Source organism: Leptospira ognonensis, assembly GCF_004770745.1.
GTDB lineage: Bacteria > Spirochaetota > Leptospiria > Leptospirales > Leptospiraceae > Leptospira_A > Leptospira_A ognonensis.
This window is the reverse complement of sequence record NZ_RQGD01000046.1, coordinates 288,358-403,700: the sequence shown is the minus strand read 5'-3', so window position 1 is coordinate 403,700 and position 115,343 is coordinate 288,358. Positions and strand designations below refer to the sequence as shown.

Here is a 115,343-nt window from a genome sequence, read left to right as displayed (position 1 = left end):
TTCCGTTGTCCAACCTCTCATCAATTCAAACTTTTCTATGGGCGTCTCTGTCCCTGGTACAAACTTATGGGCATCTTTGAACGGTAACAGTGGTCGCGGAACAGAGGTTTTGTTAGATTATATTGATTCGGGAATCGTGATTGATCCAAAAGCCATCGGCACTTTCCCTATGGGCCCGACCCAAGCGAATACGGGAAGTACCTACTTTACCGAAGGTTTTAGTAAGATTGGTAAGCCAGTCTATAGTTCAGGTGGATCCGGGGTTTTTCCTTCGGGCATTCCCGTTGGAATCATAGTTGAAGAAGGAGCCCGAAATGGTTCCTTCAAAACTGCGTTTGTCCGGCCATTTGTTGAATTTGATAAAATTCTAAATGTCATTATACTAAAAAAACTGCCAGAAAAATGGCGTGAAGAGTGGCCTGCTGAAAAGACGATTCAAATTGATGGCCCCTACTTCGGTGAAATCGATTTTCCAAAAGAAAAAGATTATAATTCTCAAAAAAATTTAAATCCAAAAAAGCCAACTAACTTTCTAAAGCCTGTTGTTAATCCAGAAGGTACATTGCCTCAAACGAATACAACTCCGCCACCTGAGACTGGAAATACGGAGGTAACGCCATGATTTTAGAAAAACTTTTTATCATCATCGGAATGTTACTTGCTCATTTTCTAAATGGATCAAATCTCTTCGAACTCGGCAATGCAATTAGGCCTGACTTTATGGTCATATTTGTCATTTTCTTTGCGTTTAGAAAAGGTGCTATGTATGGACTTTGGCTTGGATTTTTCGGCGGACTACTCACCGATACTTCGCTTGGTGGTGAGATAGGTCCTGATGATGCCATCTATTACAAGATTGGATTGCACTCGCTCTCTTATTCACTCATTGGATACATCATCGGTAAGGTCACTCGCAATGCTTATACTGAAAATTATATATCTATCACGATCTATGTTTTTGGCTTCACCTTGTTGTCTCGAATCTTAACATACCTTCTATTTTGGATGTTCTTCCATTCAAATCATAGTTATTCATTTTTCTATGTGTCTCTTTACAATGCTTTCATCGGTCCTGCACTATTCTTTTTCTTTACCTGGGCATTTAGACTCGATCCTGATGAGGTTCGGCAATGAGTGGTTCCGCTAGTGAATTTAGATTAGAAAATTCTTTTCGAAGAAGACTGTATTTTTTCTCAGGGATGATCGTTTTCACTCTCACAGCCTATATCTTACAATTATTCAATTTACAAATTGTCCAAGGAAGTGAGAACTCCCTTAAAGCCGAAAGATTTGTTCGCCGAAGTGAATCAATACCTGCGGACCGAGGTCAAATCTTTGACCGCAATTTCATCACGCCAGAAACATCACAGCCATTAGTTTCCAATTCTGCTTCCCTTGATGTGATTTTAAATACAAACCTTCTTAAAAATGATCCGAAAAAGGTAAAAGAATTTCTATATAAATTTTGTGAATCTCTTTCGATTCCTCTTGCATACTATGAGAAAGATTTGCAAGAGAATAGACTTCTAAAGAAAATAAAATCTCGAGAACCTTTCGTCTTACTTGAAGGAATCTCAAGAGAACAACAAGAAAGAATATTAGTTTTAGATAATATCAATCGTTATGTATATCTAGTCTCCTCTCCTGCTCGTATCTATCATATGGGTCCAGGTCTGGCGCATATCACTGGTTATGTGGGAAAGCCCACGACGAATGATATACAAGAAAAGGAAATTAAATCCTATCAGCTTGTTGGAAAAGGTGGAATTGAGGCTTTGTACGATACCATTCTGAGAGGCCAGGATGGTTTTCGGATTCAAAAAAGAAACACCGAAGGCAATATCGAAGAAGAGAGAGTCATCGAACACTCGATTCCAGGAAATAATCTAATCTTAACGATTGATCGTGATTTGCAAATTGCTGCCTATCGAGCCTTAAAAGGTGTCAGAGGTACGGTCATTGCCTTAAAACCGACAACTGGCGAAGTTTTAGCAATGGCTTCCAATCCATCCTATGATCCAAACATTTTATCAGGAAAAAACAAACAGGATCGAGCTAATCACTTTGGACGAGTAACAAACAATGGCGGGTTTTTAAATCTTGCCATACAATCTAAATTTCCACCAGCATCCACCTTTAAAGTCTTAGTGGCATTAGCTGCCATGGAGAGTGAACATAAAATTAGTTATGATCCAAAACAAACTTTTTCTTGCCCCGCGAATTTTACTTTAAAATCAACATTTAAAGGCGTACCTGACCAAGTTTTTTATAATTGGGATAAAAAAAATCATGGGGAATTGAATTTGGCGCAAGCAATTGAAAAATCAAACTCCGTATATTTTTACCAACTCGGCTACAAACTCGGTGCAGAACCGATCCTCGCCTATTCTCGGTTATTTGGTTTGGATAAAAAAACTGGTATTGATTTACCTGGTGAAATCACTGGTTTCGTACCAAGCTCAGAATGGAAAAAAAGAACATATGGAAACAAATGGTTTGATGGAGATACTGTTAACTTGTCCATCGGCCAGGGTTTTATTTCTGTAACTCCTATCGAAATGGCTCTCTTCTTTATGGCCATTATCAATAATGGAAAAATTTATAAACCCTACATCATATCCGAAGTGCGAAGCCCGTTAGACAATTCCATAATTCAAAAAACAGAGCCAACCATTCTTAGAGATGTTCCTTTAAAAAAATCAACGGTTGAAGCGATTAAAGAAGGACTTTATTTAGTTGGCTATTCAGGGACAGCTTCCGGAGTCATGAATGCACCAGGATTGCCAGAAGTTGCAGGTAAAACTGGAACGGCACAGACAAGAAGAAGAGGAGCATCATCTTCAAACCATGCTTGGTTTATTGGATATGCACCATTTAATGCACCACCAGATAAACAAGTATTAGTTGCCACTTTTGTTGAGTATGGTGTTGGAGGTGCCGCCTCCGCTGCTCCTGCAGCTCGGGAAATTTTTAAAGCCGCTTTCCCACCTGGTTCTTATCCAAGAACAGATAGGACTAGAGTGAAAACGATGGAAGAGGAAGCTCCTGTTGAGGAGGAGGCATTTTAATGGCAGAACGCAACACAGAAAAGTTAGATTACTTTTTGATATTTTCGGTTTTTATCGTAGCCTTAGCTGGTGTGCTAACCTTATATACACAGGAAGCAAACACTGCGGATGGACTTGGCAGATGGTATAAACAGTTCATATTCGTATTCGTCGGATTAGGTGCCATGTGGTTCATGTCCCGGATGAATTATCAATTGATTGGTTCTTATGCCTTATTTATTTATCTTTTTTCCATCTTGCTTCTCATATTAACTCTGATTCCTGGAATTGGATACCTACCTTCAGGTCGAGGTGCGAGATCCTGGCTTAAACTTGGTCCCATAACTCTTCAAGCCTCCGAGTTTTCTAAACTGGCGACTGTGATCTTGCTTGGACAATACCTTGTATTGCGTGAAAAAGAAATGCATAAGATCACTGTACTTCTTGTACCGTTCATCATATGTTTAGTACCAATGCTTTTTATTATCTTGCAACCAGACTTTGGAACGGCTGTCTCCTTTTTACCCATGCTATTTACCATGCTTTTTTTAGGTGGTGCCGATATCTTACACATTGGGTCTCTTCTCACCTTCGGAAGTATTTCTCTTATGGTTCCGATGTATTTGGCATACTATCGATTAACTCTCGTTCAACCAATGATTGAGCTTTTGAGAAAGGAGAACAAGGTAGAACTTGTTTCGCTAGTGAGTCAGGTTCAAGGCAAAATTTGGCCGATACTTGATGGGAAAAAAGTGCCAGGTTTTGAAATACCTGGATTCCAGAATCCAAAAAACATCCAATTGATCCGAGAGGCAGCCGAGACAATCAAAGATGAATATGGAAGTCTGGGTTTTAAGATCCTTTCGAATGAAGCTTTTATGATCGGGCTTGGTAGCTTTCTAACCTTGATCAGTGTGGTAATGATTGCCGTACGAATTGCACGAGGTTCCAAAACAATCAGACAGTATTACATTCCTGTTGGAATCATCGGCTTATCTATCCTTTCTGCTATGGCTGTTCATAAATCCATTCCATTTAGAGAGAACCAAGTCATACGCCTAACAGCGTTTCTAAATCCTGATCAATTCAAACAGGGTGCTGGATACCAGTTACGAGCATCAAAACCAGCCGTTGGCTCTGGTATGGTTTTTGGAAAGGGTCTTTTCCATGGCGAAATGACTGAGGGGCGCGTACCGCACGTTCCAGAAGCTGGCACGGATTTTATATTTGCTTCTTGGGCAGAGCAAACAGGTTTTTTCGGGAGTGTTTTACTCTTATTCTTTCTAATGTCCATTCCGTTACGTGGACTACAAATATCCTTCGAAAGTAAAGATAGATTTGGGTCCCTACTAGCTGCAGGTATTGTTGCAATGATATTCTTCCATATAGCCATCAATGTAGGAATCGTGATCGGACTTCTACCCGTAACAGGTGTTCCATTGACTTTCATGAGTTATGGAGGGTCCCATTTAGTTATGGCTATGACAGCAGTCGGTATCATCCTTTCGATTAAAAAACGTAAATTTGCAAACTGATGAGCGTTCCCTTAAAAAAAGTCACAGGCAGCAATGACTTTTTTACTGAAAAAGTCAAAATGGAACAAGCGTTAATCGATTTTGAAAAACTAATTCTCGAGGGAAATTCTTTTTTAGAATCGATTGCTTCTTCTTTAGATCTTATGCAAGCATTAGCAGAAGAGCATAAATCAGCATATTTTTTACAAAGAGTAAAAAAGCTTCAGGTCTATTTTCATACGCTCAGTTTAAAAAAAAGTTATAACCGAGATGATTTTGATCCCCTTTACCATATGTTGGATAAAATCAAAAATGAGGACAGGATTGAATTTTTAGATTCTGCTCTAAAAAATCGAATTTCAAAAGTAGCTAGAAATCTAACAGAAACGAAATCACAAAAATCTGAAAATCTTAAGTCACTCGCAAATAAAGAAATCTTTACGGCATTTAAAATCGCGGGTGTACATTTCCTCATTCCAAAGCGTCCACATCGAATCCTTAAAAATATCCCTGCTTTTAAATCCCGTATCACTCTAAATCAAGAGCGGATCTCACTTTTTCCAGGCCCTGGTTTTCTCATCACAGAAGAAAATAGCATTCTAAAAAAGAATGTTCTCTTAATTCATTCGACATCCACAAAAAGAGAGGGTTTTTATTTTGATGAATTGCTTGAAGATTGGGCTATATCAAAAGATTCGATAAAAGGTTTACTCAAAGATGAGAAGGGAAATAAAAAAGTCTTAGGGAAAATTCGAAGGAAAGGAATCAATTACCATTTGTTGAAGTTAGGCTAATATCTCTAAGGAAACATTTTTATCCAAATTTAGTTGGTTTTTTAATGAATCAATACCAGAAAATTTCACCTCATCCCGAATCTTTTTAAAAAACTGAATTTCTATTTCTTCTCCATAAATATCATCCGAAAAATCAAAAATGTGGGATTCTATATGCATGTGCTTACCATCAAAGGTAGGATTTTTTCCCACATTGACCATCGACTTATAACTTCTTTCTTTAACTTTCGTATAACATGCGTATACTCCAATTGCGGGAAGCAATACATCTATGGGTATTTTAAGATTTGCAGTTGGGTAATGTATGGTGCGGCCGCGTTTGTCTCCTTCAACAACCTTTCCGGTCAATGAAAAACTCCTTCCTAATAATTGATTGGCTAAGTTTACTTCACCTGATTCGAGATACTTACGTATCGCCGAACTGGAAATTTTTTGCTCTCCATTGGCAACCGCATCTTTAAGTTCCACTCGGTAACCAAATCTTTCAGCATTCTCTTCCAAAAGATGGATATCCCCTCTACGTTCTGCTCCAAAAAAATGATTGTATCCGATGACAATAAATTTGGCATTCAATTTACCGATAATGATCTTTTCTAAAAAATCTTCGGCACTCATACGCGAGAGTTCTTCTGTAAAATCAAGTACCAATAGATAATCTATGTTATACGTAGAGATCAGCCGCTCTTTTGTTTCCTCTGGGGTCAGATATTTAAAATTTGGACGTTTTCCGAGAACAACGGCTGGATTCGGATAGTAGGTCACAACCACGGAAGGTATGTGTAAGCGAATGGATTCCTCCACAGTACGCAGAAGGAGTGCCTGGTGACCTAGATGGATCCCGTCAAAGTTACCAAGAGTGAGCGCCGTTCCTTTGGGAAACACCTCTTGCAGCGAATCTATGCTTCTGATAATTTTCAAGGTTAGATGGTTAAAAAATCCGATAGAAAATCTAGGTGCTACATTTGAAACTAAAGTCTCTTCTTCTCACGGCAATCTTTTTCTGGTCGGTTGGTTCCTACTCGGAAATTTACGCGGAGGATTTACCAAAGGCAAGCAATGAGTTTCCTGTCGAAGAAGGACTTCTTCCTGAGGACATCGGTACCTTTCCGGAGCTCAAAACTTGGGCGCTCTATCAATTCTTAGAATTGGAGGAAGATTCGACACTGTTTGGAATCCAAGACCAAGTTTGTAGAATGATTCCAGAAACTGGATTAAAATTTTTATTGGGAAAAGAGACAGCACATAAAGGAAGGATGTATCTCTACCTAGACCTAACTCGGTACCTCCCGCAAAAGCGAGCCAGATTCAAGCCTAGAAAACTAGCAATCTATGTGAATGGGCATCTAAAAAAAGAAATCTACATGAACAAAAACAAAACCTTTGCCAATCCTGTCGAAGTGCCGATCGAACCGAGTGAATTTGACTTAGGCAAAATAAATATCGAACTCATTCCAAGTAAAAATGAAACAGGACGGTTTTGGGGGATATGGGATGCGTTTCTGGTTGAAAATCGAAAAAATGAAGATTAATTTGCGTACTTTGCGCGGTAATCGTCTTCACTTATGGTCTGGAAGTAGCTCGTAAGTCCAGCAACCTTAAACACCTTTTCAATCGCAGGCTTCATATTGGCAATGGAGAACTTTCCCTTCAATTCTTGGACATAATTCAGCTGTTTGATGAGCATGCCGATCCCGGAGGAGTCAATGTAGTTTAGTTTCTCAAGGTTGACAACGACATGCAAATTGGAACCAGCATCTTGAGGGATGTTCGTCTCCAGGAAGTTTTTAAAATCTAAAGAAGTATATATGTCTAAACTACCCGAAATACTAATGACATGGGCTTCGGCATTTTTCTTTAGATTTATTTCCATAGCAAGTTCTACCCTACAAGGTTTGTTTTATTGAAAATTATTCAACCTTATTTTTGCTCAAATTTAATGATTTCACTTCAAAAGTCGAAAATAGATATAGAGATAAATTTTTTGGGAGTTCTTATGCGACTTATACTAGCAATTTCAATTTTCTTAATGGCTTTCGGCAGCCTTTTCGCAGCCGACGAAGATCAAAAAGAAATCACACAAGCAGATCCTTACAAACTCAACTCAGACGGAAGCATTGCCCTCATTCCTTATAATGACAGACAAAAAGAACGAATGGCCGCTTTGGGTAAAGAGATTGATAACTACAATGTTCAAATCAACGAGAAATTAAAGTTCCTTAGTTTTGAAAAAAGAGTAAAGGATTCAAGATACGGTCAAGTTGGCTATGCCCGCGAAATCAAACTTCCGTTTGAACCAAGTTATGTGCAACACAGTAGATTTGTTATGAAATTAAAGGGCGGTGGTGGTGCCGAAGGTGGTGGCTTCTCGCTTGATGAACTGAGTTTTTGGTCAAGAAAATCTTTGACAACTAAAAATAAAGAGCCTGTCACAACGTACCGCGATTTAAAAAATTCTGCGACTGCAGGTGGTACAAAAGGTATCGTATTAACTGTCAGAACGGTGACAATCTCTGATGATACAACTAATACGTATGAGTTGGAAAAAATACAACTACCTTGGGAAAGACTTAAACTTGCTACCGCGTATCGGGATAGACAGATCCAAGTATTAAGAGCCATAGATCGTTACATTATGGCAAAAGGTAAAATTGAAGCTCGGGAAGTTTCAGATTCAATTCTTGAAGTATCCTTTGGCGGGGATTTCCAAGAGCCTTAAGTCAAAACGGGTGGTATGAAAAATAACATTCCACCTTTTCCAGATTATTATGAGGCACTAGAACTCCCATTTGGTGCCACGACGGAAGCCATTCGTGCCAGCTTCCGTCGCATTGCTAAAATTTGCCATCCAGATGTACCAACTACTGGATCGGAAAGTAAATTTCTTCATCTCTATAACGCCTATCGTATCTTAAGTTCCACAAAGCGCAAGTCATACGACGAATCCTTCAAAAAGTATCGTGCTGTTGAATTCATTCGAGACGAAATCAACAAATCCTCCCCTCTCGTACTTCCTCCTTCTCGCATCAGTTTCAGTACAGGAATATTAGAGTTAGCAAAAAGAGGACTGATGCGAAAAGGATTTCGGACAAAAGATCGGCGGAAAATCACAGGCATCAATCATGATATCATCATTACCGTTAAAGAACGCGAGATGTTCCGGCGGATCATAGCTACGATCCCTTTAACAGTCAGAATCGTGTGTCAGGTCTGCATGGGAGGAGATTTACATTGCCCTGCCTGTGATGGTGCGGGGAGCTATAAAAGTTCGAGAAATCTCAGAGTAGAATTCCCGCCTACTACCTTACAAGACCGACGTATCTTTGAATTTGATCTTTCGAAATTTAGGCCAGATTCCTATACCCATTTTAAGAAAAAATCGCTTCGAGTGATGATTCATATCTCTAAAAAAATATCCCTTGCCGTCTAAGTTATACAACATAGATCAGTAGTTATGAATCCCTTTCCGAATATCATTAAATTTGAACCGATCTATAAGGAAAAGATTTGGGGCGGAAACAAATTTAAAAGTGATTACCAGCGAAAAACCCCATCGGGTTTGATTGGCGAATCATGGGAGATCAGCGATTACGGCTCAGAAATTTCGAAATTTACACGTAACGAAACCAATACGGAATTTAACTTTCGCGAGCTTTACCAAAATCATACGGAAAGTTTTTTAGGCAAAAGTTTTTTAAATCAGAGTTTTCCTTTACTCATAAAGATGATTGACGCACAGGATAAATTATCTGTCCAAGTACATCCTGATGATGCTTATGCTGAAAAATATGATCCCAGTTCAGCAGGAAAAAAAGAATGCTGGCTGGTCCTTTCTGCAGAACCAGATGCGGAACTCGTCATCGGTTTTTCCAGAGACACGAGTAGAGGAGAATACGAACGTCTTGTTCAAGAAAACAAAGCCGAAGAGATGCTCAAAAAATGGAAGGTTAAACCTGGTGATGTTTTTTTATTAAATCCTGGAACCATACACGCAATAGGTGCTGGGGTTGTTCTTTTGGAAGTACAACAATCTTCAGATTCTACTTATCGCGTATACGATTACGGTAGGTTAGGTGATGATGGCAGACCAAGAGATCTACATTTAGAAAAAGCGTTATCTGTGTTAAATTTTAAGGAATCAGACTCATCCGAAAAACAAAATGCGAGACTTCTATCGGATTCCCCTTTTCCAAGATATGTTCATACTAGTAATGATAAATTTCGATTGGAGTTATGGGATTTAAAGCAGGCACAAAACATTTCACTTGCACCTTTTTCGGATCCTGTGAGTTTCGGGATTATTCACATCGTTTCTGGATCCATTGACCATCCAGCAACGGGTAAACATTACGTAAAAGGAGATACGCTCTTTCTTACCGCTGCTGCCCACGCTTCGAATGAGATTATTTTTGCATCTCCTAAAACTAAACTAGCGTATATGGGCGCAGGAACGGATTGGGTCCGATGGATCTGACTTATTTAATAAGACGGCAAAGGGATACGATCAGTTTCTCCAGGAACTTTCGGGAAAGTTTCATCACCCCAAGCTAACTTTGCTTTTTCTATCTTTGCGAGGTCTGTTGAGACAAAATTCCACCAAAGGTGCCTCTTCTCTGGAAAAGACTCTCCTCCGAGTAACATTAACCTTGTTTTCGACGAAGTAGAAAAGGAAATTTCGCTACCTTTTTCAAAAACTGCCATTTCTCCTATGTGTAAAGTTTTTCCATCAACAAACATTGAACCACGAGAAACATATAGCCCTGCTTCTTGCTTCTCTGGCAATTTCCAGCTAACAAGTCCTGAGGAATTATCGGAACTGATGTCTGCATAAAACAAAGGAGAGTGGACAATCGCAGGCGAGGATAGATGTAAAAATTTACCACCTAGCAGACGTAAAGTAAGTTCAGAAGTTTCCCAAACTGGAATTTCGTTTTGGCTGAGATGCTGAAACGAAGGATCCATATCTTCTTTTTCGGCTGGAAGTGCGATCCAGGTCTGTATCCCTTCTAATTGGTCCGTTTTCGGATCCTTTTCTGACCTTTCGCTATGAGCAATGCCCTTGCCCGCGACCATCCAATTTGTTTCATAGGGACGAATGAGTTGGGACACTCCCAAACTGTCTCGGTGATGGATCAGCCCATCATACAAAAAAGTGATCGTTGCCAGACCAATATGAGGATGTGCCCGGACTACCATCTCAGAGCCAGATTGTAAGCGCGTGGGACCAAAATGATCAAAGAAAACAAAAGGTCCAATACTGCGCTTTTCCATTGCCGGTAAGATTCGTTTGATGATAAATTGATCGCCTAAATCTTTTTTTTGACCCTTTAGAATTACATTCATTTGTTTTTAGACTTCAATTTTTTTTGTAATGGTTTACTTTTAGATTTTTTGATAGGCTTTTTTATCTTTGATCTGGTGATAGAGCTATTTTCAAAGGTTTCCTCTACCTTACCTACAAATAATCCGATGGCTTCTTTCCCTCGAGTCCAATGTGCAGTATTACGTGCGTTAAAGTACATAATGAAAACATTTTCCTCTTCTGAGAATTTAACATCGCAAGCATATACATGGCTTGCCTTCCAACCTTTACCTGTTGGTCCCAAAATGGGACCAGGGTTAACTCGATCCCAAGTCAGACCATCTTCACTTTGTAAAAATAAAATAGCCGAACCAGATTCCTTTCGTATCGGATTCCAGAAAATTCCATTTTGAAAACCAAAAAAGCGATCTCGCCAGCGTATGACTTTGATTGATCCCGCTGCAAGGTTGACATAGGGATCCTCTTTTCTTGGAGAGAATAAAGGTTGGCTAAATAAACGAAAAGGACCTAGGGGTGACTGGCTTTCTGCCACACTGATGTGAAGTGGCTCACAAAAACCACAATCTTCAATATAGGCAAGGGAAGAGGAGTAATATAGCCGGTAGGTCGTATCATTCATTTTCACCAAACAGGGATTACTTACGGAACTTCCCCATTTTTCATTAATATGGAAATCTTTAGTCGGTGTTAGGAGAGTAAGCGGATCAGACCAAGTAACTAAATCTTTGCTTTTGATAACCACTATTTCCGATTTCCATTTTCGGAACGGAAACCACGACATAAGGACATGAAACGGTTTATACTTCTCATAATATAAATAATAATCCCCGTTTTCCTGAAAGATAAAAGGCCTCATTCCATTTTTAACAACGTACTTTGGTTTCCCCCACTCGATGCCGTTTTCTGATGTATAATGCAATATACCAAATATGTTGTGAACGAAAAGGTGCCATTTGTGATCAATGGTATTTTCTGGAAATAGAAAACTCGGATCTGCAAGAATGGGTGATGGAAAGTTCGGTTTTAGAATGGGCTCATCTTGGTATAATTTCCAAAATATATTTGTTTTGTGAGCCTTCTTAGATGTTTGTTTCAAAGATTAACCTCTAGGCCTTAGGTTCCATGTAAATGCCAATAGGATGATAGCACATAAGGTTGCGGCTACGATCGCCATGAGAGCAACATCCCAAGAATAATTGTCCACCAAATATCCCATCCCTTTTCCCTGGGCGGTGCGGCCGAGTGATCCGAAAAGTCCGATAAATCCAGCCGCAGTACCTACCGCTTTTTTCGAAGTAAAATCAAGTCCAGCTACACCAAGTAACATTACGGGTGGATAAATGAACAATCCGATTACACCGAACAAGACGAAGTCGATCCAGATGTTTCCAGGAGGATTGTAAATGATACCGAGAAACGCAAAGAGTATCGGTACGATACATAGAAGACTTACCATGCCTCGCCTTCCACCTGATTTATCGGAAATCCAACCCATTAGAAGAGTGGATCCGATGCCTCCAAATTCAAGTACTAAAGTAGAAAATCCCCCAGAAGTCAAATTGGCACCCTTCACTTCCTTTAGATATGTAGGCCCCCAATCAATCAAACTATAACGAATGATATATACAAAGAAATTGATGATGGCAAAAAGCCAGATATATTTATTTAAGAGCACATTTGCCACGATAAGCTGGCGCATACTCAGTTCATGTTCATGCACCGCCCCATGCTTTTTATTTGGATCTTCTTTCGGATAATCATTATTAAATTCTTCAATGGGTGGCAAACCAACGGATTGAGGAGTGTCCGCAAGCCGGAGATACAAATAGAACGAGCCAGCCAAAGCAATCGCACCTGGGACAAAAAAAGCATATTCCCAGCCCAAGTGTGCGGCAGATTGAGAAGCTATGACACCTACAAGACCTCCCCCAATGTTATGGGCAATATTCCAAAATGCGAATGTCTTTCCCCTTTCACTGACCGAATACCAATGTCCAAGAGATCTTCCGCAGGGAGGCCAGCCCATTCCTTGTACTAGTCCATTTAAGCCCCATAGAATGATGTGAACCCAATAAGTCGTCGCAAACCCAAAAGAAAAATTTAGGATCGCCGTCAAAGCCAATCCGACAGCCATAAACTTACGTGGATCAGACTTATCCGAAAGTGCTCCCATGATGAATTTGCCAATCCCATATGTAATGGCGGTTACAGCAAGCATATCACCTAAGTCTTGTCTTGTGTAATGGAGTGCTTCACCAATTTCTTTTGAAACTGGCGAAAAATTATTTCGGACTAAGTAAAAGGTTGTGTATCCTAGAAACGTTGATTCTAGAATCCGAAATCTAAATTTGGGATAGTCGAGTTTGATCTCCTCTGGTGTTTTGAGAGGGATCGGTGCCTTTGGTTGAAACCAATGGATCAGCTTTTGTAACATGGTCTAGGAACCTTGAACCAATCTTACAAAGAGTCAAGTCCAATCCAATTTCCAAACGATCAAAAAGAGGTGGCATTTTGTCTGACAATTCCAATTGACAATCTAGTGATCGAGTTCAAATATCTGAGAAGGTGGAGGCTTGGCTTTGAACTTTGAACAAATACGTCCATATTTAATTGTATTTATCATTACTACTTTCGTCGTAACCTTACGTTATCTATTGTTTGCTGGGAGCGCCTACATAGTATTCTGGAAAAAATGGAGGGATAAATTTTCCCATCGGATCATCCAAGGGAAACTAGCAGACATTGCTAAAATCAAAACAGAAATATTTTACTCCTTAACTACTATGATTATCTTTGGTATGGTTGGAACGGGGATTTTTGCCGCTAAAAAAGCAGGATGGACTCAGATCTATGACAAGCTATCCGATTACAGCATTGCCTACTTCTTATTTTCCATCGTAGCTATGATCCTCATCCACGATGCTTATTTTTACGTTACACATAGATTGATGCATCATAAAAAAATATTTAAACATGTGCATCTCGTGCATCATCTCTCCACAAACCCTTCCCCTTGGGCTGCCTTTTCTTTTCATCCCTTTGAAGCGGTAATAGAAGCAGGTATCGTACCTCTAATCATTTCATTTATGCCTGTGCATGGCATTGCCATTTTCATCTTTCTCCTATACATGACTTTCCTAAATGTTCTCGGACATTTGGCATTCGAGACCTTCCCTAAAGGTTTTGTTCGAAACGGACTTACAAACTGGCATAATACTACCACTCACCATAACATGCATCATAAATTCTTCAATTGCAATTATGGTTTATATTTTAATTGGTGGGACAAATTGTTTAAAACGAATCATAAAGATTATGGGATCCAATTTGAATTGATCACCTCACAACCATTATTTTTAAATAAAAATAATTTGGTTCCATAAGCTTAGATAATGAAATAGTTTCTTTTATCAATAAGGTTCGCCATTCTTATGAGAGAACTGCCAGACACCATTCACAAGTGCGGCTTGGATGTCATCATCGGGATAATAGGCAGTATCATCCGGGGATCTATCACCAATTTCAAGGTACAATACATCCGTGTCAGATCGATTTAAAAGATGGTGTCCATTTCTGGTTCCGGCTTTGAAACCTGCACACATTCCAGGTAAGAGTATATTCTCCCCAGCATCGGTAATGAGTGTTGCTTTTCCTTCCAAGATATAAATAAATTCATCCTGCTTTGAGTGCGCGTGCCGGAGCGCGGAACAAGAATTTGGAGAAAGGCGAGTCAGATTCACTCCAAAGTTTTTTAAGCCAAATATATCTCCTAACTGTCGCTTCACTCTGCCTTCCATTCTTGAGGCAAATGGTTCTGGATAGATTGATGGTTTATTACGTGGTGGACTTTCTAAAGCGACAATCGAAATTGGTTGATTTTCTTTACTCTCATTCATATATTTACTCTTAATTTTTATTTTAATTATAATCTAATGATTCCATTGAAACTAATTGAAGGTTAACAAGAATTATAAAATCCCCTCTTCTAATGATTCAAGATAAAAAAATTCGGGCGTTTTGACCCCCGCCTCTTTTCTGATTTGAATGACCTCAGCTGATTCAAAAAAATTCCTTGCTGCATCGAAACTGCTCCACTGTGAAAAATGGACGACTTTTGTTTCTTGCTTTTCAAATTTTAAGATTTGGTACGTTTTCTCCCCTGCTTTTTTTCTAAGATTCTCGGCTAGATCAAAGAATATTTTCCATCTCGCAAAATCCTCTACCTCATGAATGACAAGTACAAATTTCATCTAATACCTACTGTTTTCATCATCGTATACGAAAGTACGCAAGTATATGTTTAGCGAAACCAAACCTTTGGTCAAAACACCAGCTAAGTCATTAGTAGGCATTTTATGAAACACTTAAATAACCTTGCATCCGCTCATAAACATCCGTAGGCCAATGGGTTAGCCGTTTTTCTGCTAGACTTGCATAACCGTAGAGCAACTCCATCGAACAACGTTTCTCACCTGCACAACTCGAAACAATTTCAACCAGTGCCGTTGACTCAGTCAACCTCTTCACCACTAGCTTCATTTCTAAATTATCTTCAAGATAAGACGGGTTGTGAAACCTGGCTTCGATACGCATGGCTGGTATTCCAAACTGGCTAGTCACAACCATTTTCGCAAAACTATAATTAAGTGATATATCAAACCAATCTTCCACAACCTCCACAAATAAGTTGAAATATTGGGGCGTAAAAACAATCCCTCCTGGATCGCAATGTTGAAATCTGACTTTTTTGTGAACGATAAATGCGGTAGTCATTAAATGTATTGCCTCTTCATTTAAACTTTATTGGACCATTTTATTGCCGATTCTAATCGATCATTTCCCCAAAATAACTCATTACCGATTCGAAAGGTAGGAGCACCGAATATGCCACAATCAAAGGCTCTTTCTGTTTGAAGTTTCAGTTTCTCCTTAGTTTCCAGCAACTCTGCTTTTAAAAAGATTTCGTCGGGTTGAAGATTTAGTTCCCGAAGGATTTGTGCTATCACTAGAGAGGATGAAATATCTTGGTCATTTGCAAAGTTCTCTCGGAATACAGATCTGATGAATGGATCAATCCAGTTCTCATTTTCAAAGGAGCAAACGATACGGGATGCGAGAAGCCCATTTCTTGGAAACGCAGAAGGTTTGTTAAATGAAATTTCTTCCTCCGCACAAATTCTTTCGAGATCACGCCACATATATTTTCCTTTTGAAAGGTTTAATAGAAACGGAGAGGTATTCCAACCTTGCTTTTTGAAAATTGAACCTAAAAGAAATGGCTTGTAAACAAATTCAATTTCATGTCTCCGAGCGAGCATTGGTATTCGCATCACTGCCGGATAAGAATAGGTACTTCCAAAATCAAACCAGAACTCAATCTTTTCCTTCAATCTTTCAACCTCATTTTCAAAAAACTTATAATTTCATCTCTAGCTTTCAAAGTAGGCTGGCCGACCTCATCAATTAAATGAGCAGTTACAACGCTGTGGGGACTGGCGATCACTTTATCAAAAAAGGGCGGAGGTTTGGAATTTGCTGCATTATCAGGTAACACCCGATCGACAAAGAGATCTCCTAATTCTTTTTTATAAGCGCAAAATCGTTCCTCACGACAATGAACATCTCCGGAAAATCGATACGCGAGAATTTCTAAATTTTCTTGTCTCAATCTTTTTTTGACTTCAGTCAACTCTTCTGGACTCATATTGATGCCAGCAGGATCATCCAACGGCAGTGATGGCTGACATAAAACAGCTGCTAACATTGATGGTTCCAACATCATGGTTAAGGCAAAATTTCCCGTAAAACACATACCAATGGCACCAACACCCTTGCCACCTACTTCGACATGAGCTTGCTTGGCTAGTCCCCTTAACCAATCAACGATAGGACTAGATCCATTCGATGCCAAAGTTCGAAACTCGAAACTTACACAGGCTCTTTTGAAAATCACGATCCCTTCTCTGACCTGGGGAATGGCGCCGTCTTTACCAAAAAGAGAGGGTAGGAATACAGTGAAGCCTGCCTCGCGGACCCACCTAGCAAAGCGTATGAGATCTGGGCTTATACCTGGCATTTCAGGCATCACAATCACGGCCGGGCCGACTCCCGAAAAATAAACCACTTTCGTGATCCCACCGATAGTCACCTCGCGGGATTGGAAGTCAAAAAGTTCGATAGGCACGCTAAATTCCATTCGCATTCTCGATTACGATCGCAATCCCTTGACCACCACCAAATTTTCCAAATGGAGTCCTTGCTCCGTCTAAAATAACATCCATTTTTGTCCCCTTTCTTAGTGCATATACACTATCTTATTTTTAGAAAAATCTTGCAAATGAAATCATCAGCTTAAACTTTCTGAAGTAGAGCGACCTTCCTTACTTCCACCAACATCTTTAAGGTTTTTTCAAATTCAACGATACCTAAACTCTTTTTCATACTATCTTGCGCAATCTTCCAGAGTTGAATGCCTGTTGTTAATTTCGTCTCACCTTTATTCGTAAGCGAGAGTCCTTTTACATTTCCAATTTCTTTCTTTTCCATTTTGATGAGCTTTTCACGTTCCAATATTTTTAAGCTTCTTTGTAAGGTGGTTCGATCAATATCTGTCATCTTTGCAAGTTCTGTTATACTTATGTCTTTTGTATAAGCAATGCTCAATAACACAGTAAACTGTGTGATTCGTAAGCCTGAGTCTTTCAACATGAGATCGTAATAATTTGTAACTAAACGACCAGTTCGTCTTAAGCTTAGATTTAAGCAAGAAAGCCCAATTTTTTTTATGTCGTTCTTTTTATATTCCATAAACTTTCTTTAACTACTTAGTGTATATGCACTATATCTGTCAATCATCAATAATGCCATTCTGGTTAAAAATGATATTCATGCTATACGGCAGCTATCGAAATGCTATTCTTTTAATTCTGAAAAATTCTTAAATACGTCCAAGGAGTTTGGATTGGTTAATGTATTTTTGTTTTTAACCTCTAATCCTTGTATGGTTTGTTTTACGGCTACCTCCACTTTCTTACCATTCACTGTATATGGAATTTCAGGAACTTCTAGTAGGATTGCCGGAACATGACGGGGAGAAGTGTGGTCTTTAATTTTATTTTTAATTTGTAGTTTTAGATTTTCTGTCAAAGACTCCCCTTCTTTCATTTTCACAAAAAGAACCACTCTTACATCATCCTTCCAATCTTGTCCGATGATCACTGAATCTGCCACTTGAGGGATTGTTTCCAAAACCGAATAAATATCTGCTGTACCGATTCGGACGCCGCCTGGATTTAAAGTCGCGTCGGAGCGGCCGTAAATGACAATCCCTTCGTTCTCCGTGATTTCCGCGAAGTCTCCATGGCACCAGATATTGGGAAAACGATCGAAATAAGCGGAGCGGTATTTACTACGATCAGGATCATTCCAAAAGAAAAGTGGCATACTCGGAAACGGACGTTCGCAAACAAGTTCACCTTTCTCTTGTTTTATGGATCTCCCCTCTTCATTAAACACCTTTACATCCATACCCAATCCCAAACATTGCAACTCTCCCGGATAGATTGGCAAATTCGGATTTCCTAGCGCAAAACAGCCGTTCAAATCAGTTCCGCCGGAAATAGATGAAAGTTGCACATCTTTTTTAACGTTATCATATACGTAATGAAAGCCAGAAGGAAAAAGCGGACTCCCCGTCGAAAGCATGACTCTGAGTTTTTCCAAACCAAAATGAGCTGCAGGTTTTGCTTTTTCAGATTCTAAGACAGATAGGTATTTGGCACTCGTTCCGAAAATAGGAATCTCATCCTCCTCCATCCATTTCCAAAGTACTTTCCAATCTGGAAAAAAAGGATTTCCATCAAACTGACATATGGTAGCTCCAAGTGCGAGCGCACTTTGAGTCCAGTTCCACATCATCCAACCGCAAGTAGTATAATAAAATATTTTCTCGCGTTCTTTTAAATTACAATGTAGCGATAATTCTTTTGTATGATTTAAGAGAACACCTGCTCCTTGTACGATGCATTTAGGCAATCCGGTAGTTCCAGAAGAGAACATTATGTAAACTGGGTCGGAAAAAGCAATGGGAGAGTAAATAATATGAATTTTCGATTCTGGTAACTCAGAATAGCGTACCGGCAAATAAATCCCGTCTAACGGAAAGGTATCTCCTAAAAAGGAATCAATCACAGTCGCTTTAAAATCTGAGTTTACAATGGCCAGTCTTTTTGTTACTTCAGATAATTTGTCCAGTATCGAAATCTTTTTTCCTTTAAATAAATAACAGTCAACAGATATCAAAACTTTGGGTGAGATTTGCTCGAAGCGATCTAGAATCGCTTTGACACCAAAATCTGGTGAGGCGCTCGACCAGATTGCTCCTAGGGAAGTAGCGGCAAGCATTCCTATGGTAGCGATCGGAGCATTTGGCACTAGACCACAAACGCAATCTCCTTTTCCAATCCCGACTGACCTTAAATAGGCGGATAATTTTGCTACGTGCTCTTTTAATTCTGAATAGGTTAATTTAAATTTTAAGCCATCTTCCCTAAGAAACAGAATCGCGAGATCCTCAGAATTCCCCTTTTCTAGTAAGTTCTGAGCAAAATTTAATTCGGAACTAGGGAACCATTCTGTTTCCCAAAAAATATCCGATTCTTTGATAGCCAACGCTCCACGATTTATAAATTGAAAGGAGGAGTGGTCTGCCCATTCATTCCAAAATTCGTTCAAATGGGTGACTGACCATGTATGGAATTCAGAGTAGGACGAAAACTTTCGGCTATACTTAGATTCGATCCTCTTTTGAAAAATGGAAAGCGAAGTATTCTGTACTAAAGGTTTCCATAATGGAAGAGAGCTAGTCATAGAGACATTTTCAAAGTTCTATTTCTGTTAGGCAAGTACGATTGGATTTTAGTTTTTATGTTTACGTTCTCATATTTCCTATGATTACTGGAATCATGTTGGAAGCAATGAGTACTTTTAAGAAAAAAATTCTATTAATTGTAGGGGTAGGATTCTTTTTCCTTTGGCATTTGCATAATATCAAACCCGAAAGCACCTATGCGATTGATAGCTTAGTAAAACTTGTCCAGGCAATCTCGATTCAAAAAAATCACTTTGAGTCAGAAGAACTTGTCTACCTTGCAAAAACTTATGATCCTACAAATGAACTGCATCCACTTCCTACTTTCATCATCCATGCAAAAGGGAAAACTTTATCACCTTTTTCTGTCAATTTTGCCGGATTTAACGCTGGTTTGTTAACTTTTTTTCGATCTAGCCACCTTCCCTATGTTTGCCTCTTTTTTAGTATCTTTACTCTATTTTTCCTGGCTAAATCAAGTCGCATTTCCATTCCAACTTTAATTCTAGCCTGTTTCGGTACTCCACTAGTTTATCAAGGGTTAGAATATTCTGAGAATTCTATGCTTTTAGCCTTACAAGGTTTAGGCTTATATTTTTATTACCTAAGCGATAATCGAAAAAATAGATTTTTAGCTGCGTTTTTTCTTGCGTTAGGAATCTTTCTTCGTCTAGAAACAATTCTCTTTATCGCTTTTTTTTATCTCTTTCAGTTGATCCTTGTTTACCGCTTTCATATTTTCAAATTCTTACAAAATGAATGGTCTACTTTGTTTGGAACTTTCTTACCTGTTCTTTTATTTTGCCTACAAAATTTATTTTTATATGACCATATCCTAGGAGCACGCTTCCTTAGTAATCAAAGTACGTTACTAAACTTTCATGTCTTTGATCGTCTTATCCAAATGCGTAACTTGATCTTTTTAACTTACTTCAAAATTGGCTTTTTCGGCTTTACGCCCATATTTTTACTTGCAATGATCTATCTTTTTTATCAAAAGAAAAATATAGAAAACAAAAAAGATTTAGTTCTACTTTATACGTTGTTAGTATTTATTCCAATCACTGCATTCATTGCACCGAATGATGGTGTTACAAACTGGGGCGCTAGGTACATGAATCTCGCGATTCTTCCTTCTCTCTTACTATTTAACACTTTTTACGATTTTTGGAAAACAAAAGAAAGTAAACTAAAAAAGTATTCCCTGTTACTCCTGTTCTGTTATTCGTTCCTCATTCTTGGATTGGGTTTAAAATTTCAGCAGGTCGCTACAAAAGAAATAAGACTCTTTCAGGAAGATTTGACGAGTCAAACTGCGAATCTGCACGTATTAGGTGCGGAAACGATAGGTCTTTATTCAGGCACGCATTTTTATGATACTATTCTCATTTTACCAAAAACTGCAGAACAATTGGAACAATTCTTAAATAAAAATCATTCAAAAATCGCAAGCGATGACAAAATCCTTCTTAGTCGTATCAAACCAACGCCGGGAGTGAAGGAAGGCATAAAAGTCGGCTTATTTCCTGCAGAGTCGCATTACGAATCCTTGTTGTCTGTTCTTAGAAAAAAGTATCCTAAGGAAACGCAGATCTCTGGTAAAAAATTGAATTTTCACCAATTTTCCAAATAATTTATTTTGCTATATACAAAAGAATATTTCGTCTTACATTAGTAGTAGAGATTCAAAAATCGATGGAACATTTTACAAATTTCAATGCGAAAGATTTTTTGAAATCCCTCTTTATCATCACTTTTTGTCTCAATTTTGGATACCAAAAAATTGTGGATAACGAAGCGAATTGTGGTGTGTTAGGTGCACCGGAAAGCGGTTGTCCTTACGCATTTTTAGACCATGCTAATGGGTTAAATGTTGATCATGAACTTGGAGAGGATGGCGAACATACAGACCATGTATGTTTGTCCTGTCCTTGTAATTTGTTGCTCTCGGTTTCATGGGATTTAAATTTATATCATGTATATGTCCAATTAAATCGCGTTTATATTCTAATTCCTCCGCCTGAATTTAGAAATTTAGAAACCGAAAAAGGATACTTTCGCCCCCCTCGCCATATCACCACTTAATTCTTCACTACGTGTCTTACACGATTTTGTTAAGGAGAGCGATATTGTACTTACGTATTACATTTTTATTATTTTATTTATTATGCATGGGCATTTATCCAATATACGGACAAGAGATTTCAAAATCATATTGTCGGTCGCCATGGGATATCGAGAAAGTGACGACGTGTGTGATTGAGAATCATCCTAGCTTCAAAATGGAGTCTATGAAACTTTATGAGATACAAGGTAGAAAAAAGATTGCGAATTATTTTTTCCCCGCTAATCCCAATGTCTCGACTTATCTCTCAAATAGAAATGCGTCTGGTCCTCCAAATGTGTTATCGTCTTCACCAGCCCAAGCCAATAACTTTCAATTGATGGTGACTCAGGAGATTTTTGTTGGCGGAAAAAGAGAGAAGTCCATACAAATCGCAGATGAAGAATTTCGAACACAGGTATTGCGATTAGAGACTGTTAGACGCAACTTATATTTCCAGAGTATCGCAAATATCACTCGTTTTTTAAACTCAAAGCGAGAAGCTGAAGTGTCTTTCAATTTGTACAAACTGTCCCAAAACCTGACAATGCTTTCAAAGGCGAGGGTAAAAGAAGGCATTGCGCCGGGAATGGATGAGAGTTTGGCAGAAGCTGAGGAGCTCAGGATGGCGAAAATTTGGAAAAATGCGCATCGAAGGCTGGAACAAATAAAAGGTGAGGTTTATGTGCAATTGTCCTTACCGATGGATACCAATTGGGATTGGAATCCCAAAATTGAAATAATCATTCAGATTCCGTCAAACTTGGACCAGTTGCTTCTCCTTGCCCTAGAAAATCGTCCCGAAATAAATCTAACGGAAAGGGAAATAAAAATCGCACTTCTCCGATACGAGGAAGTTAGGTTGCAAAAAATTCCAAATCTAAGTTTTGGAGCGTTTGTTCAAAATGATGGATTCAATGAACGAGTTGTTGGTGGTCAGGTGAGTCTTCCTCTCACAATTTGGAGAGATTTCGAAGGAGAGAGCATCGTTGCTAAGTCAAAGGGAGACCAGGCAAACGAAAGTAAGGAACTGACAAGTCGAGCAGTAAAACAAGAAGTCATCAATGCTCTATCCAATTTCATAACTTTTAAGGATGAGTTAAGTTTTTATGATCCAGATAAAATGGATCGGTCAAACTCTGATTTAGAAAATTTATCTGAGGCACTTCGATTGGGTAAAATTCGTGTCATAGATGCGATCAACAACCAAAGAATCTTAGTCCAAACTAAACTCAATTACATTCAAACTAAGAATGATTTCGATCTCTCTCAAATCGAACTCATCCGTGCACTTGGAATGTCCATCGACAAATTAACTATTAGAGAACAAAAATGAAATCTAAACTATTTTTAACCATTTCCATCCTTACTTTTTGTTTTGCTATTTTCTGGATGTACCGAACTTTTTTTGATACATCTTTTAACAACTCGGACAAAAAAGACAATCACGACCCGAATTTACTCATACTCGAAGAAACGAAAGCAAAGAATTTACAGATTCAAACTGTCATTGCAGAAACAAGTAACTTCAGTCCTCGGGTTGAATTATTGGGAGAAACTGAAGCAGTTCCAGATGCTATCATTGACGTTCCTGCAAGAGTTTCTGGACGTTTGACGTCTGTTAACTTTATTGAAGGTGACCGTATTAAAAAAGGCCAACGCCTCGCGATTATAGACTCACCCGAGCTTACAAAACTCAGGTCAAATTATATGACAGCAAAAACTAAATACTCTGCTTCGGAACAAAATTACGAGAGAATCAAATCTTTAGTGAAAATGAATTTAGCCGCAAAACAGGAACTAGTAGATGCAGAATCAAATTTAAATGTCATTAGAGCAGAAAAGATATCAGCGGAGGAAAATTTACGTGTGAATGGACTCGGAATCACGGATTCTGTTTCTGGAATTTATCATGTCACCGCACCTCGCTCAGGTTTAGCAATCTCTAGAAATGCCATAATGGGATCTCAAATCTTAGGCAACCAGACACTAACGACAATTGCTGATCTAACTGATCTTTGGTTCCAAGGCAAAATATTTGAAGGAGATCTACATTATCTCAAGGAAGGCAATGCCGCTAAGGTGATTTTGAATGCATACCCGGATTTAATTTTTTCAGGTAAATTGAATCATATCGGTGAAAGAGTCGATCCAATCTCAAGAACCATTCATGCTCGCATCGTTTTCAAAAATGTAGATAAAAAGGGAAAGATTGGACTCTTTGGAAGAGCATACATTGAAATCGAGCCAAAAGAAGGAATTAAAATTCCTACTGTCGCCATACAGGTCATTAACGACAGAAAGTACGTATTTATAAAAACTGGTCTGAATCAATTTTATTGGAAGGAAGTTGTCACGGGATCAGAAATAGATTCAGAGACAGAAATCAAATCTGGATTAATTTCGGGAGACGAGATTGTTACCTCTGGTGCCTTCGAATTAAAAGCTATCTTATTCAAATCAACGTTTGGAGAAGAATAGATATGGAATTTCTCACATATATTGTCAAATGGTCTTTAAACAATCGACCTATTATCTTAATTTTCACCTTGTTTATGGTTCTTTTTGGAATCAATAGTGCGAGGAAAATAAAAATAGATGCCGTCCCTGATATAACAAACGTTCAAGTTCAAGTGATTACTTCTTCACCTTCACTCTCAACTTTGGAAATAGAGCAATATATCACCTATCCTGTTGAACGAGCCTTATCAGGAATACCACATTTAATTGAAGTCAGGTCTGTATCAAGATATGGTTTTTCGCTAGTCACCGCTGTCTTTGCTGATGGAACCAACCTATTGAATGCCAGGCAATTGGTAAGTGAAAAGTTACAAGAAGCATCTGGGAATATTCCGACTGTTTTTGGGACACCTCAAATCGCACCAATTACGACTGGTCTCGGCGAAGTATTTCAATTCACCTTAGAGAGTAAACTTCACAGTGACATCGAGAAAACAACCTTTCTCAACTGGTTTATCAATCCTATATTAAAAACCGTTCCAGGAATCGTAGAAGTGAATAGCTTCGGTGGAAAAACGAAACAATACCAGGTTATCATCAATCCTCAAGCGATGGTTTCCCTTGGTGTTTCTTTAAATCAGATTGCAGAAGCCATTGTGAAAAATAATGGAGCGACAGGTAGCGGTTATATCGAAAAAAATCAGGAGCAGCTAATCATAAGTAGTGATGGCCTTTTGAAAAATATCGCCGATTTCCAAAAAATTCAAATTGGTAGAACAGCAGATGGATTTCCTATCTATTTAAATTCTGTCGCCAAAGTACTAGAAGGTTATCGATTAAGAAAAGGAGCAGCAACCGCAAATGGGAATGGAGAAGTTGTAGGAGCCGTAACGCTCATGTTACTCGGTGGAAATTCACTTGAGGTTACAAAGGCTGTTAAAGAAAAAATACTTTCTATTGAGAAAACTTTACCTGCTGGTATGAAAATTGTTCCTTATTATGATCGCTCCATTATGGTGAAAAATACGATTCAGACGGTAATATGGAATCTATCAGAGGGAGCTCTCCTAGTAATCATCATACTTTTCATTATGATAGGCGATTTAAGATCAGGACTAGTCATTGCAAGCATGATCCCTTTAGCGATGTTATTTGCTTTATCGATGATGCATATCCGCGAATTGCCAGCAAATCTTATGTCGATGGGTGCGATCGATTTCGGATTGATAGTAGATGGAGCCGTAATATTGATCGAAAACTCTCATAGGCGTCTTCTAGACAGAAGAAAGGAATTGAAAAGAAACTTAACTGATTTGGAAAAAAGAGATACCATACTGACAGCTACCATTGAAGTAAGAAAGGCTACGATATATGGCGAACTCATCATAGGTATCGTTTACATTCCGATACTGGCACTCAGTGGGACAGAAGGTAAAATGTTTATACCTATGGCTCTTACTGTACTTTTTGCATTACTAGGAGCTTTTTTTCTTACCCTCACAATCATTCCCGTTTTGGCTTCCTATTTTTTAAGTCCCAATCATCATGAGGAAGAAGAAACTTACATTTTTAAAAGAATACACGCTTGGTATACTCCAAAATTAAATTATGCGATCACCAAAGGAAATGAATTTATATATATAACAGGCGCTACATTTGTTAGTTCAATTTTACTTTTTTATTTTATGGGTGGTGAATTTTTGCCAACCCTTGATGAAGGAAATATTCTCTTAGAAGTGACACGACTTCCCTCGGCCTCGTTGCAATATTCTATCGATACCACTTCAAAAATAGAAAAAATCCTCTTAAAAGTTATACCAGAAGTAACAGGTGTCGTATCTCGAAGTGGTTCACCGGAGCTTGCCAATGAACCGATGGGTCTCGATAAGTCTGATGTGTATCTTAACCTCCGCCCTCGCAAGGAATGGTCTCTATCAAAAGAAGAATTAGAAAATAAAATTGCTGAGACTGTACAGACACATGTGCCGGATATTTCCTTCGGGATCTCTCAGCCAATTGAAATGAGAAATAATGAAATCATGGCAGGCATCCGTTCAGATGTCGGAATTAAAATATTTGGCGAAGATTTAAAAACATTAAAGTACTTAGCGGAGAAAATTTCCGAAACGATAAAATCGGAGAAAGGCGTAGTAGATTTGCGAATTGAACAGCTCTCTGGTCTTGAATACCTCAGGATCAATCCGATCCGAGAGAAGCTTGCACGTTATGGACAATCAGTTACAAATATCAATCAACTTGTACAATCAATCTCATCGGGATATCCAGTCGGAATCCTTTACGAAGGCATGAGGAGATTTGACATTGTCATAAAAACGGATACAGGATCAAATCCAGATAATATACGAAACTTGCCGATTGAAGTTGGAAATAAAATATATAGCCCTTTACACGAGTTAACAGACATTAATATTGAGGATGGTCCCGTTCAAATCAATCATGAAAATCAAAGTCGTTTAGCGCTAGTTCAGTTTAATATTCGCGGTAGTGATATGGTAAACACCGTCAAGAGAGTCAGACAAAAAATCCAAGAAGCTCTGATCTTTCCACAAGGCTACCATTATGTGATTGGAGGTGAGTTTCAAAAATTTGAATCAGCGTCAGAAACACTGATGATCGTAGTTCCCGTCACTCTCATGGCGATACTCTTAATTTTGTTTTTAGCCTTCGGAGACTGGACCCCTGCTCTCATTATTTTTTTGAATGTGCCCCTTGCCATTACGGGCGGAATCTATGCACTCTTTTTGCGCCAAATGCCATTTAGCATATCGGCGGGAGTTGGGTTTATAGCACTGTTCGGTGTAGCTGTGTTAAATGGACTGGTACTCATTACCTTTATAAGAGAACTCGAAGAAAAAGGAATCGACACCCTAAAAGCTGTTAAAGAGGCAGCAGTCTTGAGACTACGTCCTGTTTTAACAACTGCCCTACTTGCCTCGATTGGCTTTATTCCCATGGCAATTAGTACGACACCGGGAGCCGAGGTACAAAGACCTCTGGCCACTGTTGTGATCGGCGGGTTAATCACTGCGAGTATATTAACCCTTTTTATTTTACCTATTGTTTATTTGAAATTCGCAGCAAGGAAGGCTTTCATACTTTCAAAAGAAGAATAGTCTGCTTGTTTGTTATAAGCTAGACCAGGCAATCCGTGTTTCTCTGAACCTGGTCTTGTAAAACCGTGAACGGCTCCAGGATGAGAAACAAACGTTAGTGGAGCTTTCGCATCTTCCAAAGTTTTAATGAAAGTAGCGACTGCTTCTTTTGGAATGAATGGATCATCTGCCCCATGATGGATGAGCATTTTAGTTTTCACCTTCTTCGCGCCAGATGCTAAATTTTTGCTTCCGAGCATGCCATGAAAGGATACGATTCCGCCTTTTAAATCTTGGCCATCAAGTGCAATTTCGATCACACCCATACCGCCAAAACAATAACCGATGGCTGCAATTTTTGTTGGGTCTACATTTGGATCAGCCTTCAAAATCTTTAGGGCCTCATTGATTTTCTTTAAAAGAACTTTTGAATCACCGTTGGCACCTGACAATTTTCCCGCTTCGTTGTGATCTGCAGCTACGATCCCTTTTCCATAAACGTCCATGGCGAAAGCAACATAACCCAAATCAGCAAGCTGTTTGGCTCTTTGTTTTGGATAATCGTTTAAACCCCACCATTCATGGATAACGAGTACTCCAGGTCTTTTCCCTGATACTGAGTTGTCAACTGCCAAATAACCCTCGTAAGTTTTTCCATCCAATTTATATTCGACAGACTTACCTTCGATTGTCTTTTTGACAGGCATCTCGACGCTTGGCGTGCTTGAACAATTCATCACGACAAGAGCGACGACTAGTAAAAAATATTTTTTCATAATTCTCCTTTCTTCGATGAAAGGATGCATCCGTTTCCTTTCCTTTGTCAATCTTTTGAATCCGTATTTTTGCTTTCAAGCTCCTGTTTTTTTATCTGGAACTATGAATAATTTAAATTCTTTTGAAACATTTCCCATGTCTAAAAGCTCCTGGAAGTTTTAAAGACAATAAAATTAGTATACCGTTCGGTCTACTTTTAATCAATTTCTGAATATTATTTTTTGATACATCTCAAATTTTTGTCGCACAAATCAATCCCGCAAATCATATTCAGCTAGAACCTAGAGGCGAGTATGATCCAAAGCAATTATTATCAAACGAATGAAGATTTAAAAGAACACTTCCAATCTCTTATTGATTGGAATGAAATTGTGAACATATACGAGAACAATTTTGAAGATGCGAAACTTTATACAGAAACTAAGAATCCGCGATTAGAAATGGCACCCTCAAGCGTTGAGGAGGCAATCGCATTCTATGAAGAAATTCTAAATTCCTGCGGTGAAATATCTGGCATGTATGTTTCTCAAGTTGCTCAAGAAGTTGATTGGGAGGGACTTTCGTATGAAAATGGCGTCGTAAAACATCCACAGGCAATGGTTGATGTGATCCATAAATACCAGGAAGCAGGTCTAGGTCCTTCTGGTTTCAAACGAAAGTATGGTGGCTTAGGAGTTCCAAATATCATTAAAGCCATGATCGCCGAACTAATGTATAGATCAGACAGTTCGATTACGATAGCGGTTGGTAGTATGGGTCTTGCGAGTATTTTGGAAAGATGTGCAACAGATGAAATGAAAAATGAATGGATTCCAAAAATCATCTCCAATCATTACAGCGTTACTATGGGCCTTTCGGAACCAGACTTTGGATCAGATTTACCAAATGTTGCCACGAAAGCGGTAAAAAAAGGCGAGGAATGGTTCATCACGGGAACAAAAAGATACCAAACTATGGCTTGCGGTCTAAATGGAGAACCAGGCCTCACACTAACACTCGCTCGTAATGGATCGCCAGAGAGTGGGGCACGAGGTCTCTCTTTTTACATCGTTGAAAACAAGGATTACTCCATCCAAGGTATTGAAAAAAAATTGGGCATCAAGGCATCGGCGACTTGTGAAGTGGTCTATGAAAATAGCAAGGCTCATCTTGTAGGAAAAGAAGGCTTTGGTCTTGTTAAGTATGTAATGGGGATGTTAAATGGTGCAAGATTAAGTGTTTCCTCCCAAGGAACGGGCATTGCCACAGCTGCCTACGAAGAAGCTAAAAAATATGCTATGGAACGTATACAATTTGGAAAACCCATCATTACAATTCCTGCTGTTAAAAGATTATTGGATCGTATGGAACGTGAAATTGCAGCGATGCGATGCCTTATGGTGGAAGCAGCTTATTCTGTGGACAAATACTATTGGTTTGAAGATCTAAAAAATTTAGATCCTGCTTCGAATGAAGCAAAAGAGGCTAAATTTTGGGAAAAAGTAGCAAACACATTAACACCTATATCCAAATATTTTAATTCTGAAACATGTAATGATTTAGTATATGACGCATTGCAGGTATTTGGTGGCGCTGGATATACAGAAGAATATGATCTTGCAAGGCTCTATCGTGATGCACGGATCACAAACATTTACGATGGAACCACCCAAATCCAAGTCAACGCAGCCATTGGCGGCATCACTTCGGGAATGTCCCAGACTGGCGTTTTTCGTGCTTATCTAGAACATCTATCTAAAGATTTTTCTTCTCCTTCCACTTTAAAAAAGCTAAGAGAAACCTTTGAGGAGATTGTAGAAACTTGGAAAAAATTTAACGAGACTCCCGTAAGAGAGAAGTATGCATTTGAAGTGGTTGAATCGGCAGCAAGACTCATCGAAGGTTATTTGATGGAAAGAGCTGCTCACCGTGCGAAAGGTGAGAAAAAATCAATTCGTCAGGCTTGGTGTAAAGAATATCATGTAGATTCACTGGCGATAGTCACGGGAAATCTGATTCGATTGCAGGAGATGGTTAAGTAATCTTACGTTTCATATTTTTTTACATAATTTTAATACGAATCGGTCGCTTGGCAATTTGAGAAGTCAGACAAGCGACTCGATTGTTACTCACACAAAACTATTGAGTTTCCTTTCCAAATTGATACCAATCTATTTTTCGCGTGAAATGCATAATCGCTGCCAATGCAGCAAATAGTGCACAGGAACCAAGGAGTAACGCCTGTTCCTCTGAGGCAAGAATGATATATAGAAATGTATAAAGTATCAAATAGTAGATACTTGTCATCATTCCTTTTTTCTGATTCTTTAATACACTGGCTGCATAATAACCAATTAGCCCCGTTACTGCAAGCGATGCGACTGTATAGGCAGGTAAAAAGCCAATATGCTCAGATAGAGAAAGATTCAAAATATAAAAAAGAATCATCGCACTTCCTATGAGAAGGTATTGAATGGGATGAAGGATGACACCTCCAAATATCTCCATTAGAAAGAAAATGGCAAAGCTAGTAACAAGAATCAAAAGGCCGTATTTTGTGGCTCTTTGAATCTTATGGTAATAATCCACTGCCAACACTAAGTCAACTCCTGAGCTAGATGAAAAAATCAATTGAGACATGCTTTCATCCATGTTCATTATATGTTGAGGATAACTTCGTGCAAAGTAAGAGGATTCCCAAACTGCAGAAAATCCTTCCTCGGTGATGCTACGTTCTTTTGGCAAAATATTTCCAGCAAACGATGGATCCTTCCAATCTGCTGTCATTGTAAATTTACTATTTTTTCCAATGGGACTAAAATAGAGACTTGAGGAACCCTTTAGGTCAAACACAAGATTAAAATTGGTCTCTCCTGAATCCGTATTCAAGGAAACGAGCGCATGCAATCCGTTCGGAAAATAGCTAGCTCTTGTTCCTGGCAGGAGATTTTTATTTTTTCCTCCCCAGTTAAATTTCATCTCTCCACCTAATCCTTGCATATCGGACAAAGAAAGAAATACCTTTGCATCCTCAAAATAAATATAGGTCGTTTCAGAAGGAAAATCTGAAGTATCGATAGCTCGAAATTTTCCAGAAATCTTAATTTGACCTGCATATAGAGGCGTTTCGTAGATACTTCTCTTTCGCAATTCGGTTTTAAGATTTGCATCGTAATAAATATCTTCTGGGAGGATATATGCATATTCGGTAACATAATCCCATTTATCCTTGCTATTCGCAGAACCTGATTTTGGTATACGCATGTTATATGGAATTTGTAAAATGGGACCAGCTATTATCTGACTTTTCCCCCATTTGTCTCCCATTTCATCCGCAGCCGCGTTTCTTGAAATGCTTCTTTCTTCTATGAGTGATGAAATCATTAAGAGTGGTATGAGAAATGCAAGTATCATACCTCCTAAAATCATCAGACGTATATTGATCGATGTTTGAAATTTACTCATTTTAAATTCTCCATGAAATCATTCTAGCCGAAGTGAGTGAGTAAATTATGTGTAGAGTGTGAGGATTGTGTGAGCGTGAGTAAAAAGTTACGATCTGAAAATGAGCGAGGCTTGCACTCCATTACCTTCCCGATTTTGGACTAGGAGCTCTGCATGGTGGAGTTCTGCAATTTGCTTAACAATGCTAAGTCCGAGCCCTGAGCTTTTCTGATGGGTATGCGGTCTGGGAAGGGAATAGAATCTCTCTTGAATTCTTGAAAGTGCATACTCGGGAATTGTCGAGCCCTCGTCTAAAACATCCACTTTAACAATACTATCATCGAGCTTTGAGATATTTATTTGAATGCGATCTCCAAAGTTTGCGAAATCCATGGAATTTCGAATTAGATTTTGAAAGGCAATGCCAAGATACTCTCGATCTGCAAGAATGACAGCCTTGGGACCGGCTAATTGGTATTTGATTCCTTTTGTTTGGAATTCTAAATCAAATGAGGAAATCACCTCTTTTAAAACTTCATTCAAATCAACCTCTTCCCTTTTGAGCAAATATTTTTTACCTTCAAGTGAAGATAGAGATAACATTTGTTCTATGATTCTTTGGATACGTTTCCCTTCTTTTGAAATATTTTCCAATAGTATTTTACTGTTCTCGGGATGTGTTTCCAATAATTCTGAAGAGGCGATTATGGAAGACAACGGACTCTTAATTTCGTGAGTCAATGTTTGCACGTAATTTTCTATATATTCCTTCCCCTCCAATGCAGATACAAGACTATCTATTTCTTTTCCTAAAAGTTCCAGTTCTTTTAATCCAATCTTCGGAAATGGAATTCGTGATTTGTTCCGCAATGCTGCGACATACACAGAAAGTTTGCCAATCGGTCTAAACATCAGATAAGCAAGGATACTAAACACGAAGGCGATGCTGAAGCCAACAACCAAGGTGATACGCCAAAATTTTTCCTTAGCAAGTTCAATGAAAGGAACGACGCTAATTTTTGGTTTAACAACCGTGATCACACCGATGACTTGCTGATTCCAAGAAATCGGAGCTGCAACAAAAAGAGCACCTTCCCCGGAAGCATCTTGCAATTTGCTAGATCTGGCCCCGTACTTTCCTTTTAAAGTTAATAAAACATCATTGAACTTAGAATAGTCGAGCCCTTCCCTATAACCCTCCGAATCGAAAATCACTAGTCCGTTATGATCTGTGACATATGCTTGTATGTCGGTTTCCGTCTTCGTCAGGCTATAAATTTTCGCTTCAAAATTGCGAGCCTTTGCATTTTTGAAAATCGGAGATAGGATGGAAGAAGCAATTTTTTTTAGGATACTCGTGGTAGGTTTTTCATCCGGCAAATTTTCTTCTATACTCGCAGAGAGAATGTGAGCTGTATCATTTAAGGACTCTTCAACGGTTTCCATATAACGTGGCCGAATAGAGTCCTCCGTTTTATCTATAAGATAGTAAAAACCAAGTCCTAGGATAAAAAAAAACTAAGAATGATGCGGATCCAAAGATTCATATACTTTCCTTTATGCCATAACCTTGCCCTCTTCTCGTTTCGATGAGATCTGCTTTCGGGTCAATTTCTTTCATACGATTTCTAATATTCTTGATCACGGTATCTACGGCACGATCAAAACTATCTTCTGGTTCTGTCCAAACACTGTCCATAATTTCTTCCCGAGTAAAAATTCGCCCTGGATATTTTAAAAATAGAGAAAGAGTTCGGAATTCATACGGAGAAAGAGCCATAAGCTTCTCCTTAAAGTAGATTAACTTTTTTTCCTGATGGATAAATAAAATCGGTTTCTTGGATAAAGGTATCGCATTCGTTCTTCGGGTGATGGCTCGGATTCTCGCCACCAGTTCTCTCGGACTAAATGGTTTGACTACATAATCATCAGCACCTAACTCCAGCCCCAAGACTTTATCAATTTCAGAATCTCTTGCTGTCAGCATAAGTACAGGGACGGAAAAATTCTTACGAATTTCTTTTAGAACGTCAAATCCACTCTTATCAGGTAAACCAATGTCAAGTAAAACTAAGTGTATTTCATCCGACATATGTTTAAGTCCATCTTCGCCCGTCATCGCACTTACAGTAGCAAAACCTTCGCCTCTCAATGAAATTTCGAGAGCAGAAAGTATTCCAGGCTCATCCTCAATGATTAGAATTTTTAAGATAGAAGACATGATCACCTTACAAGCAAATTTGAAAGGAACAGAGTGAACTTATTTTTTGGCTGTTTCATTTTTTTGCTAGAATGAATCTTCGTTATAGGAAATTCTGTCTCAAAATAAAGATAAGGATCCTTTCATGAACAAACTCACCATCTCTTTGATACTTTTATTTGCAACGATATTTACTACCTCGTCCCTCAGTGCGAAATGTTATGGCTTCCGCGATGCAGAAATCAAAGTCTGCGTTGAGGGTGATTCCAATGCAGATCGAAAAAAGGCCGGCGAAGTTTGTAAAAAGGTAAATGGTTCAGACTGTGGGCTTACGACGGGCAATTCTGGCTCTTGTACAGGACCTAAATGTTATGATGCGAATGGGAACCAAAACAAAAACATCAAAACGAATAAATAATAAAAAAAAACGCCAAGGATTTAAACATCCATGGCGTTTCCATTCTACTTCAAATCTCTTTTAAAAATACTAAGCAGTCACCAAATCTTTTGCCTCGATTTCCATAACTTCTGGAGCTTGGGAAACTCCCGTTTTGCGAGCTTTTGTATTTCTAGACTCCATGATTTTTAGTGCATACTGATCTGGCATCGAGTAGGCAAATATCCTTTTCCAAACTGATGCAAATTGTTTCACAAATCCAGCTGCATTATAATGTTGTCCATACTTCGCGCATAACTCTTGCAATCTAGGAGCGATTTCTTGGTAACGCTTTGCAGGAACATCTGGAAACATATGGTGCTCAATCTGGTGGCTCAAGTGGCCAGTCATAACATAGAACAATTTGCCGCCTGTTAAATTTGAACTCCCTTTCAGTTGTCTCAAATACCATTGTGCTTTTGTTTCATTTTTGATCTCTTCTGGAGTAAAGGTCTCCGTGTTTTCAGTGAAATGTCCACAGAAAATCACTGCATAGGTCCAAACGTTTCGGATCATATTTGCAAGTAAATTTCCAAGTACGACTTTTGGAAAATTTAATCCAGCAAGAAGCGGGAAAAACAGATAATCCTTCACAAGCTGAAGTTCAATTTTTTTAAACCAAACATTTCTATAATCTTTATAAGATCGTTTTGTTCTTTGTTTCTTTGGTTTTTCCAAATACTCTACTTTCGGACCATGGCCACCCACACCCCACTGAAAGTTAAACATCAAAAATAAATTCGAAAACAACTGAGTTAGGTGAACCGGCTTCCAAGTTTGCTCTTCTGTGAGTCGAGTGAAATTATATCCATAATCATGATCCTTTCCCACAACATTTGTAAATGTATGGTGCATATAATTATGATAGAATTTCCATTGTTTCGAATCAGAAACGATATCCCACTCGAAAGTTCGTGAGTTAAAACGAGGGTCATTCATCCAATCATACTGACCATGCATTACATTATGACCAATTTCCATGTTATTTAATATCTTGGAAATGGCAAGGAGCCCAGTTCCCAGAGCAAAGGTGATTGGTTCAAAGCTAAAGTGGATCAAACCCCTTCCTAATATTTCTGTATATCGATAGGTTTTGTATACCCTTCTGATATGATCGGCATCTTCCTTTCCTACTTTTGCCATAACATCTGTTCGAATTGTTTCCAATTCTTGTCCGAATGCTTCCATCTCTTCTGTTGATAAATTTCTGCTTAAAGTTTTCATTTTATTTTACCTATCCTATTTGTTTTCTATAAATCTAATTCAAGTCTAGCTTCTGCTCGGCTTACACAAATCTGAATGTTCTCTTCTCCCTCACCGGAGACAGTTTGATTCATTAAGTTTGTAACAGAACCACTTACCTTTTTGCAGACACATGTGTGGCAAATCCCCATTTTACATCCGCTTGGTGCGTAAATGCCATTATCTTCAAGCTCATCCAGAATCGACTTTTCTCCCTTGAGTAAAATCGTTCGGTGGGACTGAAGTAGAACGACTTCTTTTGGTCCTTTGGATGAAGTTGAAAAGTTCACTTGGTTTGGTAAAAGGAAAAGTTCCGATATAATCTTTACATCACCTAGCATAAACTTAGCTGGCCCCTGTAAAGGAGCAGGACCACAAAGATATACAAGTCGATCGGTCAAGTCCGGCACGAAACTATGTAACATTTCGTTCGTTAAAAATCCAAAATCAAATCCTTCTGCTTTCACGTCAGTTAAGACGTGTTTTATTTCGAGCCATGGGTTTTCAGCTTCCAGTTTCGCAAAAGAATCATAGAAAATGATATCTTCTCTAAATCGAGAGAAATAAAGAAGTTTCACTTGGCCTTTATAATCTCGTTTGCTTAGGTCCTGAAGAATGGAATGGATCGGAGTGATACCACTTCCACCAGCAATCATGAGAATTTTATTTGGAATTTCTTTTGAAAGGACAAAGTCGCCTTGGGCTGCGCCAAGTTCGAGGATGTCGCCGACTTGTACCCTTTCGTTGATAAAATGGGATACTAGGCCACCATTTTGTTTTTTCACAGTGATGGTTGGGTTTTTGTCCCCAGGAGCCGAGGAGAGAGAATAAAATCGTGTCACACGGCGTCCTGCGATCTCGATCGTGACCGGAACATGCTGACCGGCCTGAAAACCCTTCCAATTTCTGTTTGTTTTGAGAACAAGTGTTTTCGAATCTAAGGATTCGTTACGAATCCCAATGACCCTCGCCTTGGTCGCTGTGAGCGAGAATAACGGGTTAATCTCGCCTAGAATGAAGTCTGCCCACTCTTTCGGCTGTAAGGATGCCAAAAACTCCTTGGGTTGGTTGTAGATAAATGGTAATGTTTTCATATTTTCGCCTCTTCTTGGTAAACAACTGTTCACAGAGTTACCATACACCGTTAAATATGTCAAACCGAAAATCTTACTTTTTCTCCTTGCCTGAAAAAAAAAGTGAACAATCGTTTACTTAGATTCAGATGAAGCTCAACCAACGATACTTACAAAAACTCAAAACAAGATCCACTTTGATCCAATCAGCGCTAAAATTGATGGGGGAAGTGAAGGGACTTGGCGAGTTAAGTCTGCGCGAAGTCGCAGGAGAGGCGGGAATCGTTCCAGCTGCCTTCTACCGACATTTTAAAAACATGGAAGAGCTTGGCCTAGCTGTGGTAGACGAACTCGGTCAAAAACTTAGAACCATACTCAGAGAGGCTAGAAAAAGTGGTGCCTATAGGGCCGCTCTCAAAGAATCTCTGGATCTTTACTTTGACTATGTGAATAAAAATCGCCTATTGTTTCGTTTTATCTCGCGAGAGAGAACGGGAGGAAATCGCAGAATCAGGCACGCAATCCGTAATGAAATGGCCTTTATCGCATCGGAATTAGCGGCTGATATGCGGATGCCGAAATCCATCCCGTTTTCCGAAATTGAGTTTGTTGCAGAGATGATCGTTGCCAATGCTTTTCATATGGCAGGCGAATACCTGGATGTGGATTTAAATGACAATCGAGAACATAGAAGGATCGAAATCAAAACAGTCAAGCAGCTTCGCCTTATCTTTGTTGGTGGGATCCGCGCAAGAAGACGAAGGAAGAAATAGATTTTTGAAAACGAATTTCCTGATTTCGTTTTATACTGATATTACTTTACTTAATAGCCAGACCTTGGAACGACAACCTGCACAAGATCACCTTCAAGAAAGCTAGATCTCGGATGATTGATCACTTTGTCTGTTTCTACAATTCCCGATTTCACCTCAACTGAGGAATCCAATATTCTACTGATTTCGATTGGTTGGAAATGAATCGTATTTTTTTGATTCAAGATTGCTACAAAAATAGAATTCCCTTGGTAAATCAAACTGCTAGCCGGGACATTTAGATAAGGAGATGAAACAGGAGCTCCTAAGTTTACTTGTGCATAGGAACCCGGCAAAATCTTTTTTTCTGGATTTTGAAGCTCAAATTCGGCGAGAACAGTTTGCGAAGAAGATTCATAACCCTTCGCAACTGTTAAAAAGTTCGCCTTGAATGTCTGATCGGGAAATTGGGGGATAGATACTTCACTTTTTAATCCTGGCTTTAACAGGTAACTAAAAGTACTCGGCACAGATACAAAAAGGCGAAGTTTGTGTACATCCGCTACCACATATAGTGGAACAGCTGTTTTAGGATCACTTACATTTCCCTCTTGGTTGACAAAATCGCCTAAATTTATATTTCTTTGGGTGACGATGCCAGAAAAGGGAGCGATGATCTTTTTAAAATTGACAAGTGCCTTCCATTTTTCCCAATTTTTTTGAATCGCGATCAGCTTTGCCTTTTCCGCATTTTGTTCTGCCAATACTTCCGATATTGCTTGGGCTGAGACTGCATTCGTTTTTTGTAAAGATAAATATCGATTTGCCGTCACCTGCGCTAGCTGGTATTTTGCTTCTTGTGATGCAACCTCTGCTTTTGCTTTTTCGTATTCAGCATCTAACGCCGGAACCTGTATCTCGGCAAGTACAGTACCTTTTTTAACTTCAGCACCATAATCCTTATGCCAAGCCTTTACATATCCAGAAACTTGGGAATAGAGTTGTGCTTCATTCCATGCTTTCAACGTCCCTGGCAAAGTCACGTTTTCGTTTCCATGAAAATAACTCGGTTGAACCAACGATACCGTCGGTATGGCCATCTCCTTTGTATCTCTCTTTAATTTTTCAAATCTATAATATCGAAAACCAATTTGGAAAATAAAAAAAAGCAAGAATATGTACTTACCATATTTAGGAATATCTGATTTTGATAAAAATTTAATCATATGGAATCCTTACTAGAACTTGAATCCTCTAACTTGATTTTTCCGTTTAGAACACCTTTGTCTTTAAATGAATCTACGATTTGATCGAGTATGATATCTTCTTCTAAATAGGAAGCTCTAGGATTTTTGATCACCCTATCTGATTCACTTAGTCCGGATTTTATATCTACGAAACTGTCCGTAACTTTACCAACTTCAATATCCTTGAAATGAATCCGATTAGAATCAGTTAAAGTTGCGACGCGAGTTCCGCCTTCATCAAAAACAAGAGCACTCGTTGGAATTCGGAGAGAATGATTTGTATTTTCAATCGACCATCGAACGGTTGCATAGGAACCAGGCCAGATTGATAAATCTTTATTTTCTAATATAAACTGAACGAGTACTGTTTGTGTATGGGCATCATATCCACGAGAGTAGTTTCCGAAACTTGCTTCAAAAGTTCGATTTGGATACTGTGCCAGGCTGACCTGAACTTTTAATCCGGGTTTTAAGAGTGATACATAAAAATTTGGAACAGATACGAACAAACGCAGCTTATGAATATCTGCGACTGTAAATAAGTTTTGAGGCCCTATTCCCTCACTCAGGTTTCCCTCTTTATTTACATATTGGCCTACATTTATATTTCTTTCCGTAATGACCCCATCAAAGGGAGCTCGTATTTTTTTAAATGCTAGATAGACCTCTTGCTTTTTAACTTGTTGCTTTGTTGCATTCCAAATATATTTTTCAGCATTTTGAGACGCCTTGGCTACAGATATAGATTGTTCCGAAACGACGTTGGATTCTCTTAGTGCCGTATACCGTTTCTCAGTGATATCTGCTAGATCATACTTCGCCCTTTGCGCCTCCCATTCGGCTTGCGCCTGAGAAAAGTCGGCATCCACGGTGGGCGCAAGGATCTCAGCTAGAACTTCTCCTTTTTTTACATAGGCTCCATAGTCTTTATGCCAATGTTTCACATAACCTGAGACCTGTGCATACATGGGAGCTTCAAACCAAGGTTTCAACTGTCCTGGAAACGTAGTCTTTTCATTTCCTCCTTGCACTTCAGGTCTGACTATGATGACTGAGTTTCCAATCGAATTTTTGCCACCTTCTGTGGATGCATTATCTTCTTTACTTGGACTACAAGAAAATAAAACCATAAGGATTGCGACAAACAACCAAGGCTTGAACTCGTTATAAAATAGATTTATAAGACTAAACATGTTTACGTCTCCCTTCTGATCCTTTATTTTTATTATAGACAATCGCATAAACACACGGGACAAAAAACAATGTTGCAAATGTAGCAACTGTTAAGCCACCGATCACAGCAATGCCCAAGGGCGCATTTTGAGAATTACTAAAAGCCATGGGAACCATTCCGATGATCATCGCTGATGCCGTCATGATCACAGGTCGAATTCTCGCATAACCGGCTTCCACCGCGGCCTCAATGGCATTACCATGTTCTAGTATCTTTTCTCTCGCATAAGAAACTACAAGTATCGAATTTGCGGTCGCCGTTCCCATACACATGATGGCTCCCGTCAAAGCAGGAACAGAGATATTTGTATCAGTTAAAAACAAAATCCAGGAAATACCCGCTAAGGCTCCAGGAAGAGCTGTAATGATGATAAAAGGATCAGTCCAGGATTGGAAATTAACGACTATCAGAAGATAAACCAAAAGAATGGCTAGGGCCAATCCACCAATTAACTCTACATAGGCGATTCGCATCGTTTCTGCTTGCCCGTGAATTTCAATAGCCGAGCCTTTAGGCATCTGATCCTTCAAGGAATCGATCGCCTTCTCAACATCTGACAGAACGCTACCAACATCCCTACCTTCTGCAGATACATAGATATCAATCAGCGAGAGCAAATTATGATGAGTGATCAGTCCAGGTGTTCCTGTTGGCGTTAGTTTTGCAATATTACCTAAAAGTTGGATGTCCGAACCTTTGGCGGATAAATCTCCCGTATTTACAGGCACAGTCAATAAGTCTTGAGTTCTACGCATTTGAGTTTGCGGAACATAAATGTTTACTTGGTATGAAATTCCAGACTTTCGATCTAACCAATATTTCTGGTCAATCTGTTGACTCCCAGAAGTTGTAAGCAGCATATTTTCTGCCAGTGACTTTAATGGCAGATCTATATTCAAACTCAAGGAACGATTTCCTTCCACAAGTAATGTAGGAGTGTTCATTGTTTGATGAATGACCACATCTGCCGATCCAGTAATTTCACGAAACTTACTTTGCAAAATTTGCGCAAATCTGAAATTATCTTCTAGATCTAATCCATTTATCTGAACATCAATGGGAGCTGGGGATCCAAAATTTAAAATAACGGACGTTAAATCAGCAGGTTGGAATGTAAAAATCGTTCCAGGATAAAGCTTAGCCAATTCTTTGCGCAAACGTTTTCGGTATTCCCAAACAGGCGATTCCTCATTCTTGAGAGAGATCGTAATATCACAGTCTTGGGAACCGATGGTAGGTGTAGGAATAAAAGCCATGTTATGTGGACTTACGACAGGCAAGCCACAATTGCTCAAAACATTTTCAACATTTCCTGGAATCAATTTCTTAATATCTTCGGAAACGAGAGTAGAGATTCGACCAGTAACTTCGAGGCGAGTCCCTAATGGCACTCTCATATGCATCTGAATCGTACCAGATTTAATTTCTGGAAAGAAGTCCCGTCCATTGACAAAAAGCAAAACCAAAGAACCCATTGCAACGATCATAAATATGAATACAAATCTTTGCCGGTTTTCGATGATACGTCGGAGAAGAAAATGGTATTCCTCCCGCATATGGTTGAATTTTTGATCAAAACCTTTCTGAAATTCTTTTAAGAAATTTATGATACTCTGAAAGGGAATGATCGAAAGGAACATGTATAAAAGATCAGCGGCTCTTTGAATTGCTGGATTCTTAAATAATACACCTCTAGATTTTACTGCTTTTGTTTTTTCCGTATGAGGAACTGACACATGGTCATGTAACATAAACTTAGCCATTGTTGGGACTAATGTTCTAGAAAGAAGAAACGATGCAAGCATGGCGTACATCACTGCCTTCGCCATTGGCATAAAAAGCCACCCAGAAACACCACTTAGTTGAAACAATGGTAACCATACGATGACAATCGCTAAAGTTGCGACAAAAGTGGGAATTACGATTTCATTTGCAGCATCAATGATTGCCTCTTCCAACGGTTTCTTTCTCTCAATATGCGTATCGATATTTTCTATCATTACCGTTGCATCATCCACAAGGATACCGACAGCTAATGCCAAACCTCCCAAAGTCATAATATTGATAGTTTCTCCAGTTAGATGAAGAAGTATGATGGAACATAGTAAGGAAAGCGGGATAGAGGTTGCAATGATCGCTGTTGCTCTCCAGGATCCAAGAAAAAGTAAGACCGCAATGCCCGTGAGAGCGGATGCAAGAACCATTTCATGAACAACATTCTCGATGGAAGCCTCCACAAATAAAGAGGCATCGTTTAAGATTTTGAAATTTACATCGGCTGGAGCAATCGCTTTGATCCTGGGCATCATTTCCTTAATGCCATCGACTACTTCCAAGGTAGATGCATCTCCACTCTTCATAACGACGATCACAACAGACTGTTTTCCATCGACAAGTACCGAGTTCAATTGAGGTGGGCCAGCCAAAGAAACGTTCCCAATATCTCTCATAAAGATAGTTCGATTCCCTTCCGTTTTTATCGGTACGTTATTAAAATCTTCAACAGCCATCGGCATGGCATTGGTCATAACCATCCAATCCGTTTTACCAATCTTTTGATCACCTGCAGGTAAAACTAAATTCTGTTCATTGAAAGCGTGGTAAATATCTAATGGGGAAAGATTTCTTGCCATTAACTTTTGTTTATCGAGAGAGACCAATAATTGCATTGGTGTTCCGCCATAAGGCTGCGGGATAATGGCTCCTGGAATTGTTACGAGTAAAGAACGTATGCGCATAAACGCGAGATTATAAAGTTCCGCCGGCGTCATAGAATCGGAAGTTACCTGCAACATCGCAACGGGAACAGAGGATGCCTCCAAACGCATTACCATAGGAGGAGATATATCAGGCGGAAGCGAGTTAACGACCGTTTGTGAAATGGCGGTAATTTCTGCCTCGGCCCCTGCAAGATTTGTATCAGGTTGCAATTCAATATTGATGATACTACTTCCGTAATAGGATCGACTATCTATGCTCTTTATACCTTCCACGGTTGTTGTTAGTGCCCTTTCAAATACAGACGTTATCCTTCCAGATACGTCCTCGGGCAACATTCCTTGGTAGACCCAAACAACAGATATAACTGGAATCTTTATGCCAGGAAATACGTCCGTAGGTGCTTCTCGAATTGTCTGAATTCCGAAAAATATGATTAAAATTGTCATTACGACAAATGTGTAAGGTCTTTTTAGTGCAATGATTACAATTTCATTCATTTCCTTTCTCCTGATTCCACTTGGAAGGTGCTGTTAGGTTATTAAATTTTTTATTATCCAAAGATGGGTTTGGAACGCCTTTCGTTGGTTGAATATGATCAACGTCTGTATCCGAAAAAATTCCAAATGGCTCCACCTCGTCCTCACCAGGTAAGTGGGATTTATTCCATCCTCCACCTAAAGATCTTACGAGCGAAACTGTCGTTGTTAATAGGTCTGTCTTCACCTGCACGGCACTTAACTTGGATTCTAATGTCCCCAACTGGGCATAAAGTATTTCCATACTGTTACTTAAGCCTGCGGTATATAATTGTGTGGTCATATCTTGGGTCTGTAAGGCCATATCAACGGCGACTTCTAGTTTTTTCGTCTGAAGGAAAAGGAATTTAGTCTGTGTTAGATTATTTTCAACTTCTCGAAAAGCATTGAGAACCGTTGATCTGTAAACATCCTCTGTTTGACGATAGGCGGACCATGCTTGTTGTAGCTGTGCTCTTCGATAACCCCCCTGGAAAATTGGTATGGTAGCAGTGGATCCATAGGACCAATAACTATTCGAAAGATTAAATAAATCCTTACTCGCTTCAAGCCCCCCTCTTGCTCCAAACGATACATTTGGAAAAAAAGCAGCCCTAGCCATTCCAATTTCACGATTTGCTCTTGCCATTTTTCGTTCTGCAGCGGCAATATCAGGCCTTCTTTCCAATAATTTAGCTGGAAGCGTGATGGGTAATTTAAAGGTGACAGATGATAGTTTCGGTTGCTCGGCAATTTGGAATTTACTAGGAGATTGGTTTACCAAAATCGCTATCGCATTCTCAACAAGTCGCCTCTGGCTGAGTATCTCATATCGTTTAGCCTCCGCTGTATTCAAAAGGAACTCGGCTCTAAAAAGATCTATTTTTGGGGAAATTCCACCTTGAAAGCGTTTGGTTACTAATTCCAGAAGTTGTTTATAATACTGGATCGAAAGGTCATATGTTTCCTTTTTTGCGTCAAGCCCACGTAACATAAAATAGTTGCTAGCAACTTCAGATTGCAAACTTAGTCGTGCGAGAGCATATTCGGCAGCGATCGACTCGGCCTCATAAACTTTTGCCCAAGTTTCATTTCTAATACTCGACCAGAAATCTGGTTCCCAGGAAGCGGATGCACCTACACTTACATTGTTATCACTTACAGGATCTAAGGCTCCACGAAATAATGCGTCTTCAGATTGCTTGTTATTCGAGAGATTGAGCCCAACACCAAGATTGGGAATCAGACGGGACTTGACTCTAATGATGATATCTCGGGCCTGTAAAAATCTTTCGGAGGCCGCTTGTAAATCCGCATTCGCCTCCATAGCCTGCTCTTCTAATTGGTCAAGTTCCGGATCGCCAAAGAGTTTCCACCAGTCCATAGGAATCTCTTCTCCTCCAGGATTAGCTTTGATAAAGGGACCCTCGCCTTGCCAGGCGTCAGGAACAACGAAATTTGCTGGCTCATACTTCGGTGCTAGATTGATAAAGGCACCGTTCATACAACTGCTGATGGCAAATATTGCCATGATTACGATATAGCGAATACTTGAGATACGAAATCCCATAACTTTCTCCCTACTATGTGCACGTTTCCTTTCGAAAAATATCCTTGTCTATTGACAAAGATCGAAACTACATTCGATGCAAGTTATGCGATAGGGGGAGGAAGGTTGGTATAGAAAAATGGGAGATGAAAACTTGAATGTTTATCAGCGGAACTTAAAAAATCATTTCCGGAAAGAAATAAAGGAGAGAATAAATGAAATTCATGCTTAGCAAAAAATACATGAAGGTCGGCTTCCTCTTCTAAATCTAAAGATTCGAAAACGGCAAAGTATTGGTTTTGTATTTCTTGAGTAACTCTGGTAGTATCCGTCTTCTTAACTTCTTGCGAAGTGAGAGGAGAGAAACAAAATGGCAACCAAAGAATAAATGCAAAGAACGGAATGCGTTTCCAAGTATTCATTTTGTTGGTCCTACTTACTTAGTCTGATTCTAATTCTATTCTGACGACTTTTTTTTTCAAACTTGGTACTAAAAAAGTGAACCGTTCTTTCAAACCTTCCAATATTATTGGATACTGATAGATATGTCTACCCTTGCCAAAGAGAAAAATTCTTAATTTTAGTGCAGATGGCGTCAAAAACGATATTCTCGCTTTCTAGCATCGTTTTATAATTGAGAATATCCTCAGGCCTTCCTTGCAATTCTGGAGAGACCAAACAGAGTTTAAATCCTGCATCCTTCAATTTCCTATAAATCGAATGATCGAGAGGTAATTTTGTAAAACAATCTACCCAGACCCAATCGACAAGACCTTTCAATAACATAACGGATTCTAAACTTTCCCATTCGGAAAAACGGACTGCGATCTTTCGTTCACCTAACTTACCCAAATGAACAATCATCGGAAAACTGGAATCGAGAAAAAAATATTCCTCAATTTTATATTCTTTTAGCAACTCAAGGACTTTCAGTTCAATTCTTTCCGATTTAATGTTTAAAATGAGAGTCTTTCTGTGCTGATAAGATTTCAGAAAAGTTTCAAACAATTCGCCCTCTTTAAATGGATCATGTTGCAATATGAGATCCTCACCCCTGTCTCGAAGGTCAAGCTCAAGACCTATCCCCTCGGGTAATGACAATAGCTCGGCAACCGTGTTGATTCTATGGGCGATGAATTCAGTTTGGATCATTTTAGTTCTTTTTTTAATTTGAAGCTAAAATCAAACGTTCTACGTATAAATTTCCATTTTGATTTGAGCCCAGTATTCCAAGAAGAATGTCCGTGGATGCGAGGTGGAAAAATGACTGGAAACCGAACTACCTCGATTTTCTGTTTTTTAGCTTGGTAGTAGGCATAAAGATCAAGAGCAAAATCGTAAGGGGGGTTTTCCCAAGTATCAAAAAAACTCTTCGGAAAAAGATTTGGTTGGGCATTGATATCCCAGAGAAATGTTCCCATATAAAATGATTCGAATATACTCATTCCCATCGTAAAAAATTGATCTGCCCAGGACCTTCCTTTCCGTTTTCCTTTTACATAAAGCATTTCGCGACCATCACGTTCCAAAATCTCAAGTGCACGTATGATATCATAGGGATCGGTTTGCATGTCTGCATGAGTCCAACCGATATACTTTGATTTCGCGACTCGCAAACCAGATAAAATCCCAAAGCCATATCCCTGATTTTTTTCAATTTCTAAGATATTTGCAAAAGAATATTTTGGAACTAAGTCCTTCATTACCGCCTTGGATTGATCCGTCGAACCATTATTGACAAGTAAAATTTCAACATCCTTTCGATTTAAGACCTTTTGGAATCGATCGAGGATGAGCGGAATGTTTTTCTCTTCATTATAACATGGAATAACTATTGTTAAAAGATTCATTTAAACACCCAATATTTTTGACCTATAAAATTTAAGATGGTAGAGACACCAGTCGCACATAAAAAAGCAAAAAGTAAGTAATCCGGAAGCACTCTAATCGTGAGATTGTTTACTAAAACATTTGCACCCAATGTAAATAAATAAAGACACGTAAACTTTAAGATTTCTTTTAAGGAATTTTCCTTTTTTTGGAATGTAAAGTATTTGTTTAGTAGATAGGCAACAATGGATCCAGCAATGAAGGAGATCGCCTTACCCTTATCATGACCAAAGTAGGGAAATGACAAATAATATACGGAAAGATCGGTCAAAACAGCCGAGCAACCAGCAATGATAAAAAATAAAATTTCTCTTTTCATTTGTAAGGGTGCCATTTGGTTTTTCTAAAAAATGTCTGCCAATACAAGTATGTATGATAGTCATCGGGAGTACCCCAGCATACATAATAATCAATAGGAAAAACTTTGACATTCAAATTCATTTTGATTGCTGTTCCAACCATCGTATCAATATAAAACTCTCCATTCACTCGATCGTTATCTTTCATTAACTGATCTAATACCGTCTTGTATAGGCGAGCGTTCTTAAAATAAAAGGCTCCGACAATGGCATCATCTTTGGAAGGAGTTTCCGAAATAGGAATTTTAACAGAAACGGAGAGTGCATTTGTGCCCTCTTTTCGAACCCAGCCATACATTTTCGGATTTCGATCCATCATGGGGCTATTGCTAAATGTAAATACCATCACATCAGGCTTCGTATCAAAAAGAAACTTATCTAATTTCGCATGATCATATAACATGCCATTATCGCTTGCGGCTATGAACAATTCCGTTTCCTGATTTTCATGCTCCAAGCCCAATGCTGCGGTAATCGCTTGACCTTCCGTCACTTTGTCTAAGCTAACGATTGATACATTTGTAAAGGCACTCTTAAGCGTTTTCTCTATCGGATAATTGTCCAGGTGATCTTTTAGACAAACAAAAACATTTCGCTCGGCCTCAGGTAAACATTTCGCAGCATGAACCACCATCGCTTCCCCATCCACAGCTAATAATGGTTTTGGAGTTATGAAACCTTTCTCTGCGAATCTACTACCTTTTCCTGCCATCGGAATGAGATTGATGCTGTTTCTCTTTTTCTGGTTCGTCCACGATTTTAATGCCAAGTTCTTAAAAATTGAAGACCAGTGCTCATATTCCTTTAATTCACCTGGCGTTCCCCATTGCAGCATATGCTCTATTTCGAATATTCTAACCTTCAAAGAATCATTTACCAGGAGATTGTAGACCACGCTTACGTAAAACTCTCCGTTTACGTCCAAAAGTTTCTCCATGGTTAAATCAAAATATTTTTTTAGAATAGAGCCTGTACGAAAATAGTAAGTACCATCCGATGCATATTCACTCATGCGGTCATTTGTGAATGGCTTTTTCTCTTGGATCTCAAGCATCCAATTTTCTTTTTCGCGCATGAACGCATAATTGATAGTACCCAACATATGAGGATGAAATCCACGATAGGCGGAAATGGCACCATCCGCCTTTTGATCTCTGACATCCTGTTTAAACTTAGAAAAATCCCAATCTTTTCCAAAATCACAATAATTCACTATGACTTCTTCATCGTCGTCTATCAAATGATAGACTTGTGAGACTGCATAAACAGGACCCTTCTTATGTGGTTCGATCGAAATAATATTCGCATTTGGTGCTAGACCCTCGAGTACCGATTTCATGTTCGTTTCCCTAAGATGGTCTTCATTGCATATGAAAGTGAATTTTGTTTCTCCTGGAAACATATCAACAACATGCGCAATGATCGGACGATTTTCGACAAGAATGAGAGGCTTTGGTACCGAATAACCTGCATCTATAAAACGTTTACCAATACCCGACATGGGAACTACTATGTGCATATTAAACCTTTTGCCTAAATTTTTCAGCTTCCCAATGCGAAAGATATTTGATCTCTTCTTCCGAAAGCGAAGATGGTTTGAATTGGGAAACGATCTGGTGCAATCTCCATACCTCTTCACTTTCTCTCGCTTTAACAAGATTGCTTCCAGAAAAGTATATAGACTCGCCGAAAACAAATACTCTCGGGGTAGATCCATACTCTCGCATATAGGAATTTAATTGTAGTTCGATGTGTTCAGAAGAGATTTTCTCAAAACGTACAGGGATGACTCCGAGAAAGACGACTCCATCTGGGAAAAAGGCTTTTTGCGTGATCGATACAGAATCTACCTTTGTATTTGAAGAGTAAATGGTTACAAAACTCTCGTGAAATACCTTTTCCATTGCTATAGAAATTTCATTGACGACCTTATCATGATTGAAATGTATACCTGAATGTTTTGCGAGGGAATCACAGACCTCATTTGTCAAAATAAAGGCAGCTGACGCGGAATGAGCTCTTGCGACCAATCCATGATTCTGAAATATATAGACATCCGGTGTGATCCCATTCTTTTCCTCGAATCTCTTTTTTGACGCCATCATCTGTAATGCTAAATCAATACCTGGAGTTTCATATTTAACAAAGGCGGCATTTGGCAATATTTCAAACGCTTTTTTTTCTGCATTGGCATCGCTAAAAAGTGCCGTTACTTGCACTGGATGTGAATGCAATACAAACCCATCCAAGTTGGAATGTAACAAAGTTTCGATAGAAGGACGTCTATCAGGCGTCATGTTGTTTTTTGTTACAATCTTGTTTGCTAACTCTTCTCTCTGACGTTTCTCATATACTGCCCAATTTGTCTCGAGGAAATCTTTTTTTAAATTTTGATTGTCGATTTTGACAAAAGAGTCCGCTGATTTTAAATCGGAGAGACGTAACCCAGAGGATTTTACATACATAAATCCGTCAGAAGTTTTAACAGAAGTATTGCCCCCTCCTGCCTGCACAAGATCAAATCTTTCTCCTAGCCTTCGGCTAACGGAAACCAGTTCATTTATTTTCTTATTATCGTCGATCATATGAAAAGCTCAATTGCCTTTGAAAAAGAAGAAATCGAATTTGGAGTAATTTCAGTTTCATTGTACCAAAAAGCAGAAATGCCAAAATTTTGAGCCCCTAAAATATCTTTTTCGTAATTATCACCTATCATAACAGTCCGATCCTTTACAATTTCAAGTTTATCTGCTGCTAGCTGGAAGATACTTGTAGAAGGTTTTTCTGCACCTGCTTCCTCACTTGTTATGATCACATCGATAAAGCTATTAATTTCTAATCTCTTAAGTTTTTCCAATTGAACTTTTGTCGTCAGATCGGTAACGATCGCAATTTTTTTCGTATTTCTTTTAAGTAATCTTAAAAATTCCAAGGCATTTTCACGCAGCTTCATTTGATTTAGAAAAGGCTCCCAATAGGAAGATTCCATAGCGATGGCGTGATTGCTTGCATCAATACCTATTTTTTCACAGAATTCTTTTGCATATAACAGACGACTATGCGAAGCGGCTTGCCCATGTAATCTTTGATTTATTATCTTTCTAGCACTCTGAAATTGACTGAGCGCTTCCACTTCTGATATTCCTAAGTTGGCCTGGCAATAAGAGATAAAATTTTGTATCCCCAGTTTGTTACAGGGCTCATACTCGTAGAGTGTGTCATCTAAATCGAGGAAAAAGTATTGAAAGTTAGATTTCAAGATCAACTTCCCTATACTTTTGGTTGATCATTGCTAACACAAAAATCTGAATCAGTCCCAGGTGCGAATTTTCCCAAGAGTGTTTTGGACTGATGATCTCGCTAAGCAAAGGTAAGTGAGTTCGAAATAAATCATCGAGTTCTTCTAATTTTGGAAAATGATGAAATGTAAAAAACTGAGTCTTTAGATCTTCGCCATAATCCCATGACGAGAGCCAACCACCGTCTTCCAATGCTAATATAAGACTTTCAAAATGAAATTCGGAACTGATGCTTATTTTTAAAGAGATCTTTGGAAAGACGGAGGCATTGCCGATTTCAAATTTACTTTCCGAGTATTGTTCTATAACAAGATCAGCAAAATTTTTCTGAGGGGTAATATATTTATTTGAATCGCTTAATCGCTGTTTAATTTGTTCCTTGATTTTTTTGACCGAATATCCTCTCTTCGTTGTATCTCTTAATATTTTCCAATGCAACCGAAGATTTGTTTCCGTTTGCATAAATATTTTTATATCTGTTACCTTTCTCATCTTTGGTAAGTAAAAAGTATGTAAGCCACTTAAAATAATAAAATCTGTAGGCCTAACAGGAAGCGGTGCAGTAAACTTTCCGGTAGCATGATCGTAATCTGGTCTATAGATTACCTCTCCTTTCTTTAAACGAATCAAATTATCTGCTTGCCTCTCTAAATAATTTGCTCTTGGATTTAAATGAGTAATGTTATTGTAGTTTTGATTCCCGCGCTCCCATCGATGATCACCGTCACCTTCGAGGAGGGTTACTGACGGGGACAATAGACGTTCCAATGCATGCAGCAATGTTGACTTTCCAGCACCGCTATCTCCACCAATTCCTATCAAAATCGAGTCTGGTCTTGTATAAATTCGGTTCATACGGACGCCGATTTTGTAGATCGCAAATAAATTGATCGCAAGCGATACTTGCAAAAGCGAGAAACTCAATCCTGCAAGTTTCGAATTGAGTGTTTTTAAAGAAACGATTTGTTCGAAGAATAACAAATCATTATATTCACCTTTCCATACAAATACGAAGAAAAATAAATAACTCGAGACAAAGAAGCCATAAAGAAATAGAATTTTAATATTATCTTTTACATGTTTTAAATAAAAATATACGAGGAATGGCAAAAGCCAAAGATACCAGGCAGGCGCTGGTGGAATGAATAATACAAAAACCGCAAACAGTATGGCAAGCCACGTAATGAGCAAATCTCGATTCACTTTTTGGTAATCCGCAAATCGCAAGTAAAGAATGAGAATCGCAACGACGGAAAGATAAAGTGTATGTTCTCCCACTTTATAGATCACGGACCAGATTAAGTCCTGTTTCGGATTGGCAAGTACCATTTCCCGGAATCCTTCATCAAAATACCATGGTAGAGATATAAAGAAATAGATAAGAATCGCTGCGGAAATATATTTGAGTGACTCGATTTTTCCCTTACGTTTCAGAATGTAAAAGAAACAAAGAGGAATCACTGCAGCAACATGAAGCTTAAATGTCATCGCTAGACCTAAATAGATCGACGACTTTAAATGCTTATCATCGAGTAAATAGTAGATAGATAATAAAAGCAGTGCAGTCGGCCACAAATCCAACTGACCATGCATATAAATCGCATACAATATGATAGGAGAAAGAAAGTAGATCACGGTAATCGATCTATTTCTTTCTGGAAAAAATTTTTGAATCACCTGGTAAATTATAATGTCTGCAAGCAAGGTGGGTAAAAGGAATGATATTTTTTTAACAACCAACCCTGCGTTAAAGTAGACAGCAGGTATTTGAAATATCGAATAGAGATAAAGCATGGAGGGGTGATACGGGAATGCATCGATCGGCAAGGAATTTGTCGCTTGCCAAGGTGACTGGATGTTTCCTTCCAATAATGATTTTACAAAATGATCTAAAAAAGGAATGAATAAGTCATTGGAATAGGCAGAGGAAAAAATGAGAAAAAGGATCACTTTGAAAAGCAGAATCAAGGTCGTGATCGAAATTCTAGATTTTAGAAGCATTAGATAGATGCTTTAAAAATAACTAATCAAATCAAGTATTTACTCATTCCATTTGCGTTCGAAACTAAAAAACCAGACTAAAATTTCATTGCTCCAAGATTCTTTCTGCACGTCCATGTAAGTTTAGGTAGCCCAAAATACGTTCGCAAAGGCGTATTCCTCAATTCTTATGAATCTATATTTGAGACGAATTCAAAAAATCAAAGCTAAATTTTCCTTAAATCTGCGGTACCTATCTTCCGTCCTAATCCTTTTCTTTCTGCTATTCTTTAACTTTCCTTCCTTGGGTTATGAGGCTGAGTTCTACGCCGAAACGGGCAATAATTTCTTTTATCATGCGAAATTTACCTCTTTCTTGGAGAGTCTATCTATTCCCGAAGCTGGCTACCTTCCGTTAACCCAAAGGCTGGTTTCTTTTTTGATCGTTCAGACTTTTGACATACTTTCTTGGTCTCCCCTTGCGTTTCAAATTTGTGCTCTGCTCGGATTCTCTCTTTTAGTATCTTTTATAAATCTCAATGGTTTCCGAAAATTGATACCGTCTGACTCCGTTAGGTATTTAACCGGCTTCCTTCTGGGCCTCTACCCGAATTGGGAGATGTTCACATTTATCAATTTTATTTATTTTGGATATATTTATTTACTTCTAGTGCTCTTTCTTGATGTCTCTCGAAAATCAAATTTCGTAGTCCTTTTGTTTGCATTCATTGGTTTTCTCTTGGTTGCTTCAAAAGCACTTCTACTTGCGATCGCTCCTGCCGCAGGCATCCTTTCTTTATATCATTTTTACACAAAAAAATATAAGAACCTTTTGGTAGCCTCCTCGGTTACTTTAGGAGCGCTCCTACAGAGTGCATTTAGTTACATGACACTCCAAAGAAGTAACAAGGTAGAGTCAACACTTGCAGCAAAATCTTTGGAACACATACTCTCGCTCGGCTATGAAATGTTAGTGGATTCCTGGATTCAATTTATGATTCCAAAATCATTCGGATCTTTTATATACGAAGATTTTCGAATTATCATCATCACCGCTTTACTCTTCTCCCTTATGATTCTCTTTATGCGTAGAAGTTATCAGCCAATATTTTTCATTTTAACACTCCTCTCGGCTACCTTTATAGGAAACCTACTCTTCCTCCAATTCGTAGGGGAAGATTATTTTCCTTTGCACAATCAATACTTGTCTAATGGCTTGCCGTTTCATCGTTGGTATTTTATTCCTCATCTCTCTGCGATTTTGCTCTTCACGCTACTCATCTTCAAAATCAAATATCGAGTTTTACGATTTTTTTTGTTTGCCTTCTTTGTCATAAATCTTCCGACCCTTCCGAAGTTTGCAGAAATGACTCCGCCTTATGATGATAAAGTAAATTCCAATTCGCAATGGGTAACCACACTTCCACTCCTCAAATCAGATTCTTTTTGCATTCCTATCAATCCTGAACCGTGGTACATATCTCGTTACTGTGCGGAAACTTCGGCACCACAGGGTAAAAAAATACTAGCAATCCTGGTAAAACTTCCGCTCAAGGAAAAAGACAAAAAACCAGAAACTTGTTTTGGGTTAGATGAAAATGGAAAGAAGGTAATGTTTCAAAACGTCTTTGATAAATCTATGTATCAATTTTGGACAACGAAAGAACCTAAAATCGTCCAATCCATCCATTTCATCAATTCGGAAGGTAAAGAACTTGAACCACAAGCGTCCAGATACTATGCCGTTACGCATTAAATCAAAATCTGTTATGGCTCAATCTGGGAATTTTCTAGGATCAATAGACCGTCATCCGATTGGAAGGCTCGATGGTAATGAGGAAGCTTATCTTTTTTAAGAACATGCATCATAAATAAGCTCTTGGCCCTTTGTAGGTCTTTAAAATCTGCGTGATCTGGATTTGGTTGGAAATTGGGAAGGTACGTTTTTTGATCTCCCAAAACCACATAATCGTAGTTACTCTCCCAATGAAAGAAGGGACCCCAAAACTCTTCAGTATATATATTTGTAAATTTTCCTTCAATGGAAAAGAGCAAAGGATCATAAAAAACACGAACGGATGGTTTCTTCTTACCCTCAAAAAATTTTACAATGTCGTTATACTTTCGAACTTGCGTTTTATGCCATTCCCTTTCCGTTCTTCTCGCTAAAATTTCATACTCCTCCCGAACACTAGGAACCGAAACTAAAGGGAAAAAGAGAATGATGGCGACCAAGATAGAACCTAACTTGGATTTATCCATGGATTTCCGAAAGAGATCCAAAAGGACAATCAAAGAAAAAGTGAAGAGCAAAAACAAACCTATGTGTAGGTAATGCAACCAAATTCGCTTTACGAATAGGAGAATCGGAAGGATAAAACTAAGCGAAGAGACCAGAAGAAAAAATAACAGCTGATCCTTTCGATGGGAAGGAAATCTCTTAAAATTAAAATTCGAAATATAGATTCCAATGGCTGCAAGAGGAAAGATAAAGAAGGAACCCTTAAAGTAGCCAGACCATGACCTATCCATGAGCCCAATCCAATCCTTAAAGGAAACCGTTAAGTCATCGACTCCGTGTCCCGTATTAAAAAAAGTCCAGTTTAAATACTTAATTAAATAACTCCATTCCCCATAAATCAGCATACCAAGGTAAGGTGTGCATATCAAAAATCCGAGAAAAGTCCAACTCGCCCCTTTTAAGAATTCCTTAAAAGGGATCTCGCGAAATTGAATAAAATAGGCAAACGAAGGATAAATTAATGCAAATAATAAAAATGGCAATGTCGAAATTTTTAGTGAAAACGTTACGCCGAGTAACAGGAAATAGACTCCATATCGAAATCGATTTAGATAAAATTGTAAAATAAAAAGTAATAGGAAAAACAATAGAAATGGTTCTGGTTTAGGGATAGAACTTGCATAAGGGAGAGTAGGAACTAAAACGAGTGGAAATAAAAAATAAAGAGAATAGTTTCGCTTAACAATTTTTAGGATTAAGAGTGCGGCAATGATTACGGATACTATAGTAAAGAGCGAAAGTAGGATCCGATTCGAAAGGATCAAACCGGACTCCCCGAAAAGGTGGAATGGGATCGCTGAAAATAAGGACAATGCCCAATACATCGGCCTACCATACCGGTGGTCGTCCCCATCTAGCGCTTGATAAAGAAAATCCATTCCACCATGAGGCTGAAGGATACGATGAGTCTGATCGTAAGAAATCAATTCATCCATGAATAGAAGGTACCTTCCTTCCGAATTATCTTGGTTTGCGATTGTTGAAACCAAAAAGTAAATCGAAAGGTAGGCAAAGAAGCAGATAAAAGGAATAAACGAACTTATTTTCTTCATCTAACTCTCTTTTTTCTTCTCCAAAAAATAATGATGCTGAATAACACAATGATGATCATCATTGTTCCGATATTATAAGGCTTTTCGAATATACCTGCCATATCTGTTTCTAAAGGTAGATACGAACTATCCTCGGGTGCCCAGCCTGCAACATTCCATTCTATTTTCGTGAATGTTTTATTGGCACAATTATTAACTTCCAGTATCACTTCTGAAATCGCAACTACCTTACTGCCGACAGGGATCCGTTCTTCGGAAACCCAAATGCCGGACTCAGTTTCAAAATAATCAACTGTCGTTTTCACACAGTAACCTTTTTTATGCTCCGCGTCTACGACTGAGGCCCGATAAGAGAGAATCGGTGAACTCGTTACTTCTCCCGCATAACGACATGTTACAAATATATTTTCGGGAGTCTTATATTTTAATTGGGACCAGTGTCCATTGGAACGACCTGCAGAAACGATTGGAAATTCTGAAGGTATGATCATCATTGTTGGAGAGAACAATGGGATTCTGTCGATACACCACTGCCCCCGACTCAAACCCAGACATTCCTGTGAAGTTGATGTCCGATTGCGAAAAGCCGACATTTTGATATCAGTGCCAACGAATTGGGGCCTAGAAAAACAATACGCAACCGATTTGGCATCCGTTGGAAATGTGATTGTTGCTCCTGTCTGCTCCATTGGAAACGTATACCCTGCCATGCTCCGCGGATCAATGGTATAAGGAGTGGAGTCTTCCTTATGAACTGCTTCTCTTGCACACGAGGGATTTAGCGTATCTACGTTACAAGTTGCCCTATCTCCTGATTGAAAACTCAAAAGCATTCCACCAAACAGAGGGCAAATGTCTAGGCCTTTCTCAAACCGGTCCACTCGCAAGGACACGGAAGTAGAATTTGGAACAGTTTCCTCTGTCGGAGGTGTTGCCTGTGGCGCAGAATCCTCACCACTGTTACCTGGTGCCTGCGGCGTGGTTCCATCTGCTGATGGGGCAGGTGAGTTTTGTGACGATGCTAATAGTAATAAAAGCAATGCAGATTGATCTTTTTTATGAACACATGTGACTGTACCAAAAAAAAGGAGAAGTAGATAAGAGAAAAAATATTTTATTTTCATCCTATTCAATAAGACGAATCGTTGAGAAATTTTACTACAGAATCTGAATCCATACTAAAATCTCTGTAAATGATGAACGATCGCATCGCGAATTAAATTCTTATTGTACGGTTTTGGAATATAAAAATCAAAACCTGCATCCATTATCTTCTCTTTTTCTTCAGGCAAACAAAGTCCAGTGCATGCTACAAATGTAAATTGGTGTTCTTGTTTTCGTTCTATTTTTTGTATCGCTTCCACGCCCGAAAGACCTGGCATTTCTATATCCACAAATAATATCCCTGATTTATTTTCCTTTGCCCAATCCACCGTTTCGAATCCTGTTTTCGCTTCTGAACAGATTGCACCAAAAGGTTTTAGATAATTCAGCAAAATCTTTCGATTCATTTCATTATCATCAGCAACTAGAATTGGAATACTTCTGATCCTCTTTTTTACAATTTCTTCGGAAAGTGTTTCCTCTTTACTCGATGGAATCTCTGAGGTGGCCAACCCTGGCTGCAACTGTAACTTGATGACAAACTTCGTTCCCACACCTTTTTGAGAGGAAGTTTCTATCGATCCACCAAGCGCATTTAACGAAGATTGTACGATAGAAAGGCCGAGCCCACTACCCGCCATCTCTACTTCTTTAGGTGAAAAACTTGCATACTTCTGAAATAGATTTGGCAAAACTTCTGGGGCAATCCCAGGACCTGTATCTTCGATTGTAATTTTTATTTTACAACCCGTAGAATCTTTATCCTCCGTTTCGATGCGGAAGCTGACCTTTCCTGCGGAAGTAAACTTAAATGCGTTTGATAGAAGATTCCATAAAATCTTTTCGATCTTTCTTTCATCGCTAAAATAAAAATTTCGGATTTCGGGTGCTCGAAAAAAATCAAACTCGATCCCCTTACGTTTTGCTTCTGACTTAAAAAAAGTAAGAATGGAAACAAGTGTTTGGTCTAAAGCAAAAATTCGATTCGATTCTTGGAGACCTTGGGACTCAAAACGTGAGAGGTCAATGATATCATTTACAATCCTTAAAATGACATCGGCCGAATTTTTAAACTGTGAGATAATGACTTTTTTTTCTGGATCTGTTTCACTTATATCGAGGATATCGGCCAAACCAAAGAGTGAATTCAATGGGTTTCGAATGTCATGACTGATGGCCGCGATGAAATCTAACTTCGATTGGTTGGCCGCCACTGCTTCCTTTCGGGCATTTTCCAACTCCGATGCCTTTACCTTGAGTTCCATGAGCTGAACGACTTGTTTGCTCAATTTTTCTAATAAATTTTTCTGCACATCCGTTAAGATTTTCGGTTTGTTATCTAAAACACAGAGAGTTCCTATATTATGATTTTGAGATGTTTTTAAGGGCTGCCCTGCATAAAAGACAACATTCGGACTCCCAGTAACAAGGGGATTGTCATGAAAGCGCTCATCTTTACGTGAGTCAGAGATTTCAAAAAGACTTTCTCCTAAAATCGCATGCGCACAAAACGCCACATCCCTCGGAGTCTCTGGTGGATCTAGACCAATTCTAGCTTTAAACCATTGTCGTTTTTCATCAATCAAACTGATGAGGGCGATTGGGGTTTCACAAATTGCAGAGGCAATTTGCACGATGTTGTCAAAAATTTCCTCATTGATCGTATCTAAAATCTCAAGGTAACGAAGATTTTCAAGACGCTCAAATTCATTTTCAGGTAGCGGTGCAATTTTCATGAGGATAACTAAAAGTTATGCCTCCACTCCTTCTTTGTCACCTCGAAAAAAGAGCGGAATTCAATGCCTACCGAAAAGGATAAACATTGAATTATGGATTCCTTATTAATTTTCTGAAAACTTCTGAGCAGCTTCGCAACCAGGAATGGAAACGTTGCCTTTGGCCCCTTTAAAGGTATCACAGGTAGTTTTCTCTATTGCCGATATACATGTTTCGAAAGCTTGTACCTGTTCTGCGGTAATTTCTCTTTTCTCTTCGATTCTTTTTTTCTCGCCTTCTTTCATCTTTTCATCAAAGAATGCGACGCACTTTTCTTCGGACTGCATGAACGCAGGAATCATGTTCTTATACTCAGGAGGAATTTTTGCAAATTCATCTTTTGTGCAGCCAATGGTTTTAGAACACATTGCTTTTTGAAATTTTGGAACGAGATCCTTTAATTTCGCTTCTGGAGATTCGGAAGATTTGCCACAGGCGACAAAAAAAAGTAAAGTCAGGCCGAAAAGTAGAGTTTTGGTTTTATGATGCATTTCCATTTCCTTAAATCTGTTATGTAGCCAATTTAAGTTACCTCGGAAATTTAAGGAAAGAATATTTGAAGGTGAAAACTGATTTACCTACCCCTTCCTCCTCCATTGCCATGGCGCCTTCCCCCGCCGTTTGGATGCCCATTTCGGTTGTGGTGGTGGTCATTCGTCCCGCCTGGTGGATTCGGATTGTTCGTATTTCCTTGGTTAGGGTATACAGATCCTGGACCGCCGATTCCATTTCCTGGATTACCAATATTTGTTCCTGGGGATCCTATCCCATTTCCAGCATCGCCGATCCCGGAGCCGGGTGTGCCGATGCCATTTTGTTGCTCTGCTAACAAACTAGAACCAAAAAGGAGACAGATCGAAAACAATCGTTTCATGATTCGAATGTAGAGGAGTTTTCTTGTTTGGACAATTAAAAATCAACGATAGACGTTTCATTTTCAGATTTTTTTCTCGTTTTCTTGGAAGGAAAATTTTCCGTCTAACCCAAAATAGATAAATTTTGGTTTTTGAGGGTTGTAGGTCGTATCCCAGGCATCCAGAGCATTATCGATACCTACGAACCATTGAAAATTTGTAAAAAATTTCTGAGCCAATCTGACATTTAAATTTGTATGAGGATTTACCATTCGGTACCCGAAGGTTTGCCCCGTTGTACAATGAGATTGATTGGTTTGTGCACAATAATCAGAGATCGGACCAGGAATATTTGCCAAAGTATTCTGAATGATTCTTTGTGATTCCGCATTGATTGCAGTTTCCAAGGTTTGAAAGTTTTCGCTTAGATCTGGATTGCACCAAATCGGGTTTTTCACACAGTAATATGCTTGTTTTCCGAATACAACAGCAAAAACAGAGAGACTAACGCCCGATTGTTTTTCATCAATTCTAATATTTAGATTCCAACGATTTGGACCTCTACCTTCCAGTGGCAATCCAGTAGTCTCATCTTTCGTGTCTGTAAAAGTATAACCAATCCCAGACGAAATCATTTCATTCACTCGGATTTGGAGAGAAGATTCAAATCCTGAGGTTGTCGCTTTTTTATAATTTGAAGTTTGATAAACTAACAAACCAGAATTGTCTCTATCAGGATTTGTCCGAAATCCGATGAGGTTATCTACATTGTTATGGAAAAAATTTTGAGTCAGCCAGAAATGTTTACTGATATCCCATTCCCAACCAGCGTTATAACTTCGAGATAATTCTGGTTTTAAATTGGGATTGCCAGTTACCCTGTACCCAACACCTGGATTTAAAAAATTAAAATAAAGGTCTTGAAAACTCGGTGCACGAAAACCCAATCCATTTGCCAAACGAACTCGTATTTTTTCCGTGAGATCATAACGAACGGCAAGTTTTGGCAACCACTCTCCACCGTAAATCGAATCGTGATCATATCGAATTCCAGGAACGATTTGAATCCGTGGTGAATCCGAAACCCTCCATTCATCTTGAATAAATACTGCATTTCGAAAGCGATAAACATTGCCGTTGATAGATTGTCCCTTCCCAAAATCAGGGTTTAAATCCTCGGGACATATGTAAGGAAAGTTCCTCTTACAATCCTGAGACACTCTAGCAGACGATAGATGATCTTGTAAATTTTCTACTCCAAAGGAGGTTACATGATTGGTATTAATTTTATAATCCACTCGCGAACGAACCTCAGTGATTCCATTGTCGGTGCGTTGTTGTGTGTCTAGTTCATCTGACTTTCGTTGGTCATTCAAATACAAATCTTGAAATCGAGAATGATTGATGTTTAAGTTTAAATTAGTCTTTTGGGTAAGATTCCAATCTGCGTTGACTGCTCCCATTACATCATAAGTTTTATTTGTCCGATCAAAAACAGTTCGAGGAAGCACGGCATCGACCGCCGCCTGCTGTAAATACCGGTAATACAGAGTTGTTGTTAAAAGTAGGTTGGGATTGATTTGGATTGTAGATTTGTTTGATAGGTTTAAATCATTAAAAGCACCTGCCGTTGTCGATTCGAGTGGAGGGTGATAAGACGGTATCCGAGTCGCTAAAAGATATGAGGACAGAAATGAAGTATCATTTGGATATAGATTATAGCCTGGTGCTAATGACGCCGTTCTGCCAACTCTTGGACCAGATGTGGCATCTGGCGTGAGATCATAACCTTCTCCCTTATGCCATCCTACAGTAAACAAAGTACTTAATTTATCAGATTTTGCGCCAACCGTTGCATAGTTTCGAAAATCTAAATACGGCCCAAAATATTGTTGATTTCCTGTTCCCGAAAGAGTTCTAAACTCAGCATATAACGGTTGCTTTGCTTCCTTCGTAATGATATTGATGACACCGGCAATTGAATCGGAACCATAAAGTGCTGAAGATGCACCTTTTACAATTTCAATTCGTTCAATATCATCTGCTTTGAATCGAGTCAAATCAATGGCTCCACTGAATCTGCCAGTTGTTCGCTGGCCATCAACAAGAATCAAAACATTTTGAGCAGATAATCCTTGCAACCTAACGGTAGAGCCACGTTCTCCTGCTTGAGCTGGCCTTACTTCAATCCCCGGAACATTACCTAATGTTTCAGAGATATCTTTGGCACCCATAGCATCAATATCCTTGCGTCCTATCACTTCGGTCATAATCGTAGAGTCTTTCAGAAAGCCTTTTCGCCTAGTACCAGTGACCGTTATTGTATTTGCATTGTTCCTTATCGAATCCTCCTCTCCTTGTCCAATTAAATTATTTTCAGATAAAACAAGAAGAAGAGTTAGAACAGATCGAGATAGTCTATTCATTTAATTTAAAAATTAAAGTGTTTTCCAATTAAATTTCATATAACCACTAGTACCAGCCGAGCTATAATAATCTAATATCTGTAAAAGGTAGTTAGTTCCTTCGCTACCTCTTACCAAATAAACTAATCTTTTAGTGGAAAGTAAATGGGTGTTTCCATCATAATTATACCAGCTAAACATAGAGGGACTGGCACTATCACTTGCATTTCCAAAACCTCCGTCTCCGGTTTGAGATTGAATGGAATCGACTACAATCGTACAACTGGAAACATTTATGCTCGCATCAGAGAGATTCGTTTTTGTTGTATCACATGACCCACCAGAACCAGCGCCACTCGTTCCACTATTTGCACTGACGACAAACCTCTTAAAACGAATATCCCATTGTGTACTCGAATCTGCTTTTTTTCCGCCTTCTTTAAGGCTCACGTACACCCATTCCGAAGTCGAGCTGGCATTGGCAACCGTTGTATAAACTCCAGATGTTAAAGTTGTTTCAACCGAACCTGAACTCGAAGTCGATGCATTCGTTGATCCTGCAGACGCAGGTGACACTAATAGTAGGGCGGATGCAAGTGTATCATCACTTGCTTTTTTTTCTCCGACACAATTGAAGACCAAAACGAAAACAATCTGAAGAATATATAATTTTTTCATGATCTACTAAAGTATGCTATCAGAAGATACGAATATCTTTGAAGCTGTCAAAAGTGCGGTACTGCTCAAACGAAAGTAATGTGACGTTGAGGATTTCGAAAAAACATTCGTAGTCAAAGGCCAACTATTATATTCGATGATGGCTGACGAGGAAGTTAGAGTTGTTTTTGACTGGCAATCTGCATTATTAACTCCAGTTACCCAAAAATTTACCTTGGGAGCAACATCGGTTCCAGATAAATTAATGCAGATTTCTTTTTCGGAAGAAAGGGACAGACTTGGATTTGCACCACTCAAAGTTTGCCCTCCTTGGTAATTTCCATATTCTGAATTACGAAACCAGGCAAATGGGTTGGTGTTAGATACAGATTTTCCTATGACGAACTGGTACTGACCTGTTGACGAAGGAGTTACGGAAGTTGGTGTCGCCGAATAACCGAAAAATAAATATAAGTAGCCATTGTTTCCAAGTGCTTTTACGCCTGTTATGCGGATGAACTTACCCGTTCCTGCCGTTGGTGAACAAAACGAGACGTAAGAACCTGATGCGTATGTATCATCAATTGTTGTTTCACACACCTTTGCTGCGGCAGCAGCAGCTTCAGTGGCTTTCGTTTGGGCATTCAAAATCCCGAGGATGGCTACATTTGTCTCCATGCCTTGGTTGTCCTCTTTTCCTTGGCAATTTACAAAAAAGAGCAGAAGAGTTAGGGGCAAGAGAAAGAGAGAGATGGTCTGATTGTGGTTCATGGGAACCCTCCTAAATGAGAATAAGTCTCAATAAATAAAGCCGACTCCTGCTTGTCAAACTTATTTTGATTCTCAATCTCAATTAGGATTGACAAGCATTTCCTTTCCTTAGGAAATGGCGAAATGATACGAACTTTGACCGCCTTTTTTCTTTGTGTTACGACCGTCTCTCTACAAGCCCAGCCGAAACTAAAGATTGTCTCCCTCAATGGTTCAACCACTGAGATCCTTTTTGCACTTGGACTCGGCGAACAAATTGTCGGTGTGGATACATCTTCCTCTTATCCCGCTCTCGCTCAAAAAATCAATAAAGTGGGTTACCAAAGAACTCTTACCTCAGAAGGGATCCTTTCTTTTTCACCCTCTCACCTTATAGGAACAGTAACGGCCGGTCCACCGAGTACGATCGAACAGTTAAAACTTCTTTCCCTACCCATGCTCATTGTTCCCGAAGTAAACTCTCCCGATGGAGTCGAAAATAAAATAAAACTCATTTCAAATTTTGTCGGCAAACAAAAAGAAGGTGAGAATTTACTCAAAGAATTTAAATTGAAAATGAAATCCTTTCAGAAACCGAAACTGCAAAAAGAAGTAAAAGTTCTCTTTCTCTACTCTCGAAATGCTTCCAGTATTTTTGTTTCGGGGACAAACACTCCAGCCGCGAGCATGATAGAACTTTCTGGAGCTGTAAATGCAGTCGGTGATTTTACTGATTATAAGCCCTTAACTTCCGAATCGTTGGTATCAGCAAATCCAGATGTGATTCTAATCACAAAACATTCTTACGATATGCTAGGTGGAGGCAAGGCACTTTGGGATATTCCAGGCATTCTAACAACGAAAGCAGGAATGAATAAAAGTTATATAGTGATGGATGATTTACTATTGCTTGGCTTTGGTCCGAGACTTCCCGATGCATTGAAAGAGTTAGGTAATAAATGGAAAATGATCGATTAATCAAACGAAGAATTTTACTGCTAATGTCTTTATTGGTTATGGTAACGTTGATACCTATCGCTGCGTTATCCGGAGTGTATAAGATTGATGTTTACACTCTATTCTACTCACGTGGGACGATTATGCACGAGATTTTTATCAATCTCCGATTACCGAGAATTGTTTTAGCTCTTCTGTTAGGAGGCTCACTATCTTGGTCGGGTGCCATTATGCAGGGATTGTTTCGAAATCCGATTGTCGATCCTGGTCTTGCGGGTATCACCGCCGGTGCTTCCTTATTTGCAGGAGTAGGCATTGTATTCGGACACTTTTTACCTTTTCTATCGAGCATGTGGAGTTTAGTGGTCTTTTCATTTTTTGGAAGCCTCGTTACAGGATTTTCCATTTTATTTTTAGCACGTCAAAATGGAAAATCGGAAGTCTATAATCTTCTGTTGATTGGTATCGCTGTGAATGCCATCTGTTACTCTGCCATTGGCTTATTAAGTTATATTGCGAATGATGCTCAACTTCGCAATTTATCGTTTTGGAATTTAGGCAGTTTAGGAGGTGCAAATTGGAATTCGATCGGCCATTTTGGTCCTTTTTTAATTCTACCAATCTTTTTTAGTCCGTTTTTATACAGGAAATTTAACGCTTTCTCACTTGGTGAACCTCAGGCTTTCCACTTGGGCATTTCTGTTGAAAGTTTAAAGAATTTATCTCTGGTCCTAATTGGAATTTCTGTCGGGGCTGCGGTTTCTTTGACGGGCACCATAAACTTTGTAGGTATCGTAGTGCCACATATGGTCCGTTTGCTGATAGGTCAAGATTATAAGTTTTTGTTACCCATTACTTATATATTAGGCGGAAGCTTATTACTCCTCAGTGATACAATCTCAAGAACGATTCTCGCACCTACTGAAATTCCCGTAGGAATCATCACGGCCCTCATCGGTGCCCCATTTTTTTTATTTATACTCTACCAAAATCGAAAAGGGAAAATATGAGTATAGAATTAAATAACGTAAGTTATAGTATCAATCAGAAATCACTCGTTAAGAATATAAATTTTAAGATCATTCCGGGAGAACTGCACGTTTTACTTGGTCAAAATGGGGCAGGCAAATCTACAATATTTAAACTGTTATGTGGTGATATTAAACCAACTTCTGGTTCTGTCCAAATGCACGGGAAAGATCTTCGCGATTGGAGTCCTAAGGATCTATCTTTGATCAGATCCGTGTTAACTCAAGATTATGAATTAAACTTTCCCTTCCTCGTTTCAGAAGTCGTTGAGTTGGGTCGCATTCAATTTCCATTTGAAAAAGAAAAAAACTCAATCGCGGTCAATGGAACCTTGCACCTAACTGATATGAATCATTTTAAAAACAGAGATTATTCTTCTCTTTCTGGCGGAGAAAAACAGAGAACACAATATGCGAGAGTACTCTCTCAAATCTGGGACGAGCCATATAAATATCTCCTATTGGATGAACCAACCGCGGGCATGGATTTAGCAAATCAAATTAGGCTACTTGAAATCTCAGCTGAGATGGCAAAAAAAGGCTACGGAGTAATGCTGATTCTTCATGATCTCAACTCTGCCTACCAATATGCGGATCGAATTACATTCATTAAAGAGGGCAGAATATTCGTAAGTGGCTCACCAAAAGAGCTAATCGATCCTGATCTATTAAAACAAATTTATGGAGTTAATTTAGAAGTGATCTGGACTGAACAAGGAATTTTTTTTATACCAAAAAACAAAATGAAGGAAACAAATTATGAACGTAGCTTTAGCTGAGTCATGGGAAAAATTAAAATTAGACGTACCTAATTTAAGAATTCGGGATGCTGCAAAACAATTAGGCGTCAGTGAGGTAGAACTGCTTACTACACGTTTTGGAAATGGAGTTTATTCTTTGAAAAATGAATGGCCAGTTTTTTTAAGGGAGACTCCTACACTCGGATATGTAATGGTCCTGACGCGAAATGAATGTTGTGTCCATGAACGAAAAGGCGAATTTAAGAATGTAACCGTTACGGGTAATATGGGACTAGTAACAGGAGACGACATTGATTTGAGAATATTTTTTCAGCATTGGGTTTATGGATTTTATGTGGAGGAAAAACGAGAATCAGGTATTCTCAGAAGTTTTCAATTTTTTGACTCAAACGGGGAGTCAGTACATAAGATATACGCTACAGGAAAATCTATCCTAAAAGCCTGGGAAAATCTTAAAAAACTTATGATCGCGGAAGAATCATTAAAAATTGAGATTCAAGAATCAGTCTCTGTCCTCAATGCTAAGACATTTGATGCGACGAGGTCAAATGAATTTCTCAACGATTGGTCAAACCTAAAAGACACTCACGATTTTTTTGGATTATTAAAAAAATACGATTTAGATAGAAAACAAGCTTTAACTTTTGCCTCTGAAAAATTTACGAAAAAGGTAAAGAACGATACTTTTGCGAAATTATTAAAAGAATGCTCGGATAACAAACAAGAGGTGATGATATTTGTAGGAAACATTGGTGTCATCCAAATTCACACGGGTTTGGTAAGTCGTTTAGAAACGATGGGACCATGGTTTAACGTACTGGATCCAGATTTTAATCTTCATTTGAGACAAGATTTAGTTTCAGAAACATGGATTGTTGACAAACCCACGGTGGATGGCATTGTTTCTTCTCTCGAATTGTTCGCAGACGATGGCGTTTTGATTCTACAGTTGTTTGGAAAACGAAAACCAGGCCAAGCGCAGCTAGAAAGTTGGGAAAAATTGATCCATTCCTATTGAAAAATATCGACGCAGCATCCCGACTGACACGAAAGGATTCCTTTCTTAGCTCGGCTCAAAGAAAGCTAGATTTTCCGGTCCTTCATGAATCACGATTCGTTTGATTCGGCCGTTCGTTTTTGTGACTTCGTTCTTGAGTCCGCGATAGAACCATCTGGCCACATTCTCAGAAGTTGGATTGATCCCTTTGAAATCAGCATGGTCATTGATTAGGATGTGATCAATGCTATGAACTAACTCCAAAAGCCTGGTTCTTGCCGTAAGAAAATCGTAACTGATGCCATCCGGGCCGATATTTCTCTCACCTGTCAAAAATACCTCTACCTTCCAGGAATGGCCATGAATAGGCTCATCGGAGCCATCGGGGAAGTAATCATAGAGAAAGTGCGCCGATTCGAATCTTCCTTCGATTCGGACATAAAAATTACCAGATTCTTCCTGAAACATTCCATTGACGAATAAGACAGAGTCTATTATTTGTATAGATAATTTCGTTTTGAGGAGTCCGGAGATGACTGAAGCTGTAAAACCCCGATTTTATAAAGAAATGACCGTTGGTGAGGCCATTGCGATCCACCCAGAGGCTGGTCTCGTATTCTCAAGCTATCATTTGGGCGGTTGTTCGCATTGTTCCATTAACGAAGTTGAGACGATTGAACAAGTTTGCATGGGATACGGAGTTGAAGTTGAGACTTTGATCGACTCACTCAACAATCTGTTTTCCGAAGAATAGATTTATTCCTCTGATACCCGATTGGAAGCTAGTCTTCTAAATCGGGATGCGTTTTTCCTTTCTACTCATCGATCCTTTTCCTCAGCTAGTAGTCCATGTACTTTGTGAAGGCCATGCGACTTTTCTTTTCCATTCAAGTGAAGCTCCTCTTCCAGCCATTTCGCTATTCCTTTCCAAAGGTCAAGAAATGAGTAATCTTTTTGAGAGAGGATGGGCAACCAGGAAAACGGTAAGGTAAACGCATAAGCATCCAAATGTTTTAAGGTGATTCGCAAAAGTTCGCCCGCGCTGAATTTCAATTCCAATAGATTTCCCTTCTCAAATTCTTTTACGAGTGCCGTCATAAGAATCGGCCAATTGAAGGGAATTAAGTAAAGGGACATTTCAGGTAATAACTTCAATTTATCAAACAATTCTTTGAAGTTAAATGGGTCATCACCATATAAGGAGACATTTTGATTCAAATGGAACTGAAAATCTTCCTGAACCTCATCTCTAATTCTTATATACTCTGAGCGAGGTAACATCGAGTGAGAGGAAGAGAACCGTTCGTTCGGTAAAATAGGTTCGCCAAACACGAAATGCATCTTAGCTGGGAAGGAAAAATAGTACATCCAAGGATAGATGCCTGCCAACGGAGAAAAAGGTGAAATCGGAAAAAAAGGCAAACCAAACTTTTGGACAAAGTGATTCAATTTATCATTTTTATATGCCCATGGATGAAGAAATTCTCCATTTACAGTATAAACAGGAACAAGTTCGGCATCATAACGATGAGCAAGCCTTAGAAAGGAAGTGGAAAATTTTTGGATTTGGTATCGCTTTTCAAATCCTTTTCCGATGCCTTCGACGCCTTCCGGAAAGATGAGAACGTCTTGATTGTCCTGTAAGAGCGCTTCAAAATTTTCTAAGGTAGCATCCACGCATCCTGCCTTGTGCCAAAAATCTTCGATCAAATACGGATTATTGATTCTGTTCTGCGTGAGCATAGGATGGATGAGTGGTCGCGGAAATCCACCTTGTTCGAAGTTATTTTTCTCCCAAAGCAAAGTATTAAAAACAATTCCATCCCACGGGAAAGCCATACCAGAGTGATTGGAAAAATAGATTCGCAGTTTTTTCTTTCGATTTTCAATTTTTTCATGATTTAAAACTTTTGCTCTAAAATAAACATGATTGATCTTAGAGAATATTTGTTCTGTCATGTGCCTTAGGAACACGTAATCTATCTTAGCTGGCAACTTCATAATTTATTGATTAGAAACCAAAAATTTTCATATTCAAAAATATCAGTCAACTGATTCTTTTTCCTATCGCATGGAAACTATCGACACTAATAGAATTTTAGAATCAATAGAAAAAAGAGAAGTCGATCCCGAAGGATTGGACCTAATCCTAAGAGAGCTAATTGATCTTTGCGCCATTAGCGTTTTACCAGCACCTATCTACGGCTACATGTCCCAAATGTATTATTGGAAAGGTGAGGTGAGCGATAAAACGGGAAAATTGAATCTTTATGAACATGCTGTATTCTTTGCAAAAATGGGAGTCAAAAACGATCCGCACTGTGTGATCTCAAACTTTTGGCTTGGTACAAATCTCGGACTCTTAGGACAGGAAAAAGGGATTCTCTCGAGCTTGTTTTTGTTGCTGGATATCGAATTTCATTTAAAGGAAAGCTTAAAGTTGGATGAATCCTACTTTCACGGCGCACCTCATAGAGCTCTTGGCTGGCTTTATCATATACTTCCACCTTGGCCGATCTCTTCTGGGGATAACAAAAAAGCCATTTATCATCTTGAGAAAGCCATTGCATTTGGAAAAGAATTCCCGCTTAATTATATTTATGCGGGAGAAATTTATATCAGCCTGGGAAAAAAAAAGGAGGCAACAGAAGTCTTAACCAAACTTTCAAACTGGCCTGAAGATCCTTGGCATAAAAATGAAAATTTACCATTCATTCAAAAAGCCAGCGCACTTTTAGAAAAAATATAATCTCCGCCATTCTAAAAAAACCTAAACGATTTCACCGCCACAGCTAGAACCAGCTCCAGCGGTACAACCATAACAATGATTAGCAACTACTATCTCTCGTTCTAAATATGTATCCATCTGAAAGTCACTAATATGAGAAAATGGTTTTGCTTCAAGTTCAAGCATTTGATTGAAATCACAATCATATACCTTTCCATCATACCCAACCGAAATTTGATGCCTACACATGAGTCCATTTAAGGTCTGAGGATTATACGCATTCACAAGTGTTTCCATATACATCTCAAATTTTCCAGCTCGCACAAGTGCTGCTAGAAAACGATTGATGGGAAGGTTATTGATACAAAAAAGCTGATGGAAGGTGATACCAAACTTTTTAAAAAGGCTCTCCTTAAATTCACGTTCCAATTGTTTTTGAGAAGAACTTAAGAAGACACCCACGGGATTGTAAACTAAATTTAAGGTAAGATTCTTTCCATATCCAAATTGGTTCAATTTCTGAATCGCACGGATCGATTTTTCAAAAACTCCATCGCCTCTTTGTTTGTCTGTTTGACTTTCGGAAAAATAAGGCAACGAAGAACAAACTTCAACTTCATTTGAAGCAAAAAAATCATAAAGATTTTCATGTCCGGGTTCTTCAAGGATTGTTAGGTTACAGCGATCGATAACAAGTTTACCGAGCCTGCGCACCGACTCTACAAGATATCGAAAATTTGGATTTCCTTCGGGTGCGCCACCTGTGATATCGACGGTCTTTATAGATGGAACAGATGCAATGACTTCTAAACATTGGTCCATAGTTTCCTTTGACATCATTTCAGTACGAAGAGGAGACGCATCCACATGGCAATGTTTACAAGCCTGGTTGCACCATTTCCCGATATTCATTTGAAACACAGACAAGGAAGTTCCTGTTAAAGGCTTGAGATGATCACGTTTAACAGCATCATAAAAAGGCTTAGAATAAGAATTTAATTTCTCAATTTGATCGGTAACGAGCATCGGTTGATTTTATTATAATTACAAAGATTAGATGGACAATTCATCGATTTTGTTGTTCATTTGTACGCTATGTACAAGGCTAATGCCTGCAGCCATAGCAGCAGCGACATGAACAGCCTCATTCATTTGTGCTTCATCTGCACCTTTTTGTAAACAAGTCGAGGTATAGGCATCAATGCAGTAGGGACATTTTAATGCATGAGAAACAGCAAGCGCGATGAGAGCTTTTTCTCTTTCGCTCAGTGCACCTTCTCCCATAACGGCTCCATAGTAGGAAAAAAATTTATCCGCCAGATCTTTGTTCACTCTTCCAATCTCGGGAAACTTAGCTAAATCGGATGCGTTGAAATAGTGGTTGTGATTGCTCATTGGAAATCCTCTCCAATTGCAGACTCTTTACCCATCTTTAGGTAGCAAATAAAATTTGAAATGATTCTATTCTCTCAGACTCTTTTGTATATCAGAATGGACAAATGGGATAATGCAAAGTACAGCATTGTATGTGACGTGACGCAAACTCTGTCTAAGGGTTCATTAGAATGGTCTTAGCGTAGCTTTCAGAAAGAACTATGAGTTTTTTTACGTTTTTAATTAGTTAGAGCAAAAAGATCTCCGCCTATCAAATCATTTGCAGTTTATGTGATAAACTTGGGACGTCTTTTTTCGATTAAAGATAAAAATCCCTCTTGGCCATCGCGTGATTGAATGGTTTGCACAAATAAATCCACATCCTCTGGCGAAATGGCGTCAATGATGGGACGGTAATAACTTCTTTGTGCCGTTTTCATTCCACGTGCAGAGTTATAAGTTAGCTTCGCTAAACTTTCCGCAAGTTTCATACACTCCGAATACAGAGATTCTAAGGGCAATACTTCATCTACAAGGCCAATTTCTTTTGCCTCATGCCCTTTCAATTGTTTTCCAAAGTAAAGTAGATCGCGTGCTTTTGTTGTACCAACCAAATCACGTAAGATCATCGTAGGCGCCGAAGGAAAGTTCAACCCAACGAGTGCCTCTGAGAATCCAATACGTCCGCCTTTATCAACCATGTAACGATAGTCAGAGTAAAGAGCAAAAACTGCACCCGCTGCCATACAATGTCCATTGATGACGGCAATACTCGGTACGGGAAAATTAAAATATAAGGTAGCACAACGGATCAGTAAGCTTACAGCTTCTCTGACTTCGTTGTCTGATTTATTGTACATGAGAGTCGGCTCGATCCCATTGGAAAAAAACTGGGACTGTGCGGATGTGAAAAGCATAACTCTAATTTGAACGTCTTTGGCATGTTTCTGCAGAAGACTTTCAAACTTCGAAAATGTATCGAAATCAAATGTATTTTTCTCATTGGACTGCATCTTGATTTCCAAGATGCGGTCTCCATGATGAATTTCTAAAAAAGGATCCATTAGCTATTTTTATATAAATCTAGGATTCGATCTTTATACTTTTCTGTAATCACGTGTCGTTTCATTTTCATAAGGTTTGTCAGCTCATCGCCGACTTCAAAGGGCTTTGAAACTAACGTCACATACTGAACTTGTTCAAAGTTTTTAAAACCAGTTTTTACACTGTTATAGTTACGAACTTCCTTTTTGAAAAAATCGATCACTCTCGGATTTGAAATCAGTTTATCTGGTTTCGTATCCGTGATATCATTTTCCTTCAGCCAAATAGCAAGCGCGTCAAAATCTGGGACAATGATGGCACCGAGAACTTTCTGATCTTGTCCGACCACCATCGACTGACGAATGTAAGGAGATTCATCAATTTTATTTTCAATCGGAACTGGCTCAACATTTTCACCACCTAACAGAACTACCGTATCTTTCGCACGACCAGTCAGGGTTAGCGTTTTTTTGAAATTGACCATCCCAATATCTCCAGTGTTCATCCAGCCATCGACAATCGTTTTGGCTGTAGTTTCTGGATTTTTAAAATATCCTTTCATGACTTGAGGACCGCGGACATGAACCACACCCTTGACCCCGATTTTACCTGAAAGAATGTTTCGTTTGTCATCAATGTGACAAAGCACCTTTCCCGCATCATCTCGGATTTGGACTTCTGAGAGTTGGACGACATCACCCACCGAGCCCATAATCGGACGATCAAAGGTTCTAGCGGAGATGACTGGGCCTGTTTCTGTCATACCATACCCTTCGAGAACCGTAATACCAATGTCCATAAAGAAAGCATCCACATGCTTCTGAAGGGCTCCACCGCCAGAAAGTGTTGCTCGTAGATACCCACCAGTTGCCATACGGATTTTCGAGAGAACTATGCGATCAAGAGTGAAGTAATTGAAAATCAAACCCAATCCCGCGATCACATAAGCGATTGTGGAAAGGCCACTTTCCATGGTACCTAAATAAAAACCCAATCCACCAAACAGAATCGTGACGGTAAACGGAGCCGTGAATATCCATTTCAGAAGTGCCACGGAACCTAAACCAAGGGATTGAAATATATTTCTACCTTCATAATCTACTTCCAAGCCTTTTAAAAAGCGAAGCGAAGCGTGATAATGTTTTGAAAAGAAATAGGCAAGTTTAAACAGAAACCTTCGTACAGGTGGCGTTTGTTTAGGGTCATTTACTTTCGTATAAATGCCATTGTAGATACTTTCCCAGACTCGAGGCGCAGATGCCATAAAAGTAGGTTTCGCCTTAGCAATATCATTTCTTAGATCCGTTACTTTTGTATAATAAGTGGACCCACCGTTGATGATTGCGAAATATTCGACGACTCGTTCAAAAATGTGCCACACAGGAAGTATGGAAAGCAAGCGATCATCAGGCGTAACCTTTGCAACTTTCGGAACTACGTAATGCATCTGGTGCATCATGTTCGAGTGCATGAGCATGACACCTTTTGGCATACCTGTGGTTCCAGAAGTATAAATGAGAGTGAACAAATCGTCCGGTTTAATGCCTGCTATACGCTGCTCTGCTTCTTTTTTCCCTTTAGCACGTAACGTACGACCCTTTTCAAGAAGTGTATGAAAGAACTCAATGCCTGCACTGGCTTTTAGCTTTGAATCCTTGTCCATGATGATGACGGTTTTTACGCCTTTGGTTTGGGATTTGTTGTTTTTGAATTTTTCGTAGACTTTATCATTTTCGATGAAAACTACTTTTGCACCTGAGTGTCCAAGAATATAAACAATTTCGGAGTCTGTTATGTCGGAACCTCGCGGAACATTGGCAGCACCCGCAAGTAGAACGGCACAATCAGCAATGATCCATTCCATTCTATTGTCAGCAAGGACGGCAACATTTTCGCGAGCCTTCACGCCAAGATCGATGAGAGCTTCCGATAGGGCCAATCCACTTTCGTACAATTGCTGATATGTTAATGCTTGGTATTCTTTTGCCGCATTTTTATACCAAAATGCTGGCCTAGGACCGAATTTGTCCGCGGATTCTTTATAAACTTCTGCTAGGTTATTTGCCATATCTCTCCATCTGAAAAAGCGGTCTTTAGTCTAGTGTGCTTTTCCAGATGGTCAAGATTTTTTTAAAGAAATCAGTCCCAGTTAAAATGGGTCTGTTGGTGGCCTTTCTGCAGGTGGCGTTTCCGAATTTCGGTAAGTTTTACCATTTGGGAAGAATTGAGCAAATTTCTGGCTTTTAAGCCCAATTGCGGGAAAAGGGTCGCGTCTTCAACGTTGGCGCAAAAGTCGTTTTGTTGTGTAAATGAGCTTTTAAGCTCTGTGTCCATATCTGCGTAGAAATCCATGTCAGCCTCCGTGCGTCTCTGGTTTCGGGGGGTTTTTTGTTTGTAGGGCTTATCATCCGTGACAAGTAGCCTACCCCCAATAATGTTATCGCACCAAAAAGAAAAAGCTGAAGCAAAAAAAATCGCTTGTACTATTTTTTTTCGCATATTTTTTGGTACTAGTTTATGACGATTCGTATGGTAAATTCTACAGGAAAGCGAAGCGGGCGCTTTGTTGCTTACGAATATGGAGAGGATTTATTCGGTAGTCTTTACATAGATAAATTTTCAGGTAGAGATAGAGGCAAACTGATCGATAAATGGAGGTTAAGTGACCTTGGAAGCCTCATACGAGTGCTTGATTCTGAAATAACAAGAAGAGAAGAAGAAAATTACGAACGCCCAAGATACGTCTGATTCCGTAACTCGTTTTTTGGATCGACGACTTTTACGCTATACTCATCTATATAAAAATAAAAAATCTGCTCTCAAAAAATTATCAACACTGCGCTTGGTATTTTTCTCATCCATTCTTCTCGGATATTCGTTTCTTTATTTCTCCAATTTTTCTCCTATCACATATACGATGTTAACTTTGCCAGTAGGAGCATTCGTTGCCACCGTCAGACTCTACCAAATGCGAAAAGAACACGTACGTAAACTCGAGAAAACCCTTAACTTCCTCAAACGAGAGTTAAATCGAAAAGAGGGAAACGTAAAACAACTGCCTAGTTTTGAAATCTGGGAATATGAAGAGACAATCCGAAATCATCCTCTCTCCATCGATTTAGATCTCTGCACAAAACAAGGGCTATTTCCTTACCTTGATACTACCGTGTCCGTTGAAGGCTGGAAACTGTTTCAAGAACAGCTCCTACAAATCCAATACATTTCGGCCAAAGCTGCACAAAGTAGAATCAAAGAGACATTAAACACGAAATATCTGACATACCACTTGCTGCGTAAGGTAGAAATGTTTCGATCAACAGCGATAGAAAAAATTTCGATTCATTCGGCGCCCTCGCAGGTAAATTTTTGGCAAGATAAGAAAATATTAAAAATGATCTTTCCAACGCTGAGCATTTTTACACCCATCTGGCTTTTAATCTCCACTGTATTCTCTTTGCCTTTCGCACCTTTGTTACTTCTTCTCAACTTTTTACTATTTGTATCGTATCGAAAGCAGTCGTCTCGGATTTGGAAACATATCCAGGCATATTCGAATACCATTTTCACGTTTCATTGCGCTTGGATGCGAATGGAGAATGGAAATAGATCAAACATAACAAAGATGATGCGAGAGATGAGAAGGCTGGGTGATTCCTCTGCTTGGATCATTTCACCCATTCCGCATATATTTCTCAACGTTCTGTTTCTTTGGGATTTATGGAAAGTAAAGAAGTATAGCAAGTGGATATCAAATTATGGATCAGAATGGGAAGGGTTCCGAGACAAGTGGATTTCATTAGAGGCCTTACTTCCGATTGCACATTTTGCAGTTTTACATCCAAATTATGATTTTCCCAATTTAACTGAGAATCGAAATATCTCTGCCTCGATTCTTGCACATCCTTTGTTAGACGAGAGAAGTAGAATTGGCAATCGTCTGCCTTCCATGGAGGAGGGAAACCTGATGATCATCACGGGTTCAAATATGTCTGGGAAAACAACCTATCTAAGATCCATCGCAGTCAACTTAATCTTAGCGGGTATGGGCGGGCCTGTTTGCGGTCGAGAGATGGATTTCTGTAATTTCCGAATTCACACACTCATTCGTTCACAAGATTCTTTAGAAAATGGAATTTCCTTTTTCTATTCTGAAGTTAGGCGACTCTCAGAGATCATAAAAAAATCCGATGCTTCCAGTGAACTACCTATATTGTTTCTTGATGAAATCTTAAAAGGTACAAACTCGCGGGAGCGACAAATCGCAACTCGTGAAATCCTTCATGCTCTTAAAGAAAAGGGAGCCATCGTATTTTTAACTACGCATGATTTAGAAATTGCAGAGACCAATGGTGCCAACCTCTTTCATTTTACGGAACTCGAGAAAGATGGTGAAATGATATTTGATTTTCAGTTACGTGATGGCATTTCCAAAACGACAAATGCTCTGCGCATTTTGAAGAAAGAAGGAATTCCTATACGAGAAACAATTTAAAAATTTGAACTACTTTTGTTCTGGTTTCGACTCACTTGAAAAAATCTGAGTCAATTTTCCTCTTACACTGCTCCAGCCAGATTGAACCGTGTCTGTGACATTATCAACGGCGCGGTTGACATATTCCGAAACCGCTGACCCGGCGATGCCCCCAACTGTTGCACCAGCAGGACCGGCAAGTAAAATGGTTCCCGCATATACGGAACCTAACCAGATGGGGTCGATATAAGGAGAGTTCACCCCATAAATTCCTGAATAAATGATGGGAAGTTTTAAGGCTCGACCCGCAAGGCCTGGCAACGCAATTGTAAATTTCATATTTATTTTTTTATCGAGAGAGATGTCTCCCTCACCCTTTGCAGTGAGTCCATCAGCTTTCAATTGAAAATTTGAAAATTGAAACTTCCTTTCATGATAGAGCATTCCAACAGAGATCTCTTTATAGGGAGTTGATTTTGAAAAATCCAATTTTTTTAGGGAGATGAGATTCCCGATGGAACTAACGGGTTTGAGAATGTTCGTGTAACTTAGCAATTCACCATCTTTTGATTTAAAATCAGATTTAATTTTCAAAGTTTTTACCAGAGCATCCTCGGAATTGCCCAAAGCATTCAATTCAAATTGGGACTCCAAATTACCTGTCATCGGAGCAATATCAAACTGATGTTTTAACAAATCAGCAAGGATGATACTGTCTGCTTTTCCAGTTAGCTCTAAGCGCGGGGAACTTCCCCAAAAGAAACTTCCAACGGCGTTTAATGAACCTCCATATAACCAAGCATTGATTTTTTGTATCCTCATTTGGCTTTTGTGGTAATGGAATGATAGATTTAAGTTGTCGGCAAAAACACCTCGTAGGTTCGCATTCTTTAAATTGAAATTTAGATGCACATTCATTCGATTTACATAATTTGTATCTTCCATTCCTCGAGTCAGAAGAGATTTTTCTAAGTCTGCCTCTATCCAAAGTTTTATGAGATTGATCACTGAGTCGGCATCAATATAATCCGATCTGCCTTCAAAAGAAATCGTTGGAGAGAGGGGGGGTTTATCAAAAGTTACGAAGCCAGATCCGTTGATCTTGATTTTCCCCTTCCATTCTGCTGAAATATCATCAAATGCAAGTTTACGATTCGCATTGTCATAGGATATTAAAACGGAAATGTACGCATCTAAAAATGGTTTCGACCCTTTTCTCGCAAGATTTTGCAGATGAGCTCGTTCAAATTTTGCGGCTACAGTAGTTGAAGTCCTTTTGTAAAAAGGAACAACTCCATTTAATCTTGCTGATTTCAAATCAACGTACGGAAAGATGATAGCTATATCTGTTAAATTTTCTCCAGAAAAATTTTGAAAATCGATCGATCCTTCAAATCGCAAATTTTCGTATGATAACAAATTATTTAAAAAATTCGCATCAATATATAGTTGAATTGTTTCCTCATTTAGTTTCCCATATAAGGAAAAATCAATACTTTGTTTCTCTAAGTCTAAATCAGTATTACATTCCCAAATATATAATTTGATAACTCGATTATATAGTCTATCATCGAAAACGATATTGATATTTTTTAATTCCAATCGATGTGGTAAATCCCCGAATACCTCCAAATATGTAAGTATCTCTGAGCTGGTACTTTTATCCTTCTCTCTAAGATCATTTGGCTCAAGAAATTTTGAAAGCAGAGGAAACGATTCATCCTTTTCTCGTTTTAACTCTATGTTTCCGGTATTCAAGATGATACTACGTATCTCTAATTCTTTTCCAATCAGTACTCCGTAAAAAATTTGGATCGTGACTCGTTCTACTTGGATGAGCTTCTTATCTGCTTTACTTACAGTTACCTGGTGAAGAGAAATCCCAGGAAATGGAAATAACTCTGGCTCAGACTCCTTGTAATCGAAAGTTAGTCCAGACTGTTGGTTCACTAAATTTAGAATGAGATTTTTATAGTAATCAGGTTCTGAAATAAGAGGATAGAGTAAAAAAAAAGAAGACATGGAAAAGATAAATAAGCCACCAAGAAAAAGTTTTCCGACATATCCCTTGATTCGCTCACCGAAAGTGATTATCATTTCAATTACATTCTATGTCATCATTGGAAAATGGCAAGCTACCTTTCTCTCTGCGTCCATAGATTTTACGATAGGATTTTCTATCTTACAGATATCCTTAGCGATTGGACACCGAGTATGAAAATAACATCCAGATGGCTTCTTGGAAATACTAGGGATTTCTCCTACTAAAGGACGCGTTGTACGGTTTCTATTTTTCAATTCGAAACTAGCAGAAAACAAAGCCTTTGTGTAAGGATGTGCCGGTTGTTCCATAATCTTTTTTTTTGTACCAATCTCGACAATTTTGCCTAAATACATAACGGCGATGGAATCAGAAATATGATTCACGATATTCAAGTCGTGGGAAATAAAAAGGTAAGAAAGATTTAGTTTATCTCTTAAATCAAGGAGTGTGTTAATCACCTGTGCTTGTGTGGAGATATCCAAGGCAGAAACAGCTTCGTCACAAATCACAAGCTCGGGGTTTAGAATTAAGGCGCGGGCAATCGCAATCCTTTGTCTCTGGCCTCCAGAAAATTCATGTGGGTACCTAGACAAAATTGAATCAGGCAAATTCACCTGAAGCAGACTCGATCGCGCAAGCTCCGTCCTTTCTGAACGAGTTAATTTCTTATTGTGTACAAGTAATCCTTCCGTTATAATTTCGCCAATCGTTAAACGAGGATTTAGCGATGAGTAAGGATCCTGAAAAACAACCTGGATCTTTTTGCGAAGATTCATTTGATCAAGTGCTTTCAGATCATGAATATTTTGACCATCATAGGAAATCGTACCACTTTTTATCGGTACAAGCTGGAGTATAGCTCTGCCTAATGTCGATTTTCCGCATCCTGATTCACCCACGAGTCCCAAGATAGAACCTTTGGGAATTTGAAAAGAGACATCTTCTACAGCCTTGAGTTCGACCGACTGGAAGGAAAAAAATTTTTTATTCGAATAACAAACGTTTAAATCATTTAATTCTAACATTTAGGAACCCACCACGAAACACTGAACAATATGGGTTTCAGATAAATTTTTGAATATGGGGTCCTTTTCTTTACACATCGAAACACGCTCGGAGCATCGATCATAAAAATGACATCCTTTGGGATAGTCACGGGGAGTGGGAACTATCCCGTCGATAATTTGAAGACGTTTCCCTAATTTATCCTTCGTTGGGTAGGCATCTATCAATGCTTTCGCATATGGATGTTTTGGGGAATCGATTACCTCAGCCGTCGTCCCAACTTCAACAAGTTTGCCAGCATACATAACACCTATTCTATCCGCGATATTTGAAACAAGACCGATATCATGGGAAATGAAGAGGATCGACATTTTTATTTCTGCTTTTAGCTCTAACAAAAGTTCAATCAATTGCAACTGTATGGTAACATCAATGGCAGACGTAGGCTCATCGGCAATCAGCAGTTTTGGATCGCACATGAGTGCCATGGCGATAGATACCCTTTGCAACATACCTCCAGAAAACTGATTTGGATACTGATCTAGTCTTTGTTTTGCGTCAGTAATGCCAACACGTTTCAAGAGTGCCTCGGCTTTTGCCAATGCTGCCTCTTTATCGCCTAATTTATGTAATAAAAATCCTTCGATTAATTGATCACCTATTTTCTGTAATGGATTGAGCGAAGAAAATGGCTCTTGAAAAATGTAAGTGATGTCCTTTCCTCTGATGCTCCTTAATTTTTCGATCGAGCATTGAGTTAAGTCTTCTTCTTCAAATATTATGGAACCTGATGGATACGATGCTTGGTTTGAAGGCAGAAGTTGTGTCAAGGAGAGTGCGGTAATTGACTTGCCACATCCAGATTCACCGACTAATGCAAAAATTTCACTTCTGCCTATACTGAAGGAAATATTTTCGATGATCGAAAGTTTTCCTTCTTCGGTGAACAATTGCACACTTAAATCCTTAAGAGAAATTAAATATGGCTGCATAGTTTGATTCATTTATACGTTACCTTCTCTTTCGGATCGAAGGCATCTCGGAGTCCCTCTCCAACGAATGCAGCAAATAAAATGGTCATAAATAGAGCAATCGAAGGAAATGTAATCAGCCACCAGGCACTGAGTCTTTCTCTACCTTGGCCAATCAGTTCACCCCAGGAAGGATTCGGCGCAGGGATGCCATATCCTAAGAAATCAAGAGCCGATAAAACTGAAATAGCAGAAATCAAAATAAAAGGTAAAAAGGTTACTAGGGGAGTCAGTGAGTTCGGTAACATATGTCGGAGGATAATGGACCTTGAAGGCACACCCATTGACCTTGCAGCATCCACAAAGGCAAGATTTCTCAATTTTAAAAACTCGCCTCTAATATAATAACTCAAACCAATCCAGCTTAACGCTCCATAGGTGATGAGTAAAACCATAAAGCTTCTACCAAAAAAAGCGCCCAGGATTAAAATAAGATACAGAAACGGTATAGCTGACAAAATCTCAATGATTCTCTGCAAAAATAGGTCCACATTTCCAATGTAGAAACCCTGAATTCCTCCTATAATGGCTGCTAGTATAATCTCAACAAGAACAAGTATGAGACTAAATGTCATGGCTAGCCGATATCCATAAATGATCCGAGTAAATACATCCCTACCCCGATCATCTGTTCCAAACCAATGTCTAAACGTCGGCATCGAGGGAGGATTTGCTCCTTCTTCTAAGCTAGCTAAGTTATCTTCGTTGACTCCAAAGGGAACCAACGGAAAGAGCATATAATTTTTTGAATTTTGAAATTGTGGTTTCCGATTTAGATCTTTGTAATTTGGTTCGGTTTGCTCGGATCCGCCAAACTTCGATTCTGGGTAAAAATTAAAAATGGGAAAGGAATACTCTCCTTCGTAAATGATGAGCAAAGGCTTATTGTTGAGAATGAGCGGTGAAAATAAGGAAAGTAAGTAGGAATAAAACAAAATCAACAAAGAATAATAGGCACGCTTATTGGTTTTAAATTTTTTCCACTTTCGCTGGTACGCAGGATTTGAGATTAAGTTCATTCGAAGTTAATCCTTGGGTCTATTGCCACATAACAAAAATCCGAAATAATTTTGCCGATCAAACCCAGAAAACTTTGAGCTAAGAGAAGTCCCATCATAAGATCAGTATCTCTTTCTCTGACCGCTTCAAAACTAAGCAAGCCCATACCATCAATATTGAAGACAAGTTCGATAAACAAAGATCCAGAAAAAATCAAAGTGAGATTGCTACCAAAGCCAGTCGCTATTGGGATCAAAGAGTTTCTAAACGCATGTTTAAAAACGGCAGTAGAAAAATCGAGACCCTTAGAAACCGCCGTACGAACATACTCCTTCGCAATTTGGTCTAGTAGGCTATTTTTCATCAGTAAAGTTAAGACTGCAAAGGAACCAATCACATAACAGATAACCGGAAGAAACATATGACTGATTCGATCCTTGATCTTTCCAAAGAATGTCAAATCTTCATAGAAGTCTGAAACTTCATGTCCTAAAGGAAAAAAGGTAAATACTTCTCCTGAAGCAAATAAATAAAGTAAAAGCATCGCGAACGCAAACACAGGTAAGGAATACGTAAAAAATATAATGAAGCTGGAATATAAATCAAAGTTTGACCCTTCTTTTAGGGCTTTTTTTATACCCAAAGGGATACAGATGAGATAGGTCAAAAAAAATCCTGAAAGACCGAAAAAAAGAGAAACTGGTAACTTTTCAACAATAAGATCGGTGACCTTTCGCGAGTGTAACCTAGACTCGCCTAAATCGAGAACTATGATTTGTTTTAGCCAATACAAATAGGCAATCGGTATTGGCTTGTCTAAGTGCAATCTTTCTTTGATGATTTGAATTTCTTCAGCTGAAATTTGTTTGGTGGATGCTCCCGATTGATTCGCCGCGCCTTTAATTTTTGCAATTTCGCTATCGAGTGGTCCACCAGGTGCTAAATGTGAAATTAAAAAAACAACGAATGTAATTCCAAGGAGAGTCGGGAAAATGAGAAAAAATCGTTTTAGGAAATATCTCCACATACTACAACTTCCACCATTTGTCTACTTTCTCATATCCCTTCAATTCCAAATATCCTTTTGCACTTCTTTTTTTTCCATCAATGACTCCCTCCGCAAGAACCATGCCCTCCCAGTAAATTAATCCCGTAGATTTTCTGGCATCAAACTCTTGTTCGGTAAACATTGGCTTTACGATCCAGTAACCATTTGGAAATAAAATTTTCCACTGAAGCGGATAGGTAATCTCTGACTTAGGACTCGTCCAATTTCCATCCGCAAGTGGCATCATACTAAGTTGATTCTCTTTTTCAAATCGTATGATTACACCAGAGGGACTTCGTAAAATTCCTGTCGCCTCAGGTTCCATTTCCCTTGATGCTCTAAAATTGAAACTAACGAAGTCACTTCCATCGTCAGCAGATAGACACAACCAATCCCAAGATGTATTTTTTCTTACTATCGAGGTTTGAAAGCCAGATCCCTCGCTCCATTCATGGTCCATCCATGAGTCTCCTGACACAATCTTGTGGTCAACATTCTGAAATTTCAGAGTTCCCGTTGTGACAAGTCTCGGATAACTATAATAAAATGAAGAAATATTTGAATTTCGTCTAGATTTGATGGAGATACCATTTTGCCCATGTATTAATGGTGGTTTCGTCGCCGTGAGTATGAAATCTATATTGGTTTCTGAAAATTTTGGTTTGGCAATGATTCTAAATTTTTCCTTTCCTAAAATTTGGAATTCATACTCACCAGAATGGATATACTCTGGGGAGTAGCCAGCTAACTTGCCTAGCGTTCTTTGTCTTGTCTGAAAACTTTGATGCATTTTCTTCGATACCGAGGAAATTGCAAAGTGGACAGGAAAAATTTCTATCCGTGCATTTTCCTTCTCTTGACCGACAGCCAATCTGAAAAAAGACAATTCGTAACCAAAATCCTCGCCTTTTTCCGTCTTCAAGTGTCCGACAAAATAAATCCATTCCAATCCATAGTCTTTATGAAACGAATGGTCTTCTGGGAATTTAAAAGATATTAAAAAAAATAAACAAATACTACCTAAAAGGATTTTATTGTTCATCTAACATTGATTCCCACTTCTTTTCTAGGGGAAGGATGCTTTTGTAATTTGATTCCAATTTTTTCATTCGCTCTGTTACATCTTTCATTTTACTTTTTTTGCCGAGTTTATGATATACCTTAGCCAAATTGAATAAAATCGATAGATTATCATCGTTCAAGGAGTGAGCTTTCTTCCATTCTACTTCGGCTTTTTCAAAATGACTCTCTTTGTAATAGCAATAACCAAGAATCGCATGAGAAAGATAATTATTCGTTTTGAATTTATTATATGCTTCGAGAAGTGAAGTTGCCTTCGAAAAATTTCCAGAATTTGCCAATGCCCGACCATAGGCAAGTTGTGTGTTTAACTCACGTGGTAAAATTTCGTAAGCTTTTTGGTATTCGTCGCAGGCATCCTTAAAGTTCTTGATGGAATAACTTTTTTCGGCACGAGCTTTATGCTCATTGAATTCAGGTAATCTAGGCGACAATTGTAAGCCTAATAACGTGATATCATCCATTGGATCTGTACCCATTGTAAATTCTTTATGGGCCGCCATAATAAAATCAATGCTCTCCTGGATGGTTCGCTGGTCGGTTTTTTCGATGAGAGCCATCAATCTTTCTTCGCCAAACACCTCACCAACATCATTCTCTGCCTCGGTAATGCCATCGGTGTATAAAAACAATTTATCACCAGGCTCTAATTGTAAACTATGATCACGGTACGTCTCGCCACCGTCTGGAAACATTCCGAGAAATGTTCCCTCTCCTTCTTGAATCTCTGCTTTTTTGGTTCTAGCGCGGTAAAGGATAGGTCTTGGATGGCCAGCGATGGAATAGACAATTCGGTAATCTTCTTCGATGAGCACGTAAACGCAGGTAGAATATCCTTGTTGTTTTACTAAATCTAATAGTTCACGATTGATGTGTTTAAAAGTTTCTGAGGGTTTTGCTTTTTTGTAGTTTGAAAATAGCATTTTAGACAAGGCAGTAATGAACGCAGCGGGAACACCATGGCCAGAAACATCACATACCACAACGCCTAACCGATCTGAGCTGAATGGAAAATAATCATAATAGTCTCCACTCACTTCTTGCATGGGACTATAAGCGGACCAAAATTGAACACCTTTCCAATCTGGTATGATTTGAGGAATCAAACCTTTTTGAATGTTTTTGGCTAATTTTAAATCTTTGGCAATGGAAAGTTGCTTTTTTTCTAATTCAAATTTGAAGGATTTTAATACCTCTACGGCCGCCTCTAAATCTCGGTTTTCAATGGCTAATTCTCTAGACCTGTTTACGACTTCATTTACATCAATGATCGAAATCTCTTCGGATGTAGTCTCGGATTTCGCGGTAATCATCACCTTGTGTCGATTTGATAAATCATCCTTATTCAGTGTGGATCGGGAAAGAAAAAATGTATCTCCTTTCCACTCAAACAGATATTCATTAGCATCAGATCCAAATTGAATATTTTCTCCTAAATCTTTATGTACAACATGGATTCCAAATAACTTTGTTTTGGTCATTTGGATGCTATATTCTTTTAAGGCGAAAAGTACCGATAAACCGTTAAGCATACCTTGAAAGAATATCGCATCATACCATTTTTCCACATAACGAGAATGATATTCAAATAGGAAATATGCTGCATTAGGTCCATGATTTTGGATATTTAAAAATACAGTTCTAGTCAGCCTATTGATAAGAATTGGAATTCGATGGATCAATTCGTTGATACTGATACGTGTATCATCTAACGGAAGTAAATCGTAGGCTTGTGTGATGAGCGTTTCTGTTCCCAGATGGTATAAAAGCCCCGAAACATCCATGGTCTGAGTGATAAAACCAATCATGCGATCTTCTAATTCCTGTGAAATCCAAAAGTTAGGATCTCGCATGATCCTGGAATAGGTAACATCATCTACGATCTCAGGAAAAGGATTCATCGAAGTAGAAGATTTTGTCTCCTGCAAGAGCGCTCTTATAAGTCCGGAAACCCTTCTTGAGGAAAGTTCACGCCCTGAATTAAATGCAGAATTATCCGAAGACATAGTCATGGTATCGGATAAAACTAAATTTCAATCGATCCTTAGGCAATAGATTTTTATATGGAGGAAATGATTTGGTTTCTTAGAACATTCACTCTTTTTTTTATCGTTTTTGTAGTCTCCATTTTCGCACAAAAGGATGCTACTTTTACGCAGAGCACAACAACTGCTTTGAAATGGGAGCCTGCTCTCCGGCTTATATTACAAAATTATACTGCAAAGTATGGTCGACTGCCCATCTCAGGCGAGACGATCGAGGGCAAACATTCTGGAGAGGAGATAAAAATCGAATTCCTTGCGCTTGTTCCGAATGAAAAGGTCATCTTTAAAATCATAGGCCTTTCACATCTGGAAAGTGAGTCTCTTCACATTCAATTCACAGAAAAAGAGAACCTTGTTCATATTGACATGACTCTTTCCGCTGTGACAAAACCTGATCTGGTTTCGAGAATCGTTTTTTTATTTTTTGGAACGCATTCCTTAAAAACGCAAGCAAACTCTCTTTCCTTGCTTTTGGCTCCGTTATCAAAATAGCGATCTAATCTTTTTCAATCAAAACTGTCGCCATGACCATCACTCCCTCTGAACGACCGAGGGCACCCATACCCTCTGAAGTGGTGGCTTTTATGGATACCGCGTCTTCTGGTAAGGCGACAATACTGGCAAGCGAACGGATGAGCTCGGATCGGATGGGACTGATCTTGGGATGATCACCAACATACGTACAATCAACATTGATCAATTTCCAACCCTTTTCACCGATTAAAGCCAAACACTTTTTTACGATGATAGAAGAAGAAATGTCTTTGATAGAGGCATCATGATCAGGATAATACTGACCGATGTCTCCAAGTGCTGCCGCACCTAATATAGCATCAGCAACTGCATGTAAAATGACATCCGCATCACTATGACCTAAAAAAGCAAACTCAGATTTCACTTCTACTCCAGCTAACATGAGTGGACGAAATTTTTCCTGAATCAATTTATGAAAATCTATACCATTTCCAACTCTAATCATATAGCCTACTTTTTATAACTTATCTCTAACATTCGATTGACTGACTTTGCTGCACTCTCAATCACTTCCGCATCTAAAAAAATCTCAAATTGTTCATATAATAATGCATCTCTGACTTTCTCAAGAGTGATTTTTTTCATGTGTGGACAGGTCTGGCATGTCGAAACAAATTCTTTTTCGGGAAATTCCGCTCTTAAGTTGTCACCCATGGAACATTCCGTAACCAACATGATTTTATCCGTTTTGGACATTCGGATGAAATCGATCATTTGTGACGTCGAACCTGAAAAATCGGCCTCTTTCACTACATCTTCATGGCATTCCGGGTGCGTAATCACCGTCAGCTCACCACCAAACAAACGTTTGGCAGACTGAATATCGGCAGGTGTATACATTTCGTGTACCATACATTTTCCAGGATGTGTAATCAATTTTTTCGATGTTTGGTTTTGAACATTGCCCGCTAAATATTCATCAGGTAAAAAAATAACAGTATCGGTTTCCATGGCATTCACGATTTGAACTGCATTTGCCGAAGTGCAGCAAACATCTGTTTCAGCCTTTACATCCGCAGAACAGTTGACATATGTAACAACTGGAACGCCAGGATATTGTGCCTTTAGTTTTTTGACATCTTCGCGAGTGATGGACTCAGCAAGAGAACAACCTGCTTTCATATCTGCGATCAAAACCTTCTTGGTTGGAGAAAGAATTTTGGCAGTTTCGGCCATAAAATGCACACCATTGAATAGTATGATATCGGCAGTTGTTTCCTTTGCCATCTTAGAGAGGTAAAGCGAATCCCCGATGATATCGGAAACACCCCAAAATACATCGGGTGTCATATAATTATGTCCGAGTAAGACGGCATTCTTTTCTTTCTTTAGTCGATTGATCTCGTCTACTAAAGGTAAAATCCTTCCATCAATTTCGTGACTCATATAAACAGGCTTTAATTTTCCAATTAACTCGTCTTTTGTGACTAAGGACATACTGTCCTCCTTTGGTATTTGTAATTATTGAAAAGGATCTGCCGTCAGTTTTGTGGCTGTTTCACGTAAACCAGAACTGGCAGGTGGGATGCCATTGTCTATGGATGCACAGTTATTAAATTGTAATTTCCATGCTGCGACGGCATTTTGGGAACTGCCGGATGCTGTGCCTCTTTGTGCCTTTCGGTAATCGCCTGTCGTATTAAACGAGGTCTTCGCGCAAGCAATCGCTTGGTTGTACAGAACATTCGTCTCACTGAAACAATTGAAATATAGCTCAGCAACGGTGTCAGAAGCTTTATCAGTTGGGCTGATTTTGGATTTTAGAGCAACTATGAGAGCGGGGCAAACGCTCACAGAATTATCAGGGCTGGAGATGCAACTCGCTTCACTGAGCAAAAATTTTTGGCAGGCTCCTTCCACTCCACTCTTTTGAGATAAAAGAAAGCTAATCGTATCAGAATCCACTGCTTCTTTCTTCTTTGGCTTGCAAAGGAAACAGGAAATGAAAATCGTAAGTAGCATGAAAAAGCGAAATGTGATTTTCATAGGGGTCTTTCTACTTCTCCTGGTGATTTCAATTATTGTCTATTTCCTTTTTCGCAAAAATCAAAAGGATTTGATTTCAAATAAAAGCTATGATGCTCGCTCAGAAGTGGTCTGGAATTCTCTGCACGATCGGATGGAAGTCATCACAAAAGGTGGCTATCCTGAACCGCTTCTTGAATACTTAGACACCTTGAGAGGCAAAGAAAGGTATGAATGGGGCAATGACAGAAACCAAACCTTTCTTCATATCAACCAGCAGTATCCAGACGAACGGGGATCTGTCCTTTACGCCGTCTACGTCTCTTACTCCTTCTATTTAGAGGACTTAGAAGCATTACAATTGGACACTTCCCGAACCAATTGGGAAAAGTGGGAAAAACGAGAGCAATTACGTTCTCACTTCTTTCCAGGCAAACTCAGAAAGATTCTCTTCCCCTTCCACCCATCACAAAAACCGTTAGAATTGATTTTTTATGCTGAGGATTACCAAAAAAAACACCCCCAAACTTACGGTTCCGAACGAAAACGAATCCTTGCGGATAAACGGAAACAATTGTATGCTTCCGATCCATTGGAATTTAAAAACTGGGAAGATTCTAAATTCCAGAAGAACATCCTACAGATAATTTATGAGCGAGAATTAAGTGTCATGTCCACATTTGAAAAATCTAATTTTTTAGAGGCCAAGTTGAGAGACTGGGAAGAGGATCATTTTTGGAATTGACAGACGATTTTTCTGCGTATAAATATAGAGATTATTTCTAAATATAAGAGAGTCTTCATGAACCGAGTTTTCTTTTCACTTTTAAGTGTATCACTTCTTCTAGCTTGCTCCAGTGGAGCAAAACGATTAGACGACAAAACAGATTTCGTTGCAGACTCTGGCGGACTGACCAGCCAAGAGTTAGTTCGCGCTGCTGAAAAGTTGGCAGATGAAATTGGGGTATTTTTTAAAGAAAATCCGGCAGAAGCTGGCGTATTTGTTGCCCATTACCCGACTAGAAATGATACTTCGGAACAAATCCAAACCGAACTTTTCGACAATGCATTTGTTTCCAAGCTCATCAAAAACAAAATTTATACTGTACGCACGAAAACGAGAGAACAGTCGTTAAATGAAATCCAATTCAGCCTTTCTGGTCTGACTTCAAATCGCCTTTCGATCGGTAAGTTAAAATCTCCAAACTATTTTGTTCGTTGTGAAATCAATGAAAACATGTTTACGGCAGATGGAGAAAAAATCGTCGAACAGTCCATTAACATCGAGCTTGTTGAAGTTGAAACTACGATTGCCGTCTGGTCTGAGAAGGTATCTTATCGCAAACAAGCCGTTAGAGGAAATAAGGGCGTCGGCTGGTAGGATTTTCTAGGAGAACCTCTTGTTACCAAAAATTTTAAGTCTTTTTTTTCTCATTAGTTTCACTACTTTCGGATGCGCCTCAGATTACGGCAAAGTGATCGAGGCCACGGAAAATGCATACTATAGCCAGGATTATGATTCGGCCATCCCGTCGATTCGAGGCCTTTACGAGGATGCCGCTTCAAAAGACCAACTCCTCTTCCTAATGGAAGCTGGTATGATTTTTCATACTAAGGGTGATTTTGAAACTTCAAACAAAGTTTTTAAACAGGCAGAAGAGCTCTCAGACAATATCAAAACCAGTCTCACTAAAGAAGGTTTGGCATTTTTACTCTCTGATAATGAATCCAATTATACCGGAGAGGACTTTGAGCGTGTGATGATAAAGTTCTTTATCGCCCTAAATTTTATGGCATTAGGCGATATGGAAAATTCGAAAATCTACTTCCGTAGGATGGATTTCGAATTAAAGGAAATGAAATTCACCGCTGCCGCCTATCGGCAAAACAATGCGGCACGTTTGTTAGATGCTTATGTTTCAGAAAAACTCGGCAAGTACAATGATGCCCGCGTTCAGTTTAAAAATATGGAATCATTGATCAACTCTAGCCCAACAGTTGCTTCTGATCGATTTGTTCTCGCACTGAGAGAAAATGACTCTCGGGACATGGGTAAGTATGGAAAGGGAGCTGCTTATGTGCAGGCATTCTCAAATTCCATGCAAAAAGTAAACATACAATCACCTAATCTTTCTGAGGTTGTCATCATTCACGAGGCAGGTAAATCCGCGATCAAAGAATCTCGTGGCAAGTTGATGGATGATGAGTATTTCGCACTGGCACTACGTGGAGCCATTGAAATTGCGGCTCGTGCCGACGGTGCTGGTGTATCCGTAGCTGGAGTTCTTGCTACACTCAGTACGGCTGAAAATCCCATTCCCATTTACAGAGATCGCGATTTAGAAGGATCACGAAAAAGAAATTTCTATATCAATGGAGTAGAAATTGGCTCTGGTGACGTTTTAAACGATTATTCTGACACAGCGATCAAAAACTTTAATGATAACTACAAGGCACTCATTACAAAAAATGTAACCTCTCTTGCGGTTAAGGTAGTTGCGGCTGTGATTGCCTCAGAAGCTGCCGCAAAGGCCATTGAATCTGGTTTGGGAGATAAAAATAAAAACGATTTAGTCAGTGGGTTGATACGACTTGCCGCAGGTGCCGCAGCTGGACTTGCTACAGCACAGGTGATTGGTCCCGATCTCAGGTGCTGGAGAACCATCCCTTCGAATTTTCAAATTAAAAGAGTCTTTTTAGAACCCGGTGAGTATTCGTTTAATATGGACCAAGGAACGGGCATCACTACAAATGCACCTACCACGATCAAAGTAGAAGAAGGAAAGCCTCTCTACATCAACGTCAGATCCTATACAAACAATCCTTAAACTTTCGTTTATCCCTCTGCTTTTCTTCTAAGAAAAGCAGGGATATCGTAATCTTCACCAAAGTTCTGATAAGGTTGGTTCTGATTGGTTCTAGTATTTCCTAAATTTCTCTGGCCAGATCTCAAATTTCTACTGGAATCTATTTGCGAACCAGTATCGCGTTTTTGCATATCTTCATTTTTTCGAATGTAAACCAGCGGAGAAGTATTTGATTCGTCGTGACCAACTGCCTTCTGATCTCTTGCTGTGTGTCTCTGGCTGGCTCTCTTTTGGAAGCCAGTAGCAATCACAGTTACGCGAATTTTATCTTCTAAATTCTTATCTGCATTGAGACCGATGATGATATTTGCATCTGGGTCAGCCTGTGCTGTAATGATTTGAGAAACCTCATTCCATTCTTGGATGGTTAGATCATTTCCTCCAGTCACATTGATGAGAAGAGATTTTGCTCCTTGGATGGATGAATCTTCTAGTAATGAATTATTGATCGCTTGCTCTACGGCTTCAATCACACGACCTTCACCTCGACCCTCACCTACTCCAAGAATCGCGTCCCCTGTATCTTTCATGATGGTTTTTACATCTGCAAAATCGACATTGATGATGCCGGGATGATTAACTATATCACTAATTCCGCGAACACCGTTTAACAAAATATCATCGATGACTTGAAACGCTTGGTCAAAGGGAGTATTTGGGTCCACGACTTGAAAAATTGAGTCATTTCGGATGGTAATCAGCGTATCAACGTTTGCTTTCAGTTGTTCAATTCCAATACTTGCTAATTCCGCACGTCTTTTTCCCTCAAAGGAGAAGGGAACTGTAACGACACCCACAACTAAACATTTCATTTCTTTCGCAATGGCTGCGATGACAGGAGCTGCACCTGTTCCCGTTCCACCACCCATTCCTGCGGTGATAAAAACCATATCTGCTCCCTTAAGTGCAGCGACGATTCTGTCTTTATCTTCCATTGCGGACTTTTGTCCTAATTCTGGATCTCCTCCAGCTCCCATGCCGCGGGTTACTTTTGTTCCTAATTGGATCTTATGTTCTACGGGAGATTTAAGTAAAACCTGTTCATCAGTATTCATCACTAAAAAGTCTACACCTTTCATTTGTGAATTGACCATACGGGTAACGGCATTCATCCCACCGCCGCCGATACCGACTACCTTGATGTTTGCTGGGCTCGTTCTTTCTTCTTCTAGATATAACATATATTTTCCTTAGAGATTATTCTCCATCCAACGGCGTGCTTTTTTTACCCAACTGTCCTGCTCTGATCCAGACCGAATGTTTCTCTGTTCTAAATCTTGCAAGCGTGATGCATATTTTATGAGTCCAACCGCAGTAGCGTATTCAGGTGAAGAAATCTTATCTATCAGCCCTGTCAGGCCTGCAGGTTTGGCACGTCCGACTGACAGGCGAAATACCTCTTCTGCTAACGATTCGATGCCAAACAAAAGGGAAGTCCCTCCGGTCAAAATTACACCACCTGCGAGAGCAGACTTATAACCTGATCTTGTAATTTCAGTATCGACCATTTCCAAAATTTCGCGCACTCTTGGTTCCATGATTTCTACCAATTCGGAACGAAAGATAGATCTTGCAGCTCGACCCGAGATTGCCGGAATTTCAATTTTTTCCGTTGGATCTATTTTATCGAGTTGTGTGTGACCATATCGCTTTTTCAAAATTTCTGCGGATTCGATTGTTGTCTTTAGGCCAATTGATAAGTCACTAGTAATGTGAAAACCACCGAAAGGAACGACGGAGGAATAGGCAATCCCTCCATCGACATAAATAATAATATCACAAATTCCCGAGCCTATGTCCACAACAGCGGTCCCCAAATCTTTTTCGCCACTCGTTAGAACTGCTTCCGAGGAGGCCAGTGAAGAAAGAACTCGGTCCATTTGCGTAAGACCTGCCTGCTCAATACAACGATCAATATTATTTAAAGCTGTATTTCCACAAGATACGATATGAACTTCTGCCTCTAATCGAACACCAGTCATACCGACCGGATCTTTTATATTTACTTGATCATCTACTTTAAATTCTTTTGTAAGTACATGAATGACCTGTTGGTCATGAGGGACATGGACCGATTGAGCAGCCTCTACGACTCTCATAATTTCCATCTCAGTGACAATGCGCTCTTTGTTTGTAACTGCGACGATACCCCTTTCATTAAAACCATGTACAGATTTTCCAGAAACATTTACGACTACTGAGCCGACCTCTTGCCCCGCCATTAGCTCAGCATCACCAAACGCCTCTACAATTGATTTTGTCGTTGTTTCAATATTAACAATCGATCCATTTTTTACTCCGGTAGATGGAAACGATCCTGTACCTATAATTTCAATTTCATATTCGTTTACGAGCCTACCGATGACTACTTTTACGAGAGAGGATCCTAAATCGAGCGCTGTTATAATTGGGGCATCTTCCATACTAATGATAGACGGCGTCTTCTCCCCTCAAATCGATTGTAGATACTTTTATATTTTCAGATTCTAAAAATGATAATGCTGCATAAAGTTTTCGAATTTGATATAAGTCGAACTTATTGCCAAGAAATACCTTTGCATGTGAAGGAGATTTTAAATAAATCATATAATCTCCATCCTGCTCTAAACTAACTTCAGATATGCGAGTTTTTAATGCAGGGTAAGATTCAAGCCCAGAATGCAATTCGGAGGATAGGTCGCTAAATTGAGTGCCTTGTATCTTATTGGATGTGATAGGAAAACTACCTGAAATCACGATTAGATGATCAGCGAGCACGTTGTTTTCGGAGAGAATTTCTTTGTCTTTATCGACTTCGTATATCATGTCTCCAACGTGCACTACAAATTCTGCAACTTTCTCCTGCAAGGTGATAATCAAAATTCCTTCTCTGTCCCTATTGACTCTAGCTAGTTTAATTCTCGGATGAAGATTGAGTTTTTTTTCCCATTCATTCCATCCTTTGATCTCCTGGTTCATGCCTTCTGAGGGTACTCCGAGATACTCGACCAGATCCGCTGGCTTTAATACGACCAACCCCTGAAAAACAATCTTTTGGATCGGTTTTGGCGACTTCACCCAATGGAAAAGAAAGCCTATACCCATGACTCCCGAAGCAAGCAAAACCAAAGGTACTATAAACCTACGGTTTGGTCTTTTTTCGACGATTTCTTCGGGTATGTCAACCATATATTGATTATGTCTCATTGTTAGGATACGAAAGGCTGTTCTCGTTTGTCGAACCGTAAACGATTAGGACATAAAAAAAGGCCAGATTTTCATCTGACCTTTCGCAAAAACCTTAGAATGAAATTCTTAGATTAGTTGCTAGCTACATGCTTTGCATCTACGGTTAAATCCATAGATACTTTTTTGTATTTTTCTGCTTCTTTTTCAAGAGCATCCGCTCTGCGAAGAAGATCCGCTTTCTCGTTCATCTGGGAAACAACTTTCCCACCACGAGTCGAATGCGCCCTGTCACGAAGTCCTTGAGCAAGCTCAAGTTTCTCTTTTACAACACTTGCAAGGTATTCTGAAACAGCTGATTTCTGAGCAGGTGTAGATGCTTGTTCGATCACAGCATTTTCCAAAAGCTCAAATCTTTCATTTGTATCAAGCGCTTGCAAGTTTGCAGTAGCCAGACCTAGTCCCAAGAACCCGATTGCGATTTTTTTTGTTAGTTTCATTTTGACTCCTCTCAAGAGTTAGGAACTTCATTTCTGAAATCCCTTTTTTTTGTTATGTATATATTAAACGAAACCTACGATTAAATTCAATCTGAAATTGTTTAAAAAGAGGATCAAACTAAGGATTTTTCGTAAAAAATTGCTAAAAATCATTAAATTGAGCAAAATTTAATCACAAATTAGATTAAATTTAATCATTTGGGACATAATTCCTCCATCGCAAGTAAACCCTTGCGCCAAAGTAATCGCAGGCTTGGATCGCCTTGCACCTGCAGAACGTAGAAATCCGTTTAGGAAGTAATAAAATAAACTGAGAAGAGTAAGGAAAGGAGGATGCCCGGCAACTGCCAGGCTTTCATTCAATAGGTAATGTTATGTTGTTTCTGATTCTGAGGCTGGTGTGCTAGGTTCTGTGACACCGTCTTCTAGCACTTCGCTCTCGCCGGAAGCACCTTTATTCAGCTTCTTTTGACGTTTTTCTTCCTGCTTCTTTTTTTTCGCGATGTCTTTCTGTCGTTTTTCTATCGAATAGTTCTTTTTTACCAATTTATCATCCTTTTTTCGTCCATTTCCATTCTCTAATATTTTGTTTTTGTATAACTCATTTTTTTATTCAAAATGATTTCTACTTTCGTCAACTCGCCTGGTTTTACGATGATTTCTGAATTTTCTAACTTCATCTCTTCCATAAAACTAGCTCTAATCTCATACTTCCCTGGTTTCAAATTCGTGAACCAAAAATTTCCATCTTTGTCAGTTACCACTTTAAAGATTTGGTTTGTTGAAACGACAGTCGGCATATAGATCTGGTTCTTTTCGATCGGATTGTCCAAGGTCTTATAGAAGACTCGACCTTGGATTGCACCATAACCGTCCATTGATTCGATGATCTCTAGATTTGATGTTTGTTTCGGGATGACTGCCGCTGCTGTTTTGTAGATCGGGTAATTGTCTGCTCGAACTTCAATTTGGTGCACACCCGCAGGCAATTTCTCGATTTTGATGACAAAAACTTCCCCAGGAATGATCTTTCCATTTCGGGAAGTCGCGCCCCAAATGTTCGATTTTTCTGTCGCCACCACAGAGCTATATTCTTCCCCATCCACTAGAACTTTGATCTTGCGGATGCTATCTTCAGAAGCAGAAGACTTTAATTTGCCTTGTTTGTTCAAAAGGTCGTAAGGTGATTTATTGGAAGCCCCACCGTAAGACTTATCTTTAATGATTGAGGTTCGGATCAATATATCCCCTGTCGTAATGGAAGGAGGAGCTGGAGGTTCCACGTTTACGATCGGCGGAATCTCGACGGTTGTTGGGTTTTCGACAACCGTTTCTGGTTCTGGAGTTGGAGTCGTTACGACCGCTACCGTTTGTGTATTGTTTGGTGGAGTGACAGTTGTATTGGTCGGCCCAACGTTTACTGGTTGGTTGATCACTACTGCAGGAGGTGGTGGTGGCGGGTCCTGTGGTTTAGGAGATCCTGATAAAAATATACCTGCCGCATTCCCGGAGACTTGTGGAGTTTGCTCATGGCTGAATTTTTTTGCCATTGCAACGGTTTCTTCTTTGGCAACGAAGAATGCTTCGAGAGCCGTTACTACTTTATCGTTGTTTAAATCTGCTTTTTCTAACGCGTTTCCGAAGTTATATGTAAAAATACCATGATTGATGCTACCACCTACCTCAATGGAAGTCTGGTCATCATCAGAAGAGGAGATCACTGCCTTATCTTGGAAAAAGTAGTCCTCAGCATTTTGACGGACAACCCCATCATTTCCTTGGGCAATCGGAACATCCGCCGCACCGCGTGTGTTTTTCCCTTTTTTCGCAATCCCACCAGAATAACAGCAGTCCATAACAAGAACCGTTTTTGTGGATTTGATGCCTGACAAAAATTCATTTAGCTCCTCATCGGAAATATGAGGTCGGTCGTAACAAATCAGATAATTTCGCATCCCATTCTTTGCCTTTGCATCTTTCATGTACATGCCATGGCCGGAGAAATAGATAATGACGGAATCATCCTTACCCGCCTGCTTTCCTAAAGCCTTGAAGGCGTTTTTAACGTTTTCGCTCGTGACCATAGAGCCCAATAGAACCTTAATATCTTTATACTTTCCGTTTTTCTGAATCTTTTCTTTCAGAAAGGTCGCATCTGCCTCGCACAGGTTAAGCTCGGGGATTTTAGCAGTATTGCCTTTGTAATTTGTTCCAATAAAGAGGGCGTATCGATCCTGACCGAAAATGGGCAGACTTGTAAGGAGACTGATTACGAAAATGTAAAGGTAAACTCGAAATGAAGTCATCTAGTATGATCCTCTCGCTTAAATTTGACCTTATGATCTTCTTAGGAAAAAGCAGAAAATCAATTTGATTTTTCCGAATTTCGCAAAAAATCAAAGACTTTCGGAAGCACAAAACTGCGAAATTCATCGTTCACTCGCGTTTCTCCACGGCAATCATAGTGGATATTGTCCACAAACTGCTCAATCGGATAGCCTGAATTTGGAAAAAAGAACAGCTGTTGCTTGGGATGCTTTGCGAAAAAGGATTTCAATTTTTGAATGCGATTTTGGACTTCTGGGGCCGCTTCTTTAGAATCAATCCAGGGCATATAAACAAAGCCGAAACGGATGTCCTTTTTTTCTGCATATTGGATCAGATCTTCCATGACTGTGAAATCTATCGGCTCCCAGGATTTTGGATCCGTATTGTGAACTTCCTTTTCTGCCTCCTCTTTGTACTTTGCCTTTGCAAAGAGAACGATTTCTGGTTTCACACGATTTGATATATTATACTTTCCTAAATGTCTGGAAATCTGATCCTCTATGATGAAATTATCTTCTCTCTGGGAAGGTGAAGGGAGACACAAGCCCGCTTCCACATTTGCACATGTTTCACAGAACAAGGATTTTGTTTTATAATCTTTTGAAAGTTTCCAGTTTTGAAAGCTCAGGGCATTCCTAATCGCACCATGATATTTATAAGATTCGTATAACAGAGGTACTGCTTTCGCAATGATAAAAATTCTTTCTACTCCTTCATATTGTTCCCATAATTCGCCAATGGTAAACTGATGAAGGTATCTATGTCCAAAAAACTCCCACAATAATTGATCTATATTGTCCTGTTTGCCGCTGTAACTGATGATTTTTTCTACAGTTGGTGTCTGAAATAAATTTTTCTCCCATCCCTCGTGCCACCTTCGATTGATATAGGCAAAAACAGTTTCATTGGTTTTTACAAATTTTGCAGACGGATCATAGAGTGGAGGTCCATAGCCCGTCGCATAGAGTTTAGGCGAAGCAGTAAACAAAATCATCTTTGGCTTTTTATTTCCAGATTTTAGATATTTGTCCAAAAAAAATCGGTAATACTTTGGTCCCATCGCGGGGAGACTATGGTTATAGACGGAATACTCCTGTTTGTTTCTGGGAGTGTAGCCAGCTAGCGCCATGGATCGAGAGTCGCCAATCATTATGATGTCCGCATCGGCCTTTCCAGACTCAACGTAACTCCGTTTTAAGTTTACAAAAAATGTTTCTGGTTGCTCAAGATAATATACATCCGTTAAACGAACTATAACTTCTAATAAAATGAAAAATGATACGGCAAAAAAGATTCCTTTAAATTTAGAATGCAAAGTAAATTACCTCTTTTCCGAAAATCCCTCTGATCAAGATCAGAAAACCGATAAAAATAAATATAAATGCTTGGAGCGAATAATGCTGTTTATAGAACCAATACCGATCTTTTTTGAAATAAGAGATCCCATCGAGTATGAATAGAGGCAGGGTCAATCTAAACATCTCTTCAAACAAAGGCAAAGCCGCCTTTATGCCGTTTGCTGGCAGAGCAGTCCATTCCCAGATACTAAAAACCTTTTGGAAATATAAAATCATCATGTTCGCATCATAGCTTCTAAAGGCGACACCACTTAGAGCGACCAAAACATAAATCGAGATTCTGGAAAGCGTACCTGTGAACAAATTACGAAAGGAGAACTTTGGATTCTCTTCGGTTTCCTTGGTTTTTGGGGACAAAAAGGCTACATAAAAAACGGTGTAAACACCTTGTATGATACCCCAAAATACGAATGTCCAATTGGCACCATGCCAAAAGCCAGAGACTACAAAGATGAGAAATAAATTTCTAAGCTGCTTTACCTTTCCAAATTTGCTACCACCAAGCGAAAAGTAAACGTAATCTCTAAACCAACGATTCAAAGTGATGTGCCACCTGTTCCAAAACTCAATGGGATTTCTGGAAAACTCAGGAGTTTCAAAATTTACAGTCAGTGTGACTCCGAGGAGTCTTGATGTTCCAAGAGCAATAAAAGAATAACCTGCAAAGTCGCAATAGACTTGCATGAGTAGTCCGAGGCATGCCACAAAAATCTGACTTCCATCGATAGTTGCGATGATTCCTGGGTTTGCAAGGTAGAGTCCCTTCCCACCAAGGAAAACTTGGTCAATGTAATTTGCCAAATTGTCGGCAACATAAACTTTCATGAAATATCCAAGAAGGATGTCCCAGATTGCCAATTGCACGCCTTCGATCGTTGGAAATTTTGGTTTTTTTAGTTGCGGAAGTAAATCTATCGCTCGTTCGATGGGACCTGCCACTAATTGAGGAAAGTAATTTACAAATAATGCAAAATCAAAAAAATCTCTTTCGGCTTTGATCTGACCTCTATAGACATCAATCGTATAGGACATGGTTTGGAAGGTGTAAAAGCTAATTCCCACAGGAAGGACAATGTGCTGGATTGTAAAAATTGTATTTGATTGTAAGGCGGTGCCACCAAACAGAAGTGAAATTTGATTAAAGGAAGCGACCAGACTAGAAGAGAAAAAATCGAAATACTTCATCGTGAAAAGAAGACCCAAATTCGCTATGATGGAGAGTGCGAGAAACAGTTTTCGACGAAGCTGTGTTTTGGAGTTTTCAATGCCAATCGCAGAAATATAGTCAACTAGCGTACTTGTCACGATCAGAGTGAGGAAAAACCACTCCCACCAACCGTAAAAGAAATAAGATGCCGCAAGCAGCCAGAGATTCTGAGCTCGGAGTGCCCATTTGTATTTTTTCGCGAGTACTCCGAAGATGAGAAAAAATACATAAACGGTCAAAAAAAATATTAAAAAGACAAATGTATTAAAAAGCATGGAGTTTTCATAAATTTTGATATTTACCCTGTTTGTAAAACGGAAAACTATGTAACCGTTGGATCTCAAGAATCACCTTCAGAAATATTTCGGCTTTTCCAGCTTTCGTCCAGGTCAGGAGGAAGCCATCCAGTCCGTCCTTTCGGGCAAAGACACTCTCGCCATTCTCCCCACCGGAGCTGGTAAATCATTGATTTACCAATTGCCTGCAAGTTTAGAGACAAACAAGTTAACGCTCGTTATTTCGCCTTTGATCGCGCTCATGAAGGACCAAGCAGAAAGTCTTCATGCGCGCGGTATCTCCGCCGAATTTTGTAATTCGACACAAGATGAAGTGGAACAGATGAAGATCATTTCCCAAGCCGTGCGCGGGGAACTTAGAGTGCTCTTGATCTCACCAGAACGGGCAATGTCTCTCAGTTTTCTGCGTGTTTTTGCTCAGATGCATCTTGCTTACTTGGTTATAGACGAAGCACATTGCGTTTCGCAATGGGGTCATGATTTCCGTCCGGAATACAGACAAATTCATACCTTAAGAGAAAAACATCCTAAAGGTGATTTTCCAATCCTAGCTCTAACAGCCACTGCGACGGAAAAAGTCAGAACCGATGTACAAGCGGCACTTGGCATGGCCTCACCAAAAGTCGTACTCTCTACATTTTACCGTCCGAATTTAAAATTTACTGTCGAATATCCTTCCACCGAACGAGACAAAGCTGACAGATTGCTCGAGCTGTTAAGTCCTTGGAAGGAAAATCGCAAGATACCAGGGAGAGCCATCGTATACTGTGCCACCAGGAAAAAAACCGATGAGGCGTATGAATTACTCAAAGACTTTGGATTCTCTGTGGGTAAATACCATGCAGGACGAACGGATGGCATCCGAGAGCGTACACAAAATGCATACACCACAGGAAAAGTTCCAATCCTCGTAGCGACGAATGCCTTTGGAATGGGTATGGACCAACCTGACGTCCGCTTGGTGGTACATTACCAAGTGCCATCCTCACTTGAAGCTTACTACCAAGAGGCTGGACGAGCGGGACGAGATAATGCACCTGCTGAGTGCATACTCTTTTATAAGAATGCGGATGTCGCCACACAAGCCTTTATGATATCGAAAGAATCAAACTTTAAGGGTGGAGATACATTATTAAAATTTATCAAAGATTATGCGAATCAGCTGATTTGTAGGCAGGTTCAGTTGTGTGCGTATTTTGGAGAAACCATTCAGCCGTGCGGCATCTGCGATATTTGTATGCAATCTGATCTTTCTCCTGAACGAGATAAGTTCCTTAAAAACGAAGAAGTAAAGGCTCGAAAAAAAGAAGAAAAACGCACATATGATTTTGATGAAACAGAAGAAGAGGCCATTTTAGAATTTTTAAGACAGTTCCCAGCAACTTTTGGTAAGAACCTCATTGCAAAGACTCTTGCTGGAAAAAAAACGAAAGACATATTGAGATATAGACTCGAACGGAATCCGCATCATGGAAAACTGAATCGCATACCTGAAGAAGCGATTGTTGCTAAGCTAGAAGATTGGACAGAAAGAAAAAAAGTATTCGTATCAGGAAATAAATACCCAAAGTTATATTTACCACAATCCGGTCCCGTTAAACGAACGTCAGGTCGTTTGAGTGTGGATGGAACAGTGCCGGCAATAAAACCCAAAAAAGCTCCAACAGAAAACTCGCAGATTCTGAGAGATTTGATGAATTATCGAGACAAGAAATCTCGTCAACTCAAATGGAAAAAGTTTATGGTTTTCCAAAACCCAGTCCTCAAGCGAATCGCAGAAAGAAAACCTAGAAGTCTTGCAGAACTTGAAGCAACGAAGGGAGTTGGTCCCGCAAAAGTAGAAAGATTTGGAAATGATATCTTAGAAATTCTTTCAAAATGGCCTTAAAAGACAAAGAATAAGAGGAAAGATTCAATGGAAGAAAGCATCTCAGGAAAGATCGCCACCCACGAAGAGGAGTTCACGGGAACTGTCACCTATGACCTAACAACGGGCTTGATTACAAAGGTTGAGAGAACCATACTGCCAAATTCTCGAAATTTTAGCGAAGACTGCCTCATCTTTCCTGGCTTTGGAGACATCCACATCCATGCCCGCGAAGACATTTCCGGAAAACATACCTACAAGGAAGATTTTGTTTCTGCTGGTGAAGCTGCGATCAACGGAGCTGTTTTACATGTTGCTGATATGCCAAACAATCCTGTTCCGCCCATCAATGATCTCACCTACGAAGAAAAAACAAGGCTCACTCAGAAATCAAGGATTCACATCACGCTTTACGCAGGAATTGGACCAAATACATCCCCGCTTTCCAAAAAAGTTCCTTACAAAGTTTTTATGGGTCCGTCCATAGGCGAACTCTTCTTTGAAGACAATGCGTCGCTCGAAAAGGTGATTGAGAGGTATCGGGGGCAAGATGTCAGTTTTCATTGTGAAGATCCTGAAACATTAACAGCGAATAAAGCAAAACCCACGCATGAGGAGAGACGTCCGAAAGAAGCTGAGACACTAGCAACCGACTTTGCTCTCATGCTCATAGAAAAGTACGAACTAAAAGGAAAGCTATGTCACTATTCGACAAAGGATGGACTGCAAAAGATCATCGCTGCCAAAAAACGCGGAATCAATGTCACTTGCGAAGTCACTCCCACACATCTCATGTTTGATATGGACATGCTGACACCAGAAAACCATAAATGGTTTCAAATGAACCCACCACTTCGCGGTAAGGAAGACAGAATGGCAATGGTGCAAGGAATCCTTGATGGTTATATCGATTTTCTGGCAACAGATCACGCACCACATACGATTGAAGAGAAGGTTAAAGGAATCAGCGGGATATCTCAATTAGATACCTATGGTCTATTTGTAACCTATATGATATTAAATTTGAATATTCCAATACGAATGATTGCTCTCATCTGTTCAAAAAATCCTGGTGACTTTGTTAAGCCTTATCTTCCTGCCAAATACGGGTCTGGTTTCGGTGAAATTAAGGAAGGTTATGCGGCAAATTTTTCCGTTTTAAACTTAAAAAAGCCTTTTTCGTTTTCCCGACAAATGATAAAAAGTAAATCAGGCTGGTCTCCCTTCGAAGGTTTTACCTTCCCAGGTTCCATTGAAGCCGCTTACTTTTTAGGCAAAGAAATGCATGCGAAATGATGAACACGTAAATGGAATTGATCCTTCTCTTTATCCCTTTCTTTCCCAGTTTCCGAATTCCTTTCAGGTCTTCAATTGGAAAGGGGAATTTATTGAAGTTACTGATAAATTCTGTCGGTATCTCGAATTTGACAGAGCAGAAATCTTAGGAAAAAAAATTACAGATTTCCTTAAGGAAGATGATTTTGAACAATTAAATGAAGCTTTCGATGACTTAAGAAAACGAAAATCCATTGCAAATTTCGAGACAAAGCTAGTTACGAAGGCCGGTGAAGACATCTGGTTTATGTGGATCGCGATCCCTTTAGCTGATTCTAAAACCATCATTGCCATGGAACGAGACATCACGATTCAGAGAGATATTTCCTACGAATTCATTCTCCAACAACAAAAGTATAAATCCATTTTCGATAACATTCCTATGGGACTTGCGATCACTGATGAGAAAGGAAGAATCATTGAAACAAATCGGACGGCAAGAAGGTATTTTGATATTAAAGAAGGCGAGGCGTTAAATCGAACCTTAAATCTTCGAAAATATACCATGATCCAACCTAATGGTAGTAAGGTATACCCTCGCAAATCGAGCTTAATGCGTGCACTTCGTAACAAGGAAGTACTCGATGATTTAGAGCTCGGACTTATAAAAAAAGACGAGACGATTTGGTTTGAAATTCTTGCTACCCCCATTCCATTGGATGGTTTTGGATTGGCTGTAGCATTTATCGACATTTCTAAAAGGAAACAGGCGGAAGAAAAAATTGCCTATATGGCATTTTTTGACCAACTAACAAATCTTCCGAACCGAAATGCACTTATAGATAAGCTATTCCCGATCTTTGAAGAGGCCAGACGACATGGAAATCTCGTCGGTGTTCTTGTCATCGATTTAGATAACTTCAAAGTCATTAATGACTCAAAAGGTCATGAATTCGGAGATAAGATATTAAAGTTAGTTGCATTTCGAATTGCAGAGAGTGTAAGAAATTATGATCTCATATCCAGACAAGGTGGTGATGAGTTTACGATCATCCTTCCAGACTTGACTGATGAAAAGGAAGCGGCAGTCGTAGCAGAAAGTATTTTAGATGCTATGACAATTCCATTTTTATTAAGTGATGAAAAAATTTATGTCAATGTATCCATCGGACTTGCGATCTATCCAAATGATGGCAAGGATGCAGATACACTTTTAAAGAATGCCGATAGCGCATTAAACCTGGCTAAACAAAAAGGAAAAAATAGATATACCTATTTTACTGCCGAATTACAAAAGTTAGTCACAGAAAGACTTGAGTTAGAAAGTAAAATGAGATTAGCTCTAGATGAAGGGCATTTTAGCTTAGTCTTCCAACCAAAAATTGATTTAAAAACATATAAGCCTACGGGAGTGGAAGCCCTGCTCCGATGGAATTTTCCAAATCGAGGCATGATTCCACCCGAGATATTTATTCCTATTGCTGAAGAAACTGGTATGATCCTTGCCATAGGAGAATGGGTCCTTAAGCGAGCCATCCAAACTCTAAAGAGCTGGAATTTGGCTGGTATTGAAAATATTACGATGGCTGTAAATATTTCGACTAAACAATTTCGTCACGAAAAATTAACAACCGTTATCTCAGAAAATTTGCGAGAATCGAATATCAACCCTAGTTTGTTAGAGATAGAAATCACCGAGAGTGCGCTCATGGAAAATACAGACGAAGCTGTAAAAACACTCAAGGAAATACGAAATTTAGGCATCACGATAGCCATTGACGATTTCGGAACTGGATATAGCTCTCTCGGGTATTTGCGAAAATTTCCAATCTCCTGTCTAAAAATTGATAGGTCTTTTGTCTCTGAAATTACAACGGACAAAGACTCGGAGACGATCATACATGCTGTTTCAAACCTCGCACATAACTTAGGTCTAAGTGTTGTAGCTGAGGGAGCTGAAACCTTAGATCAGGTGGACCTGCTCGTTGCAGGGGGGATCGACAGCATCCAAGGATTTTACTTTTCGAAGCCACTCAATGCCGAAGATTGCCTAAAATTTCTGAAGGAAAAGCTCTCAATTTGATGTTGACCTAGCTTATGAACCGTCATTTTTAACATTTAAGGAATCCGCTTGAAACTCTCGATCCATTGGCTAAACGATTTTATTCCGCTAAATTCTATACCGTTCTCAACCGTACTAGAAAAAATCAATACCTCTATTTGTGAAATTGATGACGTAGAAAATTTCAAAGAACACCTAACAAATATCATAACTGTTAAAATTACCGCAGCAGAAAAGCATCCAAATGCAGAAAAACTTCAGGTTACAAAATGTACGGATGGTAAAAAAACTTATCAAATCGTAACGGCCGCCACAAATATTCAAGTATCCGATATCGTTCCCTTAGCTTTGCCTGGGACAAAAGTTGATGGAAAGGAAATTTTAGCCTCCGAATTGAGGGGAGTTCCCTCCGAAGGTATGTATTGTTCTGAAAAGGAACTTGGATTAGCTGATGTATCAACGGGCGTACTCGTATATCCTGACTCCACACAGATAGGAATCGGTATTAGAAAGTTATATAATTGGGAAGATACAATCTTAACGATAGACAATAAGTCCATCACGCACCGTCCCGACCTTTGGAGTCATTTTGGATTTGCTAGGGAATTGGCAGCGCAGCTAGAAATACCGATTTCTTTTGATCCACTGAAAATAAATGCGGATTCCAAGCCAGGTGAGGATGGCGTGAAAGTGATCGCCAATGACAATGCTCACGCGTATTATGCATGTTCGATTCAAAATGTAAAGGTTTCCCCATCTACGACTAAAATTAAATCTCGTTTAGAAAAATGTGGCATCCGCTCAATCAATAACGTTGTTGATGTTTCCAATTATCTTTTGTTAGAAATTGGGCAACCCACTCATTTTTTCGACCGCGACAAGTTGGAAAGTTCTGAATTTTCGGTCGACTTTGCAAAACAAGAGGAATCTTTTCCATTGTTAGATGATTCGGAACCAAAATTATCCTCAGAGGTATTATTGATTCGAAACGGAAATACACCTGTCGCTATCGCTGGTGTTATGGGAGGTAAAGAAAGTGCTGTAGGAGATCACACATCAAATATCATTCTCGAATCAGCCATCTTTAAAAGAGAGGATGTCCGAAAATCCATCCGTAAATCAGGGATTCGAACAGAATCTGCAGTTCGATATGAAAAAGGATTAGATACCTCCACTTGCCTTCCCGTAATCCATAGAGCTTTGCAGTTATTGTCTGAAAACGGAGGGAAGGACTTTCATTCCTTCACCCCGCAAGGATTCAATCATACTGCAGATAAAAAAGTTTTTATAGAAACAAATTTGGATTTTTTAAATCAAAAACTGGGCAAAGTTTTGAACATCAGTGAGATTCAAAAAATATTTGAAAGGCTATCCTTTAAATTTGAATCAAAAGACAATCAAAAAATCCGAGTAGAAGTTCCAAGACATCGTCATAATTATGATGTTACCATTGAAGAAGATTTAGTCGAAGAAATTGGACGCACTATTGGTTATGCTTCCATACCAACAAAACCACTTTCGCTAGCGATTGAAGCACTCATAAGAAATCCATTGCGTGAATTGGAAAGAAAGATCAAAGCGTATTTCTCCTCTACTATGCAGTTTCATGAAGTGTTAAATTACTCCTTTTCTTCTGAAAAGGAATCCATGATGGAGGGTATAGATGCAAAAACCATCCTCGCCATCGCAAACGAAATGTCTCCTGAACATTCTGTATTACGGGCAAGTCTTCTGCCAGGCTTGATCAGACAAGCAGCAAGTAATCAAGATCGCTTTGAATCCGTCGATCTATTCGAAATCGGTCGTACCTATCATAAGGATGGAAAAAAAGAGGACCTTGCCAGCGAGAAACGATGGTTAGGTTTTATTTCATTATCAAAATCAAAACCAAATGATCTGCATGCCATTGAAAACGAATTTGTCCAACTAAGGCATAGATTGGTGGAAGCCCTTTCTTCTTTGAACCTGAGAGATGGTTATTTTGAGCGAACTCACTTACCTCACCTTCATCCGAATGTCGCGCTTGTTTATAAAATCGAAAATACAGTCGTTGCAGAGTATGGATTATTGCATGCGAGATACTCAGACCAGTATGATCTAAAAAAGCGTGCCTTTGTAGGAAAAATCAATTTACTAGCATTGCTTGAAATTTGGGAAAGAGAAGGACGTAAAAGTCATTTCCGGTCCCCTTCCCAATTTCCACAGGGACAACTTGATGTATCGATTCTATTGGATGAAAAGGATCCGACCGAACAATATCTGGATTTGGTCACAGGTTTAAAAATTCCAGAATTAGAAACCGGATATGTTCATACAATCTTTCGAGGGGAATCGATAGGCACCCAAAAGAAATCAGTCACGTATCGATTTAAACTTATGTCTTATGAGAAAACATTCACCCAAGAGAGATTTAAGAACATCTCCGACTCTCTTGTGGATCTAGCCAAAAGCTCTGGATTTCAAATGAGATAAATTGTCTTTGACAATTACCTTTTTTTTCATTTAATCTACGTGGTCTATGCGGCGAGTTCACTTAATTACACTTTTGTGCACTTTGTTTTTTTCTTGTTCCAATCCGGAATTGCAGAAACTCATAAAGGCAGATAGCTTCACACCGCTAAAACTAAGTTATATAAAGATATCTCATTCGGCATATGCAATCGAAGACCTAGTAATCCCTTCCAATAAAAAGATTCCTTATACCGAATCTAAGAACAATAGTATGTCTCTGGGATTTCAATCTGATCCGATTTTTATCAAATTAGAAGGATTAAATCCAACATCCAATTCAAAAATCATTCTCGATCTCGGAAACTCAAATATTGATGAGGCTGTTTTGTTTGAATCGGGCAATATCGTTCCACTCAAAGTAGGAGGAGACTTTCTTCCGCACGCTGAGTGGGATGTGTTTTCAAAAAATGTTGCCTTCACATTGGATTGGCCACAGGGAACTTCAAAAACTTTTATACTTGAAACCAAAACTTCATCAAATACAAGTTATACGTTCAGATTTTATACCAAAGAAGGATTTTATTTGAAGGAGAGTTTCGAAAATATAATCCTTGGATTTTTCTACGGAACCATATTAATTATGGTCGTTTATAATTTATTCATTTACTTAATTTTGAGAGACAAGGCATACATTCTTTATTCACTTTCTATTTTTTTTAATTTAGCGCTTCAGGTCTATTTGAATGGAATATTAAACCAGCATATCACTCAACATTCTCCTTATTTACACAATCGCATCGGTAGCATGATTTTGTGTCTATCTGCTTGTTTTGGTTGGCTATTCGCAAAAAACACATTAAATCTTAAAGAGTTGAATCCAAAATCAAATCGAGTTCTAAATGTTTTTATCATTCTCACATTTACTTATTTGATATTTCCCATTTATATATTAGATTTAGGTATTCTTGTTAGGCTAAGTAACTTCATTGCACAGGTGTTTGTATTTTCAATATTCATCATAGCATTGATAAATTTTTATAACGGTAATCGTCAGGCAAAACTATTTTTATTGGGTTGGACTACCTTATTATTTGGAATTTTACTTTTTACCTTGATGCAAAACGGTCTCATTCCTGCAAATATCGTAACCATCTATTCCAATCAAATCGGCTCAACCTTGGAAGCAGGCATCCTCTCTCTTGCTCTAGCAAATAAAATCAATCAACTAAAGGAAGAGAAAGTAAAAATTCAAGAAGATGCTCTCTTACATTTAGAAGACAAAGTTAGTGAACGAACTAAAATTTTGGATGAATCTTTATTCAATATTCGTAAGGATTTGAACGTTGCAAAGAAGATCCAACAGACATTTTTTTCGGAAATCAGAACCAATGATGAGCGTATCAAATTCGAATCCTTTTATCAATCAATGAGTGAAGTTGGAGGTGATTTTTACGATATGACGCAAGTCACACCCGACCATTACCGGATTTTCGTTGCAGATGCCACTGGTCATGGCATCCAAGCAGCCTTGATAACCATGGCCATAAAGGCTGAATACGAATCCTTAAAGGTTATGTACGATCATCCTAATGATCTCATATTTCACCTGAACCAGATATTTTTTAATAAATATAGCAATGTCCAAACCATCTTTTCCTGTGCTGTATGCGATATCGATTTGAAGAAAGGCAAACTTCTGTTTGCTTCTGCCGGCCATCCTGATCAAATACATGTTCGTGTGGGAGAGAAAAAATTATTATCGAGAACTGGGCGTATCATTGGACTTGTAGATCATGCTTCCTACAGATCAGTGGAGATGTATATAGAAGAAGGAGACCGAATCTATTTATATACAGATGGAATTTTTGAACAATTTGATTCGGAGAGAGAAATTTTTGGAGAGGATAGAGTCTACGAACATTTTATTGAATCCGATAGATTGACACTTGCTGAAAGTATCAAGACTCTCCTCCAAAAATTAAATCATTTCACAAAGTACAATACCCATCAAGATGACATTACGATCGTAGGATGCGAAATCGGCAGGTTTCAATAACTAAATATGAATTTACCAAAGTTTGATACACCTTTCCTTCACGAAAAGGCAACTGCCTTCGGGATGATCACTTATGGAAATTCTGTCTCAATCTGGCCAGGTGCTGTAATTCGCGCGGACATGAATACGATCACCTTAGGTGATTATGTGAACATTCAGGACAATTCGACCCTTCACACAGATTCTAAATCACCTATCAGTCTAGGAGCATGGACTCTTGTTGGCCATAATGCAATGATACATGGTTGTACCATCGGTAGAGGCGTTCTCATTGGAATTGGATCCATAATTTTGGATAAGGCGATCATTGGCGATGGATGCCAAATTGCTGCCGGTTGTTTGGTACGAGGGGGGAAAAAAATTCCTCCTAGATCTCTCGTAGTCCCGAGTAACGGAGACATTAAAATCTATGAAGGAAAGGCAAAACCGGAACTCACCGTTGCTGGCTGTATTGAGTACGCACATCTCGCCATGCGATTTCAAGAAGGGATTTTTAAACCGTTTACAGAAGAAGAAGAAAAAAACTTTGTCTTAGATGCGAAACAAATTCTGAATGATCTGAATATTTAATTTTTTACTTTCTTCCTTCCTTAATTTTTTTTGCAAAGTCTCTTGCATTTTCGATTCGAAGTTTGCCTTCATTGAATCGTCTAATCTCAGTTTCACTTTCTAAAATTAATTCGGGAACTGCGGTGGGTCTTTTGTTTTCATCTAGAGCAACAAAGGAAAGGTAAGCAGTCGTAGCTCTTACACTTTCTCCTGTATACGGATTTTCGCGATTAACCTGCACTCCGATTTCCATGGATGTTCTGCCCACATAATTAACCATAGCTAGTAGATGGACATGATCTCCAATTTGGATTGGCGAGATAAAGTTCACCCGATCTATGCTGACAGTCACGGACTCTTTTTCTGAATGTCGTTGTGCTGCCATCACGGCAATCAAATCGATCCAAGACATGATCGCACCACCGAAGGCTGTACCGTAATGGTTGGCATCATCGGGCAAAACGATATGGCGAGTTTCTACAGCAGATTCTTTGGGGGATTTTGCTTTCATGATAATGCCACCAATGACAAATATAATTTTACTGTCATTGGCTCTGATTCTGATTTATCTCATTTCTTACTTGAACTTTTCTCTTCTTTCTTGGCCTGTTTTTTGGCCTCTTTTGCTGCTTTTTTGTCCTCTTTTTTATCTTCTTTTTCGGACTTTTTTTGTTCATGGAAGGCTTTCATTTCATCCATAGTCACAGAACCATCTGCATCTTTATCGAGTTCCGTAAAATGAGTATCATGAAATTTTTGCCATTCTTCTTTAGAAACTTTGCTGTCTCCATTGGCATCCATCTTTTTAAAATGACCACCTTTGCCCATTCCCATTCCCTCATGATCATGAGCAGAAACACTCGTAGTAACTAAGAACAATAGGCTTACCATGAAACTGAAAATTTTATACATATTTGACCCTCTAGCAAAACTATACTTTAGAAAAAATGACATGTCAAGTGGAGTATGTCCCTCATTGGAAATCTGTGGCAACCTAAGGAATGAATTTTTTCCACCATCTTTCCCAAAGAGTTTCTTCCTTAGATTTTACTAGCTGCCCAAACTTTGGTGTTAACAACTTAATGTTGTGTTTAATGGATTGTTCCTCAAGTTTTTCGATGGGCTCATACCAACTATGTAGGGAAAGATCAAACATTCCCCAATGAACAGGTACTAATTGTTTCCCGCGTAAATCTAAGAATGCCTGTGCTGTCTCCTCGGGCAATACATGGACGGCTCGCCAGTTTTCATTGTACTGGCCATTTTCAATGAACGTGATATCAAAAGGGCCGTATGTATCTCCTATCTTTTTAAAATGTTCGTCATAACCAGAATCACCACTAAAATACATTCGTTCTGTTTTTCCGATCAATACCCATGAACCCCACAAAGTCTGATTTGCGTTGAACCCTTTCCTACCCGAGAAATGCTGCGCAGGTGTACATACAATTTCAATGTCATCGATTTGAAGGGAATCCCACCAATCTAGTTCTGTTAGTCGATCATCAGGGATTCCCCACTCTTTCAAGTGAGAAATGACTCCTAGGGGAGTGATGAACTTCGTCGTTTTCGTCTTAAAGAATTTTACGGTTTCCATATCCAAATGATCATAATGGTCGTGTGATAAAATGATGTAATCCACAGGTGGCATCTCCTCGAGCTTTAAGACGGCATCTTGGAATCGTTTGACCATAAAACTATAAGGAGCCGCAGAAGCCGAAAAGACAGGGTCAAACAGAATAATTTTGCCTTCCAGATTCAAAAGAAAGGTAGAATGCCCAAACCAAATGAATTTCATCCCCTTTTCTTTTTTTAAAAATTCTACGAGGTCGGGTTTTAGTTCCGGTAGCTTTTCCTTTGGCCTTTGGTTTTCATCTCCACCAAATAAGAAGCGTACCATAAGCGTGAACATATTTTGGTTTTCACGCATCTTCTCTAAGATGTCCGGGCGCCGATTTACAAATTGCTCCCTCTCCTTGTCATAATGAGTTGATTTCTGGATTTTTTCCAGATGGGAGCCATTCGGATCTTTACCAAAAGCGGAACATTGGAGAAAGAATGAGAAGAGACAAATGTTATAAAATATGAGAAGGCAGGCCTTGGTGCGCATGAAAGCTCCGAAACGTGTGGATTTGTACGTAGAGTTTGACTGGCATAGGAAGGAGAAAATTGTACTTTTTTCGAGGCTTAAGAATCGAAATTTTGCATTGAACCTTCTGCATCCGATAAGATAATGAGAGAAGAAAAATACTAAAATTTATGAAAACGAATGTATATCTCAGCTTCCTCTCTTCCATGATCCTTGTTTGTTTTTCCTGCAAACAAGTCGCCGTGGATGATAAGCTTTCGCTCCTATCGTTTTTAGCAAATTCCACAACGGCGACTTCAAGTACAGTTTCCATCAGTGTGGTTGGATCTTCTGGCATCCAAATCAGTGCCAGTTCTTTGAGTTTGACTCATGGAACGAATACAAATTTTTCCATCCGTCTTGCTAGCCAGCCTTCCACCGATGTTACCATTGCGTTTTCCTTTAATGGCAGCAAAGTGCGTGCAAATGGCAGCACTACCTCACCTGTCAACCTTACTTTTACTACTTCCAATTATGGAACTTTACAAAGTTTAACATTAACGATGTTATCTAACGCAAATGATACGGATACGCTATCTATTGCGACAACTAGCATTGATTCCAATTATAATGGATTGTCCAGAAGCATCAGCATGACTTTGAATGCCTCTGCCGTGCCAACCTACACGATTGGCGGGACGCTCACGCAACTTGGTCCTTCTACTGTCGTATTACAAAATAATGGAGCGGATAATCTTTCCTTAACGTCGAATGGCAGCTTTACCTTTTCCAGTTCCATCGCCTCTGGTGGCACGTATTCGGTTTCTGTTCTTACGCAACCTTCAGGTCAGAACTGTATTGTCAGCTCTCCGACTGGCACTGTAAGTTCTGCAAATGTTACAAGCGTACTCGTGACTTGCACGGGAAATAGTAATGGTGCACTCTCGAGCGGCACGATCATGAATGCTTTGCCAACGCTTGGTGCAGGAGGTGTGTCAACATTTGTGGGACCCGCTTGCTGTACAGGTAGCAGCGGTTATGTTGACTCAACGATTGTATCGAATGTAAGATTCAATGCACCGTCCGCCATCACAACGGATGGATACAATCTCTACATTGCAGATCGGGACAATCATAAGATTCGAAAGGTGGTCATCGCCACGGGAGCGACTACCACTCTTGCAGGCTCAAGCCAAGGAAATTTTGACGCAACGGGAACATCCGCTCAATTTGACACACCCCGTGGTGTGACAACTGATGGCGTCTATGTTTACGTATCCGATGATGGTAACAATGCGATCCGCAGGGTCGAGATCACCACTGGCATCGTCACCACTATGAACACAGGCGGCATCACGACGCCACGTGGAATGACGATCTACAATAATAATTTATATATTACAGATGGTGGATCCTCTCCAAGACGACTCGTACAAATGAGTCTCTCCTCACCCTATACCGTAACAACCGTTATCAATTCTGGGTTGAGTGGCCCACGAGGCATCATCTTACTTGGAACCGACATCTATATCTCGGACTTTTCCGATCATACCATCAAAAAAACCACGATTGGCACTTGGACTGTTTCTACGTTTGCTGGGACAAGCGCCACCTCAGGCAATGTAGATGGCACAGGCACGGGTGCCCAATTCAATAGCCCTGATGGAATCACTACCGATGGCGCAAGTCTATTCGTGGTGCAGGAAGGAACAGACCAACTGCGTAAGATCACCGTTCCAGGGGCTGTGGTGTCGACATTGGCAGGAGATGGAACTTCTGGTTATGTCAATTCGGGAACTTCCACTTCTGCTCGGTTTAATAACCCAAGAGGCCTCACGAGTGATGGCTCCGCAGTCTATGTGATGGACCGCGGCAATCACGTAATACGCAAAATCAATTGAAGGATCTTTCAAAATCGCAAGCAACCACTTGCTAAAATGAAATTTTCGCTCCGACGTTTGCCGAGTATAAATCCGGTCCACCGTACAGCCCTTCCACGATGATCTTCAAAAGATATACATCTGCTTCGAGACCGACGATCCCGTAGCCAATACTTCTGCGCGTGCTAGAATTTCCGCTCACCGTTAATCCGAGAACGCCATTTGTACTTGTGGAGAGGAGAGTGGTATCCAATATATTTTGGTATTGCCTCGGGATATTGATATCCGAACTCGGTTGGATGGAAAATACACCAACTCGCGCGAGAGAAATGGAGCTTTCTCCTGTATTCCAGCTATAACCTCCACCAACAATCACATTCAAAAACCAGAATATTCCGATTCCGGTTCGAATATCAGCATGAGTGGTTCTAATATTTGTTTTATAGGCAAAGTTTGTATCTCCTCCCCATTTAGCGGTGATTAAATTAGTTTGGAATGTGGATGCGGATCCCTCTTTATATACTAAAGAAAAATTCTCCTCCATCCTATGGTGACCGATACCAACATTGATCCCATTCCAAGTGAACATATTCTTTAAAAACCCGATCTTTTCGATTGCTTGAAATCTGAGCATTCCCCCATAACTCTTAATAGCGATCCGGCTATCATAACTCTTACTGTCTGCTAGAGTATCCAAAGTTTTTTGTGGAACGACTCCGTTCATTCCGTGCAAAAAAATTCCAAAACGGCGGCTCCAATGGTGTTCATCGAATCCTAAAATCCAGCCTGGATTCAAATCAATGGTGATGTTAGGAATGGCTGATCCTCCCACATTAGGAAGTTTTGGTAATTTTAAATTTGGTTCTTGGATGGTAATATCTTCTTTTTTATATCCAGCGGCAGAAAGATTGGCACCGAATTGAATGCGACGTACAGTTCCAGTTCCAACATTCGAAGTACCAATATTTGCTAAAAAGCCTGCCTCTGTATTCGTTTTCATCACTTCATTTAAATAATTTTTTTGAATATTATAATACGTCGTATTATAAGAATTCGTAAGTCCTGTCGGCAGTAAATTGCAAGCGCTACCCGTGCAGGTAAATTGAGCATGCAAGTTTTCACGCGGAATAATCCAGACAGTCATTGCAAATGCAAAGAGAATTAGTTTCTTCATTGATTCATCCTTCGATACTCTCAACAGTTCAAATCGTTCATTTTCACACGGAAATTCAGTTTCTAAATAAATTCTCTCCATTTTTAACGGGTATGTACTAAACCCCTACGACAAAAGAGGTCTCAAAATTTGCCTAACTGGACATATTTGACACACATAATACAAGTATCAAAGACATGGTTCACAAACTTCTGAGCGAGCTTTTCATTTTCGCGATGTAAATTTTTTTAATTCTTGATTTAATATGTACACATACTATATATATACATATAATAGGAATGCTTATGATAATGAACACTTATACTTACACC

At 39.2% G+C, this 115,343-nt stretch carries 106 protein-coding genes (2 of these 106 only partly in view); 39 read left to right on the top strand and 67 right to left on the bottom strand.

The window, feature by feature from the left end:
* The 5 genes in view from mreC to EHQ58_RS18030 are tightly spaced (each overlapping or abutting the next) and all read left to right on the top strand, a layout consistent with a single transcriptional unit that may run on beyond the window.
* A protein-coding gene (gene mreC, locus EHQ58_RS18050) for a rod shape-determining protein MreC (protein WP_135625440.1) crosses the window boundary here: on the top strand, window positions 1-622 show its 3' portion. It extends 524 nt beyond the left edge of the window; 622 of the gene's 1,146 nt are visible here — the last part of the coding sequence; its start codon lies beyond the left edge, outside the window; the stop codon is at window positions 620-622.
* Entirely contained in the window at window positions 619-1,134 is a 516-nt protein-coding gene (gene mreD / locus EHQ58_RS18045; RefSeq protein WP_135625439.1) for a rod shape-determining protein MreD, read from the top strand. The genes mreC and mreD overlap by 4 nt, the downstream gene beginning before the upstream one ends.
* Window positions 1,131-3,068, top strand: a complete 1,938-nt coding sequence (gene mrdA / locus EHQ58_RS18040; protein WP_135625438.1) for a penicillin-binding protein 2 — start codon at window positions 1,131-1,133, stop codon at window positions 3,066-3,068. Before mreD ends, mrdA begins: the two co-directional genes overlap by 4 nt.
* Window positions 3,068-4,582: a rod shape-determining protein RodA gene (gene rodA, locus EHQ58_RS18035; RefSeq protein ID WP_135625437.1), complete on the top strand. Its 1,515-nt coding sequence runs from the start codon at window positions 3,068-3,070 to the stop codon at window positions 4,580-4,582. The genes mrdA and rodA overlap by 1 nt, the downstream gene beginning before the upstream one ends.
* The gene (locus EHQ58_RS18030) at window positions 4,582-5,355 is read left to right on the top strand and encodes a hypothetical protein (protein ID WP_135625436.1); all 774 of its coding nucleotides are present in this window, start codon (window positions 4,582-4,584) and stop codon (window positions 5,353-5,355) included. The genes rodA and EHQ58_RS18030 overlap by 1 nt, the downstream gene beginning before the upstream one ends.
* Here EHQ58_RS18030 and EHQ58_RS18025 read toward each other — a convergent pair.
* Window positions 5,347-6,273, bottom strand: coding sequence for a bifunctional riboflavin kinase/FAD synthetase (locus EHQ58_RS18025; protein WP_135625435.1), 927 nt, complete (start codon window positions 6,271-6,273; stop codon window positions 5,347-5,349). The genes EHQ58_RS18030 and EHQ58_RS18025 overlap by 9 nt on opposite strands.
* Window positions 6,274-6,308: 35 nt before the next feature.
* Here EHQ58_RS18025 and EHQ58_RS18020 point away from each other — a divergent pair, with 35 nt between their 5' ends.
* Entirely contained in the window at window positions 6,309-6,884 is a 576-nt protein-coding gene (locus EHQ58_RS18020; RefSeq protein WP_246047431.1) for an LIC10729 family protein, read from the top strand.
* Here the strand turns inward: EHQ58_RS18020 and EHQ58_RS18015 are convergent.
* Window positions 6,881-7,225 carry an STAS domain-containing protein gene (locus EHQ58_RS18015; RefSeq protein ID WP_135625433.1) on the bottom strand — a complete coding sequence of 115 codons (345 nt, stop codon included), beginning with the start codon at window positions 7,223-7,225 and terminating at the stop codon, window positions 6,881-6,883. The genes EHQ58_RS18020 and EHQ58_RS18015 overlap by 4 nt on opposite strands.
* A gap of 123 nt (window positions 7,226-7,348) precedes the next feature.
* On the opposite strand from EHQ58_RS18015, the gene EHQ58_RS18010 reads away from it, so the two are divergent.
* From EHQ58_RS18010 to EHQ58_RS18000, 3 genes are read left to right on the top strand one after another with little or no spacing between them, the layout of a single operon-like run.
* A complete protein-coding gene (locus tag EHQ58_RS18010; protein ID WP_135625432.1) occupies window positions 7,349-8,071 on the top strand; it encodes an LIC_12936 family protein in 723 nt (240 codons plus the stop codon).
* A 15-nt stretch (window positions 8,072-8,086) separates the two neighbouring features.
* A complete protein-coding gene (locus EHQ58_RS18005; RefSeq protein ID WP_135625431.1) occupies window positions 8,087-8,782 on the top strand; it encodes a J domain-containing protein in 696 nt (231 codons plus the stop codon).
* 24 nt (window positions 8,783-8,806) lie between these two features.
* Window positions 8,807-9,826, top strand: coding sequence for a type I phosphomannose isomerase catalytic subunit (locus EHQ58_RS18000; protein WP_135625430.1), 1,020 nt, complete (start codon window positions 8,807-8,809; stop codon window positions 9,824-9,826).
* Window positions 9,827-9,831: 5 nt separating this feature from the next.
* Here the strand turns inward: EHQ58_RS18000 and EHQ58_RS17995 are convergent, their stop codons facing one another.
* From EHQ58_RS17995 to EHQ58_RS17985, 3 genes are read right to left on the bottom strand one after another with little or no spacing between them, the layout of a single operon-like run.
* Window positions 9,832-10,695 carry a pirin family protein gene (locus EHQ58_RS17995; RefSeq protein ID WP_135625429.1) on the bottom strand — a complete coding sequence of 288 codons (864 nt, stop codon included), beginning with the start codon at window positions 10,693-10,695 and terminating at the stop codon, window positions 9,832-9,834.
* Window positions 10,692-11,771, bottom strand: coding sequence for a glycoside hydrolase family protein (locus EHQ58_RS17990; protein ID WP_135625428.1), 1,080 nt, complete (start codon window positions 11,769-11,771; stop codon window positions 10,692-10,694). The genes EHQ58_RS17995 and EHQ58_RS17990 overlap by 4 nt, the downstream gene beginning before the upstream one ends.
* A 3-nt stretch (window positions 11,772-11,774) precedes the next feature.
* A complete protein-coding gene (locus EHQ58_RS17985; RefSeq protein WP_135625427.1) occupies window positions 11,775-13,109 on the bottom strand; it encodes an MFS transporter in 1,335 nt (444 codons plus the stop codon).
* Window positions 13,110-13,254: 145 nt separating this feature from the next.
* Here EHQ58_RS17985 and EHQ58_RS17980 point away from each other — a divergent pair, with 145 nt between their 5' ends.
* Entirely contained in the window at window positions 13,255-14,058 is an 804-nt protein-coding gene (locus tag EHQ58_RS17980; RefSeq protein ID WP_135625426.1) for a sterol desaturase family protein, read from the top strand.
* A gap of 27 nt (window positions 14,059-14,085) precedes the next feature.
* On the opposite strand, the gene EHQ58_RS17975 is transcribed toward EHQ58_RS17980, so the two are convergent.
* The 7 genes from EHQ58_RS17975 to EHQ58_RS17945 all read right to left on the bottom strand — a co-directional run bounded on the left by EHQ58_RS17975 (window position 14,086) and on the right by EHQ58_RS17945 (window position 19,543).
* On the bottom strand, window positions 14,086-14,571 hold the full coding sequence (locus EHQ58_RS17975) for a cupin domain-containing protein (protein ID WP_135625425.1): 486 nt from the start codon (window positions 14,569-14,571) through the stop codon (window positions 14,086-14,088).
* 72 nt (window positions 14,572-14,643) lie between these two features.
* Entirely contained in the window at window positions 14,644-14,925 is a 282-nt protein-coding gene (locus EHQ58_RS17970) for an antibiotic biosynthesis monooxygenase (RefSeq protein WP_135625424.1), read from the bottom strand.
* Window positions 14,926-15,028: 103 nt separating this feature from the next.
* Window positions 15,029-15,448 (bottom strand): acyl-CoA thioesterase, encoded by a 420-nt coding sequence (locus EHQ58_RS17965; RefSeq protein WP_135625423.1) that lies wholly within the window; start codon window positions 15,446-15,448, stop codon window positions 15,029-15,031.
* 20 nt (window positions 15,449-15,468) lie between these two features.
* Entirely contained in the window at window positions 15,469-16,065 is a 597-nt protein-coding gene (locus tag EHQ58_RS17960) for a 2-hydroxychromene-2-carboxylate isomerase (RefSeq protein ID WP_135625422.1), read from the bottom strand.
* Window positions 16,062-16,871, bottom strand: a complete 810-nt coding sequence (locus EHQ58_RS17955) for a dienelactone hydrolase family protein (RefSeq protein ID WP_210412844.1) — start codon at window positions 16,869-16,871, stop codon at window positions 16,062-16,064. The genes EHQ58_RS17960 and EHQ58_RS17955 overlap by 4 nt, the downstream gene beginning before the upstream one ends.
* Before the next feature lie 155 nt (window positions 16,872-17,026).
* Window positions 17,027-17,482 carry a MarR family winged helix-turn-helix transcriptional regulator gene (locus tag EHQ58_RS17950; protein WP_135625420.1) on the bottom strand — a complete coding sequence of 152 codons (456 nt, stop codon included), beginning with the start codon at window positions 17,480-17,482 and terminating at the stop codon, window positions 17,027-17,029.
* A 105-nt stretch (window positions 17,483-17,587) separates the two neighbouring features.
* Window positions 17,588-19,543 carry an acetoacetate--CoA ligase gene (locus tag EHQ58_RS17945; RefSeq protein ID WP_135625419.1) on the bottom strand — a complete coding sequence of 652 codons (1,956 nt, stop codon included), beginning with the start codon at window positions 19,541-19,543 and terminating at the stop codon, window positions 17,588-17,590.
* A gap of 41 nt (window positions 19,544-19,584) precedes the next feature.
* On the opposite strand from EHQ58_RS17945, the gene EHQ58_RS17940 reads away from it, so the two are divergent.
* The 5 genes from EHQ58_RS17940 to EHQ58_RS17920 all read left to right on the top strand — a co-directional run bounded on the left by EHQ58_RS17940 (window position 19,585) and on the right by EHQ58_RS17920 (window position 27,242).
* Window positions 19,585-21,177, top strand: a complete 1,593-nt coding sequence (locus tag EHQ58_RS17940) for an LA_3751/LA_3752 family putative glycosyltransferase (protein ID WP_167883685.1) — start codon at window positions 19,585-19,587, stop codon at window positions 21,175-21,177.
* Between the two features lie 62 nt (window positions 21,178-21,239).
* Window positions 21,240-21,629 (top strand): hypothetical protein, encoded by a 390-nt coding sequence (locus EHQ58_RS17935; protein WP_135625417.1) that lies wholly within the window; start codon window positions 21,240-21,242, stop codon window positions 21,627-21,629.
* A gap of 44 nt (window positions 21,630-21,673) precedes the next feature.
* Window positions 21,674-22,984 (top strand): TolC family protein, encoded by a 1,311-nt coding sequence (locus EHQ58_RS17930; protein WP_135625416.1) that lies wholly within the window; start codon window positions 21,674-21,676, stop codon window positions 22,982-22,984.
* Entirely contained in the window at window positions 22,981-24,129 is a 1,149-nt protein-coding gene (locus tag EHQ58_RS17925; RefSeq protein WP_135625415.1) for an efflux RND transporter periplasmic adaptor subunit, read from the top strand. Before EHQ58_RS17930 ends, EHQ58_RS17925 begins: the two co-directional genes overlap by 4 nt.
* Window positions 24,130-24,131: 2 nt before the next feature.
* Window positions 24,132-27,242 carry an efflux RND transporter permease subunit gene (locus EHQ58_RS17920; protein ID WP_135625414.1) on the top strand — a complete coding sequence of 1,037 codons (3,111 nt, stop codon included), beginning with the start codon at window positions 24,132-24,134 and terminating at the stop codon, window positions 27,240-27,242.
* Here the strand turns inward: EHQ58_RS17920 and EHQ58_RS17915 are convergent.
* Window positions 27,191-27,997: a dienelactone hydrolase family protein gene (locus EHQ58_RS17915; protein WP_135625413.1), complete on the bottom strand. Its 807-nt coding sequence runs from the start codon at window positions 27,995-27,997 to the stop codon at window positions 27,191-27,193. The genes EHQ58_RS17920 and EHQ58_RS17915 overlap by 52 nt on opposite strands.
* A gap of 294 nt (window positions 27,998-28,291) precedes the next feature.
* Here EHQ58_RS17915 and EHQ58_RS17910 point away from each other — a divergent pair, with 294 nt between their 5' ends.
* Entirely contained in the window at window positions 28,292-30,019 is a 1,728-nt protein-coding gene (locus tag EHQ58_RS17910) for an acyl-CoA dehydrogenase family protein (protein ID WP_135625412.1), read from the top strand.
* A 97-nt stretch (window positions 30,020-30,116) separates the two neighbouring features.
* Here EHQ58_RS17910 and creD read toward each other — a convergent pair whose 3' ends face one another.
* From creD to EHQ58_RS17895, 3 genes are all read right to left on the bottom strand, one after another.
* Window positions 30,117-31,442 (bottom strand): cell envelope integrity protein CreD, encoded by a 1,326-nt coding sequence (gene creD / locus EHQ58_RS17905; protein ID WP_135625411.1) that lies wholly within the window; start codon window positions 31,440-31,442, stop codon window positions 30,117-30,119.
* 87 nt (window positions 31,443-31,529) lie between these two features.
* Window positions 31,530-32,930, bottom strand: coding sequence for a two-component system sensor histidine kinase CreC (creC, locus tag EHQ58_RS17900; protein WP_135625410.1), 1,401 nt, complete (start codon window positions 32,928-32,930; stop codon window positions 31,530-31,532).
* Between the two features lie 34 nt (window positions 32,931-32,964).
* Window positions 32,965-33,633, bottom strand: a complete 669-nt coding sequence (locus tag EHQ58_RS17895; protein ID WP_135625491.1) for a response regulator — start codon at window positions 33,631-33,633, stop codon at window positions 32,965-32,967.
* A 133-nt stretch (window positions 33,634-33,766) separates the two neighbouring features.
* Between EHQ58_RS17895 and EHQ58_RS17890 the strand changes: the two genes are divergently transcribed.
* Entirely contained in the window at window positions 33,767-34,039 is a 273-nt protein-coding gene (locus EHQ58_RS17890; RefSeq protein WP_135625409.1) for a hypothetical protein, read from the top strand.
* A gap of 69 nt (window positions 34,040-34,108) precedes the next feature.
* Here the strand turns inward: EHQ58_RS17890 and EHQ58_RS17885 are convergent, their stop codons facing one another.
* Window positions 34,109-35,281, bottom strand: a complete 1,173-nt coding sequence (locus EHQ58_RS17885; RefSeq protein ID WP_135625408.1) for a fatty acid desaturase family protein — start codon at window positions 35,279-35,281, stop codon at window positions 34,109-34,111.
* Window positions 35,282-35,307: 26 nt separating this feature from the next.
* Window positions 35,308-36,393 carry a ferredoxin reductase gene (locus EHQ58_RS17880; RefSeq protein ID WP_135625407.1) on the bottom strand — a complete coding sequence of 362 codons (1,086 nt, stop codon included), beginning with the start codon at window positions 36,391-36,393 and terminating at the stop codon, window positions 35,308-35,310.
* Between the two features lie 128 nt (window positions 36,394-36,521).
* Here EHQ58_RS17880 and fabR point away from each other — a divergent pair, with 128 nt between their 5' ends.
* Window positions 36,522-37,145 (top strand): HTH-type transcriptional repressor FabR, encoded by a 624-nt coding sequence (gene fabR / locus EHQ58_RS17875; protein WP_135625406.1) that lies wholly within the window; start codon window positions 36,522-36,524, stop codon window positions 37,143-37,145.
* A gap of 50 nt (window positions 37,146-37,195) precedes the next feature.
* On the opposite strand, the gene EHQ58_RS17870 is transcribed toward fabR, so the two are convergent.
* The 12 genes from EHQ58_RS17870 to EHQ58_RS17815 form a co-directional block, all read right to left on the bottom strand.
* A complete protein-coding gene (locus EHQ58_RS17870) occupies window positions 37,196-38,350 on the bottom strand; it encodes an efflux RND transporter periplasmic adaptor subunit (RefSeq protein WP_135625405.1) in 1,155 nt (384 codons plus the stop codon).
* Window positions 38,347-39,564: an efflux RND transporter periplasmic adaptor subunit gene (locus tag EHQ58_RS17865; protein WP_167883683.1), complete on the bottom strand. Its 1,218-nt coding sequence runs from the start codon at window positions 39,562-39,564 to the stop codon at window positions 38,347-38,349. The genes EHQ58_RS17870 and EHQ58_RS17865 overlap by 4 nt, the downstream gene beginning before the upstream one ends.
* A complete protein-coding gene (locus tag EHQ58_RS17860) occupies window positions 39,557-42,823 on the bottom strand; it encodes an efflux RND transporter permease subunit (RefSeq protein WP_135625403.1) in 3,267 nt (1,088 codons plus the stop codon). Before EHQ58_RS17860 ends, EHQ58_RS17865 begins: the two co-directional genes overlap by 8 nt.
* Window positions 42,816-44,411 (bottom strand): efflux transporter outer membrane subunit, encoded by a 1,596-nt coding sequence (locus EHQ58_RS17855; protein WP_135625402.1) that lies wholly within the window; start codon window positions 44,409-44,411, stop codon window positions 42,816-42,818. The genes EHQ58_RS17860 and EHQ58_RS17855 overlap by 8 nt, the downstream gene beginning before the upstream one ends.
* An 83-nt stretch (window positions 44,412-44,494) precedes the next feature.
* A complete protein-coding gene (locus tag EHQ58_RS17850) occupies window positions 44,495-44,812 on the bottom strand; it encodes a hypothetical protein (RefSeq protein ID WP_135625401.1) in 318 nt (105 codons plus the stop codon).
* A gap of 127 nt (window positions 44,813-44,939) precedes the next feature.
* The gene (locus tag EHQ58_RS17845) at window positions 44,940-45,542 is read right to left on the bottom strand and encodes a PI-PLC domain-containing protein (protein ID WP_135625400.1); all 603 of its coding nucleotides are present in this window, start codon (window positions 45,540-45,542) and stop codon (window positions 44,940-44,942) included.
* A complete protein-coding gene (locus tag EHQ58_RS17840; RefSeq protein ID WP_135625399.1) occupies window positions 45,539-46,240 on the bottom strand; it encodes a glycosyltransferase family 2 protein in 702 nt (233 codons plus the stop codon). Before EHQ58_RS17840 ends, EHQ58_RS17845 begins: the two co-directional genes overlap by 4 nt.
* Window positions 46,237-46,614, bottom strand: coding sequence for a GtrA family protein (locus EHQ58_RS17835; RefSeq protein ID WP_135625398.1), 378 nt, complete (start codon window positions 46,612-46,614; stop codon window positions 46,237-46,239). The genes EHQ58_RS17840 and EHQ58_RS17835 overlap by 4 nt, the downstream gene beginning before the upstream one ends.
* Window positions 46,596-48,158 (bottom strand): NTP transferase domain-containing protein, encoded by a 1,563-nt coding sequence (locus tag EHQ58_RS17830; RefSeq protein WP_167883682.1) that lies wholly within the window; start codon window positions 48,156-48,158, stop codon window positions 46,596-46,598. Before EHQ58_RS17830 ends, EHQ58_RS17835 begins: the two co-directional genes overlap by 19 nt.
* 1 nt (window position 48,159) lies before the next feature.
* Window positions 48,160-49,224, bottom strand: a complete 1,065-nt coding sequence (locus tag EHQ58_RS17825) for a class II aldolase/adducin family protein (RefSeq protein WP_135625396.1) — start codon at window positions 49,222-49,224, stop codon at window positions 48,160-48,162.
* Window positions 49,221-49,898: an HAD family hydrolase gene (locus tag EHQ58_RS17820; RefSeq protein ID WP_167883681.1), complete on the bottom strand. Its 678-nt coding sequence runs from the start codon at window positions 49,896-49,898 to the stop codon at window positions 49,221-49,223. The genes EHQ58_RS17825 and EHQ58_RS17820 overlap by 4 nt, the downstream gene beginning before the upstream one ends.
* Window positions 49,888-51,939: a hypothetical protein gene (locus tag EHQ58_RS17815; RefSeq protein ID WP_135625394.1), complete on the bottom strand. Its 2,052-nt coding sequence runs from the start codon at window positions 51,937-51,939 to the stop codon at window positions 49,888-49,890. The genes EHQ58_RS17820 and EHQ58_RS17815 overlap by 11 nt, the downstream gene beginning before the upstream one ends.
* Window positions 51,940-52,120: 181 nt before the next feature.
* Here EHQ58_RS17815 and EHQ58_RS17810 point away from each other — a divergent pair, with 181 nt between their 5' ends.
* Window positions 52,121-53,674 (top strand): hypothetical protein, encoded by a 1,554-nt coding sequence (locus EHQ58_RS17810; RefSeq protein ID WP_167883680.1) that lies wholly within the window; start codon window positions 52,121-52,123, stop codon window positions 53,672-53,674.
* A gap of 11 nt (window positions 53,675-53,685) precedes the next feature.
* Here EHQ58_RS17810 and EHQ58_RS17805 read toward each other — a convergent pair whose 3' ends face one another.
* The 8 genes from EHQ58_RS17805 to EHQ58_RS17770 all read right to left on the bottom strand — a co-directional run bounded on the left by EHQ58_RS17805 (window position 53,686) and on the right by EHQ58_RS17770 (window position 62,839).
* Window positions 53,686-55,272, bottom strand: a complete 1,587-nt coding sequence (locus EHQ58_RS17805; RefSeq protein WP_135625392.1) for a hypothetical protein — start codon at window positions 55,270-55,272, stop codon at window positions 53,686-53,688.
* Complete coding sequence (locus EHQ58_RS17800; RefSeq protein WP_135625391.1) at window positions 55,269-56,396, bottom strand: hypothetical protein; 1,128 nt, start codon at window positions 56,394-56,396, stop codon at window positions 55,269-55,271. The genes EHQ58_RS17805 and EHQ58_RS17800 overlap by 4 nt, the downstream gene beginning before the upstream one ends.
* 54 nt (window positions 56,397-56,450) lie before the next feature.
* Complete coding sequence (locus EHQ58_RS17795) at window positions 56,451-58,112, bottom strand: hybrid sensor histidine kinase/response regulator (RefSeq protein WP_135625390.1); 1,662 nt, start codon at window positions 58,110-58,112, stop codon at window positions 56,451-56,453.
* A 105-nt stretch (window positions 58,113-58,217) separates the two neighbouring features.
* Entirely contained in the window at window positions 58,218-58,643 is a 426-nt protein-coding gene (locus EHQ58_RS17790; protein WP_246047430.1) for an LA_2478/LA_2722/LA_4182 family protein, read from the bottom strand.
* 83 nt (window positions 58,644-58,726) lie between these two features.
* On the bottom strand, window positions 58,727-59,026 hold the full coding sequence (locus EHQ58_RS17785; RefSeq protein WP_135625388.1) for a hypothetical protein: 300 nt from the start codon (window positions 59,024-59,026) through the stop codon (window positions 58,727-58,729).
* A gap of 63 nt (window positions 59,027-59,089) precedes the next feature.
* Entirely contained in the window at window positions 59,090-61,432 is a 2,343-nt protein-coding gene (locus EHQ58_RS17780; protein WP_135625387.1) for a TonB-dependent receptor plug domain-containing protein, read from the bottom strand.
* Window positions 61,433-61,444: 12 nt separating this feature from the next.
* Entirely contained in the window at window positions 61,445-62,089 is a 645-nt protein-coding gene (locus tag EHQ58_RS17775; RefSeq protein WP_135625386.1) for an HmuY family protein, read from the bottom strand.
* Window positions 62,090-62,095: 6 nt separating this feature from the next.
* Window positions 62,096-62,839 (bottom strand): hypothetical protein, encoded by a 744-nt coding sequence (locus tag EHQ58_RS17770; protein WP_135625385.1) that lies wholly within the window; start codon window positions 62,837-62,839, stop codon window positions 62,096-62,098.
* A gap of 123 nt (window positions 62,840-62,962) precedes the next feature.
* Here EHQ58_RS17770 and EHQ58_RS17765 point away from each other — a divergent pair, with 123 nt between their 5' ends.
* The 4 genes from EHQ58_RS17765 to EHQ58_RS17750 are packed head-to-tail and all read left to right on the top strand — an operon-like array spanning window position 62,963 to window position 66,582.
* Window positions 62,963-63,796, top strand: coding sequence for a heme/hemin ABC transporter substrate-binding protein (locus EHQ58_RS17765; RefSeq protein ID WP_135625384.1), 834 nt, complete (start codon window positions 62,963-62,965; stop codon window positions 63,794-63,796).
* Window positions 63,778-64,785 (top strand): FecCD family ABC transporter permease, encoded by a 1,008-nt coding sequence (locus EHQ58_RS17760; RefSeq protein ID WP_246047429.1) that lies wholly within the window; start codon window positions 63,778-63,780, stop codon window positions 64,783-64,785. Before EHQ58_RS17765 ends, EHQ58_RS17760 begins: the two co-directional genes overlap by 19 nt.
* Window positions 64,782-65,582, top strand: coding sequence for a heme ABC transporter ATP-binding protein (locus tag EHQ58_RS17755; RefSeq protein WP_135625383.1), 801 nt, complete (start codon window positions 64,782-64,784; stop codon window positions 65,580-65,582). The genes EHQ58_RS17760 and EHQ58_RS17755 overlap by 4 nt, the downstream gene beginning before the upstream one ends.
* Window positions 65,563-66,582 carry a hemin-degrading factor gene (locus EHQ58_RS17750; RefSeq protein WP_135625382.1) on the top strand — a complete coding sequence of 340 codons (1,020 nt, stop codon included), beginning with the start codon at window positions 65,563-65,565 and terminating at the stop codon, window positions 66,580-66,582. The genes EHQ58_RS17755 and EHQ58_RS17750 overlap by 20 nt, the downstream gene beginning before the upstream one ends.
* A gap of 45 nt (window positions 66,583-66,627) precedes the next feature.
* On the opposite strand, the gene EHQ58_RS17745 is transcribed toward EHQ58_RS17750, so the two are convergent.
* Window positions 66,628-67,029 (bottom strand): 6-carboxytetrahydropterin synthase, encoded by a 402-nt coding sequence (locus EHQ58_RS17745; protein WP_135625381.1) that lies wholly within the window; start codon window positions 67,027-67,029, stop codon window positions 66,628-66,630.
* A 64-nt stretch (window positions 67,030-67,093) separates the two neighbouring features.
* Here EHQ58_RS17745 and EHQ58_RS17740 point away from each other — a divergent pair, with 64 nt between their 5' ends.
* Window positions 67,094-67,315 carry a DUF1858 domain-containing protein gene (locus EHQ58_RS17740; RefSeq protein ID WP_135625380.1) on the top strand — a complete coding sequence of 74 codons (222 nt, stop codon included), beginning with the start codon at window positions 67,094-67,096 and terminating at the stop codon, window positions 67,313-67,315.
* 65 nt (window positions 67,316-67,380) lie between these two features.
* Here the strand turns inward: EHQ58_RS17740 and EHQ58_RS17735 are convergent, their stop codons facing one another.
* Entirely contained in the window at window positions 67,381-68,520 is a 1,140-nt protein-coding gene (locus tag EHQ58_RS17735) for a lysophospholipid acyltransferase family protein (RefSeq protein ID WP_135625379.1), read from the bottom strand.
* Between the two features lie 112 nt (window positions 68,521-68,632).
* Here EHQ58_RS17735 and EHQ58_RS17730 point away from each other — a divergent pair, with 112 nt between their 5' ends.
* A complete protein-coding gene (locus EHQ58_RS17730; protein WP_135625377.1) occupies window positions 68,633-69,310 on the top strand; it encodes a TRAP transporter TatT component family protein in 678 nt (225 codons plus the stop codon).
* A gap of 21 nt (window positions 69,311-69,331) precedes the next feature.
* Here EHQ58_RS17730 and arsS read toward each other — a convergent pair whose 3' ends face one another.
* The 5 genes from arsS to EHQ58_RS17705 form a co-directional block, all read right to left on the bottom strand.
* The gene (arsS, locus tag EHQ58_RS17725) at window positions 69,332-70,315 is read right to left on the bottom strand and encodes an arsenosugar biosynthesis radical SAM (seleno)protein ArsS (RefSeq protein ID WP_135625375.1); all 984 of its coding nucleotides are present in this window, start codon (window positions 70,313-70,315) and stop codon (window positions 69,332-69,334) included.
* A gap of 27 nt (window positions 70,316-70,342) precedes the next feature.
* Window positions 70,343-70,684, bottom strand: coding sequence for an arsenosugar biosynthesis-associated peroxidase-like protein (locus EHQ58_RS17720; protein WP_135625373.1), 342 nt, complete (start codon window positions 70,682-70,684; stop codon window positions 70,343-70,345).
* Window positions 70,685-70,950: 266 nt separating this feature from the next.
* Entirely contained in the window at window positions 70,951-71,727 is a 777-nt protein-coding gene (locus EHQ58_RS17715) for an enoyl-CoA hydratase/isomerase family protein (RefSeq protein WP_135625372.1), read from the bottom strand.
* Window positions 71,727-73,775, bottom strand: a complete 2,049-nt coding sequence (locus tag EHQ58_RS17710; protein WP_135625370.1) for an AMP-dependent synthetase/ligase — start codon at window positions 73,773-73,775, stop codon at window positions 71,727-71,729. The genes EHQ58_RS17715 and EHQ58_RS17710 overlap by 1 nt, the downstream gene beginning before the upstream one ends.
* 71 nt (window positions 73,776-73,846) lie before the next feature.
* On the bottom strand, window positions 73,847-74,059 hold the full coding sequence (locus EHQ58_RS17705) for a hypothetical protein (RefSeq protein WP_210412850.1): 213 nt from the start codon (window positions 74,057-74,059) through the stop codon (window positions 73,847-73,849).
* A gap of 165 nt (window positions 74,060-74,224) precedes the next feature.
* Between EHQ58_RS17705 and EHQ58_RS17700 the strand changes: the two genes are divergently transcribed.
* Together EHQ58_RS17700 and EHQ58_RS17695 are read left to right on the top strand one after the other, a co-directional pair.
* Entirely contained in the window at window positions 74,225-74,455 is a 231-nt protein-coding gene (locus EHQ58_RS17700) for a hypothetical protein (RefSeq protein ID WP_135625368.1), read from the top strand.
* Between the two features lie 16 nt (window positions 74,456-74,471).
* Window positions 74,472-76,199: a MutS-related protein gene (locus EHQ58_RS17695; protein WP_246047428.1), complete on the top strand. Its 1,728-nt coding sequence runs from the start codon at window positions 74,472-74,474 to the stop codon at window positions 76,197-76,199.
* A 9-nt stretch (window positions 76,200-76,208) separates the two neighbouring features.
* Here EHQ58_RS17695 and EHQ58_RS17690 read toward each other — a convergent pair whose 3' ends face one another.
* The 7 genes from EHQ58_RS17690 to EHQ58_RS17660 are packed head-to-tail and all read right to left on the bottom strand — an operon-like array spanning window position 76,209 to window position 85,286.
* Window positions 76,209-78,275, bottom strand: a complete 2,067-nt coding sequence (locus EHQ58_RS17690; RefSeq protein ID WP_135625366.1) for an AsmA family protein — start codon at window positions 78,273-78,275, stop codon at window positions 76,209-76,211.
* A gap of 12 nt (window positions 78,276-78,287) precedes the next feature.
* Window positions 78,288-79,247 carry an ABC transporter ATP-binding protein gene (locus EHQ58_RS17685; RefSeq protein WP_135625364.1) on the bottom strand — a complete coding sequence of 320 codons (960 nt, stop codon included), beginning with the start codon at window positions 79,245-79,247 and terminating at the stop codon, window positions 78,288-78,290.
* Complete coding sequence (locus tag EHQ58_RS17680) at window positions 79,248-80,231, bottom strand: ABC transporter ATP-binding protein (RefSeq protein ID WP_246047427.1); 984 nt, start codon at window positions 80,229-80,231, stop codon at window positions 79,248-79,250. It abuts the gene before it with no gap.
* Window positions 80,228-81,277: an ABC transporter permease subunit gene (locus EHQ58_RS17675; RefSeq protein ID WP_135625362.1), complete on the bottom strand. Its 1,050-nt coding sequence runs from the start codon at window positions 81,275-81,277 to the stop codon at window positions 80,228-80,230. The genes EHQ58_RS17680 and EHQ58_RS17675 overlap by 4 nt, the downstream gene beginning before the upstream one ends.
* Window positions 81,274-82,284 (bottom strand): ABC transporter permease subunit, encoded by a 1,011-nt coding sequence (locus tag EHQ58_RS17670; RefSeq protein WP_135625360.1) that lies wholly within the window; start codon window positions 82,282-82,284, stop codon window positions 81,274-81,276. The genes EHQ58_RS17675 and EHQ58_RS17670 overlap by 4 nt, the downstream gene beginning before the upstream one ends.
* 1 nt (window position 82,285) lies before the next feature.
* Entirely contained in the window at window positions 82,286-83,347 is a 1,062-nt protein-coding gene (locus EHQ58_RS17665; RefSeq protein WP_135625358.1) for a carotenoid 1,2-hydratase, read from the bottom strand.
* The gene (locus EHQ58_RS17660; RefSeq protein ID WP_135625356.1) at window positions 83,337-85,286 is read right to left on the bottom strand and encodes a PP2C family protein-serine/threonine phosphatase; all 1,950 of its coding nucleotides are present in this window, start codon (window positions 85,284-85,286) and stop codon (window positions 83,337-83,339) included. Before EHQ58_RS17660 ends, EHQ58_RS17665 begins: the two co-directional genes overlap by 11 nt.
* A gap of 171 nt (window positions 85,287-85,457) precedes the next feature.
* Here EHQ58_RS17660 and EHQ58_RS17655 point away from each other — a divergent pair, with 171 nt between their 5' ends.
* Window positions 85,458-85,922, top strand: coding sequence for a hypothetical protein (locus EHQ58_RS17655; protein ID WP_135625354.1), 465 nt, complete (start codon window positions 85,458-85,460; stop codon window positions 85,920-85,922).
* A 4-nt stretch (window positions 85,923-85,926) separates the two neighbouring features.
* Here the strand turns inward: EHQ58_RS17655 and ispF are convergent, their stop codons facing one another.
* Genes ispF through EHQ58_RS17640 form a run of 3 tightly spaced genes read right to left on the bottom strand, consistent with a single transcriptional unit; the run spans window position 85,927 to window position 87,950 of the window.
* Entirely contained in the window at window positions 85,927-86,409 is a 483-nt protein-coding gene (gene ispF / locus EHQ58_RS17650; protein ID WP_135625353.1) for a 2-C-methyl-D-erythritol 2,4-cyclodiphosphate synthase, read from the bottom strand.
* Window positions 86,410-86,414: 5 nt separating this feature from the next.
* Window positions 86,415-87,401, bottom strand: a complete 987-nt coding sequence (nadA, locus tag EHQ58_RS17645) for a quinolinate synthase NadA (RefSeq protein WP_135625351.1) — start codon at window positions 87,399-87,401, stop codon at window positions 86,415-86,417.
* Between the two features lie 24 nt (window positions 87,402-87,425).
* Window positions 87,426-87,950 carry a hypothetical protein gene (locus tag EHQ58_RS17640; protein ID WP_135625350.1) on the bottom strand — a complete coding sequence of 175 codons (525 nt, stop codon included), beginning with the start codon at window positions 87,948-87,950 and terminating at the stop codon, window positions 87,426-87,428.
* A gap of 70 nt (window positions 87,951-88,020) precedes the next feature.
* On the opposite strand from EHQ58_RS17640, the gene EHQ58_RS17635 reads away from it, so the two are divergent.
* From EHQ58_RS17635 to EHQ58_RS17625, 3 genes are read left to right on the top strand one after another with little or no spacing between them, the layout of a single operon-like run.
* Window positions 88,021-88,674, top strand: coding sequence for a hypothetical protein (locus EHQ58_RS17635; protein WP_135625348.1), 654 nt, complete (start codon window positions 88,021-88,023; stop codon window positions 88,672-88,674).
* A 57-nt stretch (window positions 88,675-88,731) separates the two neighbouring features.
* The gene (locus EHQ58_RS17630; RefSeq protein ID WP_135625347.1) at window positions 88,732-89,310 is read left to right on the top strand and encodes a penicillin-binding protein activator LpoB; all 579 of its coding nucleotides are present in this window, start codon (window positions 88,732-88,734) and stop codon (window positions 89,308-89,310) included.
* Window positions 89,311-89,329: 19 nt separating this feature from the next.
* A complete protein-coding gene (locus EHQ58_RS17625) occupies window positions 89,330-90,757 on the top strand; it encodes a COG3014 family protein (RefSeq protein WP_246047426.1) in 1,428 nt (475 codons plus the stop codon).
* An 8-nt stretch (window positions 90,758-90,765) separates the two neighbouring features.
* Here the strand turns inward: EHQ58_RS17625 and ftsZ are convergent, their stop codons facing one another.
* The 8 genes from ftsZ to EHQ58_RS17590 all read right to left on the bottom strand — a co-directional run bounded on the left by ftsZ (window position 90,766) and on the right by EHQ58_RS17590 (window position 99,629).
* Entirely contained in the window at window positions 90,766-91,977 is a 1,212-nt protein-coding gene (ftsZ, locus tag EHQ58_RS17620; RefSeq protein ID WP_135625345.1) for a cell division protein FtsZ, read from the bottom strand.
* Between the two features lie 9 nt (window positions 91,978-91,986).
* On the bottom strand, window positions 91,987-93,219 hold the full coding sequence (ftsA, locus tag EHQ58_RS17615) for a cell division protein FtsA (RefSeq protein WP_167883679.1): 1,233 nt from the start codon (window positions 93,217-93,219) through the stop codon (window positions 91,987-91,989).
* A gap of 1 nt (window position 93,220) precedes the next feature.
* The gene (locus EHQ58_RS17610; RefSeq protein WP_246047425.1) at window positions 93,221-93,982 is read right to left on the bottom strand and encodes a cell division protein FtsQ/DivIB; all 762 of its coding nucleotides are present in this window, start codon (window positions 93,980-93,982) and stop codon (window positions 93,221-93,223) included.
* Between the two features lie 113 nt (window positions 93,983-94,095).
* On the bottom strand, window positions 94,096-94,461 hold the full coding sequence (locus EHQ58_RS17605) for an LIC_10421 family protein (protein WP_135625341.1): 366 nt from the start codon (window positions 94,459-94,461) through the stop codon (window positions 94,096-94,098).
* Window positions 94,462-94,833: 372 nt separating this feature from the next.
* The gene (locus tag EHQ58_RS18810) at window positions 94,834-95,007 is read right to left on the bottom strand and encodes a hypothetical protein (protein WP_167883678.1); all 174 of its coding nucleotides are present in this window, start codon (window positions 95,005-95,007) and stop codon (window positions 94,834-94,836) included.
* Window positions 95,008-95,039: 32 nt separating this feature from the next.
* On the bottom strand, window positions 95,040-96,767 hold the full coding sequence (locus EHQ58_RS17600) for a caspase family protein (protein ID WP_135625339.1): 1,728 nt from the start codon (window positions 96,765-96,767) through the stop codon (window positions 95,040-95,042).
* A gap of 59 nt (window positions 96,768-96,826) precedes the next feature.
* Window positions 96,827-98,104: a DUF1574 family protein gene (locus EHQ58_RS17595; RefSeq protein ID WP_135625337.1), complete on the bottom strand. Its 1,278-nt coding sequence runs from the start codon at window positions 98,102-98,104 to the stop codon at window positions 96,827-96,829.
* Window positions 98,094-99,629 (bottom strand): MBOAT family O-acyltransferase, encoded by a 1,536-nt coding sequence (locus EHQ58_RS17590; RefSeq protein WP_135625335.1) that lies wholly within the window; start codon window positions 99,627-99,629, stop codon window positions 98,094-98,096. The genes EHQ58_RS17595 and EHQ58_RS17590 overlap by 11 nt, the downstream gene beginning before the upstream one ends.
* Window positions 99,630-99,687: 58 nt before the next feature.
* On the opposite strand from EHQ58_RS17590, the gene EHQ58_RS17585 reads away from it, so the two are divergent.
* From EHQ58_RS17585 to EHQ58_RS17560, 6 genes are all read left to right on the top strand, one after another.
* Complete coding sequence (locus EHQ58_RS17585; RefSeq protein ID WP_135625333.1) at window positions 99,688-101,538, top strand: RecQ family ATP-dependent DNA helicase; 1,851 nt, start codon at window positions 99,688-99,690, stop codon at window positions 101,536-101,538.
* Between the two features lie 27 nt (window positions 101,539-101,565).
* Window positions 101,566-102,813 (top strand): amidohydrolase family protein, encoded by a 1,248-nt coding sequence (locus EHQ58_RS17580; protein ID WP_135625332.1) that lies wholly within the window; start codon window positions 101,566-101,568, stop codon window positions 102,811-102,813.
* Window positions 102,803-104,875, top strand: coding sequence for a bifunctional diguanylate cyclase/phosphodiesterase (locus tag EHQ58_RS17575; protein ID WP_135625330.1), 2,073 nt, complete (start codon window positions 102,803-102,805; stop codon window positions 104,873-104,875). The genes EHQ58_RS17580 and EHQ58_RS17575 overlap by 11 nt, the downstream gene beginning before the upstream one ends.
* A gap of 48 nt (window positions 104,876-104,923) precedes the next feature.
* On the top strand, window positions 104,924-107,326 hold the full coding sequence (pheT, locus tag EHQ58_RS17570) for a phenylalanine--tRNA ligase subunit beta (RefSeq protein ID WP_135625328.1): 2,403 nt from the start codon (window positions 104,924-104,926) through the stop codon (window positions 107,324-107,326).
* A 109-nt stretch (window positions 107,327-107,435) separates the two neighbouring features.
* Window positions 107,436-109,361 carry a PP2C family protein-serine/threonine phosphatase gene (locus tag EHQ58_RS17565; protein ID WP_342776267.1) on the top strand — a complete coding sequence of 642 codons (1,926 nt, stop codon included), beginning with the start codon at window positions 107,436-107,438 and terminating at the stop codon, window positions 109,359-109,361.
* 6 nt (window positions 109,362-109,367) lie between these two features.
* On the top strand, window positions 109,368-109,931 hold the full coding sequence (locus EHQ58_RS17560; RefSeq protein ID WP_135625324.1) for a gamma carbonic anhydrase family protein: 564 nt from the start codon (window positions 109,368-109,370) through the stop codon (window positions 109,929-109,931).
* Window positions 109,932-109,935: 4 nt separating this feature from the next.
* Here the strand turns inward: EHQ58_RS17560 and EHQ58_RS17555 are convergent, their stop codons facing one another.
* The 3 genes from EHQ58_RS17555 to EHQ58_RS17545 form a co-directional block, all read right to left on the bottom strand.
* A complete protein-coding gene (locus EHQ58_RS17555; protein WP_135625323.1) occupies window positions 109,936-110,421 on the bottom strand; it encodes an acyl-CoA thioesterase in 486 nt (161 codons plus the stop codon).
* 59 nt (window positions 110,422-110,480) lie between these two features.
* Window positions 110,481-110,822 carry an EF-hand domain-containing protein gene (locus tag EHQ58_RS17550; RefSeq protein ID WP_135625321.1) on the bottom strand — a complete coding sequence of 114 codons (342 nt, stop codon included), beginning with the start codon at window positions 110,820-110,822 and terminating at the stop codon, window positions 110,481-110,483.
* Between the two features lie 82 nt (window positions 110,823-110,904).
* A complete protein-coding gene (locus tag EHQ58_RS17545; protein WP_135625319.1) occupies window positions 110,905-112,020 on the bottom strand; it encodes an MBL fold metallo-hydrolase in 1,116 nt (371 codons plus the stop codon).
* Between the two features lie 149 nt (window positions 112,021-112,169).
* On the opposite strand from EHQ58_RS17545, the gene EHQ58_RS17540 reads away from it, so the two are divergent.
* A complete protein-coding gene (locus EHQ58_RS17540) occupies window positions 112,170-113,879 on the top strand; it encodes an NHL repeat-containing protein (protein WP_135625317.1) in 1,710 nt (569 codons plus the stop codon).
* Window positions 113,880-113,910: 31 nt separating this feature from the next.
* Here the strand turns inward: EHQ58_RS17540 and EHQ58_RS17535 are convergent, their stop codons facing one another.
* Entirely contained in the window at window positions 113,911-115,032 is a 1,122-nt protein-coding gene (locus EHQ58_RS17535; protein WP_135625315.1) for an Lsa36 family surface (lipo)protein, read from the bottom strand.
* 284 nt (window positions 115,033-115,316) lie between these two features.
* Here EHQ58_RS17535 and EHQ58_RS17530 point away from each other — a divergent pair, with 284 nt between their 5' ends.
* Window positions 115,317-115,343 carry the 5' portion of an SRPBCC family protein gene (locus EHQ58_RS17530; RefSeq protein ID WP_135625313.1) on the top strand. 396 nt of this gene lie beyond the right edge of the window, so only the first 27 of its 423 coding nucleotides appear in the window; its start codon is at window positions 115,317-115,319; its stop codon lies beyond the right edge, outside the window.

What these genes read in the sequence shown, in the direction of transcription:
- EHQ58_RS17790 (WP_246047430.1), bottom strand. Translation starts at nt 58,643, where the DNA reads ATGCATCATAAAACCAAAACTCTACTTTTCGGCCTGACTTTACTTTTT.
- EHQ58_RS17745 (WP_135625381.1), bottom strand. Translation starts at nt 67,029, where the DNA reads ATGTTTCAGGAAGAATCTGGTAATTTTTATGTCCGAATCGAAGGAAGA.
- EHQ58_RS17845 (WP_135625400.1), bottom strand. Translation starts at nt 45,542, where the DNA reads ATGATCCAAACTGAATTCATCGCCCATAGAATCAACACGGTTGCCGAG.
- ftsZ (WP_135625345.1), bottom strand. Translation starts at nt 91,977, where the DNA reads ATGTTATATCTAGAAGAAGAAAGAACGAGCCCAGCAAACATCAAGGTA.
- EHQ58_RS17970 (WP_135625424.1), bottom strand. Translation starts at nt 14,925, where the DNA reads ATGAAATTTGTACTTGTCATTCATGAGGTAGAGGATTTTGCGAGATGG.
- EHQ58_RS17800 (WP_135625391.1), bottom strand. Translation starts at nt 56,396, where the DNA reads ATGAAAATAAAATATTTTTTCTCTTATCTACTTCTCCTTTTTTTTGGT.
- mreD (WP_135625439.1), top strand. Translation starts at nt 619, where the DNA reads ATGATTTTAGAAAAACTTTTTATCATCATCGGAATGTTACTTGCTCAT.
- EHQ58_RS17860 (WP_135625403.1), bottom strand. Translation starts at nt 42,823, where the DNA reads ATGAATGAAATTGTAATCATTGCACTAAAAAGACCTTACACATTTGTC.
- EHQ58_RS17605 (WP_135625341.1), bottom strand. Translation starts at nt 94,461, where the DNA reads ATGAAACTAACAAAAAAAATCGCAATCGGGTTCTTGGGACTAGGTCTG.
- EHQ58_RS17890 (WP_135625409.1), top strand. Translation starts at nt 33,767, where the DNA reads ATGAACAAACTCACCATCTCTTTGATACTTTTATTTGCAACGATATTT.
- EHQ58_RS17920 (WP_135625414.1), top strand. Translation starts at nt 24,132, where the DNA reads ATGGAATTTCTCACATATATTGTCAAATGGTCTTTAAACAATCGACCT.
- EHQ58_RS17780 (WP_135625387.1), bottom strand. Translation starts at nt 61,432, where the DNA reads ATGAATAGACTATCTCGATCTGTTCTAACTCTTCTTCTTGTTTTATCT.
- EHQ58_RS17600 (WP_135625339.1), bottom strand. Translation starts at nt 96,767, where the DNA reads ATGACTTCATTTCGAGTTTACCTTTACATTTTCGTAATCAGTCTCCTT.
- EHQ58_RS17545 (WP_135625319.1), bottom strand. Translation starts at nt 112,020, where the DNA reads ATGCGCACCAAGGCCTGCCTTCTCATATTTTATAACATTTGTCTCTTC.
- EHQ58_RS17655 (WP_135625354.1), top strand. Translation starts at nt 85,458, where the DNA reads ATGATTTGGTTTCTTAGAACATTCACTCTTTTTTTTATCGTTTTTGTA.
- EHQ58_RS17690 (WP_135625366.1), bottom strand. Translation starts at nt 78,275, where the DNA reads ATGATAATCACTTTCGGTGAGCGAATCAAGGGATATGTCGGAAAACTT.
- EHQ58_RS17775 (WP_135625386.1), bottom strand. Translation starts at nt 62,089, where the DNA reads ATGAAAAAATTATATATTCTTCAGATTGTTTTCGTTTTGGTCTTCAAT.
- EHQ58_RS17835 (WP_135625398.1), bottom strand. Translation starts at nt 46,614, where the DNA reads ATGGCACCCTTACAAATGAAAAGAGAAATTTTATTTTTTATCATTGCT.
- EHQ58_RS17760 (WP_246047429.1), top strand. Translation starts at nt 63,778, where the DNA reads ATGGAAAATGATCGATTAATCAAACGAAGAATTTTACTGCTAATGTCT.
- EHQ58_RS18000 (WP_135625430.1), top strand. Translation starts at nt 8,807, where the DNA reads ATGAATCCCTTTCCGAATATCATTAAATTTGAACCGATCTATAAGGAA.
- EHQ58_RS17735 (WP_135625379.1), bottom strand. Translation starts at nt 68,520, where the DNA reads ATGACAGAACAAATATTCTCTAAGATCAATCATGTTTATTTTAGAGCA.
- EHQ58_RS17955 (WP_210412844.1), bottom strand. Translation starts at nt 16,871, where the DNA reads ATGGAATTTAGCGTGCCTATCGAACTTTTTGACTTCCAATCCCGCGAG.
- EHQ58_RS17730 (WP_135625377.1), top strand. Translation starts at nt 68,633, where the DNA reads ATGGAAACTATCGACACTAATAGAATTTTAGAATCAATAGAAAAAAGA.
- EHQ58_RS17865 (WP_167883683.1), bottom strand. Translation starts at nt 39,564, where the DNA reads ATGTTTAGTCTTATAAATCTATTTTATAACGAGTTCAAGCCTTGGTTG.
- EHQ58_RS18010 (WP_135625432.1), top strand. Translation starts at nt 7,349, where the DNA reads ATGCGACTTATACTAGCAATTTCAATTTTCTTAATGGCTTTCGGCAGC.
- EHQ58_RS17885 (WP_135625408.1), bottom strand. Translation starts at nt 35,281, where the DNA reads ATGAAAACTTTAAGCAGAAATTTATCAACAGAAGAGATGGAAGCATTC.
- mrdA (WP_135625438.1), top strand. Translation starts at nt 1,131, where the DNA reads ATGAGTGGTTCCGCTAGTGAATTTAGATTAGAAAATTCTTTTCGAAGA.
- EHQ58_RS17995 (WP_135625429.1), bottom strand. Translation starts at nt 10,695, where the DNA reads ATGAATGTAATTCTAAAGGGTCAAAAAAAAGATTTAGGCGATCAATTT.
- EHQ58_RS17750 (WP_135625382.1), top strand. Translation starts at nt 65,563, where the DNA reads ATGAACGTAGCTTTAGCTGAGTCATGGGAAAAATTAAAATTAGACGTA.
- EHQ58_RS17825 (WP_135625396.1), bottom strand. Translation starts at nt 49,224, where the DNA reads ATGATCGACGATAATAAGAAAATAAATGAACTGGTTTCCGTTAGCCGA.
- EHQ58_RS17705 (WP_210412850.1), bottom strand. Translation starts at nt 74,059, where the DNA reads ATGGATTTCTACGCAGATATGGACACAGAGCTTAAAAGCTCATTTACA.
- EHQ58_RS18005 (WP_135625431.1), top strand. Translation starts at nt 8,087, where the DNA reads ATGAAAAATAACATTCCACCTTTTCCAGATTATTATGAGGCACTAGAA.
- EHQ58_RS17710 (WP_135625370.1), bottom strand. Translation starts at nt 73,775, where the DNA reads ATGGCAAATAACCTAGCAGAAGTTTATAAAGAATCCGCGGACAAATTC.
- EHQ58_RS17770 (WP_135625385.1), bottom strand. Translation starts at nt 62,839, where the DNA reads ATGAACCACAATCAGACCATCTCTCTCTTTCTCTTGCCCCTAACTCTT.
- EHQ58_RS17560 (WP_135625324.1), top strand. Translation starts at nt 109,368, where the DNA reads ATGAATTTACCAAAGTTTGATACACCTTTCCTTCACGAAAAGGCAACT.
- EHQ58_RS17765 (WP_135625384.1), top strand. Translation starts at nt 62,963, where the DNA reads ATGATACGAACTTTGACCGCCTTTTTTCTTTGTGTTACGACCGTCTCT.
- EHQ58_RS17925 (WP_135625415.1), top strand. Translation starts at nt 22,981, where the DNA reads ATGAAATCTAAACTATTTTTAACCATTTCCATCCTTACTTTTTGTTTT.
- EHQ58_RS17535 (WP_135625315.1), bottom strand. Translation starts at nt 115,032, where the DNA reads ATGAAGAAACTAATTCTCTTTGCATTTGCAATGACTGTCTGGATTATT.
- fabR (WP_135625406.1), top strand. Translation starts at nt 36,522, where the DNA reads ATGAAGCTCAACCAACGATACTTACAAAAACTCAAAACAAGATCCACT.
- EHQ58_RS17555 (WP_135625323.1), bottom strand. Translation starts at nt 110,421, where the DNA reads ATGAAAGCAAAATCCCCCAAAGAATCTGCTGTAGAAACTCGCCATATC.
- EHQ58_RS17935 (WP_135625417.1), top strand. Translation starts at nt 21,240, where the DNA reads ATGGAACATTTTACAAATTTCAATGCGAAAGATTTTTTGAAATCCCTC.
- EHQ58_RS17815 (WP_135625394.1), bottom strand. Translation starts at nt 51,939, where the DNA reads ATGCTTCTAAAATCTAGAATTTCGATCACGACCTTGATTCTGCTTTTC.
- EHQ58_RS18030 (WP_135625436.1), top strand. Translation starts at nt 4,582, where the DNA reads ATGAGCGTTCCCTTAAAAAAAGTCACAGGCAGCAATGACTTTTTTACT.
- EHQ58_RS17985 (WP_135625427.1), bottom strand. Translation starts at nt 13,109, where the DNA reads ATGTTACAAAAGCTGATCCATTGGTTTCAACCAAAGGCACCGATCCCT.
- EHQ58_RS17630 (WP_135625347.1), top strand. Translation starts at nt 88,732, where the DNA reads ATGAACCGAGTTTTCTTTTCACTTTTAAGTGTATCACTTCTTCTAGCT.
- EHQ58_RS17880 (WP_135625407.1), bottom strand. Translation starts at nt 36,393, where the DNA reads ATGAAAACATTACCATTTATCTACAACCAACCCAAGGAGTTTTTGGCA.
- EHQ58_RS17670 (WP_135625360.1), bottom strand. Translation starts at nt 82,284, where the DNA reads ATGTGGAGATATTTCCTAAAACGATTTTTTCTCATTTTCCCGACTCTC.
- EHQ58_RS17840 (WP_135625399.1), bottom strand. Translation starts at nt 46,240, where the DNA reads ATGAATCTTTTAACAATAGTTATTCCATGTTATAATGAAGAGAAAAAC.
- nadA (WP_135625351.1), bottom strand. Translation starts at nt 87,401, where the DNA reads ATGTCCTTAGTCACAAAAGACGAGTTAATTGGAAAATTAAAGCCTGTT.
- EHQ58_RS17805 (WP_135625392.1), bottom strand. Translation starts at nt 55,272, where the DNA reads ATGAAGAAAATAAGTTCGTTTATTCCTTTTATCTGCTTCTTTGCCTAC.
- EHQ58_RS17610 (WP_246047425.1), bottom strand. Translation starts at nt 93,982, where the DNA reads ATGAGACATAATCAATATATGGTTGACATACCCGAAGAAATCGTCGAA.
- creD (WP_135625411.1), bottom strand. Translation starts at nt 31,442, where the DNA reads ATGAGTAAATTTCAAACATCGATCAATATACGTCTGATGATTTTAGGA.
- EHQ58_RS17785 (WP_135625388.1), bottom strand. Translation starts at nt 59,026, where the DNA reads ATGAAACGATTGTTTTCGATCTGTCTCCTTTTTGGTTCTAGTTTGTTA.
- EHQ58_RS17975 (WP_135625425.1), bottom strand. Translation starts at nt 14,571, where the DNA reads ATGAATGAGAGTAAAGAAAATCAACCAATTTCGATTGTCGCTTTAGAA.
- EHQ58_RS17910 (WP_135625412.1), top strand. Translation starts at nt 28,292, where the DNA reads ATGATCCAAAGCAATTATTATCAAACGAATGAAGATTTAAAAGAACAC.
- EHQ58_RS17685 (WP_135625364.1), bottom strand. Translation starts at nt 79,247, where the DNA reads ATGTTAGAATTAAATGATTTAAACGTTTGTTATTCGAATAAAAAATTT.
- EHQ58_RS17540 (WP_135625317.1), top strand. Translation starts at nt 112,170, where the DNA reads ATGAAAACGAATGTATATCTCAGCTTCCTCTCTTCCATGATCCTTGTT.
- ispF (WP_135625353.1), bottom strand. Translation starts at nt 86,409, where the DNA reads ATGATTAGAGTTGGAAATGGTATAGATTTTCATAAATTGATTCAGGAA.
- EHQ58_RS17855 (WP_135625402.1), bottom strand. Translation starts at nt 44,411, where the DNA reads ATGGGATTTCGTATCTCAAGTATTCGCTATATCGTAATCATGGCAATA.
- EHQ58_RS17590 (WP_135625335.1), bottom strand. Translation starts at nt 99,629, where the DNA reads ATGCTTTTTAATACATTTGTCTTTTTAATATTTTTTTTGACCGTTTAT.
- EHQ58_RS17550 (WP_135625321.1), bottom strand. Translation starts at nt 110,822, where the DNA reads ATGTATAAAATTTTCAGTTTCATGGTAAGCCTATTGTTCTTAGTTACT.
- EHQ58_RS17870 (WP_135625405.1), bottom strand. Translation starts at nt 38,350, where the DNA reads ATGATTAAATTTTTATCAAAATCAGATATTCCTAAATATGGTAAGTAC.
- EHQ58_RS17715 (WP_135625372.1), bottom strand. Translation starts at nt 71,727, where the DNA reads ATGGATCCTTTTTTAGAAATTCATCATGGAGACCGCATCTTGGAAATC.
- rodA (WP_135625437.1), top strand. Translation starts at nt 3,068, where the DNA reads ATGGCAGAACGCAACACAGAAAAGTTAGATTACTTTTTGATATTTTCG.
- EHQ58_RS17720 (WP_135625373.1), bottom strand. Translation starts at nt 70,684, where the DNA reads ATGAGCAATCACAACCACTATTTCAACGCATCCGATTTAGCTAAGTTT.
- EHQ58_RS17945 (WP_135625419.1), bottom strand. Translation starts at nt 19,543, where the DNA reads ATGACTAGCTCTCTTCCATTATGGAAACCTTTAGTACAGAATACTTCG.
- EHQ58_RS17575 (WP_135625330.1), top strand. Translation starts at nt 102,803, where the DNA reads ATGCGAAATGATGAACACGTAAATGGAATTGATCCTTCTCTTTATCCC.
- EHQ58_RS17640 (WP_135625350.1), bottom strand. Translation starts at nt 87,950, where the DNA reads ATGAAAATCACATTTCGCTTTTTCATGCTACTTACGATTTTCATTTCC.
- EHQ58_RS17795 (WP_135625390.1), bottom strand. Translation starts at nt 58,112, where the DNA reads ATGAAAATTGCACCGCTACCTGAAAATGAATTTGAGCGTCTTGAAAAT.
- EHQ58_RS18015 (WP_135625433.1), bottom strand. Translation starts at nt 7,225, where the DNA reads ATGGAAATAAATCTAAAGAAAAATGCCGAAGCCCATGTCATTAGTATT.
- EHQ58_RS17965 (WP_135625423.1), bottom strand. Translation starts at nt 15,448, where the DNA reads ATGACTACCGCATTTATCGTTCACAAAAAAGTCAGATTTCAACATTGC.
- EHQ58_RS17660 (WP_135625356.1), bottom strand. Translation starts at nt 85,286, where the DNA reads ATGAATCCTTTTCCTGAGATCGTAGATGATGTTACCTATTCCAGGATC.
- EHQ58_RS17830 (WP_167883682.1), bottom strand. Translation starts at nt 48,158, where the DNA reads ATGCACATAGTAGTTCCCATGTCGGGTATTGGTAAACGTTTTATAGAT.
- EHQ58_RS17700 (WP_135625368.1), top strand. Translation starts at nt 74,225, where the DNA reads ATGACGATTCGTATGGTAAATTCTACAGGAAAGCGAAGCGGGCGCTTT.
- ftsA (WP_167883679.1), bottom strand. Translation starts at nt 93,219, where the DNA reads ATGGAAGATGCCCCAATTATAACAGCGCTCGATTTAGGATCCTCTCTC.
- EHQ58_RS17915 (WP_135625413.1), bottom strand. Translation starts at nt 27,997, where the DNA reads ATGAAAAAATATTTTTTACTAGTCGTCGCTCTTGTCGTGATGAATTGT.
- EHQ58_RS17680 (WP_246047427.1), bottom strand. Translation starts at nt 80,231, where the DNA reads ATGAATCAAACTATGCAGCCATATTTAATTTCTCTTAAGGATTTAAGT.
- EHQ58_RS17755 (WP_135625383.1), top strand. Translation starts at nt 64,782, where the DNA reads ATGAGTATAGAATTAAATAACGTAAGTTATAGTATCAATCAGAAATCA.
- arsS (WP_135625375.1), bottom strand. Translation starts at nt 70,315, where the DNA reads ATGCTCGTTACCGATCAAATTGAGAAATTAAATTCTTATTCTAAGCCT.
- EHQ58_RS17950 (WP_135625420.1), bottom strand. Translation starts at nt 17,482, where the DNA reads ATGGAATATAAAAAGAACGACATAAAAAAAATTGGGCTTTCTTGCTTA.
- EHQ58_RS17580 (WP_135625332.1), top strand. Translation starts at nt 101,566, where the DNA reads ATGGAAGAAAGCATCTCAGGAAAGATCGCCACCCACGAAGAGGAGTTC.
- EHQ58_RS17665 (WP_135625358.1), bottom strand. Translation starts at nt 83,347, where the DNA reads ATGAACAATAAAATCCTTTTAGGTAGTATTTGTTTATTTTTTTTAATA.
- EHQ58_RS17675 (WP_135625362.1), bottom strand. Translation starts at nt 81,277, where the DNA reads ATGAACTTAATCTCAAATCCTGCGTACCAGCGAAAGTGGAAAAAATTT.
- EHQ58_RS17850 (WP_135625401.1), bottom strand. Translation starts at nt 44,812, where the DNA reads ATGAATACTTGGAAACGCATTCCGTTCTTTGCATTTATTCTTTGGTTG.
- EHQ58_RS17740 (WP_135625380.1), top strand. Translation starts at nt 67,094, where the DNA reads ATGACTGAAGCTGTAAAACCCCGATTTTATAAAGAAATGACCGTTGGT.